We start from the raw sequence: 115,343 nt of genomic DNA on the forward strand, positions 1-115,343 counted from the left end.
CCCCGATGGTAGTGTGGGGTCTCCCCATGTGAGAGTAGGACATCGCCAGGCTTCCAATTTAGATTATCGCAGTGAACGTGCGGTGATTTGAGTGGAGCGGTAGTTCAGTTGGTTAGAATACCGGCCTGTCACGCCGGGGGTCGCGGGTTCGAGTCCCGTCCGCTCCGCCACTTATACTAAGCCCAAGCAGAAATGCTTGGGCTTTTTTACGTCTTTAAGATATGTTCGCCCAGCGGGCGAATGAGCCTCGCTTGTTTGCAAGCCTGGACTAGGCACCCCCGCCGTTCCGTCACTTCTTCGAAATGCGCGTCTCGGCAGAAATGTTGAGTTTTTTTGCATTTGATAACCCTGTCCGCCATTTGGTCGGATAGCTCGAGACTCTGCTAGGTTGCAAGGTTAACCTGAGAGCCTTCATTTTTTTCAACTACAAAGTGTTTTGCGAGCAGTTCAAGCAAGCTTTCTTTATAAGGTTCGTGGTTTTTGTTTCCCAATAGATTTGCTATTTCCTGGCCTACAGGAGAAAGCCGGAAGTATGTCAGGGAGACTCTTTTCTTTATCGGACGTAATAAGTAATGTGCACCTTGGTAGCCAAATGCAAGGGGGGATTCGATATCGATCTCACCTGATTCCAGCTCGCTGCGAAGTAACAACCCCAGCTCCATGAGCACGAGCAAATTAGAATAAGGTAACTGGTAGTTGCCGAGCGCTAGTTTATCGGATGAAGGAGAGCGTAAAATTTGAAGCCCGCTATGCCGAACTTTTATGCTGGTTAGAAGCTTTTTACTTTCATCACTACCAAAATGGCAGGTTAACATGCAGGCCCGATGAAAGGTCTGTGCCTCCTTTTGGGTCATGTTTCTTAGGGTATCGAGTGTTTTTAGGGAAGTTGATCCCGGAGTAATGATCTCTTGCTTTAGCACTCGACTCCATAGCTTCTGCATTGACTTCCCACGGATATGCTTGGCGATGGAGATGAAATGATAAAGCCAGTCAGGATCAGGCTCTCCGGCTGTTTCATCGCTGCAATTGTCGTAAGCAAGCTTGAATATCCGCTCCAGGTTTTCTTGTTCGTGCTGTGACTCCTTTAATAGTCGGTATTCGGTTCTTTCTACGATATCTTTTTCTGAATCGTTTGTGATGAGATGGCTGACAGCGTAAAGGCAGGCTAGCTCTTTAGCTCTTGCCTGACTGCTTCGAATATAGTTATTGGTTTCTTCTTTTTTTACTGTTGGTACTGCGGCTGTTGTAGGCGCAGTTTTGGTGTCCTTGTCTGCATTATCCATAGCGGGCTCAAGGTTGATTAGTCTGGCTATAGTTTTACCAGTTGATCGCATTATTTGGCAATATGCGTGACTTTTGTGTTAATGAGTGGTTAAATTTGTTGCGTAGATGAGTTTTGCGAAATAGAGGATGAGGGAGGTGCTGATGAACAAGTCCGGTAAACGACTTACTGATGTGCTGCTGGTTTTAGGCTATATAACAGTACTGGCTTATCTTGCTATGTACCTTTAGTGATGCAAGCAAGATAAGCCTTGGGTATAAAGGAGAGACAGATGTTACATACTACATATCATCGTACTCTTCCAGGGCCGTACCTTCTAACAGGTAGCCAACCTCTGCCATATCATGACTGATATGCTGGGTTTGCAAAGTACCGACAACATATACCACATCCCATAGCTGCTGGATGGGAGCGCCTTTTTCAAATTTCACATAAATGATTTGGTTCGGCGGTGGTGGTGGCACATGAATACAGGCTCCAAAGTAGGGTACTAGCAAGAATTCAGTTACAGCCTTGTCATCCCCTTCCAATGGAATAACAAAGCCCGGGATCTTTACCTTGCTTCCATTTAGCTCGGGACGGACCTTACCGATCATTGACTGTTTTACAGCCGCACTATTATGGTCGAGTACAGGCATACTATTCCTGTTGAATTGCTGCCTTTCTTGCTCGGGGACCAGATCTATCCAATCCAGAGTCAGCACATCACTGGCATAGCTCGTTAATGGTAGCCAGCAACATAATACAATAAGCCATTTCTTCATTTTCTATCCTATTAAACCTTTATTGTCATACCGTCTGCCAGAGAGTGTTGGTAGGCGCGTAGCGCTGGAAGTACCCCAACAATGATTCCCGCTAGCTGAACAACCCCAAGCAATAGCATCTCGTAGGATGTTAGCCCGCTGATCTTGATAAATAACCCGAATTGCTGCTGGATAAACGGCTGCGTGATAAACATTAAGCTATAAAGCAAAGCGGTGCCAAGTGCAATCCCAATTGCTGTTAGTACCGTAGCTTCACTGACCAAGAGGAAGAAGATATGGTTGGGTCTGGCCCCCATGGCTCTTAGTATTGCCATTTCTCGCCGTCTTTCATTTAAGCTGGTCAGTAGGCTGGTCAACATCCCCAACAAGCCAGCGATAACGACAAAGCCGGACACAACGAGAAGTGCCTGCTCGGCGATTGACATCATACCCCACAGTTCGTGCAGAGCGATCCCGGGCATAATGGCACTCAGTGGCTCTTTCGAATATGTGTTTATATAGCGCTGCAGTGCAAAGGTCTGTATTTTTGAATTGAGCCCTAGCATGAAAGCGGTAATTTGTTTCGGCTCGAACTGATAGTTTGCTAATGTTTGTGCATCCGGTGTATGGCCTAATTTGGCTCCGGACTCCCAGCCAATATGAATGGCTTCAATAGCCCCTAAAGAGACATGGACACTGCGATCGACCGGCGTTCCTGTTGGTTCCAGTATGCCGACTACCTTGAAAGGCAAATTATCATGTCGGTTGAAGGATTTATCACTGATACCATGGGCGATGACGATTTCGTCATCGAGCTGATAGTTGAGCTTCTTAGCGACTTCAGCCCCTAAAACGGTCTCGAACAAGCCTGTAAACTCCCGGCCTTCGGCGAAATTAAGGTGTTGCTTTTGACCATATTGGTAATGCGTGAAGTAAGCATGATTGGTACCGATCACTCGGTAACCCTGGTGGGAGTCACCAAGTGAGATTGGTATTGACCACTTCACCGAGCGGTGTTGGCTAATTTCCTGGTAGCTTTGCCAGTCAATGTTGTTGGTTGCGTTACCAATCCGAAAGACGGAATAAAGCAGCAGATTCACCTGGCCCGAACGGGATCCTACAATTAAATCTGTTCCGGAAATAGTATTGGCGAAGCTGGATTTAGCCTGAGTACGTACTCTTTCAACACCAAGCAGTAGGGTGACGGAAATGGCGACGGTCAGCAAGGTAAGAAATGCTGTCGTTTTGCGGTTAGTCAGGCTTTGCCATGCCAGTCGGAATATTGCGCCCATTAGCAGGCCCCTCTTACAGCTTGGTTTAACTCGTTGAGTGCAATGCTACGATCGAATAAGGATTCAAGTGTTTCATCATGGCTGACAAAGAGTAAGGTTGTTTCTGCTTTATCGCATTCTGCCATGAGTAATTGGATGAAGGCCTCACGGTTGTCATGATCGAGCGCAGACGTTGGCTCGTCTGCGATTAATAGCTCCGGTTGGCCTATCAGTGCCCTTGCTGCCGCGACCCGTTGTTGTTGACCGATACTCAGCTCGGTTATTGGCTTCTCAAGATATTCTTGAGGCAAGTGTAATTGGGTTAACAGCCGCTTAGCCTCTATGTCCATAGCGCTTGAAAGCCGGTCTTTTCGCAGCCGGGAGAAGCGGCACGGTAGCAGGACGTTATCGATCACCGAGAGATAGGGAAGCAGATTGAACATCTGGAAAATATAACCAATGTGATTGGCTCTGAATTGATCTCTGTGTGTCGGTTTTTGTTGGCTGAAAGGCTGTTGCAATAGCTGGATTTCGCCTGATGTTGGTTGTGAAATGCCTGCAAGCAGACTTAACAAGCTGGACTTGCCACTCCCGCTCGGTCCTTTCAGAAAGACTTTCTCGCCTTTCTTTATCGTCAGAGATGGAATGTCGAGGAGATCCTCCGTCTGTTTTGGCCAGCGGAATGTTATGTCGGTGAGTTCTATAACGTTCATAGTTGTCCCTGTAATGGGGGGAAGCCCCCCCCATCGTGAATGGATTCTCGCTATAAGCCAATGCTTAGAATTTAAATACTGTACTGGTAGGCGTTAGCTGTGAAGCGCTTTGGTTGGTATCTGTAATCGCCTGGACAGTGATTTTTTCCGTGGCCGGGAAGTGGCTGAACCAGTTAACCTGCAGAGAAGTTAGTTGTTCGATGTTATTGCATCGGAATACATACTGAGCAGAGAACTCACCGTGTCCATTATGGCTATCATGGTCATGTTCGTCATGATCGTGTCCCGCATGGCTGTCATGGTCATGTTCGTCATGATCGTGTCCCGCATGGCTGTCATGGTCATGCTCGTCGTGATCATGTCCTTCGTGGCTGTCATGGTCATGTTCGTCGTGATCATGTTCTGCATGGCTGTCATGGTCATGTTCGTCGTGATCATGTCCTTCGTGGCTGTCATGGTCATGTTCGTCGTGATCATGTTCTGCATGGCTGTCATGGTCATGTTCGTCGTGATCATGTCCCTCATGACTGTCATGGTCATCATCAGCTGTCAATGTTTCAGTGACATGGGCATCGGTTAGCTGGCAGTTTGACGCAGAGGAGAAAGCAAAGAGCTTTCCGGCGTTGTTAAGTTTTGCAATTGCGTCTTCTAGCTGATGTTGTTGTTGCTTGTTGGTCGGAGCATGTTCAAAGCCAACAACATCCGCACCCGGGGCCGTGATCTCCATCAGTAAATCTTTGCCGTCTTGGGCAATATTGAATTCAACGACGCCGTGTACATGGGCGTCGTGTTGGCGAAAAGCCTCTTCTGCTGATGCAGTGGTAGCCATTGTCAGGGTGCTTAACATTAGTGCACACGATGAAAGACGGTAAGGAAAAGGCATGATAACTCCTGTCTAAAAAATAAAGGTAAATAAAAATAGATACATTCGTTTTAGGCTGTTACCGGAGGAGATCTTGCCAAAGGTTGCGTGGGAAGACGGTGGCCTGTTAGAACACTCGTTTGGCGGCTATGCTGGGTTGGCGACTGTGCCGGCAAGGCATCGAGTTCAATCGTCGTGGTTGTATCATGTACCAGATGGCAGATACTGCATTCCTGTACATGATGGTGGCCGTTATCAATTTCAAATTTATGCAATACCTTTAGCGGCCCAATCAAACAGATCAAGCTAATGCAGAGTATTGTACATAGGTGTAAGCACCGAGAGTTGAAGCTGAACACGATAGAAATAGAAAAGCCATCACCAGAACATAATTGTAATAATATAACATTACTTTTTGCCGTTGGTCATGGCTTTGTTGCCAACTATAAGAATTAATTGAATTGGTTACAGGTTAGTCTTAACTAAGCCAAGTGCTTGTTCGATTTCTGAAGGGCTGAGTTTGCCTTCTTTGACAAATAAAACCTTGCTCTCTTTGTTCAAAACTATGATTGCAGAGTTTTCTTCCTGCAGTTCCCAGGTGGCATGCACGTTGCCTTCAGCGTCTAGCACCATAGAAGACCATGAAAATTCTCGCTTGCTGTCTTCTGCTGACGAGGCAACAAAGCTGCCAGTCCCCCAGATTGCATCATCCTGATTAATGATTGTTGTTGTCTGGTACTTCTCTGCTGGCAAACTGGCTGCTGTGATGGCCTGCATGAGTTCTGCATTCATTTCTTTTGCCGCGCTGCGGCCAGCGATTGCCTGAATGACCCGGACCTTACCTGTCAGCTGTGAACTATTCCAGTTTTGGTAGACGATATCATCGCCTTGTAAGGTGATCTCACCTTTGTCAGAAACGGCCGCCGAAGGGAGCATTTCACCAACCTGAATAGTATGAGCCGCTGCAAGGCCTGGTAATAATGCAGCAAGTAAAGCAATCATTGGCTTCTTATTCATTGTATTTATTCCATTTATTGTTAGACGCCCCATTATCTTAGAACAGTCAGAGATAACTGGTAAAACCAGTTAAAAATAGTCGATCTGAATCACTAATTATTCTATTCCTTCTCGGCTTGAGGATGTTTTTTGGGAATGTTTGTCGCTGATCTTATAAGCAATTATGATTTTTCTGTTCTACATTGAATACTTGGCTTGAGCTGACTTTTAGGGATAGGTTGCCAAGCATGGCAAGTAAATTGCTTTCTTTTTTCGACGGAAGGTTGAAACATTATTGATATGGCGGGGTCTACAGCTGTATCGGTGTTGCGAGGGATATATGCTTAGAGTTTTCAAACACTATCGTCCAAATCAGGTTGCCCGCTACGTAAAGAGCTATTTTCGTGGGCGTGTGTTTATTATGGGAGTCGGCGGTTTCGAATTTGATTGCGGCCGTTTGCTGCCACCCAAAAAACAAGATTTAAAAGCGCTAAATGTGTTATCGGAGGTCAATCGCGAAATCGACCTCCTTGCGGCAGAGGCTGTATAGCTGGTCCCTAGCTCTGATTAGATATGACAGGGCACGGGGTTACTGAGGGGGCAGACACACGCCTGTTCCCCCTAGTCCACAGTATCCACCGGGGTTTTTGGCAAGGTATTGCTGATGGTATTCTTCTGCAAAATAATAGTTGCCAGCCGGTTCTATTTCTGTGGTGATTTCGAGCAGGTGTTGCTGTTGTTTTAAGGCTGCCTGGTAGTGCTCTTTACTCTGCAATGCCTGATCAAGCTGTGAGGGCGAAGTGGTATAGATGACGGAACGGTACTGGGTTCCGATATCATTGCCTTGCTGCATTCCCTGTGTCGGATCATGATTTTCCCAAAACTGTGCAAACAGTTGTTTTAGCGGTATTTGGGCAGGGTCAAAAAGAATCCGTACCACTTCGGTATGTCCGGTTTTACCTGTGCAGACTTCTTCATAGCTCGGATTTGGGGTAAAACCTCCGCTATAGCCCACAGAGGTACTGTAGACTCCGTCAAGTTGCCAAAAGAGTCTCTCTGCTCCCCAGAAACAACCCATACCAACAATAAGCTCTTCTAGCCTCTCGGGCTTATGATCATTGATAGGAGTACCATTGACTGCATGTGGTAGGGAAGGAAGGATTGGCGTCGCCCTGCCAATGAGTGCAGCCTCCGGCGAGATCATGACTTGTTTCTTTGCTGACATTGTTATTTCCTTTTACATTGTCTTTACAGAGAAAGTAGAGGAATCTTGACAGACAATCAATATCGTTTGATTTGTCCTTATATAATGTTGGCAGTTATGGCTGCCCTTTGTCAGAATTATTACTGCGCGCGACAAACAAAAATAAAGCTTTTAGTAGTGAAGCCAAATAAGAATGAAAAAAAACGTTAAGCGGTTTAGCCTTGCCGCAATTGCTCTTGTTGCTTCTGCCCCTGTTTGGGCAGAGACCACATTGGCCATTAAGGGGTTGAAAGGAAGCCTGAAAGATAATGTCGAGGCGTATGTCTCGGCCATTCCTGAAGATGACTACAGTATTTCAATTCGCTTTCGGGAACAGCTGGAAGGCGAGATTAAAGATGCCCTTAAAGCGTTGGGGCGTTATCAACCGACATTTTCCTACCAGGTCGAGAAGGACGGAAACGACAGCGAGCTGATTGTTACGGTGAATGCCGGGCCGAAGACAACTATCGCGAAAAGCGATATCCATTTTACCGGTATGGCAGTGAGCGATCCGGACTTTCTGGCGCTTAGAAGAAAAAGTGGACTTGGGTTTGGCAAAACGCTGAACCATGGCAAGTATGAGTCGTTTAAATCCTCCCTGAGTAGTCTGGCGCTGCGTAAAGGCTATTTTGATGCAGAACTGAAGAAAAGTGTGTTGGAGGTGGCCCCGACACGTAATGAAGCTTTTATTACAATCGAGTTTGCTGCCGGGCAACGCTATAACTTTGGCGAGACGGTTTTCACCGGCAGCCAGATTGAAGAAGACCGGCTGCAATCACTGATCCCCTACAAAGAGGGCGACCCATACCTTGCCTCCACCTTGGGAGAGTTTAATCAGCGATTATCCAATGTCGGCTGGTTTTCCTCGATCTTTGTCGGCGGAGATGTTGCCAACCTAAAAGACAATACTGTGCCTGTCAGAGTTGCTCTGGAGCCTCAGGTCAGAAACCAGATTGAGACAGGTATCGGTTACTCGACCGATGTTGGTACACGTCTTAAATTCAACTGGCGTAAACCCTGGATGAACAGCGCCGGCCACAGCCTCAATGTGAAGACCGAGATCTCGAAGGTGCAGCCGAAAATCGAGGCAACCTATAAAATTCCTCTTGATGATGTTCTCAATGATTATTACCAGATCATTGGTGGTATTCGTTATGTCGATAATCATGACACGGTTAGTACGGAATATAACTTTGGCGTGGAACGGCATTGGCGGTTGGAATCGGGCTGGAAGCGTGTGGCCTCGGTTCGTTGGTTGTATGAGGACTATAAGCAGGGGGCCGAAGAAAGTGGTGCTCTTTCCATGATATTGCCGGGGATCAGTTATGACAAAACTCGAAGTCGTGGAGGCGCAATGCCGACGTGGGGTGATAAACAGCTGATTTCGGTTGAATATTCTGATCCGGCTTTTGGTTCTGATACCCGGCTGGCAAGGTTTCGTGGGCGTAGTGCCTGGCTCCGCAGCTCCGGCAAGGATCACCGCGGCCTGTTGCGGGTGGATGGCGGCGCGGTGATTGCGGATCGGATAGAAGATGTGCCGCCATCACTGCGTTTCTTTGTCGGTGGTGACAATAGCCTGCGAGGTTACAGCTATGAGTCGATTGCGCCGAAAGACAGCAAGGGCGAGCTGCGCGGTGGTACCTATATGCTGACCTCGACCCTTGAGTATCAGTATCGGGTCTACGGCAATTGGTGGGGAGCCTTGTTTTATGATTATGGTTCCTCCTGGAACGATACCCCGGATTGGTATCGGGGAGTGGGAGCCGGTGTCCGTTGGGCATCGCCGGTCGGCCCGATTCGTCTTGATTTTGCATGGGGACTGGAAAAGGAAAGCGATAAGTTCCAGCTGCATTTTGTTCTGGGGCCTGAAATATGATCTGGGTAAAACGTATAGCACTAGGGTTGCTGGCACTGTTATTGGTACTGGTGATTGTCATCGCGTCGCTGCTGTATACCCCTGCGGGTGTCAAAGTGGCCGTTTGGGGGGCGCAAAAGGCTCTGCCAGCCCTTTCGGTGGCCAGCAGTTCGGGGAGCTTGCTGAAAGGCTTTGCGCTGGAGCAGGTACGTTACCAAGACTCTCATCTTGATCTGGCGGCCGACAGCCTGGTGTTGACGCTGGAAGATAGCTGCTTGCTGACACCGGCCGTGTGTGTGACCGAGGTGGGTATCTCGGGCGTGCGTTTTGCCATGCCCGAGTTGCCCCCGTCGCAGCCGGATGCTGAAGAGGCCGAGCCTGATGCCCAGCCTGTGACTGACATTGTGATGCCGTTGCCTATACGTATCGACAGGATTGCACTGGATGACATTAAGCTGGATATTTTAGGCAACAAGATTGCCTGGCAGCACTTTTCAACGGCGGCGAACATTGAGGGAAGCCAGTTAATACTCAAGCCGACCGACTGGCAGGATATCGAGCTTACACTGGCTCCAGCTTCTGAGGAAGACAGTGCGGTTACGCAAGCTGAAGCCGAACCTGCTGATGGGCCTATCATCCTGCCGGAGATCATACTGCCTTTATCTGTCGATATTCAGCGCTTTACTGTTAAGGATTTCAAGCTCAACGGTGAGGCTCCCCAACAGGTGAATGTGCTGGATATTGCTGCAACGGCAACAGGCAGTGATGTGTCACTGAGCAAGTTGATATTGGATATCCCGCAGGCCAAGCTAGATGCCACTGCTGAAGTTTCTCTGGCCGGTGATTATCCGCTTCAGCTAGAAGCTGGGCTTGATATCGCAATGGCTCCTCTTGAGGGGCATAACCTCAAGCTCAAGGCTGGCGGTTCATTGGCCGAGCTAGCGCTTGATGCCAGCCTGAAAGGTACGCTTGATGCGTTGCTGAGTGGCAAGCTGTCTCCGCTGGATCCGACGTTACCTTTCGATCTTAACCTGTCCAGTAGGCATATTCAGTGGCCGATTGATAAAGAGGCTGAATTTGAAGTCACAGATACGGCATTAACTGCTGCCGGAAGTTTGGACGGGTTCAAGTTCAAGCTAAAAACTGATGTTGACGGAGCGCCGATGCCTGCTGTTGCCGCAAACTTATCGGGGCAGGGCGATTTGACTCAGGTTAGCCTGGATAAACTGGCTATCGAAACCCTCGGCGGCGCTATTACCGGCAAGGCCAAAGCCAATTGGAAGGAGTTGGTTAACTGGCAGGGGCAGCTAGATTTTAGCCATATACAACCCGGGCTCGAATGGCCGGATGCCAAAGGGGATCTCAGCGGTAAGCTGCGAACGTCTGGGGGGCTGACCAAACAAGGCGGCTGGTTTGTCAAACTGCCAGAGCTATCTGTAGACGGAGTGATGCTCGAACAGCCGTTTACGCTTGATGGTCAGCTTGATGCCAAAGATAACGCCGGTAAGGGAGATATTGAGCTGGTCACCGAGCGTCTGAGGCTGAAACATGGTCCTAATGGACTGACGGCAAAAGGCTCCTTGAGCAAAGAGTGGGCGATGTCTGCGCAGGTTGATGCCCCGGACTTGGCTCAATCGTTACCGGATTTGCGTGGACGCATTCAGGGAGACCTCGATCTGTCGGGAAAACTTGCCGAACCGGACATTGATCTTCAGTTGGACGGAGAGGCTTTAGGTTGGCAGGAGCAGGCCAGCCTTCAGCGGTTTGCGCTTAAGGGACGGGTAACACCTATGCCAGCGTTAAAGGCAGATGTGAGGCTGACGGCTTCTGAAGGCAAATACGATACGTTCAAGCTTAATGAGTTAGCCTTGGTCTTCAAGGGGACCGAAGCTCAGCATCGCCTGACACTGAACGCCGACGCCCAACCTGTGAGCGCGAATATCAGTCTAGAGGGCAAGCTGGATCGCAAGACTGGCTGGCAAGGAGTATTGCAGCAAGGTGAAATTGATACGGAAATTGGTCCATGGCAGCTAAACCGTCCAACGAAGCTCGGTTATAACCTCAAGACACAGTTGGCGAATATCGCCGCGCACTGTTGGCAACAGGACCAAGCCTCGCTGTGCCTGACCGAAGCTCTCGAGGCGGGGAGTTCGGGTCATGCCAAGGTGGCCGTGAATAATTTCGGTTTTGATCGTATTGCCCCGTTCATTCCTGAAACCATTACGCTAAAGGGGGAGGTAGGTGCCAATGTGGAGGCGACCTGGGCACCAAAGGCGTCTCCGTATGTGAAAGCGCAGGTTCGTCTGCCGTCGGGTTCTGTGGTCCAACAGGCCGATCCTGAAGCACCGGCTCTGACGGTTGGCTGGGACAAGGTGACGGTTAACGCCGAGATGAAGCAGGATATCTTAAATGCCGACTGGCTGGTGGCGGTGAAAGACAATGGCGATATCTCAGGGCGAGCGAAAGTGAGCCAGCTAACAGGCGAACAGCAACTTGAGGCGAGGCTGAAGATTGATCGCTTCATGCTCGGTTTTCTGGCCCCGCTGATCAAGGGCTATGAACAGTTTGACGGCCAGGTCGATGCCAACCTGACCGTTGCTGGTCCAATCATGCATCCGGCAGTCACCGGGTTGTTGGAACTGACTAATGTGGAAGCGATCGGCCGTAAGGTGCCGTTAGATGTGTCGAATGGGGATATCACCGCGACCTTTAATGGCTACAATGCGACCTTGCATGGCGATATCATCACGCCGGATGGCGAACTGCTCTTGAGAGGCAGCGGTGATTGGCAGGATCTGGCCAAATGGAAGTCGGAGCTCCAAGTCAATGCTCGCGACTTGGAAGTCAGTGTCCCCCCAATGCTTGACTTGAAGGTGTCACCGGATCTGATGATCAAAGCTTCGCCGCAATACGCGGAGATCACCGGCAATATTGCTATTCCATGGGGGCGCATCACCATAGATCAATTGCCGGAATCGGCAGTGTCAGTATCTGGTGATGAAGTGCTGCTCACCGATGATCTACAGCCTGTCGAGGCTGAGCCGGCAATCCCGTTTGAAATCAAAACTAATATCTCGGTCAATATCGGTAAAGACGTCAGATTGTCGGCATTTGGCCTAAAATCCAGGCTGACAGGTGATCTGAACGTACGCCAGAAAGATAAGGGGCCGCTTGTGTATGGTGAGGTAAACCTGAGAGATGGTACCTACCGTTCATTTGCTCAGGAGTTGGTGATCCGCAAAGGCCAGATTCTATTCAACGGCCCGGCGGACCAGCCTTATCTGTCGATAGAGGCAATTCGTGATCCGGACAATGTCGAAGATGATGTGATTGCCGGGATCCGGGTCAGTGGTCCCGCCGATGAACCGACAGTGGAGATCTTTTCTGATCCGGCTATGCCTCAGCAAAATGCGCTGTCTTACCTGCTGCGGGGTAAAAACCTCGATACCGAGTCTGGCGAAGGTGGCAGTGGCGATGCGATGACGACCGCACTGATCAGTATGGGGCTGGCCAAGAGTGGTCAGCTTGTCGGTAATGTCGGCGAAGCATTTGGAGTTCAGGATCTGACCTTGGATACCGCTGGCTCGGGGGACGACTCTCAGGTGACGATCAGTGGTTATATTGCTCCCGGCCTGCAGGTAAAATATGGCGTCGGGATATTTACCTCAATCCCTGAATTTACAGTTCGGTATCGGCTAATGACAGATTTGTACGTTGAAGCTGTATCCGGCCTCGATAGTGCCGTCGATTTACTGTATCAGTTTGAGTTCAATTAAGGATCGATCATTGTGGCAAGAGTGTTTGTGTATGGGACATTGAGGGCAGGCCAGTCGAATCATGGCCTGCTAGAACAGGCATCCAGATTGGGGGGCTGTCAGCTGATGTCGGGTTATGTGCTTTTTAATCTCGGTAGTTACCCGGGGGCAAAAAAGAGCAATTCGAATGATGCTCCGCTGTATGGTGAGGTTTATGAAGTAGACAGTCATACCATGGACTTGCTCGACCAACTGGAGGAGTATCCTGAGTTATATACCCGTGAGCTGGTGGAGACGAAATACGGGGCTGCCTGGATTTACCTGTACAACCCTTCTGCCGCCAGCTTGCCTCAGATTAGTCATGGTGACTGGTGCCAAAGGTAAAAGTGTCTATTCGGCTTATTAGCTGCTTATGTTGGAGCGTTTGCTATGGACTTGGCATTGCCTCGTGTAATGCCTCGTAGCTTTCACCGTTGTAGATATACTGGTAACCCAATTGTTTGAGTCTCTCTTCTGCGATTGCGGAACGCCGTCCGGAGCGGCAATAGAGAAAAATGGGCTGGGTTTTATCTTTGGCTATCGTTGCCAGCCTGTCGATTTCATTAAAGGGGATGTTGATAGACTTGGGTAGGTGCCCGGCGATAAATTCTTCATTGGTTCGCACATCAACAATCAGCGGATTTCCTTCCTGGTGTAGTTGCCAGAATTGTTCGGGTGTTACCACTTCGGCCTGAACTGGGGAGGCAAGAAGAAGGGTGAAGAGAATGAGTTGACGTATTTTGCTTAGCATTTACAGGACTAACCTCTGAATAATCATATCGGTGTTGTAAACGCTCCTTGTCAGCCTGTGATAGAAGGAGCGTTAATTTTTAACTGCTAGTCAGTTACTTTTCCTGTGCTCGCTTGAAGGATTCTACAATTTCTTCCTTCGCAGCCGCAGCATCAGCCCAGCCATCTATTTTTACCCATTTACCGGCTTCCAGCTCTTTGTATCGCTCGAAGAAGTGGGTTATTTGCGCCTTCAGAAGATCCGGTAAGTCATTGACGTCCTGAATATGGTCATACTCCTTGCTGAGCTTGCTATGCGGGACGGCAACCACTTTAGCATCTTCGCCTGACTCATCTGTCATTTTTAGCACACCAACCGGACGGCAGCGGATCACTGAACCCGGAACTAGCGGATAAGGGGTTGGTACCAATACATCGACAGGATCGCCATCAAGGGACAAAGTATGGTTTACATAGCCATAGTTACAAGGATAGAACATCGGCGTTGACATGAAACGGTCGACAAACACTGCGCCGGTATCTTTGTCTACCTCGTATTTAATGGGGTCGGCATTGGCTGGGATTTCGATAACAACGTAGATATCTTCAGGGATGTCCTTTCCTGCTGGCACCTGATTAAGGCTCATGATGTATTCCTTTTATTGAGTTAACTAATTGTTGACGATGTAAGAAATTATAATACCAACTTCGTTAACGAGTTGTCTATTTGGTAACCGTTTTGCCCTATTATGGCGAGCAGAAAGAAGTGATGAGCAGTGAGAGAGTTGAGACAGAAAAAGAAACAGGCTGCCGGGGCAGCCTGTTATATCGGGAATCGCTTTTATTCTGGGAACTCTTCCAGGAAGGTTTCTACATTGCGGACCATCTTGGTCGAGCCGACAAAGAATGGCACCCGCTGGTGCAGCTCAGTCGGTTTGAGATCCATGATCCGGTTTTTCCCGTCAGATGCCAGGCCACCGGCCTGCTCAATCAAAAATGCCATCGGGTTGCATTCATACAGCAGGCGCAGTTTGCCGTTCGGGTGAGTCGCAGTACTCGGGTACATATAAATACCGCCCTTTAGCAGGTTGCGGTGGAAGTCAGCAACCAGAGAGCCGATATAACGGGATGTATAAGGACGGTTATCTTCTGGCACGTCTTCCTGGCAGTGCTTGATGTACTTTTTCACGCCCATCGGGAAGCGGATGTAGTTTCCTTCGTTAATGGAATAAATACGGCCGTCTTCCGGGATACGCATACTTTCGTGTGACAGGCAGAACACACCCAGTGATGGATCGTAGGTAAAACCATGAACACCGTTACCTGTGGTATAAACCAACATGGTCGAAGAGCCGTAGATGATGTATCCGGCAGCAACCTGGCGATGTCCTGGCTGGAGGAAATCCTCTTCAGTCGGAGGGGTGCCGACTGGGGAAACACGCTGGTAAATGGAGAAAATAGTCCCGACGGAAACGTTTACGTCAATGTTCGAAGAACCATCCAGTGGATCCATCAACACAACGTATTTCGCGTTTAGGTTTAATTCTTTGTTGAAGGCAACGGCTTCGTCTTCTTCCTCACTGGCGACGCCACATACCTGATCTCGGGCTTCAAGCGCGGCCTTGAATTTTTCATTCGCGTAGAGGTCGAGCTTTTGCTGATCTTCACCTTGAATATTTTCGCCACCGGCCGATCCTGTGATATCAACCAATCCTGCCTTGTTGATTTCACGGTTCACGATTTTAGCCGCTAGCTTTATAGAGCCCAGTAGTGAGGAGAGCTCACCGCTGGCATGGGGGAAGTCGGTCTGTTTCTCGACAATGAACTCACCAAGGGTTCTAATATCGGACATATACAATCCTTGCATCATGTTGTCATTGGGGCAGTTAAGTCAGGTACAATGTCTCTTATGGACAGTTTTGGTACCTCTATATAGGATTTATAGCCTGTTAGTGCTGTAAATACGCATAAAGAATTGTATATAAAGATCTTTTTTATGGTACTGAAGTAACACCTAAGCGTGAAATCAACAGAATTTATCCAGTGAGCCGACAGTTATGCATATCCATATTCTAGGAATTTGCGGCACATTTATGGGCGGGGCCGCGATTCTCGCCCGTCAGTTGGGCCATACAGTTACCGGTTGTGATGCCAATGTTTATCCGCCGATGAGTACCTTGCTTGAGTCTCAAGGTATTGAAATTATTCAGGGTTATGACCCATCACAACTCAAACCGGCTCCTGACCTGGTCGTCGTCGGCAATGCCATGAGTCGGGGCAATCCTTGTGTGGAATATGTACTGAACAATAATCTGCGCTATACCTCGGGGCCGCAGTGGCTGCAGGAAATTTTGCTGCATGACCGTTGGGTGCTGGCAGTGGCCGGTACCCATGGCAAGACGACGACAGCCAGTATGCTGGCGTGGATCCTGGAAGATTGTGGCTATCAGCCGGGTTTTCTGGTTGGTGGCGTGCTCGGAAACTTCGGTGTTTCCGCGCGGTTAGGTGAAAGTATGTTCTTCGTTGTCGAGGCGGACGAATACGATAGTGCTTTTTTCGATAAGCGTTCTAAGTTTGTTCATTATCGACCACGCACGCTCGTTATGAACAATTTAGAGTTCGATCACGCAGATATTTTTGATGACTTGAAAGCCATCCAACGCCAGTTTCATCATTTAGTGAGAACTGTGCCGGGTAATGGCCGGATCCTTGCTCCTAAAAATGTCGACAATATCCAGCAGACGCTGGATATGGGATGCTGGAGCGAGCTGGAATATACCGGCGAAGACGGTCACTGGCAGGCACGCAAGCTCGTTGCCGACGGCAGCCAGTTTGAGGTGTACCTGGAAGGTGAACGTGCTGGTGTCGTGAGTTGGGAGCTGGTGGGCGATCATAATGTCAGCAATGCCCTGATGGCGATTGCGGCGGCCCGCCATGTGGGTGTGACAGCGGATTTGGCCTGTGAGTCATTGGCTAAATTTATCAATACCAAGCGTCGTCTGGAGCTGAAAGGCGAGGTGAACGGCATCAAGGTGTACGATGACTTTGCCCACCACCCGACAGCGGTTGAGCTGACGCTGGGTGGCTTGCGAGCTAAAGTGGGAAACGAGCGTATCCTGGCGGTTCTGGAGCCGCGATCCAATACCATGAAGCTGGGTGTTCACAAACAGGATTTGGCACCGGCACTCCAAGCGGCGGATGAAGTGTATATTTTCCAGCCGGATACTATTCCCTGGTCGGTAGAAGAAATTGCCTCGGCCTGTTCTCAGCCGGCGGCTTCAGATAGCGATTTGGCTGCGCTGGTGGAGAAAATCACTGAGTCGGCAAAGCCTGGCGATAATATTCTGGTGATGAGCAACGGTGGTTTTGGCGGTATTCATGACAAGCTGCTGGCCGCATTGGCAGAGAAGAACGAATGAGTAGCAAGATACAAGATAAGCGAATTACCCTAGCCTGGACCGGTGCCTCTGGCGCCCCCTACGGCCTGCGCTTGCTGGAATGCTTACTGGCTGCGGACTATCAGGTATATCTCCTGATTTCATCGGCGGCCCGTGTTGTATTGGCAACCGAGCATGGACTGAAGCTGCCGTCTGGTCCGGATGCGGCGAAAAAGGTGCTGGTTGAGCATCTTGAATGTGATGCCGGCAAGCTGGAAGTGTGTGGCAAAGAAGACTGGTTCTCGCCGGTGGCATCGGGTTCTGCAGCTCCGAAGCAGATGGTTGTTTGTCCTTGTTCGGCAGGCACGTTAGCGTCTGTTGCACACGGCATGTCTGATAATCTGCTCGAGCGCGCCGCTGATGTGGTGCTGAAAGAGCGCGGGCAATTATTGCTGGTGGTACGGGAAACACCGTTCTCGACACTGCATCTGGAGAACATGCTGAAGCTGTCAAAGATGGGAGTGACCATCATGCCGGCAGCCCCCGGCTTTTACCATCAGCCTGAAAGTATCGATGATCTGGTCGATTTTATGGTGGCAAGGATCCTCGATCACCTTGGTGTCGAGCAGGGGTTGGTTCCGCGCTGGGGTTACGATCAGCGACAGTGAGCGCCGAAATACGTTGATATTAATAAAAAGCCCGCTTGAGCGGGCTTTTTTGAGCGTACTTGATCACACCAATGACTCAGGCAGGGTTAGACGTCTTGCAGGTGCGCCTGGGGTTTGATCACCACGACATTGATTGGTGAGTTCTCGACCACTTTGGAAGCGACAGAACCCAGCATGACCTTATCGAGGCGAGAGCGTTTATGGCTCGGCAAAATGATCAGGTCGGCACCCACTCGCCCCGCATGCTCAAGAATTGTGGTCCAGGTTTTCCCTTCGGAAACATACTGGTGGTGAACAATTTCATCTGGGATGTGTTCGCTGGCAAAATCTTTCAGTTGGTGCTGGGCATCTTGCATCATTTTACGGGCGGCATCTTTCGGGAAATAGCTCGATACCATCGACATGTGAATGCCGGGAAGTACATTGAGCAAATGAATCGTCGCATTGGACTGTTTGGCCAGCCAGACGGCCTGCTCGACGGCTTTGTCGGCAAAACCGTGGTCGTTTAAATCAACGGGCACTAAAATCTGCTTATACATATTATTCTCTTTATTTTCATATAGGGAGAGTGAACTCTCCCTATAGTTTAGACCTGTATTGTCCAGGTCAGTGGCAAGATTATGCGTGTGACTGCTGTTTGGCACGACGGCGTTGGTTCCAGCCAAGGGCTCCCAGCAAAATGAGGGTCGGGACAAATACCCACTCCTTCATCGGTCTCACTGCCGGCAAGCTGACTTGGGTGATCTCCCAGTCAAAATCAATACCAGCGGCTTCGGCCGGGCTACCAAATTCAACCAGATCAACCAGCATTTTTTCGCCTTCCTGACGCAACATCAAGCCTGTTGAGGCAATACGCTCGTCGGCGCTAACCGCATCCTCATCAAACGGCAGCAGCACATGCTTGCTTACCTGCTTGCCTTCGAGGTTTTCGCCGCTGACCTGTAGCTCAATAGGTTGGCCTATTGCCAGCTTATCGGCAGCATCGACGATAAGCACACCTGGCATTTCATGTTTTGCCGGGTAGACCATATCCCACCAGAAGCCCGGTCTGAACAGTGAGAAGGTAATGAGGAGCAGGGCAATGACTTCCCACCATTTGGTTTTGGTAAACCACCATCCCTGGGTGGCAGCCGAGAACGTAAGCATGGCGATTACGGCTGAGCTGACAGTCAGGAACAGATGCCACCAGGTGTCAATATTCATCATCAATAGCTGGGTATTGAAAATAAACATAAACGGGAGGATGGCGGTACGGATATCGTAGGTAAAGCCCTGGATACCGGTACGGATTGGATCGCTTTTGGCAATGGCCGCGGCCGCAAATGCAGCCAGACCGACTGGCGGGGTGTCATCAGCCAGGATGCCGAAATAGAACACAAACAGGTGGACGGCGATCAGCGGAATGATCAGGCCGTTTTGGGCACCGAGTGTAACAATTACGGGGGCCATCAAGGTTGAGACAACAATGTAGTTGGCTGTGGTTGGCAGGCCCATACCGAGAACTAGACTGATCACCGCGGTAAACAGTAGCATCAGCATGATGTTGCCGCCGGAGATAAACTCGACAAAGTCGGTCATAACCAGCCCGATCCCGGTAAGGGTAACCACGCCGACAACAATACCGGCGGCCGCAGTAGCCACACCGATACCGATCATGTTGCGGGCACCGGATACTAAGCTTTCAAGCAGATCACGAACGCCTTCTATCGAGGCTTCACTGATGGTCTTTTCTTTATTGAACATTGCCAGCAGCGGACGCTGCGTGAGCAGAATAAAGATCATAAAGACTGTCGCCCAGAAGGCGGAAAGACCAGGAGAAAAACGCTCGACGGTCAGGCACCAGACCAAGACGACGATAGGCAACAGGAAGTAAAGGCCGGACTTGATGGTCGGACCCGGATCGGGCACTTCGGTGATATCGTCTTCAGGGTTCTCCATCAGGTGATCCTGATAGTTGGCCGACACTTTAACAAGGGCAACGTAAGCAATGAGGATCACGACCCCGATGATTGGCGTTGCCGCAGCACCAAAGACATCCTTGGTCCAGCCAACACCATAATAGACCATTGCGCTCAATACGGTCAGGCCAAGGATCGTGCCGCTAAATGACAGCAGACTCTGGGCCAGGGTTGGTTTGTAGTGGCGCTTAAGCCCGGTCATGCCAGCCTTGCAGGCCTCGAGATGAACGATATACAGCAGGGCGATATAGGAGATAAGCGCTGGCAGCAATGCGGCTTTAATGACTTCTACATAGGAGATACCGACATACTCAACCATCAGGAAGGCGGCTGCTCCCATGATCGGTGGTGTCAGCTGACCATTGGTGGAGGCGGCAACCTCGACGGCACCGGCCTTGGTACCGGGAAAGCCGACTTTTTTCATCAATGGGATGGTGAATGTACCGGTGGTCACTACGTTGGCAATCGACGAGCCGGAGACCAGCCCGGATAGTCCAGACGCTACAACGGCAGCCTTTGCCGGTCCGCCACGCATGTGGCCAAGCAGTGAAAAGGCGACCTTGATGAAGTAGGCGCCGGCTCCTGCGCGCTCAAGCATGGCACCAAACAGGACGAACAGGAAGACGAAAGAGGTTGAGACACCAAGGGCAATACCAAATACCCCTTCGGTTGTCAGCCACAGGTGTGACATGGCCTTGTTCAGACTGGCGCCTTTATGGGCGATAACGTCTGGCATATGTGGGCCACCGAAGGTGTACAGTAAAAATACCGCAGCCACAACCATCAACGGTGGACCGAGCGCCCGGCGAGTGGCCTCTAGCAATAGCACCATGCCGGTAACGGCAATGACAATGTCAAATTGTGTCGGTGCACCAGAGCGGCCGGCAAGTTCGGTATAAAAAATGTAGATATAGGCGGCAGAGAAGCTGCCTGCCAGGGCCAGGACCCAATCAGTGAGTGGAATGCGATCTCGAGGAGAGTGCTTCAATGCCGGGTAGGCTGTGAAAGCCAGGAATATAGCAAACGCCAAATGGATCGAGCGGGCTTCGGTATCGTTTAATACGCCAAAGTTAAAAATAAACGGAAGTGGTGAGGCATACCACAGCTGGAACAGTGACCAACATAGCGGTACGAACCATAAGATGCGTCCAGCCATTCCAACAGGACTCCTTGCCCCTGTGTCTGCCTGAGCCACCATATCCTGCACATCTGTCGACGCTTCGGTTGTCTTAGTCATGCATAATCCTTCTTCGATGGACTAGGTAAAAAGTGTTTTTTTATTATTTTTATAGGTAGGTGAAATAGCATGCGCCGCTTGCGCGGCGCATGAGTGGCAACCAGTGCCTGATAAAGGTAAGTCAATACAGGTTACTTCAGGTAACCCATTTCCTTGTAGTAGCGCTCTGCTCCTGGGTGTAGAGGAATGGACAGACCGTCCTTCACCATGTTCTCAGGTTTCAGGTTAGCAAATGCCGGGTGAAGGCGTTTGAAGGTATTGAAGTTTTCAAATACCGATTTCACCAGCGCGTAGACAACATCGTCAGATACGTCGGTAGAGGAGACTAGGGTCGCCGCAACACCAAAGCTGTTTACGTCGTCATTGGTGCCTTTGTACATACCACCCGGCACTGTGCTTTTGGCGTAGTACGGGTTGTCGGCTACGATCTTGTCGATAGCTGCGCCAGTTGCCGGAACTAGCTTGGCCTCACAAGAGGTTGTGGCTTCTTTGATTGAACCGTTTGGATGACCAACTACATAGACGAAGGCATCAATTTTGTTGTCACAGAGTGCCTGGGAGCGCTCGGAGCCTTTGAGTTCGGAGGCCAGTTTGAAATCGGCATTGGTCCAGCCCATAGCATCCATCACAACACCCATGGTGGCGCGGTCGCCAGAGCCTGGGTTACCAATGTTTACACGCTTGCCTTTCAGATCTGCAACACCGTTGATGCCAGAATCGGTACGGGCAATGATGTTGAAGGGTTCGGTGTGGATCGAGAATACCGCACGTAGTTTCTTGTAGGCACCCTGATCTTTGAATTTGCTGGTACCGTTATAGCCGTGGTATTGCCAGTCAGATTGAACAATACCGAAGTCCAGCTCACCGGCACGCATGGTATTGACGTTGTAGATAGAACCGCCCGTGGATTCTACCGAACAGCGGACATTGTGCTGCTTGCGATCTTTGTTGACAAGTTTACAGATCGCGCCACCAGTCGGGTAGTAAACCCCAGTGACGGAGCCGGTGCCAATTGTGATGAAATCCTGGGCACTGGCCATGCCGCTAGTCATAACTGCTGCGGCTAAAGCACTGATTTTAACAATTTGTTTTAATGCCATGTTTGTCCCTTCCTAATTGTTGTTATCTCCAGTATGGAAATGTTTTCCATCGGTGGAAAAGGCATATTTGCTTAAGCAAATCAGAACGATGATAGCAAAAGAGACAAGGAAAATTAAAATTATGTTAATGATTGTTTGCCGGATTACTGAAAAAAAAGCACAGAAATGATATTGGGAAAGGAATAATTATTTATATCAATCATGCACTTGCATGAAAAGTATGCAATTTATGAAAGTTTTTCTGAATGTGAGCTCTCTCTCATTTGCTGAGAGAGAGGATCGGGAAGATTTTTAGTTGCTGTAGTCAAAAAGCTTGCACACCGAACTGAACAATTCTTCGGTAGAAATGGTGTTTGTCGGGGTAATGAAAATCGTATCGTCGCCTGCGACTACGCCCAGAATACCTTCTGCCTTGCCTAGCGAATCTAATAGGCGGGCAATCACCTGAGCGGCACCAGGCCCGGTGTGAATAACAACCAGCGCACTGTTGTAATCGATCTCCATTACCAGCTCTTTGAGCGGGCTGCTGGTGGTCGGTACACCCAGTTCCACGGGCAGGCAATAGACCATCTCCATCTTAGCGTTGCGGGTGCGGACAGCACCAAACTTCGTCAGCATGCGAGAGACTTTTGACTGGTTTATATTGTCGAACCCCTGAGCTTTCAAGGCGTCTACAATTTCACCTTGAGAACTGAATTTTTCTTCTTTTAGAATGGCTTTGAATGCTTTGACTAAGCGTTCTTGTTTATCTGAATTTCGCATAAGTAAATTTCATATACAGGGACGAGGTGCCGTATTCTTGCATAACCCTCTGGCTGGTAGCAAACCATGTTCATGGAAACTGGAGTGTTAGTCACCATTCTGGTGGAATAGGATGAATAATTATTTAACTCTGATCGGTTTCTTCGCCATTTGTCGACTGCAATCCCGAGAAAGAAATGTTATATATATGTAGCACATTTTATTCTTGCTTATGCGTGACTTCGCAAAGCTGGTTGGGTTTGATTGTATTTCACTATTTGTTGCTATAACGTCATCAAGACCAATCAAATGAAATCATGGTCTTAGCTGAGTTATGTCTTCATTTGATTGGTTTTAGGTCTGAAAAAATATACTTCTATCGTAAAGGAGAACGAACATGAAAGTTGCTGTAATTGGCGCTGCTGGCGGTATCGGCCAGGCTCTGGCTCTGCTTCTGAAAAACCGCCTGCCTGCGGGCTCTGATCTGGCGCTCTACGATATTGCGCCGGTAACACCGGGTGTTGCTGCTGATCTGAGTCATATCCCTACACCGGTTTCAATCAAAGGTTATGGTGGTGAAGATCCGACTCCTGCACTGGAAGGTGCTGACGTTGTTTTGATTTCTGCAGGTGTTGCGCGTAAACCAGGTATGGATCGCGCGGATCTGTTTAATGTCAATGCGGGCATTGTTAAGTCTCTGGCTGAAAGAATTGCCGTTGTATGTCCGAATGCCTGTGTCGGCATCATTACGAACCCGGTTAACACTACGGTGGCGATTGCTGCTGAAGTACTGAAGAAAGCCGGTGTTTATGACAAGCGTAAGCTGTTCGGTGTAACAACCTTGGATGTTATCCGTTCTGAAACCTTTGTGGCAGAGCTAAAAGATATCGATCCGGGCCAGGTACGCGTACCTGTCATCGGCGGTCACTCTGGCGTAACGATCCTTCCTCTGCTTTCACAGGTTGAAGGTGTTGAGTTCAGCGAAGAAGAAATTAAGGCGCTGACACCGCGTATTCAGAATGCCGGTACCGAGGTTGTCGAAGCGAAAGCGGGTGGCGGCTCTGCGACATTGTCAATGGGTCAGGCTGCATGTCGCTTCGGTCTTGCCCTGGTTCGTGCGCTTCAGGGTGAAGAAGGCGTTGTCGAGTGTGCCTACGTTGAAGGCGAAGGCCAGCATGCTCGCTTCTTTGCTCAGCCTGTGCGTCTGGGCAAGGACGGCGTAGAAGAGGTGATGGATTACGGCAAGCTAAGTGCATTCGAGCAGGATGCGCTGGAAAGCATGCTAGATACCCTTCAGGGCGATATCACCAAAGGCGAAGAGTTTGCTGCGCAGTAAACTGAGTCAGCGATAGTAAAAAAAGCGGCCATAGGCCGCTTTTTTTATATCTGGTAACCGGTATCGGTTCGGTAAATGTGAGAGTTAGTAGTAGCTGTCACATCCGGTGTGCAGCTGGGGCTGCTCTCTGATGTCGTCACAGTTTATGTTGATACGTTTGTGATCACTCATACTCTCGATAATGGCAGTATTATGTTCCTGGTCAACGTCAATCACTTCTGCGACGCCCTGCTGGCATTCTACCCACATTCCCGGTTTAAGATCTTTGGCTTGCATAATCAACCTCCGCTAGATCACAAGGATCATTGTTAACTATAGAACAAGAAAAGGATCCTCCTTTGGGGCCGGAAGATCAAAAAAGCCTGCGCACGGCAGGCTTTGGGATCCGGGGGGAGGGCGGCTTACTTGTTACGCTTGACGGCCAGGTGAGCCAGGGCGACAAGTGCTTCTTTGTGCTCTGAATCAGGAATAGCACCAAGGCAGGCAATCGCTTTTTCTGCTTCTTGCTCGGCACGTTGCTGGGTATATTCCAGTGAACCGACTTCACGCATGCAGGCCAGGATCGGCTCAAGCTTGTCAAGGCCGTTACCTTTCTCAATAGCTTCCCGGATCATTGCGGTCTGCTCGGCATTCCCGTGATGCATGGCATGCAATAGCGGAAGGGTTGGTTTGCCTTCGGCCAGGTCATCACCGACATTTTTTCCCATTTCCTCACCGTCGGCATTGTAATCCAATACATCGTCGATAAGCTGGAAGGCCGTACCTAAGAAGCGACCGTAGTCCTGCAAGGCAACTTCGGTATGTTCCGGCGCATCGGCAAGAATGGCTGCTACCTGGGTCGCGGCTTCGAACAAACGAGCGGTTTTTGAGTAGATAACCTGCATATAGTTATCTTCCGTGGTATCCGGATCATTGCAGTTCATCAGCTGCTGTACTTCGCCTTCGGCGATCACATTTACGGCTTCGCTCATAATGTCGAGGATCCGCAGGGATCGCAGGCTGGTCATCATCTGGAAGGAGCGAGTATAGATATAGTCACCCACCAAAACGCTGGCGGCATTGCCGAACATGGCATTGGCTGTTGCCTTGCCGCGGCGCATATCTGACTCATCGACAACATCGTCATGAAGTAGTGTTGCTGTATGCGTAAACTCGATAAAAGCTGCGGCAGTCGTGTGCTTGTTGCCTTCATAGCCAAGGGCGCGGGCAGCCAAGACGGCCAGCATTGGACGCAGGCGTTTTCCGCCGCCACTGACAATGTAAAAACCGAGTTGATTGATTAAGGCCACATCTGAGTTCAGCTGTGCCAGTATCTTCGCGTCAACTTCCGCCATATCTTTGGCGGTAAGCGCTTGGATAGCTTTAAAATCCATTGTATATCCAGCAAAATTGTTTGCCGCACCAGGCGGAAAAGTTAAGTATACCAACTGACAGTAAACAGACGTCAAGCAGTGGTGGCAGGGTGTTTGTAAAGGCTGTCGGCATTATTATACGTGATGCTTATCCGAAAACTGCTACGATGAGCTGTAGCACACTTTACCTCTAAAACTTCCCGCCAAGGCATGAAATCGCTGGCTATTGTTGTCAATTGGCATCAAAAATATTTACCGAATACTACACTAAAACCTCGCTATCTTCATAACCTCGTTTACGTTTAAATCAGGGACTTTTATTACTGGCTAGCTTTTCGCCATTTTTCTTCGCTTAATGGGTTGCCAGAAGTCCCGTTTTCGCGTAACATTCGCGCCCTATTGATGACAAGATTAAGCGCATACCCATAGCCCGAGTTATAAGTGGCTAATGGCCTATGCGGACAAGCGGAGTAAGACATGTACGCTGTTTTCCAAAGTGGTGGTAAACAACACCGTGTAAGCGAAGGCCAGACCCTACGCTTAGAAAAACTAGACGCTGAAACTGGTGCTAGCGTTGAATTTGATTCAGTTCTTCTTGTAGCTAATGGCGAAGAAGTAACTGTAGGTGCACCTTTCCTAGCTGGCGGTAAAGTAACTGCTGAAGTTGTTACTCACGGTCGTGGCGATAAAGTTAAAATCGTTAAGTTCCGTCGTCGTAAGCACTCTCGTAAGCAAGCGGGCCACCGTCAGTGGTTCACTGAAGTCAAAATCACTGGCATCAGCGCTTAATAACAGGAGAATTTAAAGATGGCACACAAAAAAGCTGGCGGTTCTACTCGTAACGGCCGCGATTCAGAAAGCAAACGTCTAGGTGTTAAGCGTTTCGGTGGCGAATCTGTACTAGCAGGTAACATCATCGTTCGTCAACGTGGTACTAAATTCCACGCTGGTAACAACGTAGGCCTAGGTAAAGACCACACTCTATTCGCTCTATCTGACGGTAAAGTGAAGTTCGAAGTTAAAGGTCCTAAGAATCGTAAATTCGTATCTATCGAAGCTGAATAATTCAGTCTCATAACGAATTATAAAGCCCTGCCTACTGGCGGGGCTTTTTGTTATGGAAGGGTTTATGCCAAATCAGAACCCGACGGCAGGTATCCTCCTGGCGCTGACGACAGCGTTTTTCTGGGGAGCATTGCCGATTGCAATGAAACAAGCCGTAGAAGTGATGGAGCCATTTACGATTGTCTGGTATCGCTTTGTAACGGCTTCGCTCGGACTTGGCCTGTGGCTATATTGGCGTAGGCAGCTGCCCCAGGTTCGTGCATTGGGGGTAGCCGGATATGGCACCCTGCTGCTGGCGAGTATTGGTCTGGCGGGGAATTTTGTGCTGTTTAACAGCGCACTGGAATACCTTAACCCGCCTGTTGTGCAGGTTATTATCCAGCTGGCACCGGTCATTTTGTTGTTGTCCAGTGTGTGGCTGTTTAAAGAAAAGCTGGGAGTACACCAAGTTGTCGGTGTAGTTTGCCTGATGTTTGGCCTCCTGCTGTTTTTCAACGAACGACTGGTCGAACTGTTTACCAGTTTTACAGGTTATACTCTGGGCGTTATGCTCGCCGTGCTGGCAGCACTGGTATGGGTCGTTTACGGCCTGGCCCAGAAAGTCATGCTCAGGCAGTTTAGCTCGCCTCAGATCTTATTGATGATCTATTTGATCTGTGCCCTGATGCTGACACCATTGGCATCGCCAGAACAGATCCTGTTGATGGATTCAAGACAGCTGGGCATGCTGATGTTTTGCTGTATAAATACCCTGGTCGGTTATGGTGCTTTTGCAGAAGCAATGGCACGCTGGCAGGCCTCGCAAGTGAGTGCGGTGATCACCCTGGCTCCCTTGTTTACCATTATATTTGTCGACCTTGCCAGCTTGATCTGGCCACAGTATTTTGCTGCCGCCGCCCTGAACGTGATGGGTTATGTCGGCGCTATGGTTGTGGTAAGTGGCGCGATGTTTTGTGCCATTGGCCATAAGTTTATCAGGCAGCATAAATAGTCAAGGTCCATTACAATTAGTTAATAGCTTCCGGGAAATTGCTGACGTGACCTGGTCGAGACGTTTTAACGCCATAGCGCGGAGAAAGAGATGAAGTTTGTAGATGAAGCGGTAATTCGAGCTGATGCTGGTGACGGTGGTAACGGTACCGTTAGTTTCCGTACTGAAAAGTATATACCTAAAGGTGGCCCTGACGGTGGTGATGGTGGTGACGGTGGTGACGTCTATCTTCTTGCCGATGAAAACGTCAATACACTGATCGATTATCGCTTTGAACGATTCCATGCCGCGGTACGTGGCGAAAATGGCCGTGGTGGTAACTGTACAGGTAAACGTGGTGAAGATAAGGTGCTAACTGTGCCTGTCGGTACCCGTGCTATTGATGAAGAAACGGGCGAAGTCATTGCCGATCTGACCCAGCACGGTATGAAGATCATGGTAGCCAAGGGTGGTTTCCACGGTCTGGGTAATACCCGTTTTAAATCATCGGTCAACCGGGCTCCCCGTCAGAAAACAATGGGTAGTAAAGGTGAGATCCGTCACCTTCGCCTTGAGCTGTTGCTGCTTGCTGATGTTGGCATGCTAGGCCTGCCAAATGCAGGTAAATCGACCTTCATTCGCTCTGTGTCAGCCGCTAAGCCAAAGGTCGCCGACTATCCGTTCACAACCTTGATTCCGAGCTTGGGTGTTGTCCGCGTTGACTCTGACCGCAGTTTCGTTGTTGCTGATATCCCTGGGCTGATTGAAGGTGCTGCTGATGGTGCCGGCTTGGGTATCCGTTTCTTGAAGCACCTAGAGCGTTGTCGTGTATTGTTGCATATGATCGACTTGCTACCTGTTGATGGCTCAGATCCGGTTGAGAATGCGTTCACTATCCTAAATGAGCTGGATAAATACAGTGATAAACTCGCGAACAAACCACGCTGGATCATTTTCAACAAGGTTGATCTTCTTTCCGAGGAAGATGCGCAGGCTAAGATCGAAGAGATTCTAGAGGCGCTGGCGTGGGAGGGAGATTACTACTGTATCTCAGCCCTAACTCGAACGGGGACCAAAGAGCTGACCTATGACTTGATGGAATTCATCGAGCAACTTCCTCGAGAGCAAATTGTTGAGGAAGAAGAGAAGACTGAAAAGGTTGAGTTTAAGTGGGATGATTACCACGAAGAGCAGCTGAAGAAAGCCGAAAGCAGTGACGACGACGATGATGACTGGGACGACTGGAACGAAGATGATTATGATGTAGAGATTATCTACAAACCGTAATTAACACCGTTGTTAAAAGCCGCTCTTGGGAGCGGCTTTTTTGTGTCTGGTCAACGCAGTAGACTAAGAATTGTCTGATAATTGAACTTTTTGGAATTAGCAGACACACTCAGAGGGAAGGAAATGGTAAGTGGGGCGGAGCCGTTGACACCAACGTTAACAGAGCCACAGCAACGGGAAATATCGAGGTTGGCCGTATTGGCAGGTCAACGGCTGCTTCAGCATGGGGCTGAAAGCACGCTGGTGACGGATGTTACCTGCCGGTTAGGACGGGCATTGGGCGTTGAAAGCGTCGAGGTGTCACTCTCAGCCAGTTCAATGGTGATTACGACATTGAGCCATGGACGGTGCATTACAACCACTCGCCGCTGTCAGGATCGCGGGATCAATATGCAGGTGGTCACCGAGGTACAGCGGGTCGTGATCATGGCCGAGCGCGGTTTGCTGGATATTCAGGGGGTGCATGATCGTCTGTTAAAGATCCAGGCGCTGCGTTATAACCGTGTGTTGGTTATTTTTATGATTGGCCTGTCCTGTGCTTCGTTCAGCCGCCTGGCCGGCGCTGACTGGCCGGTATTCTTTCTGACATTCTTTGCCTCTTCCGTCGGGATGTTTGTCCGTCAGGAGATCGCTCATTGCCACTTTAACCCTCTGGTTAACTTTGGCGTAACCGCCTTTGTGACCACGCTGATCTCTGGCTTCGGCCAGGTGTACCAGATCGGCGAAGCCCCTTTTCTGGCGATGGCCTCTTCGGTGTTGATGCTGGTACCTGGTTTTCCGCTGATTAATGCCATCTCCGATATGGTGAAGGGCTATGCCAACATGGGGATAGCGCGCTGGACCATGGCGACCTTGCTGACGTTGTCGACGAGCATGGGAATTGTCGCTGCGATGAATGTGCTCGGCGTCTGGGGGTGGCTATCATGATTAATGTCGATTTTTTGCTGGCTCTGCTCAATGACATGTTTTTTGCAATGATCCCGGCGGTCGGCTTTGCACTGGTGTTCAATGTGCCACAAAAGGCGCTGAAGTATTGTGCCATCGGGGGCGCTTTGGGACATGGAAGCCGGTTTGTTCTTATGCATTGGGGGGTCCCTATCGAGTGGGCGACTCTGGGAGCCGCGACGTTGGTCGGGATGATCGGAGTTCATTGGTCACATCGTTTTCTTGCCCATCCGAAGGTGTTCACGGTGGCTGCGATGATTCCTATGGTGCCCGGTGTGTTTGCGTTCAAGGCGATGATTGCACTGGTTGAAATCAATCACAGAGGCTTTAGTCCCGAGCTGTGGGCGCTGATGCTGGAAAACGTTATTAAGGCTGTATTTATTGTTGCTGCGCTGGCAATTGGGCTGGCAATGCCGGGGCTATTGTTTTATCGTCGCCGTCCTGTGGTTTAGTTTTTGCTGGGGGAATGAAATGAAGATCAGTATGATCGCGGCAATGGCCAATGATCGGGTAATTGGCAAGGATAACGCGATGCCTTGGCATTTACCGGCCGACTTTGCCTGGTTTAAGCGCTCGACGCTGGGTAAGCCTATCGTGATGGGACGCAAGACGTTTGAGTCGATCGGCCGACCGCTACCCGGGCGCCAAAATATAGTGATCAGCCGCAATCCGGATTTTAAAGCCGAAGGCGTAACCGTCGTCGGTGATATTGATGCTGCCAAGCTGGCTGCCGGTGAGGCCGATGAGTTAATGATCATCGGTGGGGGCAGTATATACGGTGCATGCCTGCCTGATGCCGAGCGCCTGTACCTGACATTCATTGACTTTGATGTCGAGGGGGATACCTGTTTTCCCGAGTGGGGCGAGGGCTGGCAGGAAGTACACAGTGAGACGTACCATGCCGATGAGAAAAACGCCCACGATATGCGTTTTGTTATCCTCGAACGCCGATAATCATATTAATAACTAAAAAGGCCTGGTGGTAACCAGGCCTTTTCATATGTCGTTTATTCAGCGTGAACCGGACAGGGTTTGACGAACCTGGCTCCATCTTCCCAGCGCAGCAGTGTCATGCTGTTACCCCAGACACAGCCGGTATCCAGCCCTATGACATGCTGGTCCTCATGACCCATAAGCGCCGCCCAGTGGCCGAAGATCACTTTTTTGCCGAGTGGTTGCTGCCTTGGCAGTTCAAACCAAGGTTGTAGCGATCCGGTTTCAGGGTGCTCCGGCGAGAGCTTGCAGTCCATATCGAGTCTGCCGTCCGGATAGCAAAAACGCATCCGGGTAAAGGCATTGATCGTGTAGCGGTACTGTTCGATCCCGCTAAGATCCGGTGTCCAGTAATCAGGACCGTTACCGTACATGTTTCTCAGCAGCCATAGATAGTCATCGCTTCGCAGGCAGGCCTCGACCTCTCTGGCCTGCTGGCGGGCTGTCGTTAGATCCCATAGGGGAGAAATACCGGCATGGGCCATGGCAAGAGGGTGTTGCGGGTGCTCGGCAAGCAAGGGCTGCCGGCGTAACCACTCAAGGAGCTCGTCGCGGTCCGGTGCATCTAGGATCGGTTGGACTTTATCCCGGTTCTTTACCTTGGCAAGACCATTGGCTGCGGCAAGCAGGTGAAGATCATGGTTGCCGAGAACGGTGGTTGCCCTGTCGCCCAGTTCTTTGACAAAGCGTAGTGTTTCCAGTGATTTTGGGCCTCTGGCGACGAGATCGCCTGACAGCCATAATTCATCCTGTTGTGGGTTAAACTCGGCCTGTTCAAGCAGATCACAGAGATCGTCAAAGCAGCCTTGAATATCACCGACAAGGTAGGTCGACATAGGGAGCCTCAGTGAAGAAGGTTGGGAATAGAGAGTCTAAATGGCGATATCTCGGCCTTGAACTCGTCTCCCTGTTCGTTGACCATGACGTAGTGACCTTGCATGACCCCGAGCGGGGTTTCGATTATGGTACCGCTGGTATAGGAATATTCTTCATTGGCCGCAATTTTCGGCTGCTCTCCAACGACACCTTCACCGTCAATAACCAACTTTTTCCCATTGGCGTCAGTGATCAGCCAGTGGCGGTTTAACAGTTGCGCCTCGCCATTGCCCAGATTACGGATAGTAATGGTATATGAGAATACATAGCGCTGGTTTTCTGGTTCTGATTGATCCTCGATGTAGTGGGTCACTACCCTGCACTTGATCGTAGGAATTGCCTTGGTCGTCAATGTCTTGCTTCCTTTCGTCGGCAGTTCACCAGGGCTTGGTATCGCAGCCAAGCCCTGAGAAACTAATCAATTACTTTGATGCGATATGATTGGCATCCAGCCAGTTAGCCATAGCAACAAATTGCTCCAGAGTCAGGTTTTCTGGACGCTGACCAGGATTAATACCTAGTGCTTCCAGCTGCTCAACACTCATTAGTGCTTTGTAGCAGTTGCGAATTGTCTTACGACGCTGGTTGAAGCCTTCACGACAAACACGGTCTAGCCACTTAAGGTTAGTACATGGATGCGGCAAAGTTTCATATGGTGTTAGACGAACTACCGCTGAATCTACTTTTGGTGCAGGCTTGAATGACTCAGGCGGCACTTCCAGTACAGGCATAACACGGCAGTAGTATTGGGTCATCACAGTTAGACGACCGTACGCCTTGCTGCCCGGACCGGCTGCCAGACGGTTAACCACTTCTTTTTGTAGCATGAAATGCATGTCTTCAACGTGCTGGTGGAATGACAGCAGGTGGAAGATCAGTGGTGTCGAGATGTTGTACGGCAGGTTACCGAAAATACGTAGCTTATTGTTTTCCTTGAGCAGCTGCGTGAAATCGAAACGCATCGCATCGCCTTCGTGGATAGTTAGCTTGTCTGCTAGATCCGGGTGATTACGAAGACGTTCTGCCAAGTCGCGGTCAAGCTCGATCACAGAGAACTTATCAACCAGTTTACCTACTGGCTCTGTGATGGCTCCCAGACCTGGACCGATCTCAATCAGGTTCTGGCCGGGCCTTGGGTTGATAGCCGATACAATGCCATCAATGATGTATGGGTCGTTCAAAAAGTTCTGGCCAAAGCGCTTACGCGCGCGGTGCCCTAGATGGACCTGATCGCTGCTCATGTTTGTTTTTCTACCAATTCAAGGGCGTGCGATAGCGCTGTCCAAAGGCTACCGGTGTCCGCCTGTCCGGTACCTGCAAGTTCCAGTGCGGTACCATGATCTACTGAGGTTCTGATAAAGGGCAGGCCTAACGTAATGTTGACTGACTTGCCAAAGCCTTTGAATTTAAGCACTGGCAGCCCCTGATCGTGATACATGGCCAATACTGTATCAGCATCGGCCAGATATTTTTCCTGGAAGATAGTATCTGCCGGCAAGGGGCCGACAAGATCCATACCTTCCTGTTGGCGAAGTTGCTCGAGAGCTGGTGAGATCACGTCTATCTCTTCCGTTCCCAAACAGCCATCTTCGCCTGCATGCGGATTGAGGCCGCAGACATAAATTTTAGGTTGTTCTATACCGAATTTGCTGACCAAGTCGGCGTGCAGAATACGAATGACCTGCTGCAGCCGAGCCTCTGTGACAGCCTTGGACACATAAGCCAGCGGGATGTGAGTCGTCACAAGCGCCACTCGGAGCCCTTCGGTTGCCAGCATCATGACGACCTGAGCCGTGTCCGAGCGCTGGGCAAAAAATTCGGTATGACCGCTGAAGGCAACCCCGGCTCGGTTGATGACCCCTTTATGCACAGGGCCGGTCACGACCGCAGAAAATTCGCCGTTCATACAGCCATCGGCTGCCTGGCCTAGTGTCTCAAGGACATAGTGGCCATTGAGTTCATTCAGCTCACCGGCCATGACCGGTGCCTTTAGCTCATGATTGGCGATAACCAGGGTCCCGGCCTTGTGGGGCTGGGCCGGTTGTGCCGGATCATAGTCAACAATAGTCAGCGGCAATCCCAACTGGGCTGCACGTTCTACCATAAGCTGGGCGTTAGCACAAATAACCAGTTCGTGGGGCCAGTCATGCTGGGCGAGGGCAAGCACCAGATCGGGACCAATTCCCGCAGGCTCACCCGGAGTTATTGCTATACGTTTAACCTTGGTCATTAGCGTCTTCCGGTTGTTCGATATAGGCACCGGCGCGAAGTTCTTGTAACCAGGCCTGAGCTTCTTCGTTGAATTTACGGCTGAAGAGAATGCGGTACGCACGGTTCTTGACAGCAGCATCAGTACGATCGACATCACGGCGTTCAACGACTTCTACAATGTGCCAGCCGTGAACGGTTTTGAACGGTTCGCTGATCATGCCGGCTGGTAGCGTTTCTATCTTATCTTTAAATTCAGGTACATAAATATCAGGTGTTTGCCAGCCAAGCTCACCGCCATTTGCTGCCGAGCCCGGATCGGCGCTGAGTGCCTGTGCCGCATCAGCAAAGCTCTGCTCCCCGGCAAGGATGGCGCGGCGCGCTTTTTCCAGCTGGCGCTGGGCCCCTTCGTCGCTCATGATCACAGAGGTTTTCACCAGAATATGACGTGCATTCACCTCGGTAACGGAAATGGTTTCCAGCCCTTGAACGTCATTGATTTTCAGGATGTGGTAGCCCACACCGCTGCGGAACGGACCGATAATGGCGCCTTTTCCGCTGGATTTGATTTGATCGGCAAAGATGGTTGGCATCTCTTCCTTGCGCATCCAGCCCCATTCACCACCCTGCAGAGCCTTAGGCCCTTTGGAATAGCTATAGGCAAGGTTGGCAAAGTCAGCGCCGTTGTTGAGTTCTTTGACTAGCTGGTTCGCCTGAGACAATGCTTCGTTTTTCTCGGCTGCACTGGCATCTTCGCTTATGCGTAGCTGAATATGGCTGATGTTAAAGCTGACGCCTTGTTGGGTCTGCTTTTCGAGCTGCTCTGCCAGGGTGTCGACTTCTTGCGGCAAGATATTAATCCGTCGGCGGACTTGAATGGTTCTCGCCTCGCTGGCGGTAATATCACGTCGCATCTGCTCGCGGAATACGGCAAAGCTAATCCCATTGTCGGCAAGCATTTGCTGTAGTTGGGCTACGGTCATATTGCGCTCGGCAGCGATCTGGTTGATAGCCTGATCAAGACGAGTATCATCAATTCGGATCCCGAACTGCTCAGCCTGCTGGAGCTGAAGCGTCTCAATGATCAGCTTTTCCATGACTTGCTCAGACAGAATATCGCTCGACGGCAGTGGCTGATTTTGACGGGCTGCATTCATCTGGACGGTTTTGAGCATTGCATCAACGTCACTTTGCAGGATCACACTGTCATTGACGATAGTTACAACTTTGTCAAGTTCTTGCGGGGCAGCAATGCTGCCGGCAGCCAGGCTCCATAAGGTCAGGCCTAGCAGTGAAGACTTCCACTTTTTCATACATCTTTCCATTATGCGCTGAGGCGCGTTAAATCGGGTCACATCGCGGCCGGATGCCGCGACGCCTGGTTAGTTGTTGAGATAGAACGGTCTACCGTATGCAATCGCGTTACCGCCAGTAGCTGTGCCGGAAGCTCCAACTGCAGGTACTCCAGCTAGCCCTAAGAGGCTGAACGAAATGCTGAAATTTTGTTCATATTCGGCTGGCTGAGTATTTACGTTGCTGCGGGACATCAGGTACTCGTTATAGCCGAGGCTGATCATCCAGCAGGCTGAGCGGTAGTTCAGGGTGATCTGGCCTTCCAGCATCTGGTTTTCTGTCAAATCATGGTAGTAGTCACCACGCAGGCTCAGACCGCCGTATACCGGGAAGCCTGCCGAGAAACCAAGCTGTGAAATCCCGTCTTCGGTGTAGTTATCTATCTGGTCATTATCTGGCAGGCTCTGCTTGATATAGTCCTTTGATACATAGCGGTAGTTTAGCTGGCTAAAGAGGTCGTCCTCACGGTACTCCATCGCTGCATTGGCCAGCTGCATCTCTTGCTTGCTGGCATCATACTGAAGTCCGCCATGGAAGAAGAGCCAGTCGTCATAGTTGAAATCAGACTCAAAGGCTGTTGCCGAGTAGTTCGGTGTCGACTCGCTGTCTTCGGTTAAGTTGCGACCGGCATCATTGAGGTAGAAAATCTGACCGAACGACAGGTTGAAGCGCTCGACGAAATCCTCGTCAAAGAAGCGGGTGCTTGCCCCGACGGTAAACTGGTTGGCTGCGGCAATGCGATCGACGCTGGAGTAGCGTTTGTCACGGAACAGGCCGTAGTAGTCTGTCTGTAGCAGGGTTGTATCATAGCTACCGAAGATATCCTGTTGTTCGACATCTTTGACAAACAGGTACTGCACCTGAGGCTCCAGGCTCTGAGTGTAGTTCTCGCCCCATAGCAGAGCATCGCGTTCCAGATAGAGGCCACTGTGGATCCGTATGCTCGGTACCGAACGTGTTGCCGTTTCTTCAAGTGTTTCCAAGCCGTCGATACTGCTGTCAAAATCCTGATTATAGTAGGTATACATCAGCTTGGCCTCGGAGGTGATAGACCACCAAGGGGTTGAGTATGGCAATGTCAGTGTTGGCTCAAGGTGTACACGATCGGCTGACGGTTTATCTGCAGCATCGTTTTCGAACCGGCTGACATGGCTATGCAGGTTGAAGTCCAGTCCATAGGCCATATCCGGGCGATAGTAGTTAAATTCCAATTGAGGCATCAGGCGGTAATTGGAAGATACCCCCAATGTCAGAGGTTGGAAGTCACGTACCCGCAGTGTCGAGTCCCAGTATAGGTCACGGTAGGAGACTTCGCCTTTTTGTAGCAGGTTGTTGTCTTCACGCTCGCCGATGCTGGAGTCGATATCAGAGAAGTAGGTGACATCGCTAACCTTGCTATAGTCGACATCAAACAGCCAGTGGCGATTATAAGTGCCGCTGTGTGACCAGTTAAAAGCCCAGCGAGCATCTTTGTCAGGCGCATTTTTATCATCGCCGAGATATTCGCCACTTAAGCTGCCGCTGCCTGCTTCGGTCAGGTAGCGAAAAATGGAATTAAGTTGCAGCCCTCTGTTACTCATGTACTTAGGAGTAATGGTCATGTCGTAGTTGGGGGCGATGTTCCAGTAAAACGGCGTTTCCAGCTCAAAACCATCGCGAGAGCCGTAGCTTAGTGACGGATAGAGGAAACCGGTCAGACGTTCGTCACCGACGGGTACCCGCAGGTATGGCATATAAAAAACCGGTACATCTGCAACTTCAAAGCGGGCATTATATAGATCGGCAAACGGCGAGTCGCTTTCACGTTCGATGCTGGTCGCCGAGAACTGCCAGCTCTTGTCGCCCGGCGGGCAGGTGGTGTAGGTGCCGTTTTTCAGCCGGTAGTAGGAGATACCGTTTTTGGTGATTCGTTCGGCTTCGCCACGCCCTGCTTCACAGGTCATGTTGTACACCGCGTTATCCATTTCAGAGTCTTCGGTGTCCAGGTTACTTTGAATACGGTCGGAATAGACTTCTACCGTGCCGTCATGGAAGTAGACGTTGCCTTCAGCCGTGACGATATTTTCTGGCTGGTGCAAGGTTGCGGTATCGGCTGCGACCGTACGGTTACCTTGTTGCAGTACCACATCGCCCGAGTAGGTGAGTTTCTGGTTCGGTTTGGCTTCTGCTTTGTCGGCTGAGACCGTGATGGGCTCGTTGTTGACATCCTCTGGCATATCCTGAGGCGCAATACAGACCCCTCTAACCACTTCCAGTTCGCTCTTTGTGCCATTGACAGCCGCAGACTCATCATTGACATCTTCGCTTGGTGCGGGGTTTTCGTAAGCCATTGCAGGACCATAAAGCGCAAGGCTGATCATGGTGGCCAATAAGCTGCGGGAGGTTAATGACATCTAATTAAACTTTCCTGTATTCAAGTTTCAGCGCATATCAGAAACGAATCGGTGGCGCTTTTTACAAGCTTTCCCGATAAATGACAGCTATCATAATGCAAATTCTGTCCGACGGCATCTTTTCGCGTTATTGTGTCGGGGATATATCAGAAAAAATTTTTCTAAATTTAGCAAATTACCAGAGAGTAGAGAATGCAGGTTTGGGGTAAGATTTTAGGCGCATTTTTTGGTTTCCTTCTTGGTGGGCCGTTCGGTTTGTTGTTAGGCCTCTTTTTGGGCCATAAGTTCGATAAAGCCAGATCAAAAATTTACACTCGCGGCGGATTTGGCGGTTTCGGTAACAGTCAGGCAGGCAGTGCCGAGCGCCAGGCGGAATTTTTCCATGCCGGTTTTGCCGTTATGGGCCATATGGCCAAGGCCAAGGGCCGGGTAACCGAAGATGAAATTCGGGTTGCCAGTGCAATTATGGACCGCATGAGCCTGCATGGCGAATCTCGCCGACAGGCCCAAAATGCCTTTCGGGAAGGCAAGGAGGAAGACTTCCCGCTGGAAGAGATCCTGGCAAAAGTGCGGATGAGCTGTGCTGGCAGGGCTGATCTTCTGCAGTTCTTTCTTGAGCTGCAAATCCAGGCGGCATTTGCCGATGGCAGCCTGCATTCGAGCGAGCGTCAACTGCTTTATGTGATTGCCCGTAGTCTGGGCTTCTCTGAGCGTCAGCTTGAACAGCGTTTGCATATGCAAGAAGCGGCTTTCCGCTTTCAGCAAGGGGGCTTCAACCAGCAATATCAGCAACAGGGTGCGTTCCGACAGGCACCCACCAAGGATCAGCTTGCCGATGCCTATGAACTGCTGGGAGTCTCTGAGTCCGCCTCGGCGCAGGAGCTAAAGCGGGCATACCGTAAGCAAATGAACGAACACCATCCTGACAAGCTGGCCGCCAAGGGGCTGCCGCCGGAAATGATGGAGCTGGCCAAGGAGAAAACCCAGCAGCTGCAGGCCGCCTATGATCTGATCCGCAAAGAGAAAGGGTTATAATAAGAATATAGGAACCCCCTCCCAGCCTCCCCCTTGAAAAGAGGGAGGGGTGATTTTGAGTCCATACAAGAAGTTGTGTGTTTCTTAAACCACGTTCTGTGGCTTCCCATTCACGAACCGGTTTAGGTTGTCGACCAGCTGATTGGCAAGGGTTTGAATCGCAGAATCTGCTCCCCAGGCAATATGGGGAGTGAGTAGCAGATTTGGCAAATGGGCGTGGGCAACCAGCGGGTTACTGTCATCGGCTGGCTCTGCGGTAAAGACATCGACACCGGCACCGCCAATTTCTCCTTGCTGAAGCGCATCGACCAGCGCCTGTTCGTCAACGAGGCCACCTCGCCCGGTGTTGATTAACAGGCTAGATGGTTTCATTTGCCTCAGTTCTTGCCGGCCTATCAGGTTGGCTGTCTCTGCCGTCAAAGGACAGTGCAGCGTCAGGATATCAGCCTGTTCCACAACGTCTGAAAACGGGGTGTAGCCCTCTCGGCACTTCGGTTGACCTTTGCGTTCGGCAAACAGTACTTCCATTCCAAGCGCTTGCGCCAGTTTCGCAACGGCGCGTCCCAAGCTGCCGCTGCCGATGATCCCCAGTGTCGAGCCATTGATATCCCCTATTGGGTGGGTGAAAAAGCAAAACTGTTTTTTCTGTTGCCAAACACCTGTCTGGATATCCTGATGGTAGCCCATCAGGTTCCGTCGCAGGGCAAACATCAGGGCAATGACATGTTCCGGTACCGAGTCGCTGGCGTAGCCGCGGATATTGCTGACGGTAATGCCGTGCTGGTGGCAGTAGTCCAGATCGACATTATTGGTGCCGGTGGCCGCAATGGCGACCATCTTCAGGCGAGGAAGCTGGCTCAGTGTGTCGGCATCAAGCACGACTTTATTGCTGATGGCAATGGTGGCCTGCTGCAGGCGGCTGAGGACCTGCTGCGGTGCCGTTGCCGGGTACTGGTGCCATTCGTGGCTAAAATTCGGCTGAGGCAGTTGGATATGGGCGGGAATGGTGTCCCGATCGAGAAAGACTATGTTTTCCATAGGCTGGCAGCAGGCTCCAAAGTTGGTCTGATTTGGGTATCAAACAGTTAACACCAACTTTGGGGCCAATCTCAACCCGGAGGTTAATTTTCTTGAACCGGGAGAGTCTTGCTCGGAGCATCCGGATAAAAGTCACACGGTGCGAACAGGTGCATCGGCTGCTCTGTGGTGGGCTGAACAAAGGTCAGCTCGGCGGCATGGAGCTGCAGTCTCGAGGCGGCATCCCTGGCTTCATCATGGGCGTAGAAGCGATCACCAAGGATAGGGTGGCCCAGCGCCAGCATATGGACTCTGAGCTGGTGAGAGCGGCCGGTAACAGGGCGCATGCGCACCAGGGTTGCGTTGTCTTCGCGGGCGATGACCTGATAGTGGGTGACCGAAGGCTTACCGTCATCGAAACAGACTTTTTGCTTCGGACGATTTGGCCAGTCGCAAATCAACGGCAGGTCAACCGTGCCGCTGTTTTGCTCAACATGGCCCCAGACTCTGGCATAGTAAACTTTGTCTGTCATGCGCTCGCGAAACTGCTTCTGCAGGTGGCGTTCGGCATCTTTGTTGATGGCAAGCACGATCAAACCAGATGTGGCCATATCCAGGCGGTGAACAAGGTGCGCTTCGGAATATTCCTGAAGTACCCGGCTATACACGCTGTCGTGGTGGATAGGATCACGGCCAGGGTTTGAAAGCAAACCGGACGGTTTGTTGATGGCAACAATATCGTTGTCGAGATGCAGAACATCCAGCCACGGCTCAACGGGCGGATTATAGTCCAGCAGAGGCAATGGTTTCATGGTTCGCTCGGGCTGACTGATTTCGAAGCGGGGGATAATAGCACGGTGGCAAGCCTTGAGAGTATGGAAAAAGGCGGAAAAAGAAAACCGCCTGGCAGCGATGGGCTGCCAGGCGGCTAGTTCGTTAGAGTTGCTTAACTATGATTGTTGGTCTTGGCGGGTATTAGCCGTGGCTGACAACAATCAGACGTAGCGAGTCCAGCTGAACCTGGGCTTTGGCAATATAGCCTGTCAGCTCCTGGATCTGGGACTCAATGAGCTCCAGCTCGTCATCACGGATGTTCGGGTTGACGGCTTTCAGCGCCTGGAGGCGATCGAGCTCGGCACGCAGGTTAGCTTCCATATCGGCTTGGGCTGTATCGCGCACTGTGACCAGCTCTTTGGCAACAGCCTGTTCGGCATGTTCGATCAGGACATGAATATCTTTCTGTACCGAGTTAACCAGCTTGCTGGCCAGATGACGGTTCACCGGGCTCAGCTGACGGTTAAAGCCTTCGAACTCCACGTTCGCCGATAGGTTGTTGCCTTTGGCATCAAGCAGAATACGGATTGGCGTCTGCGGCAGGAAGCGGCCTATGCCGGACTGTTTCGGTGCCTGCGCATCCACCACATAGACCAGCTCAAGCAACAGGGTACCGGCAGGAAGTGCCTTGTTCTTCAGCAGGGAAACGGCTGTTGTGCCCACACCTTCTGAAAGCAATAAATCGATGCCGCCCTGAATCATCGGGTGTTCCCAACTGATAAAGTGCAGATCTTCGCGAGATAACGCGGTTTCTCGCTCAAAAGTGATGGTACAGCCGTCATAAGGCAGACCCGGGTAGCTGGCAACCATCATGTGCTCTGACGGCGTGACGACAATGGCATTTTCACCTTTGTCATCCTGGTTCAGGCCGATGGTATCGAACAGGCCGAGGGCGAAGGTGACCAGGTTGGTATCCCCGTCCTTGGCTGCGATTTGGCTAACCAGCTCGTTTGCCTTCTCGCCACCGTTGGAGTGAATTTCCAGCAGGCGGTCACGGCCTTGCTCAAGCTTGCCTTTCAGTTCGCGGTGCATGGCAGCACTTTGCTCAATCAGCTGCTCTAATGCTTCGCCGTCATGGCTATCACTGGCCAGCAGGGCAATAAGCTCGCTACTGAATGCATCGTAGATGGCGCGGCCTGTCGGGCAGGTTTCCTCGAAGGCATTGAGGCCTTCGTTATACCATCGCGCCAGCAGGGCCTGTGAGGTTCCTTGCAGGTGAGGAACATGAATTTCGATATCGCGCTTCTGACCAATGCGGTCCAGACGGCCGATACGCTGTTCTAGCAGATCCGGGTTGTTCGGAAGATCGAACATCACCAGTTGGTTGGCAAACTGGAAGTTACGGCCTTCCGAGCCAATTTCCGAGCAAAGCAGTACCTGGGCGCCGGCCTCGTCCTGGGCAAAGTAAGCGGCCGCCTTATCACGTTCGATGATCGACATGCCTTCATGGAAGACGGTTGCCCGGATCCCTTCACGTTCGCGCAGTGCCTGCTCCAGAGTCAATGCCGTTTGGGCGCGGGAGCAAATGACCAGTACCTTCTCGTTGCGGTTTGCCATCAGCATATCCAGCAGCCAGTTCACGCGCGGATCAAAGTTCCACCAGGTTGCCGAGTCACCCTCGAATTCCTGGTAGATGTCCTCCGGGTACAGCAGCTTGATTGCCTTTTGCTCTTCAGACATCTTGCCACCCATCATGCTGGCAACACGCATCGCTGTTTGGTACTGGCTCGGCAGAGCAAGCGGGTACATGTTCAGGTGACGCTGCGGGAAGCCTTTGACGGCTGCACGGGTATTTCGGAAAAGGACCCGGCCGGTACCGTGGCGATCCATCAGGTTGTCAATCAGCTCCTGACGGGCCGTGCTCTGCTGCTCTTCATCGATATCCTGAGATTCGATGATCCGCAGCATCGGTTCGATATCCTGCTCAGGCAGCAGCTCGGTCAGGCTGTTCAGGGCGGCATCATCGAGTTTCTCGCCCGATAGCAGGCGGGAGACTGCATCCGCCACAGGGGCGTACTGGCGCTCCTCTTCGACGAAGGCTGTGTAATCGTAGAAGCGATCGGGATCGAGCAGGCGCAGGCGGGCAAAGTGACTCTCGTGGCCCAGTTGCTCCGGTGTTGCTGTTAGCAGCAGGACGCCCGGACTTTTTTCTGCCAGTGCTTCAACCACCTGGTATTGGCGGCTAGGTGCATCCTCGCTCCATTCCAGATGGTGGGCTTCATCGACAACCAGTAGATCCCAGTCGGCCTCGAGGGCCTGCTCGAAGCGACGACGGCTCTTGCGCAGGAAATCCAGCGAGCACAGGACATACTGTGCGGTATCAAACGGATTGGCCGAGTCTGCATAGGCCTCGACACAGCGCTCTTCGTCAAAGATTGAAAAGTGCAGGTTGAAGCGGCGCATCATTTCGACCAGCCACTGGTGCTGCAGGGTCTCCGGCACCAGGATCAGAATTCGTTCTGCACGGCCAGACAGCACCTGCTGGTGGATGATCATACCGGCTTCGATGGTCTTACCCAGACCAACCTCATCGGCAAGCAAGACACGCGGCGCATAGCGGCGACCGACCTCGTGGGCAATGTACAGCTGGTGCGGGATCAGGCCGGCACGCATGCCACACAGGCCACGCAACGGACTTTTATGTTGTTCGTACTGGTTTTTCAGTGCGCGGTAGCGAAGGGCAAAGCGATCCATACGGTCGATTTGGCCGGCAAACAGCTTGTCCTGCGGCTTGTTGAAACGGATTTGGTTGCTGAGGAAGATCTCGCGAAGCTGAACATTTTCCTCATCGGTATCTGTGCGGGTACCGATGTAGGTGAAGACGCCGCCGGCTTCTTCGACTTTTTCGACCTTCAGAGACCAGCCTTCATGGCTTTCAACCACATCGCCGACATTAAACATTACGCGGGTAACGGGGGCATCATTTCGTGCATACAGGCGGTTCTCTTCACTGGCTGAGAACATCAAGGTGACAGTACGGGCATCAGCCGCAACGACTGTCCCCAAACCCAGATCACTTTCAGTATCGCTGATCCAACGTTGACCCAAAGCAAATGGCATAGTGGTTAAAACCTTCTAATTATTTGATATTAAGGAGAATGCTAAACCGATGCTCTAACATTTTTGAACTACACTGAGATTAAGTGTAAGCCAGAATCTGCACCGGTAAAAAAGGGGACCAATGTTACTGCATGCTGTGAGTAAGGTCACGGTGAAAGTGACCAGAATTCGCCAAAGTATCTTTAGGCATGATTGTCACAATTCTTTAATTATCTCCGGTCATTAATAGTAACCACATTAATTTGGCATACGCTTACTGAATGACAGCAATTATTAATTGCTGTCTGATTGTTACCAAGGAGGTACCTATGGACGATGCTGAACGGAAAGTATTTGTATTAGATACGAATATTCTGCTTCACGAACCCCTCGCCATTTATTCCTTTAAAGAGCACGATGTCGTGATTCCGATGACAGTGCTAGAAGAGCTGGATCGCATCAAGGACAGCAAGCGGGATGTCTCGCGTGATGCCCGAATCGCGATTCGCGCGCTGGAAGATATCTTTCATGATGCCACTCCCGAACAGATTTCTGCCGGGATCCCTTTTTCTGACCAAGGAGATAATCAAGGAACCATTGCCATCTTTGCCGACTATGAAGTGACCGAGACCGTGCATGCCTTTGCTGACAAGGCCGGGGATAACCGGATCCTCAACGGGGTGCTTTTCTTGCAGGCAGAATACGCGCCGCGGGAAGTGGTGCTGGTCACCAAAGACATTAATATGCGGTTACGGGCCAAAGGGGCCGGCGTTTATTATGTTGATGACTACCGTTCTGATCAGTTAATTGATGATGTCAAACTCCTGACCAAAGGGTTTCATAAGTTCTCGGGTGATTTCTGGGAACGGGTTGGCGAGTGCCAGTCAGAAAGCCAAGGTCGCTCGACATTGCATACCTTGCCGTCCGAGCTGTTTGAAATGCCGTTTATCAACCAATATCTACTGGACGAGGGATCGGATTTTGCCGCCCGGGTCCATGCGATTGACGGTGAGACGGTGACGCTGAAGGATATTGGCCAGGAGCGATTGATGCATCGCCAAGCCTGGGGGATCCACCCTAAGAATGTCTATCAGGGCATGGCGCTGGATGCGATGATGGATCCGGCTATTGATCTGGTGATTCTGACCGGCCCGGCCGGGTGTGGTAAAACCATTCTGGCCATGGCGGCAGCCCTGGAGCAGGTGATTGAAAAAGGTATGTATGACAAGATCCTTGTCACCCGAAATACACCGGAAATTGCCGAGTCGATTGGTTATCTTCCAGGTACCGAAGAAGAAAAAATGATGCCATGGCTAGCGGCAGTTACCGATACCATGGAAGCGCTGCACAAAAATGATGTCTGTACCGATGGCTCAATGAAGTACATCTACGACAAGGCCAATATTCAATTTAAATCCATTAACTTCATGCGCGGCCGTTCCATTCAGAATGCCTTTGTTCTGTTGGATGAGTGCCAGAACCTAACCGCCTCCCAGATCAAAACCATTATTACCCGTTGCGGGGAGGGCACCAAGATAGTCTGTTCCGGTAACTTGGCACAGATTGATTCCAGCTATTTGTCTCCGGTCACCTCGGGCTTGACGTATATCGTTGAGCGTTTTAAGAATTTCGAGGGTAGTGCCAACATTTATCTCAACGGCGTGGTCCGCAGCCGGTTGGCTGAATTTGCGGAAGAAAACCTATAAACAAGATTTGTGTAGCGAGATTTGAGGGGACGCCTCGAACCTCGCTGCTCGTTACTAGCAACCCAGATATTTCTTCAACTCTTTATCTTCCGGCTCTTTCAGCATCTGCTGGGTAGGGCCGAATACCCGAATCTTCCCTTGTGAAATAAAGGCGCACTTTCCGGCGATTTTCAGGGCATCCTCCGGGCTATGGGTGACCATCAGCACTGTCGTCTGCTGCTCCTTGGCCAGACTCCTTACTAACTCAAGCATTTCTTTGCGTAGTGCCGGATCCAGAGCCGAAAAAGGTTCGTCGAGCAGCAGTAGCGGCCTTTTGCGGATCAGACAGCGAGCGAGAGCCACTCGCTGCTTCTGGCCGCCGGAGAGCTGCTCCGGCAGGCGATCAAGGTACTTCTGGATCCCGACTCGTGAGGCAGCTACAACAATGTTCTCCTTGTCTTCCTGGCTAAGTTTGAGCCCCGGGTGAAGCCCCAGACCGATGTTCTCGAACACGCTTAGATGCGGAAACAGGTTGTGATCCTGAAACAGCAACGAGAGCGGTCTTTCGGAAGGAAGCTGACGGTCGATCGTCTGTCCGGCAATGGTGAGCGTGCCGCTGTCGGGGGGGAGAAAGCCCGCCACCATGGCCAGAAGGGTACTTTTTCCGGCACCGCTCGGACCGATCAGGGCGACGATATCACCGGCTTCGACTTCTAGGTCAAAGGTGAGCCGGGTTTGCTCTGCCTGCCGGGCGTTATTCGGTTGGGTATAGCTGTGGGTGAGTTGGTTCAGGGTCAGCATCATGGCGTCCGGATCAGTAATTTTTCAACCAGGGTAAAAATCCCCAGGCTGAGCAGTAGCAGGAACAGAGCAGCAACGGCAGCGGCATCCATCTGGTAGCTGCCAAGCAGCTGGAACAGATACAGCGGCAGGGTCTGAAACCCTTGGCTGCCAAACAGGGCAATGGCACCGAGATCCCCCAGTGATAGCACAAACCCTGTTGCCATTGCCTGGGCGATAGGCTTGCGCAGTGCGCGCCATTCCACCAGGCGGAAACGGGACAGCCCCTGCATGCCAAGGCTCTGGCACAGCGGATTATATTGTTGGGCAACATGCAGCATTGGCTGGCTCAGGGTTTTGATCACATAGGGCAGGGCCATTAGTGCATTGACCCCGACAATGACCCAAAAGGCGGCAGCGAACGCATCGGTGTACTGGCGCAGAAGCAGGAAGATACCGGTACTGAGAACCAGTCCCGGGGTGATCAGGATGATGGTGCCGAGCAGTTCAATGCCGTCTGCCGGTAAACTTTTCTTCTGCAGGCGCCAGTGACGGCTGGCCATGAGAATGGTGATACCGCTAACAAGCGCAGCAAGACATGACAGCGAGGCGATTTTCAGCGAATTCAGGATTGCCTGCCACAGTGCCGGTTCTGTCAGCAAGCTGGGGAGCTGGCGATTAAGCCCGGCTCCGATCACCGCCATCAGCGGCGGGAGTACCAGCAATAATGCCAAACCGATCCATACTCCGTCCCAGGTTTTCGACTTCCAGTTGTCAAACTGGTTAAGAGGACGTTGGGTCGTCGAGCCGCTAAGGGTAGGCAGAGGCTTGGCAAAGCGCTGGGTAAACAGCACCAGGCTGCTGCAGATCAACATTTGCCACAGGGCCAGAATAGCGCCGCCGGCCAAGTCAAAGTCATAGCGAAGCGCCTGATAGATAGCCAGCTCGATAGTCGTCGCTTTCGGGCCGCCGCCCAGCGACATGATCACCGCGAAACTGGTAAAGCACAGCATAAAAATCAGGCCGATGACATGAGGCAGTTGCTGACGGATCCGCGGCCAGGCGATAAAGCGGAACTTGCTCCAGCCTTTTATTCCCAGATGCGTTGCTAGCTGGTGCTGCTCGAATGGGATCCCCTCCAGGCTTTGCAGGATCAGGCGGGTCGCAAGCGGGTAGTTGAGAAAAACATGGGCCAGCAAGATGCCGTTCAGGCCGTAGATTGAAAAGGGCAGTGAATGCCCGTAGGCACTGAGCCACCCGGCCAGCAGGCCGCTTTTACCATAAATGGTCAGCAGGCCGAAAACTGCCACCAGTACCGGCAATACCAGCGTCATAGCAAACAGGCGCAGTAACAGTCCCCGGCCGGGAAACTGGCGCCGTGACAGGGCGTAGGCGGTCGGAATGGCCGGTATGATGCTCAGTAGCGTCGATAGCAGAGCCTGATAGAAGCTGAAGGCGGAGACATGGCGCAGGTAAGGGTCCCGCCAGATCTGCAGTGGATTCAGCTCATTGGCCTGGCCGATCAGGGCCAGAATGGCGCTCATCACCAGCGCGGCAATAAGCCCGGCAGAGATCATGCCGGGCAAAGTTTGGGTAACGCGTGTATTCAAAGGAGAGCGGCCATTATTGGGTCAGGGCGTGTTGCCATTCTCGGATCCATCCGCGACGCTCGGCAGCCACTTCCTCGGCACCGAATTCCAGTGACTTGGTAGGTAGAGTCAGCTGTTCAAATCCTTCAGGTAGCGTCTGCTTGGTGACCGGATACATCCAGTTGCCTGTCGGGATCACTGACTGGAACTCTGGTGTCAGGATAAAGGCCATAAATTGATCGGCCAGCTTCTGGTTTGGGCTGTTTTTCAGCTTGGCGGCGACTTCAACCTGCATGTAGTGGCCTTCGCTGAAGTCAGCGGCTTTGTACTGGTTCTTGCTTTCGGCAATGATGTGGTAGGCCGGTGAGGTCGTATAGGACAAGACGAGATCGGACTCACCTTTGAGGAACATGTTATAGGCTTCCGACCAGCCTTTGGTAACAGTGACAGTTTTCTTCGCCAGTTGCTGCCATGCCTCAGTTGCTTTGTCACCGTAGACAGACTTCATCCAGAGCATCAGGCCCTGGCCTGGTGTCGACGTGCGCGGGTCTTGGTAGATCACACTCAGATCGTCGCGTTCTATGAGCTCTTTCAGGCTTTTCGGCGGCGTTGCCAGCTTTTCGGAATCGTAAACAAAAGCAAAGTAGCCGTAGTCATACGGCACGAATGTATCGTCGTCCCAGCCGTTAGGCAGGGTGACATTGCGGGTATCGACGCTGTGCGTTGCCAGCAGGCCGGTTTTCTTGGCCTCGCTGATCAGGTTATTGTCCAGGCCCAGCAGGATGTCTGCCTTGGCGTTGCTGCCTTCAAGGCGCAGGCGGTTGAGGATAGAAACGCCGTCGTCCAGCGCCACAAACTCAAGATTACAGTTGCACTCGGCCTCGAAGGCTTTTTCAATCGCCGGGCCCGGTCCCCAGTCAGAAGCAAAAGAGCTGTAAGTATAGACGGTTAGGGTGTCTTTGGCTTCTGTAGCGGCCCATGCTGAGCCTGCTGCCATCGACAGAGTTAGAATTGGAAGTAGTTTTTTCACTATGCGCTCCTGATGCCCTTGCATCCTGCAAGAGGGAAATAAATCGAATGAGCGGCACAGGGTTGAGAAAGGCATGCAGCGTCGTGCTGCAACGTTGACAGTAATGGTGGTCAGATTATCTCAATTCCTACGCCAGCATGACCTGGTTCAGGTTCAGTGGGTCCCGCAAAAAGCAATCTCAGTCTGGTATCAGACTCCCCAATGAGAACGATAGCTATTGTAATGCGCTCTGCAGTCCGTTGCCAGCGCAATACTCCGTTGTGTCGTTTGGCCCTGTATTTTGAGTGAGCGGGCTTTGTTGAGTTAGCGAGCTTCGTTGAGTGCCCAGTCGTAGTCATAGCTGACTTTGTTGAGCTGGACCGGTTGACCCTGGCGGTAGCGGTTAAGGTGTTTCTGCAGGCTGCTCGTGCTGCCAAAATCCACGCTATACCAGTCATAAATTGAGGACAAACGGACGTTGTCGCCGCTTACCCGAACCCCTTTGGCACTGTTGATAAAGCGACTGGCACTCTGCTCAAGCAGCTTTTCGCTGTTGCTGGCGGTAAAGGCCGTCGGCTGGAGATCGGGGCAACCCAGGCTGGCACAGTTGACGACATAGTGAATGCGGGGATCATTCCAAATCGGGCGCAGGATCCGGTGTTCGATATCATTGAGCGATAGGTTATTGCCATTAATGGTGACGAGCTTTTCATCCCAGGGTCCGAAGCTGAACAGGCCGCCTAGCTTGGTTATGGATTTCAGTGGGTAGTTGTCGAGGATCAACTGAACGGTCAGAGCATTGTAGAGGTTTACCCAGTAGGCGAACTGTTCGTCTTTGCTATAGCGGCGCGGATCGGTCGCGGTTAGCTTGCGGATATAGCGATCCAAATCATACTTGTCGTTGCTGGACACGGCGCGGTAGCGGAACAGCGTCTGTTTGGGCTCCGCGACCAGATAACTATCCAGTGTTTGTTGCCAGAGGGAGTGGTCGATCGTCGCGGTATTGGTTTCATTGCTTTGTTGCCAGTAAGGCCAGAGATCGGCTCTGGGGGCGGCACAGCCGGTTGCGGAAACCAACAACAAGAAAAGGGTGAATATAGTACGCATGCTAAGTCCTTGCGATCACTGAGTTGGAAGTCACTAGATGATATGACCTGTATCGTCCTGTTTTCTTGCAGCAATTATCCGCAATTCATTTAGCAGGAATAAAAATGCCCCGGCAGCTGAGGGCCGGGGCATCAGTGAGACGCTATGCTAGTTAAGCCAGAAAAGCCGGGATCTTGCTTTCATACTCGGCGATCTTGTCCTCATGCTGGAGGGTCAGGCCGATGTTGTCCAGGCCGTTCAACAGGCAGTGGCGACGAAATTCATCGATTTCAAAGCTGTATTGTTTGCCGTTGGCGGTGACTTGCATCGTTTCCAGATCGACCGTGATTTGTGCCCCTTCGGTATTCTCGACAAACTGGAACAGCTCGTCGACTTGCTGCTCGCTCAGGCGCACAGGCACCATCTGGTTATTGATGGAGTTGCCATAGAAGATATCGGCAAAGCTCGGGGCGATCATCACCCTGATGCCGTAGTCGGCCAGTGCCCACGGTGCGTGCTCGCGCGAAGAGCCGCAGCCGAAGTTTTCGCGGGCCAGCAGGATGCTGGCACCCTGATAGCAAGGTGCGTTCATCACGAAATCCGGGTTTGGCTTCTCGCCGGCATCGTCGAGAAAACGCCAGTCGTGAAACAGATGCTTGCCAAAGCCTGTCCGGGTTACTTTCTGGAGAAACTGCTTGGGAATGATCGCGTCAGTGTCGACGTTCGCCGCATCCAAAGGAACCACCAAACCTGTATGTTGTTTAAAACCTGCCATTTTTTGTTCCTTCTGTTAAGCGGTTGCGGTTTCTGAGTCCAGTTCACGGATATCAACGAAGTGGCCGGCACAGGCGGCGGCTGCAGCCATCGCCGGGCTAACCAGATGGGTACGACCATCGCGTCCCTGGCGGCCCTCGAAGTTACGGTTACTGGTTGATGCACAGCGCTCTTTCGGACCCAGGCGGTCGTTGTTCATCGCCAGGCACATTGAGCAGCCCGGCAGGCGCCATTCAAAGCCGGCTTCAATGAAGATCTTGTCCAGTCCTTCGAGTTCGGCTTGTGCCTTGACCTGCTCTGAGCCCGGAACAACCAGTGCCTGGATATTCGGGGCTACCTGGCGTCCCTTGGCTATGGCCGCTGCGGCGCGCATATCTTCAATACGAGAGTTGGTGCACGATCCGATGAAGACTTTGTCGATACTGAAATCGGCCAGTGTTTTGCCCGCTTCCAGTCCCATATAGGCCAAGGCTTTCTCTGCCGAGGCTTTCTCGACCGGATCGCTGAAATCATCCGGTGAAGGGATTGGTTCGTCAACGGCAATCACCTGGCCCGGGTTGGTGCCCCAGGTGACCTGTGGCCTGATGTCTTTGGCATCTAAGGTAACAACAGCATCAAAGACGGCGTCGTCGTCGCTTTTCAGTGTCTTCCAGTACTCGACTGCAGCCTCGTAGTTTTCGCCGGCAGGGGAGAACTTACGATCCTTGATGTAGTCGAACGTGGTCTGATCCGGAGCGATTAGGCCGGCCTTGGCACCCAGTTCAATCGCCATGTTACAGACGGTCATTCGTCCTTCCATCGACAGATCCGTAATCGCTTCGCCGCAGAACTCGACCACATAGCCGGTACCGCCGGCTGCGGTGGTTTTGCCGATGATCGCCAGAACGATATCTTTGGCGGTAATGCCTTCTGCGACCTTGCCCTTGACTTCAATTTTCATTGTCTTGGCACGGGCCTGCTTCAGTGTCTGGGTGGCTAGAACGTGTTCGACCTCCGAGGTACCGATGCCGAAAGCCAGCGAGCCGAAGGCGCCATGGGTAGCGGTGTGTGAGTCACCACAAACGATAGTCATGCCCGGCAGCGTAATGCCCAGCTCCGGTCCCATTACATGCACGATGCCCTGGTATTTGTGGTTCAGATCATACAGGGTGACGCCGAATTCTTCGCAGTTCTTGGCCAGGGTCTCCATCTGGATCCGGGCCATTTCGCCAGAAGCATTGATGTCCTTGGTCTGGGTTGAGACATTGTGATCCATGGTGGCAAAGGTTTTGCCAATCTGGCGAACCTTGCGGCCTTTTTCACGCAGGCCGTCGAAAGCCTGCGGTGAGGTCACCTCGTGTACCAGATGACGGTCGATGTATAAAATCGGGTTTTCGCCTTCCGCCTCGACGGCAACATGGGCATCGTATACTTTTTCATAAAGCGTCTTAGGCGCTTTTGCTTCGGTGTTTGACATTGCTCGATTGCTCCTCGATCGTCTTATGCTTGGCGGATGTAGGCGGCAATCTTGTCGCCCATTTCACTGGTGCTCAGTGCCGGGGCATCACCGGCCAGATCGGCGGTTAGCTCACCAGCTTCCAGAGCCTGGGATACGGCCTGCTCAATAGCGCGTGCGGCCTGTTCTTCACCTAGGCTGTAGCGCAGCATCAGGGCGGCAGAGAGGATCTGTGCCACCGGATTGGCAATGTTCTTTCCTGCAATATCAGGGGCTGAGCCACCGGCAGGTTCGTACATGCCGAACTTGTCCTGGTTCAGGCTTGCCGATGGCAGCATTCCCATTGAACCTGTGATCATCGCGCATTCGTCGGAGATGATGTCGCCGAAGATGTTCGAGCACAGCATGACGTCGAATTGCGACGGATCTTTGATAAGCTGCATGGTCGCGTTGTCGATGTACATATGGTTCAGGGTGACATCCGGGTAGTCCCTGGCGACTTCCTCGACGACTTCGCGCCACAGGATCGAGCTCTGCAGCACATTGGCCTTGTCAATCGAGTAGACGTTCTTGTCACGCAACTGCGCCGACTCGAAGGCAATACGGGCGATACGTTCGATTTCGTAGCGGTGGTATACCTCGGTATCAAAGGCTTTTTCTTGCGGACCTTCGCCTTCGCGGCCTTTCGGCTGGCCAAAGTAGATCCCGCCGGTCAGCTCGCGCACCACTACGATGTCAAAGCCACGTTCTGAAATATCGGCACGCAGCGGCGAGAAGTTTTCCAGGCCACTGTGGATCTGCGCCGGACGCAGGTTGCAGAACAGCTGGAAGTGCTTGCGCAGCGGCAGTAGGGCACCGCGCTCTGGCTGGTCGTTTGGTGGCAGGTGTTCCCATTTCGGGCCGCCGACAGAACCAAACAGGATCGCATCGGCGTCTTCACAGCCTTTTAGCGTCGAATCGGGTAGCGGGCAACCATGGTTGTCGATGGCGATACCACCGACATCAAACTCGTTGCTCTCCAGGGTAAAGCCAAATTTTTCCTGTGCAGCGTCTAGCACCTTGTGTGCCTGCTGCATGACTTCTGGGCCAATACCGTCACCCGGTAGAACGGCAATCTTATATGTACCTGCCATGGTTATACTGTCTCCATATGGGATTTTTGTTTAAGTTCTGCAATTTGATCGGCGCGGTGAATACTGTTGATGACGTGAAGCAGTGCCTGCCCCGATGCCTCGACAATATCGGTGGCCAGGCCCGTACCGTGATACTTGCGGCCTTTGTAGTTGGCGATAATATCGGCCTGTCCCAGTCCGTCCTCACCTTCACCCTTGGCGGTCAGGTCGAACTTGTCCAGTACGATCTCGTAGCCGGTCAGGCGGTAGATACACTGGTATAGGGCGTCAACCGGGCCGTTACCGACAGCGGCTTCGCACTTCTCTTCTTCACCGCACTGCAATTTGATACTGGTGGTCGCCATGACGCTGCCGGACTGAACACTCAGGTAGTTCAGCTTGAAGAAGTCATCTTCCTCGCGCAGGTTGGCAAAGTGCATCAGAGCTTCCAGGTCGTAGTCGAAGACCTGCCCCTTGCGGTCGGCCAGCTTCAGGAAGTCGGCATACAGCTCGTCCAGGTTATACTCGTTTTCGGTATAGCCCAGGGTGTCCATATGGCTCTTCACCGCGGCACGACCAGAGCGGCTGGTCAGGTTCAGCGCCTGATTCTTAAGACCAATCGACTCGGGCGTCATGATCTCGTAGGTATTTTTGTTCTTCAGCATACCGTCCTGGTGGATCCCCGAGGAGTGGCTGAAGGCATTGGCACCGACAATGGCCTTGTTGGCCTGGATCGGCATATTACAAAGCTGGCTCACCATCTTGCTGGTACGGTGGATTTCGTCGTGCTTGATGTTGGTGTGGACACCCAGGAAGTCGGCGCGGGTTTTGATGATCATCGCGATTTCTTCCAGCGAGCAGTTACCGGCGCGCTCACCAATACCGTTGATGGTACCTTCTACCTGGCGGGCACCAGCCTGGACGGCTGCCATTGAGTTGGCCACGGACATGCCCAGATCGTCATGGCAGTGGACCGAAATCACGGCCTTGTCGATGTTCGGTACGCGTTCGAACAGCTGGGAGACAATACCGCCGAACTCGTTCGGCAGGGTGTAGCCCACGGTATCCGGGATGTTAATCGTACTGGCACCGGCGTTGATGGCGGCTTCGACCATCCGGCACAGGTTGTCAATCGGGGTACGGCCGGCATCTTCGCACGAGAATTCGACATCGTCGGTATAGTTGCGGGCACGTTTGACGGCGGCAACCCCCATCTCGATCACATCGTCATAGCTGCGGCGCAGTTTGTCCTGAACATGGATGGTGGAGGTCGAGATGAAAGTGTGGATTCGGAAGGCTTCGGCAACTTTTAGGGATTCGGCGGCGACATCAATGTCTTTGGCAACGGCACGGGACAAGGCGCAGACCCGGCTGTTTTTGATGTGCTTGGCAATGGTCTGCACCGATTCAAAATCGCCCGGGGAGGAAATCGGAAACCCCGCCTCAATCACATCGACGCCCATTCGCTCCAAGGCATAAGCAATCTGCAGCTTTTCTTTTACCGTCAAGCTGGCGGAAAGTGCCTGCTCACCGTCGCGCAAAGTGGTATCGAAAATAATGACCTGATCTTTCATTGCTTCTTCCTTATGTTGGCCTGCCTGTCTCGGCATTGTCTGCATCCGCTTGCGCCGGCTCTGTTATATAAAAAAACCCGCGCTTTCTGCGCGGGTTTTTTAGAATTCTTGGTGGTGTTTCTCACCCATCAGCTACCCGCGCGAATTATTCACGATAATGAGGAGGCTAAGGAGTAGAGAGAAACGATTTTTCATTTTTTAAATGATATCCACAAAGTTGATTAACAAATGAATACCAAATAGACAGGTTAAACGTCAACCACTAATTGAATATTTATTTTTCAAATATGGCTATTTATATGATTAATAATGGATTTATTCTTTGGTGCCGTTTGGGAGATGGCGGCTGCAGAAATGGTTACGGTGAATGACTGGCTAAAAGTGATAGCCCTGGCTGATTCGGGTCGCTACCCGATTTGTTAACAGTGTGCCAGTGTGAAGAGGATAACGGCAGAAATTTCTCGCTGATATAAAATTAATCAAATGATTAATTTGGTGTGAATAAATTCGTTACAGCCAAGGCAGAAGTATGAAGTAAATTATTAATCAGGTGATTAATTAACATGAGCGATAGAAGGAATTATGTCGGGAAAAGCAGGTCGCCCCAGCGGGGATTCTGATGCGCGGGAGAGGTTGATAACAGAGGCGAGAAAGCTCTTTGTCGCCCTTCCCTACAGCAAGGTATCGACCCGGATGATTGCGTCGCGGGCTGATGTCAATGTGGCGCTGATCCGTTATTACTTCGGGAACAAGGCAGGCCTGTTCGAGACTATGTTACGTGAAACACTGGAGCCGATCCGTGCCCAGCTAAAGCGGGTGATCAGTGTCGGAGATGCGGACAGTGTGGGCGATCTGATGCGGACCTACTATCGGATCATGGCGCCAAGTCCTGATCTGCCCAAATTAATCGTACGTACGATGATGATGGAACCCGGTGACTTGCAGCGGCGTTCCATGGAAAAGATTTTCAGTGAAATAGCGTTTCCGGCAGAAGATTTAATGTTGGAACAGATGAGCCGTGCCGGGATATTACGTGATGATGTGTCGCCGAAAAAGGCAAGGATGACCTTCATCAGCATGATGGTTTTTCCGTTTTTGGCCCCGCCGGCTCTGCTTGGGTTGCAAGGAATTGAATTGAATGAAGAATGGTTGATGGAGCTGGCTGATCATAATGTCGATGTGTTGCTTCACGGTATTTTAGCGCAGGGGGGCCGTACCAATGATGAAGCTTAATAGAAAACTATTGATTTTGCCGGCGATACTGGTTGGTGTGGCCGTGTTGGCGCTGGCGATTAATCTGCGCTCGACCCCGGCAGTCAAGCCGGTGTTGAACAAGGCGCGGCCGGTTGATGTGATTAGCTTGCAGCAGCTGCCTCTGGCCCCCGTGGTGACCGGGTTTGGCCGGGTTAAGCCCAAAGTCGAATGGCAGGCCATTGCCGAAGTATCCGGCAAGGTGGTGTATCGCCATCCCGGGCTGGAGAAAGGTCGGGTACTGGATGCCGGCACGACCTTGCTGAAAATTGATCCCCTGGATTACGAACTCCGTTTGGCCCAGGCCGAAGCCGATGTCAGTTCAAGTCAGGCTCAGCTAGCCAAGCTGGCCCAGGAAGAGCAGAACCTGAAAACGACACTGAAGATTGAGAAAAACCGGTTGGCCATCAGCCAAAAAGAGCTGACCCGCAAGAAAGAGTTACGGGGCAAGGGATTAACCTCGCAGTCTGCTGTCGATTTAGAGTTGCAAAATACCCTCGCCAGCCAGAAGGTGGTCCAGGATATCGAGAATCAGCTGATTGTGCTGCCCAATGAACGCAAAGTCACCGTTGCACAGCTGGAAGTTAACCAGTCTCGGGTTGCCGAGGCCAGGCGCTCGCTGGAGAAAACCGTGATCACTCTGCCGGTGGATGCTCGGATCTCCAGTGTCGATATCGAGCAGGATCAGGTGGTCAATGCCCAGCAAAGTATGGTCATCGCCCACGGGATCGACACCGTGGAAATTGATGCCCAGGTTGCCCTCCATGATATGCAGGTACTGGCATCGAGCCTGACCCAGTATACGGCACATGCCGATGGCCGTCCGCGGGCTGATCAGCTTGATCTGACGGCGAGTATCCAGCTATCTAGCGGTAGCTTCCAGCAACAGTGGCCGGCGAAGGTTACCCGGATCAGCGATACCGTCAGTGCCAATCAGGCCACGGTCGGGGTGATCCTCGAGGTGGATCAGGATTACAGTCAGCTCTCTCCGGAAGATGCGCCGCCATTGGTGAATGGCATGTTTGTCGAGGCCCGCTTGTCAGGACAGGACAATGCCCACTGGGTGATCCCGGAGCGGGCACTGCATGGTGATAATATTTACCTGGTTGCAGAGAACAATACGTTGCAGATCCAGCCGGTTACCGTGCTGTTCCGCCGGGCTGGCAAGGTTGCTATCGCGGGTGAGCTATCATCCCGGCAGCAGCTTGTCGTTAATGATCTGCTGCCGGCGGTGTCCGGTATGGCACTTCAGGTAGTTACTCGAAATGGTCTGGCGGTGACAGAGGCGAGTCAGCAAGACAATGATGGGGCAAGCCAGAAGGATGAGGAGCCTGCGTTATGATCCGTTATTTTTCTCGTCATCCGACAGCAGCCAACTTGTTGATGTTGGCCCTGCTGATCTTCGGCCTGGTCTCCCTGCCGCAGATCAAGCGGGAAACGTTTCCTGAATTCTCGCCGCCTTACATTATTGCTTCAGTCGTGTACCCGGGGGCTTCGCCGCAGGAAGTCGAAGAGAGCATTTGTATGCGGATGGAAGATGCGGTCGATGGGTTGGCGAATATCGAGGAGACCCGCTGTGAGGCAGTAGAGGGTTCGGCTTCGTTGGTCCTCAAGCTAACCAGTAGTGATGTGGTGTCGCGGATGCTGGTGGATGTCCAGACCCAAATTAACGCCATCAATGACTTCCCGACGCAAATCGAATCACCGATCGTCCGCGAGCTGGACTGGAACGAGCCCGTCGTTGATGTGGCTATCAGTGCCGATACCAGCTGGCCGCACCTGAAGGCCTACGCCGAGCAGCTGAAGCGCAAGCTGAAGCTGGATTACGGCGTATCCCTGGTTGAAGTGGCCGGTTTCTCCGATCACCAGCTTCGGGTGGAGCTGAAAGAAGCCCCGCTGCGCCAGTTGGGCCTCAGTGTCGGTGATGTTGCCGATCGCCTTTCGCGTCAGAACTTGAAGTTACCGAGCGGCAATATTGAGCTGGCGGAGAAAAACCTGTTGATCCGGTTCGATGAGCAGAAGATCACCCCGGATACGCTGGCCAGCACCGTGATCGGTGCCGACAGCGACGGTGCCCTGCTGCGGCTGGGAGACATTGCAACCATTACCGACCGGTTCGAGCTGGATGAGCAGAAAGTGCTGTTCGACGGTCAGCCGTCGGCGCTGCTGAAGATCAGCAAGAACAAGGCAGATGATGCCTTGCGGATCAAAGAGCGGGTGGTGCAGTTTGTCGAGGATGAGAACCAAATCGCGCCGACTGGCGTCACGCTTAATCTGACCAACGATATCTCCTCGGTCTTGTGGGATCGCCTGACCATGATGGTGAAAAATGGCTGGCAGGGGGTGGTGCTGGTTTTTGCCACCATGTGGCTGTTTTTCACGTTCCGCTATTCGTTCTGGGTGGCGGCTGGGTTGCCGGTTGCCTTTCTGGGCAGCTTGTTCCTGATGGCTGGCCTTGGTTTGTCGATTAACATCATGTCACTGGTCGCTCTGCTTATGGCGATTGGTATCATGATGGATGATGCCATCGTGATCGCCGAGTCGATAGCTGCCCACCTTGAGCGAGGGATGGCGATACCCGATGCCGTCTCTGAAGGGGTGAAGAAAGTCTTCCCCGGAGTGCTTTCCTCTTATCTCACGACAGTGTGTATCTTTGGCAGCTTGTTGTTTTTGGAAGGGGAAATGGGGGCCGTTCTCAAGGTGGTCCCTATGGTGCTGATCCTGGTGCTGACCATCAGCCTGGTTGAGGCCTTTCTGATTTTACCCAATCATCTGAGCCATTCGCTGCAAAAACAACGGGCGAGAGGCAAACATGAGCGACCGCCGTTGGCATTCAAAGCCCGTTTTCTCAAGCGCTTTGAGACATTTCGTAACAACCAGTTGGTGACTGCGGTAGATGCCGTGGTGCGCTGGCGCTACCTGTTTCTGGGCAGCGTGATTGCGATGTTGTTGATTTCTTTCTCCCTGCTTGCCGGCGGCGCGCTGAAGTTTGTCGGCTTCCCCGAGCTTGACGGTGATATTGCCGAAGCCCGGGTGATCCTGCCGCCGGGAGCGTCATTGGCCCAGACCGAGCTGGTGGTCGATGAAATCATCACGGCCGCTGAAAAGCTTAACCGTGAGTGGAGTGACGAGCGGGAAGGCGGGCAGATGCTGGTCGAGCATATTACCGCGCAATATAACTTCAATGCCGATGCCGATGAAAACGGCCCGCATGTCGCCACAGTGCGACTGGATATGCTGGGTGCTGAATCGCGCAATAGCCTGATCGATGAGTTTATTGCTGCCTGGCGTGAGGAAGTCGGGGTGATTGCCGCGCCGGTGTCCATGGTCTTCAAGCAGCCGATGGTCGGGCCGGGTGGCCGGGCGGTCGAAATTCGGATGCAGCATGACGATCTTGAGATGCTCAAAGGCGCCTCGATTGAACTGCAGCAGTTCCTGAATGAGTTTGACGGTGTATCCGGTGTGTTGGATGACATGCGGATGGGTAAGCAGGAGGTATTGGTCAAACTGCGTCCGGGGGCCGAAAGCTTCGGCATTGACGGCCAGATGATAGCTTCTCAGCTGCGGGCGGCCTACTTTGGCCAGACTGCCGATGAAATTCAGATTGGTCCGGAGAATATCGAGGTCGAGGTGCGCTTTGACAAGCAGGAAGCGGCCAACCTCCAGACGCTGGCAAGCTTCCCGGTGATCCTGGGCGATGGTAGCCAGATCCCGCTAGCCTCGATTGCCGTGCTGGAATACCAGCGTAACTTTGTCCGTATTCAGCGGATCAACGGGGTCCGGACTCTGAGTGTGTTTGCCGATCTTGATAGCAGTAAGATCAGCTCGACAGAAATTACCCGGCAGTTCCGTAATCGCCTGATGCCCGAGTTGCAGCAAGCATACCTGGGGCTGCGGTTTGATTTTGAAGGCGAGGCCAAAGATACGGCGCAAACCGGTCAGTCGATGGGAATTGGTTTTATGCTGGGTATCTTCGGGGTGTTCGTGATCCTCAGCTATCAGTTCCGAAGCTATCTGGAGCCGTTTGTGGTGTTGCTGGCGATCCCGCTGGCCCTGATTGGCGTTTTCTGGGGGCACTGGTTACTGGGCTTTGCCTTGAGCATGCCGAGTATCATGGGTTTCGTTTCCCTTGCCGGGGTGGTCGTCAATGATTCTATTTTGCTGGTGCAGTATATCCGCCACCATGTCGATGATGGTGACAGTGTGCATGATGCCGTGGTGAAAGCGAGCCGGGAGCGTTTTCGTGCCGTGTTCCTGACCTCCCTGACAACGGCGGCCGGGTTGCTGCCGCTGCTGCTGGAAACCAGCTTGCAGGCACAGGTGATCCAGCCGCTGGTGATATCAATCGTATTTGGGATCTTTACCTCGACCCTGCTGGTACTGTTTATGATCCCGGCGGCCTACGCCATTCTTGCCGACTTCAACCTAGTGCGAAAGCACGAGGAACTTGTGCCGGCCTAGACCGCTATTGCCATCACACTCTCAAACGGGACCAGTTGGTCCCGTTTTTTTTGTCTGATGCCTGGCCAGGCTTTCACACTGGCGTGTTTTATCATTGAGCCTCCTTGAAAACGTCACGGCACTGTCATCTCGCTTTTTTAGTCTGACGATAATTTAATCAGTGAAGGACTCAATGATGGCCGTTCTCGCACCGATACAGCGTTTTGATAATGCCTTTTCTACTCTTTGCCTGTGCCACCGGTTTAATTATCAGGTGGCTGCTATGAGCCGGGCGGTTTCTCGTTCGGGAGACGGCCCGCTGTATGCTGTTTTCGGCATGACGGTATGGCTGACCGATGAACAACAAGGCAGTCAGGTGCTCGTTCTCGGCTTGCTGGCATTTTTAATCGAGCTGCCGGTGTATTGGCTGCTTAAAAACGCATTCAAGCGCAGTCGGCCCAGCCACCTGCCGAGCTTTATTAAACCCTCCGATAAATACAGTTTGCCTTCCGGGCATACGGCTGCCGCGTTCATCATGGCCTCGCTTATCTCGGCGTTTTATCCGACAGCGGCTTGGCTCGTGTGGCCATGGGCAGCGCTTATCGGCTTGTCCCGGGTACTGCTCGGGGTGCATTTCATCAGTGATATTGTGGCGGGCGCATTGCTCGGACTGATCAGCTTCGATTTCGTTCAGGGGACATTATGAAGATACTTTACGGCGTACAGGGTACCGGCAATGGTCATATTTCACGGGCCCGGGAAATGGCGCGGGCCTTTAGTCAGCTAGATGTCGAGGTGGACTATCTGTTCTCCGGCAGGCCGGCGGAGCACTACTTTGATATGGCCTGTTTCGGGAACTTTCAGACTCGTCGCGGGCTGACGTTTGTTACTGAAAACGGTCAGCTCAACCAATGGAAAACCGTGACACAAAATCATCCGGCCAAATTCCTGCAGGATGTGAAGGCCTTGGATTTAAGCCGGTATGATGTCGTACTGAATGATTTTGAGCCGGTAACGGCATGGGCGGCCAAGGTTCAGAAGATACATAGTATCGGGATCAGCCACCAGAATGCTTTCCTGCACCTGGTGCCCAAGAAGGGGGAAGGGTGGAGTGATCGCCTGATCACCCGGCACTTTGCGCCTACCTCGCAGCAGCTAGGGCTGCATTGGCACCATTTCGGGCATATGATTTTGCCGCCGATAGTACCACCAACCCATAGTAGCCAGATCCGCAATGACGGCAGTGTATTGGTCTACCTGCCCTTTGAAGACCTGGGCAAGGTACTGGCATTGTTGTCGCGTTTTTCCCAGCAGCATTTTTATTGCTATCACCCAGCCGTCACCGACGATCAGGAGCTGGAAAATATCAGTATCAGGGCATTGAACCGGGAAAGCTTCCATTACCGTTTGCAACGCTGCGCCGGGGTAATTGCCAATGGCGGTTTCGAGCTGCCGTCAGAAGCGATCGGATTGGGGAAAAAGCTGTTGCTAAAACCGTTGCAGGGGCAGTACGAACAGCAGAGTAACGTGGCAACGCTGGAGCAAATGGGGCTGGCGATGTCGATGGTCCATCTTGACCCTTCTGCTGTTCGTCTGTGGCTGGACACAGATGCGGCAGGGGTGGTTAAAATTCCCGATGTTGCCCAGGCGATCGCACGCTGGGTTATCGCCGGTGATTGGTATAACTGTGATGAATTATGGCAGCGGCTTTGGCTGCAGGTTGAGTTTCCCGATTTGGTGCATGATTTAATGGTCGAGTTTGACTCACCTCAGGAAGCCGAGAAGCGTATATTTTCAATCACTGGGACTTATTGATAAGTCGTAAAATTGCTTTTTCAGTCGAATGGATGTGGTTATTAATTGCTCAATAGTGCGTCATTTTTTGCTTATAATTGCGCCTTTATTTAATTTATAGAGATTTTATAACTTTTTATAATGAGTTTAACTTGTTGATTTGGTTTGATTTGTATTCTGAATTTTAGTATTTGCTTATAAGTCTTTACATTTGCTGACTTTCGCCTATTGGTTTCATCAATCTATTTGAATAATACTGGCCGCATCCCGAACAGGGGGACAGTGGTAGGAGCAGAGGAGAAGCTCTTTTATTCAGCGGTGGCATAACGGATTTTGCCCCAAATTTAATTCAAGTAGAGGCAAAATATGACGCGAAAAACTTCATCTATTCATCCGACTGATAGCTATAGAATGGAGTCAAATCTAAGAAGTGTTGACCTTAACCTTCTGACTGTATTTGATGCGGTGATGCAAGAGCAAAACATTACCCGTGCCGCCCATAATTTGGGTATGTCGCAGCCTGCGGTAAGTAACGCTGTAGCGCGCCTGAAAGTGATGTTCAATGATGAGCTGTTTATCCGTCATGGTCGTGGGATCCAGCCAACCCAACGTGCGAAGCAGTTGTTTGGTCCGGTGCGCCAGGCGCTCCAGTTGGTAAAAAATGAACTGCCGTCTTCTATCTTTTCACCAGAGACGTCAAACCGTACTTTCAAGCTGGCTATTTGCAGCCCGTCGGACATGCGTTTTGCTCCACGTATTTTAAGTAACGTGGCCGAGCAGGCACCTAACCTGCGTATGCAGCTAGAAGCCGAGCTGGATGCTGAACTTGCCCAGAAGATGCGCTATCAGGAAGTTGACTTTGTGATTGACTATGTACGCTTTGACGAACCGGGTTTTTGCAGCACCGAGCTGTTCAGTGACGAACTGGTTGTGATTGCGGCCGGTAACCACCCGCGTATTGGCGATACGATCACCGAGACTGAGTTTGCGGCAGAGAAACACGCGGTGTTGAAGTCGATTCCGGGCGTCAAGCTGTTCGCGGATCATATTTATAACCAGCACAATTCGTACCATGAAGCCTACCAGGGCGCGAGCCTGAGCAACATTATGTATGTGGCTGGCCAGTCTGACTTGATTGCGGTTATGCCGCGTTGGCTGGCTGAGTCGGCTGCCCAGTCTCAGCAGCTGAAAATTCTACCGCTACCGTTTGAATCAGCAAAAATCTGCGGTTACCTGAGCTGGCATGAATCGTCTCAGAAGGATAAAGGCCATATCTGGATGCGAGATCAACTGCTGAACGTCTGTGGTGATAGCTCTTACTAACCACGACTAGCCACTGTTTGAGAAGCCAGCGCCTGCTGGCTTCTTGTGATCGCCGGGCCCTGCCTCCTGCCCGGCGACCATAATTTCTTACACTTTGTATTATTTCTTTTAATAACTCGTATCAGGCCTGTACCGACAGGGATAGGGACTGGGATCGCCACGACATAAAAAATAAAATATGGTGCTTTACAGTTGCCTTTTTTGGCCCCGACTGTAGACTTCGCTATCTCTAATAGGCTTACAGGTGTAAGCCAGAATGGCAGAGTAGTTATGGCTGAACGTGATTTTCATATCGTAAATCGAATTCGTGCCCAGATTGCCCGTTTGGGTGATCGGGTGGCATTGCGTCATCAGGTCGAAGACCAGTGGCAGGATATAAGTTGGACGGAGTTTGGTGGGCAGATCCACCAACTTGCCCTGGCAATGCTTAGCCAGGGGCTGAATGTCCAGGACAAGGTCGGTATTTTCTCCAACAACATGCCGCGATGGACCATTGCAGATTTTGCTGCCCTCTATAACCGTTGCGTGACAGTGCCTATCTACCCGACCAGCACGCCGCAGCAGGCTGCCTATATCATCAATAATGCCGATGTCCGTATTCTGTTTGTCGGCGAGCAGGCCCAGCATGATGCAGCGGTAGAAATAATCGAAGAATGCCCGCAGTTAGAGCGTATCGTCGTGATGTCTGACGCTGTCGAGCTGGCCGATCATCCTTTAGTTTGCCGCTACCATGACTTTGCCGGCCAGGCTGCTAGCGAAGCCTCTGCTGAGATCGAAACTGAATTGGCACAGCGCCTCGAACAGACGGCAATGGACGACCTGCTGACCCTGATCTATACCTCGGGTACCACAGGGACGCCGAAAGGGGTCATGCTGGACTATGCGAACATTGGCTCGCAGCTGGCAGGCCATGATACCAATCTTGCTCTGGATGAGGGGGATACGTCGCTTTGCTTCTTGCCGCTGTCTCATGTGTTCGAGCGTGCCTGGACCTTCTACGTACTGCACCGTGGCGGCGTGAACTGCTATCTGTCAGATACCAATAAGCTGAAAGAAACCTTGGTAGACGTGAAGCCGAACGTCATGTCTGCGGTACCGCGGGTGTATGAAAAAATCTATTCTGCGGTTCACGACAAAGTTGCGCGGGCCCCTTTCCATCGCAAGGTGATTTTCACCTGGGCGGTGAATATGGGCGCGCGGATGGCCCTGTGTCGTCAGCAGCAGCGTAAACCTTCGCTGATGCTCAAAAAGAGCTACAAGCTGGCGGATAAGCTGGTGCTGTCGAAGCTGCGTGAAATTCTCGGCGGTCAGATCAAGTTTATGCCGTGTGGTGGTGCCAAGCTTGATGCCAGTATCGGCCGTTTCTTCCATGCCATTGGCATTAACGTCAAGCTGGGCTACGGCATGACCGAAACCACGGCGACCGTTTCCTGCTGGGACGACACCTGTTTTAACCCGGACTCTATCGGGATACCGATGCCGGGCGCCGAGGTCAAGATTGGTGACAATAGAGAAATCCTGGTCCGTGGCCCGATGGTCATGCGCGGTTATTACAAGATGCCGGAAGAGACCGCCAAGAACTTCACGGAAGACGGCTTCCTGAAAACAGGTGATGCCGGTGAGTTCGACGAGGCAGGCAACCTGTTTATCACCGATCGCATCAAGGAGCTGATGAAAACCTCGGGCGGTAAGTATATTGCGCCGCAGGTGATAGAAGGCGCTATCGGTAAAGATCACTTTATCGAGCAGATTGCCGTAATTGCCGATACCCGCAAGTTCGTCTCGGCCTTGATTGTCCCGTGTTTCGAGACGCTGGAAGAGCATGCTCGTGAGCTCAACATCAAATACCAGGATCGCCTTGAGCTGGTTAAGCACAGCCAGATCGTGGAGCTGATCGAGAAGCGAGTAATTGAACTGCAGAAGGACTTGGCCCGCTTTGAACAGGTGAAAAAGTTCACCTTGCTGCCGATAGCATTCTCGATGGACAAGGGAGAGCTGACTCCGACGCAGAAACTGCGCCGTAAGGTGATCCAGGACCGATATCATCAGGAAATTGAGCGGATGTATGAAGAAAGTCATAAGAAGTCGGTGAGACACCACTGATACCGCTTTGCAACCCTCTGTATAAAGGAGCCTTCGGGCTCCTTTTGTATTTTATTCGTCCCTGTTATTCCTCTATAGCGGTGGGAACCAAGAGTCGCTGAGCTAAGAGCCCCTGGTTTCTCCTTTATCGTTTCCTTTCCCTTCAGATGAATCTTCTCATTGTTGCATTATATTCAGCCCATGATCTCTATTGCATAGCTCTCCGGCCGAAGGAAGCTGACGTATTTCACTATGTTGCAGAGGAATAGTGTGAACTGCTTTTAGCCAATAGACTTGATTGATAAAAAAGCGTTACAGTTGTTGCGGGTTACCGTTGTTTGTTATGGCAGGCGGCGGCTCACATAGCATGAAGAAGTAAACATGATTTCAATTTAGGCTAAAAATAAGCCCTAACTATGTTATATCAGCCCGTATAGCTAATTGACGTGGTGTAAACACCTCAAAGTCCGGCCACGATAAGGCGATTGTGCTACCCATACTGTTTCTTTCTGTAAACGCGTCACTGACTCCTGCGGTTTATGGCATTGAACAGGTTACAGTCGCTTGGTTGGGTCCGGAGAATTAGCTATATGGGATGATATACGCGACCTGGAGGCAAGAAATATGGAAATGTTGTCCGGCGCTGACATGATCGTTCGATCGATGATCGATCAAGGCGTAAAACATATCTTCGGATACCCTGGCGGCTCGGTGCTTGATATCTACGATGCCCTGCACGAGAAAAGCGATATTGAACACGTTCTCGTCCGTCACGAACAGGCTGCAGTACACATGGCCGATGGTTATGCCCGTGCAACGGGTGAAGTCGGGGTGGTGCTGGTTACATCCGGTCCCGGCGCAACCAATGCGGTTACCGGTATTGCGACAGCCTACATGGACTCAATTCCAATGGTGGTTTTTTCCGGCCAGGTAATGAGTAACCTGATCGGCAATGATGCCTTCCAAGAGTGTGACATGGTGGGGATCTCCCGCCCGGTCGTCAAGCACAGCTTCCTCGTTAAAAATCCTGAAGATATCCCGGATATCGTCAAAAAAGCATTTTACATCGCATCCAGCGGCCGACCGGGCCCTGTTGTCATCGATATCCCTAAAGATATGCTGAACCCGGCTGAAACGTATCCCTATAAGTATCCGGAGTCGATTGCGATGCGCTCGTATAATCCGACGACTCAGGGTCACAAGGGACAGATCAAGCGCGGTGTCAAAGCCTTGCTGGCAGCCAAGAAACCGGTATTGTACGTCGGTGGCGGGGCCATTATGTCCGACTGCGGCGAGCAGATCCTGAAGCTGGCCGAATCGCTGAACATTCCCGTTGTTAATACCCTAATGGGGCTGGGCGCCTTCCCGGGCTCGCACAAGAACTGCCTGGGTATGCTGGGGATGCACGGCACCTATGAAGCTAATATGGCGATGCACAATTCGGATCTGATCTTCGGCATCGGGGTACGTTTTGATGACCGGACAACCAACAACGTCGAGAAGTACTGCCCTGACGCCACTATCATGCATATTGATATTGATCCGTCTTCAATTTCCAAAACCATTGCGGTGGATATCCCGATTGTCGGCTCGGCCGATACGGTACTCAATAGTATGCTTAAGCTGCTTGATGACCAGAGTGGTACCAGCGACGAGCAGGCGATTGATAGCTGGTGGAGCGAAATTGAGTCCTGGCGTACTCGCAAGTGTCTGAGCTATAACAAGAACAGTGAGCGGATCAAGCCGCAGGAAGTAATTGAAGTTCTGTATAAGCTGACTGATGGTGATGCCTACGTGGCATCTGATGTTGGCCAGCATCAGATGTTTGCCGCGCTGTACTACCCGTTTGACAAGCCACGTCGCTGGATTAACTCCGGTGGTCTGGGCACCATGGGCTTTGGCCTGCCTGCTGCTATGGGCGTGAAGTTTGCGTTGCCGGATGCCGAAGTGGTCTGTGTAACCGGTGACGGCAGTATCCAGATGAACATCCAGGAGCTGTCCACGGCGCTGCAGTATGATATCCCGGTTAAGATCATCAACCTCAACAACCGCTTCCTGGGCATGGTGAAGCAGTGGCAGGATATGATTTACCAAGGACGCCACTCCCATTCCTATATGGACTCCGTACCGGACTTTGCCGCTATCGCCGAGGCCTACGGCCACGTCGGCGTCCGGATTTCCGATCCTAACCAACTGGAAAGCGAGCTGGAAAAAGCGCTGGCGATGAAAGACAAGCTGGTCTTTATCGATATCAGTGTGGACGAGACCGAACACGTGTACCCGATGCTGATTCGTGGGGGTTCAATGAGTGAAATGTGGCTAAGCAAAACGGAGAGAACATAATGCGCAGGATTGTATCAGTACTACTTGAAAATGAATCGGGCGCATTATCACGGGTTGTCGGCCTGTTTTCCCAGCGAGGCTACAACATTGAATCGCTGACGGTAGCGCCGACCGATGATCCGACCTTATCCAGGCTGAATATCACCACCAATGTGGAAGATGATGCTGCGCTAGAGCAAATCGAAAAGCAGCTGCACAAACTGATTGATATTCTCAAAGTCAGCAATGTGACCGAAACGGACCATGTCGAGCGTGAGCTGATGCTGGTCAAGGTGAAAGCAAGCGGCTTTGCCCGCGCGGAGGTCAAGCGGACTGCCGATATATTCCGGGGACAGATTGTTGATGTGACGACCCAGATCTACACCATTCAGCTGGCCGGAACCAGCGACAAGCTGGATGCGTTTATTTCAGCCGTCGCCGAAGCCACTGAAATTGTTGAAGTGGCACGAAGCGGTGTGGTCGGTATTGCTCGCGGAGAGCGGGCACTAAAAGCCTAACGTTCTGAACGACAGTTAGTTGTTTTGTATCAAGCCCGGCTCGGGAATCCTGAGCCGGGCTTGTGCTATTTGGGGCCGATAAAAACCTGGTTGTCGCTCAGCATCTGTCTGTGGCAACTTGCCCGGAAAGGCTCTGCGTCTTAGACTAAAGTCTAATAGGTGGTAGCATGAAATATTGGGTGTCAAGGGCCTATCTTGCTGATAGTTACCGCCTGATAGCTATCGCATAACTGTCATATCAGCTGTCGCCTTCGACTTAAGTCGCAGTAGTGATAGCGGACAGTTTGGCGAGAAACATGCGTGGCAGAGGAGTTGGGGCGATGGTGAATAAATTTTTGGTTAGGCTAACCACTCTTGGATTATTCTTGCTGGGATTTAATGTCAGTGCGCTGTACTTCTTGTTGGCAGTGCTGTTGCTAAACACTCACCATAAAGAGATCTTCTGGTGATCTGATGTCATGATGGAGTGTTAGCAAGCAAGAATAAGTACGAAGAGTAAGTACTTACAGATAGGTTTTGATCATATCAATGGCACGTTGTGAGTGAGTACTTAGAAGCGCCTGCGCTTCATGGTGATTGCGGCTGAGTACAGCCTTCATCATCGCTTCATGTTCGCCGTTGTCATGGTAACGCTCCTCATAATGACGTGTCTGGCTAACCCAGATATGCCGATAGCGTTCTATTTGCTCGTAGACATCACGATAAAGCCCAAGCATGACGGTTGACTGACTTCCCTCCAGCAGGGCAAGATGGAAATCGCTATGGCGCTTTTCCCATTCGTTGAAATCGACATCTGCGTCTGCAGGGTTGATTCGACTGAGTTTGTGATAGCTGGTCAGGATATTGAGCTCCCAAGCTTCATCGCCGTTTTTCATCGCTCGCTCAAGTAGGGCTTGAGACAGAAGCTGACTGGTTTCAAATAGCTCTTCAAGCTCGGCAATGGAGACGGGTGCGACCCAACAGCCCTTCTGAGGGGCAAAAATAACATATTTCTTCCACGACAGTTGTACCAGTGCTTCCCGGATAGGGGAGGCACCGACGTCATAACGGGCTTTTAAGTCAGCAACAACAAGCTTTTGTCCCGGAGCCAGTTCACCGAGCAAGATATCTTGTCGGATCATTTCCATGACTTTGTTGGTCAAAGTAGGACTAGACACTGCGTTCCTCATTTTTTTATTGTTTTTTATACTAGGCATTACCGCCTAGGGGGTATTAGTAGTAGCTGATTGAATTTAATTGGTAAAAAAGCATCAGCCAATCCAATCGTAGCCAGAATAGAGTTTGGTCGTTCGGAATTATACCTTGCGGGAATCTGCTACAAAGTGAGTATACGACGGAAAAACCAGTGGGGCGACAGCGAACCCTTGGTTCTGTGAGTCGTTTCAGCTTATCACTACAGATTTATACTATGGAGGTAAGTTATTGATCATTATTGACAGCTAAAAGCATCGATAAGTGAATCAAAGTGCAGGTCTTGGGTGGTAATACCTTCCTTCGGTTCGGGCTGGCGGTATGAGAAAGAGAGAGGAAGCTGGCTGGATGGGATAAAAAAAGGGAGCCACAGGGGCTCCCTTTTTTGATTCAGTCTTCGTCTTATAGTACGTGTACTGAAGCTGTGTTCGTTGTACCAGAAGGTACTAGCGCGCCAGATACCATTACTACGATATCGCCTTTAGCGCCCAGGCCTGTTTCCAGAGCTAGATCTTTACCGCGACCGTAGAAAGCATCAGTGTTGTCGATTGATTCAACAACAACAGGTGTAACACCTTTAGTCAGTGCTAGCTGAGCCGCTGTTTTAGTGTTAGTTGTAATCGCAAGGATGTTTGCCGTTGGGAAGTACTTACGTACAGAACGTGCAGACTTACCAGCTTCGGTAGCAACAACGATTAGCGGTGCGTTTAGCTTCTCAGATGTGTCTACAGCGCCTTTACATACAGCTTCTGTGATGCGTAGACGAGAGCTGTCCAGGCGAGAGCCTAGCTCGGCTTTAAGAGCTGCATCAGTACGCTCACAGATCTGAGCCATGATAGTAACAGCTTCGATTGGGTATTTACCCTTAGCAGATTCACCAGAAAGCATTACTGCATCAGTGCCGTCCATGATTGCGTTTGCAACGTCACCCGCTTCTGCGCGAGTTGGACGTGGGTTCTTGATCATAGAGTCAAGCATCTGAGTTGCAGTGATAACCACTTTACGTGCACGGTTACACTTCTCGATCATCATCTTCTGCGCGAAGATAACTTCTTCAACAGGGATCTCAACACCTAGGTCACCACGAGCAACCATGATACCGTCAGAAGCTTCTAGGATAGCGTCGAAGTTATCAACACCTTCCTGGTTCTCGATCTTAGAGATGATCTGGATCTTCTCGCCGCCGTTTGCATTCAGCAGTTCGCGGATTTCTTTTACGTCTTCTGCTTTACGGATGAAAGAAGCAGCAACGAAGTCAACGCCTTGCTCACAGCCGAACTTAAGGTCAGCTTTGTCTTTTTCAGCAAGAGCAGGAAGTTTTACAGAAACGCCTGGTAGGTTAACACCTTTGTTTTCACCCAGGTCACCGTTGTTAAGTACTTTACACTTAACTTCAGTTTCAGTTGTTTCTAGTACTTCCATCTCGATCAGACCGTCGTCAACCAGGATAGTGTTGCCTTTAGTCAGGTCTTTAGCGAAACCAGGGTAAGTTACCGCCACGCGGTCTTGGTTACCGATAACAGAAGTGTCTGTAGTGAAAGTGAACTCCTGGCCTGCAACCAGAGAAAAGTCTTGACCGTTTTCTAGCTTGATTGTACGGATCTCAGGACCTTTTGTGTCAAGCAGAACAGCAAGTTGCTTGCCAGTCGCTGCCATTACTTCACGCAGGTTGTTGATACGCTGACCGTGCTCTGCGAAGTCACCGTGCGAGAAGTTAAGACGCATAACGTTCATGCCAGCGTTAGCCAGCTTAGTTAGCATCTCTACTGATTCAGTTTTAGGTCCAATCGTACATACGATCTTAGTCTTTTTCATTGAGGATTGTCTCCGGACGAACTTTTACCCAAGGGAAATTTGAATCACAGAGTTATACCTGAAAACGGACGTGCATTTATGTTGAAATACGCCTACAAACTGCGGGCTAGATCAAAAAAACGCAACTTCTCATGTTCAGTTCTAAGTGATAATACAAATTTTTTACAAAAATATTGCCTTATGAAAGCATCGGGTTGCTTTCATAAGGCAGCTCTTGTGTCCATGTTTTGCTTATGTCGTCCGTCCTTGAAAGATGTTCTCACGCCAGCATGACGAAAGTGTGTCGAGCAGCCATAAAATTGGCTAACAAACAAGCTCAGTATTATAGCACAGCTCGATTCTTTTATCACCTTGTGATGATGCGCAAACTTTTCATCAATGATTTTATTGAGGGTGAGATTATCTACTTATTTCACAGATTTTTTTTGTTGTGTATCAATAGTTGATTTATTTCTAAGCGTGAAATAAATTACAGGCTCTTGATTGTCTTTTTATGTAAACATTATGTTTCCGAGTGAGCTGGTGCCAAAAGGTATTGGTAATTCTTTCGGGGTATGTTCTGCTTGCCTGAGATGCCTATTCTTACAACTAAGCAGCTGTATTGTAGTTAATGTCCTGACTCACAACCTTTATTCTCTCACCAATAGTTTCTTTTCCCCCTTTCTTCTTGGCTACTTTGATAATGAGTTTGCGGTTGCCTGTCCATGCGTTGATTGAAGGAAGATTGGCGGCGTTGTTGGTGCGGCTAAATGCAAGCTGAGCGATAAACAACGAGGAGATAATTATAATGAAGTCAGATTTTATCCGTAGGGGGATAAGACAAACGCTAGGTGGAACATTGCTGTACTGCATGGCAATAGGCACGTCACTAGCTGCTTTTACCCCTCCGCCAAATACAGTGCAGTTCACGTTAGAGGGCTGTCGTAATGATGGCAATCCGACGCTGATTGCCGGTAGTAATACCTTGCCGAATGTACCAGATGGTAATTTTACCTGTCAGGACCCGGGGTCTCTGGGAGGCAATGATACTCCCTATACAACCGGTAACCTGGGTAAAGGTTGGCATGAGCTTGATCTGGTACCGCACCGACTGACTACGAAAAATGGTAACAGTACTGGTTCTGTTACATACGATGTGCTCATTGCTGCTGATAATGCACTGGCTAGCGGCATTGAAGGCTATGATCAAATTTTTGATGTTCAGGTTATCAAGAGCCCCGACACCTTGAATCTTTTTTCGCACTCGAGCTGTAGTGTGGTGGTGGGGGCTCAGGCTATTGATACATCGGGAACGATCACCGGTGGGATCCAGGATGTTATCTACCGTCAGCTGACCATTACCCAAGATCCCGATACGACCTGTGTGATTGACTGGGCTAACCGCCTCGCGATTGGGGCAAGCCAGTTCAGCGGCTCGTCACTTCAGGCCTATATGTTTGAATCTGAGAACTTCCAAGTTGGCAAGCGGACCGTGCCAATCCCGGTCAAAGACATTGAAGCTGCCGGGGTGCGTAAGGATATGACCGCCACTCAGGGAGGTGGTGTGGTCTGGAATGTTACCAAGCAGGCGCTGCCTGCGACAGTTGACTTGGGTAATACCTGTGATGAGACTGTGGCCAATACCGGAGATGTTAAAATTCGGGTCGAGTGGAAAGTGATCCCGAGTGAGGCCGGTACAGTTTTGGTGGTGACCAATATTTTTGCCTCGAATCCGGCGTCACGAGATATGACGGTGGATGTCACGGATACTATTTTTGGCGATCCTGACGGCAGTGGTGGCGGAGATCCTATCGGACCGCTTCATGTCGACTCGGTAACAAACATCAGCGTACCGGCCGGCACCGAGGTGTTGGTGCAGACGCATAGCTTTAACGCCCCGGCAGATGTCAGTGACTTAAGCGATACCGCGGTGGCAACCTTCAAAGATGCAGCGACCGGGATTGCTTTTTCGCAAAAGCCGGAAGTGACCTTTGTACTCGACAGTGGCATACAACCGGGCTCGACGGAGAACACGACGGCAGTCGTTACAGATACAGAAACTATTGTGGGCAACGGTCTGAGTTATGCCGTTACCAGTACATCGGCAGGCAGTGCTACGGGAACATTCAGCGGTAGCTATAGCCTGGGAGATCCCTTGACACCGGCTGATTCTAACTTGGTATGGACTTCTGATGAGCAGTCGTTTACAGAGTGTACCGAGCAGTCAGGCTGTGATGTCGGCTTTGTCGAGTTCAATAAAACCATCTCGGCGGCCGTGGCGACAGCGACAACCGGGGCTTTATCAGATTGGGCGCTGCTTACCGCATCCGATGACTCGACATCTTCTAGCGGAACTTCGGCCGTGCCGGTGTCCATAGCGGTGACCAGCTCTGCGTTGGTTGATTTGAGCGTTAAGCTGACAGTACCAACTCTGGTCAACCCCGATACTGTAGACTGTAGTGTTGAAGTTAAAAACAGTAGCAACGTGGTAGTGGGTACCCTGAACTACGCCTTTAGCAGTGCCTCCAATCCTATAACCGAAATAGCTGAGGATCTCGTACCGGATAATTATACGGTGACAGTCACCAGTTGTGGAAATCTGGTGGGTGACACCATCAAGAACATTGATCTGACCCTGCCTGCCGAGCCTGTCATTGCCGACTGCTCCGACTCGTTGGAGTTTGTTTTTGTTGACCCGGATCCGGAAGGCCCAGTACTTGCAGCCGTAAACAAGGTGACTTTGCCTGCTGGTGAAGAGGACGACTGGGTTATGACTTTGGTTGGTCCGAATACCGGTGAAAATGGTATCGTGCTGACTACCAGTGATTCGGATCCGAATACATTCGAAATCTTCCAAAATGAATCCTCCGATTTTGAGCTGGAAGAAGGTGAGTATACCGTTACCGAAACTCAGCAAGAGGGCTGGATGCAAACCGCAAGCAGTGGCTGCACATTTACCGTGACTCTGCCTGGTGATGCCGGGACGGTTAAGCAATGTTCATTTACCAACCAGAAGCTTGGCACCATCATTATCAAGAAGCTGACGGAGCCTAAGTACGGGGAGGGCTTTGGCTTTACTCATAATATTGGTTCGAACGGCACTTCCTTTACATTGGATCACGGTCAGAGCCAGGTATTTGAAGATGTTGTTCCCGGTAGCTATACCGTCACGGAGGATAATCCGGCACCTGAGTTTGCATTAACGGATTTGACCTGTACTGAGTCAGTCAATAATTCAACGGCTAATAGCAATACCCGAAAAGCCACTATTGTGCTGGATCCTGGTGAAACCGTCGAGTGTACCTATACCAATCGCCAAAACGGCATGGTCGAGATATATAAGCTGACCAACGGTTATGTAACTGATGATGTCTGGCGCTTCTTGCTGACCGGTCCCGGGGTGAATGTTGCTGATGAAACTCCACCGGCCCTGCTTGATTTTGACGGTGTCAAGCTGACTCCCGGCGAAGAGTATACGCTTTGTGAAGTTGATATTCCCTACGGTTGGCAGCCGTTCTGGATGATTGATAGTAATGGTGACGGTTATAAAGATAAGACGCTAAAACAGGAAGAGAAGGCGACAAACTCACCGGTCAATGACAAAACTGGAGTCAGCAAGGTATTCAGCCCGAATGGAATCGAGCAGGAAAAAGGCTACTTTGACTCGAAAATCTATTGTGTCAATTTCGTGGTGAAACCGGGCGAGACACTTTCGTTCAAGGTAGATAACTTACAATATGATGAGAAACCGGAGCCAAAACCTCATGATCCCAAGCCTGAACCCAAGGTCTGCTATGACAAGCCAATTAATGGCAAGTATGTGACTCATGAGATGATGGAGTACTCAAGCTATACGATTGGGCATTACCAGGTTGACAGTTGTGACAAGCTCTCGCGTCTCTTGGAACACTACTCGACGAAGGGAAGCGCGGATCATCTGGCAGCTCAGCTTCTGTATGCCAAGCTGAACCATGAACTGGGCTATAAGCTTTGTGAGAGTGCAAAAAAAGCAATGAAACGTGCTCAATCGATGCTGAAAAAAGGTGGATATTCTGATGTTGGTACACATCCTGAGAGCTGGAATTCGACAAAAGCCGGTAAATGGGCGAAAAAACTGGAGCGCTATCACCAGCATAAATTATGTCGATAGTAATCCTTGAAGTTAATATCTAGCTAAAGGGCTCAGCTGTCGCTGGGCCTTTTTTATCCCCCGGTATAATGCAGTACTACTTTGGTATTAAAGGAATTTGTTGGTTTATCGTTTGCGTGTGATTTAATGGAAATTCATCGTGGTATGTTGCGTTAGCTTCTTATTTGAATGTGATCTGTCTCTGTTTTATTTCTCTTTGTATCAGAAATACTTACCGCTCGCTTAAATGTTATAACATAACAGTTTCTCTGTTATGTCAGCTGTATTCTGATCATTAACCCATTTATTCATATGGATTGAAGTTAAGGGAATTCCATGAAAATAAGAACAATAGCATCTCTGTGTACTCTTCTTTTTGCTGCCAACACCTTTGCTGACGTTGTTGTAAAAGAGACAGATAAGTTTCAAGACGTTGCGGACAAAGTGAGTGCGTTGACTGCCAAGGCCGAAAATCCTTTGGTGGTGATTGATATCGATAATACCCTGCTGACAACGACCTCTGATCTTGGCGGTGACATTTGGTACCAGTGGCAGCGTGGAAAGTTGGATGTGAAACCGGCAGATGGCGCTAAGGTTGATTGCTTATTTCAGGACTCTATCGGCCTGCTGTATGAGTTGGTTCCGATGAAAATGATTGAAGATAATGTTCCGGCAACAGTTCGAGGCTGGCAGGACAGCGGGGTAACGGTAATGGCACTGACGTCGCGTTCGCCGAACTATCGCTATGCAACTGAGCGAGAGATGTATCGAAATCAGTTTGACATGACAATATCTCCGCTCAAAGAAAAGGGCTCTGATGATATCCCGGTGTATATCGATAACCCTAAGCGAGCGTTAAGCTACATTAACGGTATCATGATGACGACCGGTATGAACAAGGGCACCATGCTGAAGTATGTGCTTGATAAGACCGACCAGAAATTCAGTCAGGTCGTATTTGTCGACGATAGCAAGAAGAATGTAGTGAATATGGAAAAAGCCTACAAGGATGATGCATCCGTTGATATGACTATTTTCCACTACACTAAGGTCGAAGATGATCGCGTGGAGAAATACGGCTCGGTGCTCACTCAGGCTCAGGCGAGCAAAATGGCTAGCGACTGGAAAGAGCTGAATCAGATTCTGGATAAGGTTGCACCAGCACGTATCGGAGATACGTGTCTAGGACGTTAATGACGGGACGAATAACGCAATAGAATGCCCAGAAACAGAAAAGGCTGATAGGTTTCCCTATCAGCCTTTCTTCAATTTGGTGGCCCCTCGCAGACTTGAACTGCGGACCAAGCGATTATGAGTCGCCTGCTCTAACCACTGAGCTAAGGGGCCAGTGTGCGGGAAATTATATGGGATGGTCTGTCGCTTGTCTAGCGAATAAATAGGGTGTTTTGTTTGCTTTTTAAGCAGTTAAAGGAAAAACACTCGCGTTGGGTGGCCAGTATAAGGTGTTGATCTTCAACCCAAATCGCAGAGACAAAAAAGCGAGCCGTTCGGCTCGCTTTTGGGTTGTTATCGGCTTGGGCCTGGCAATTACTCGTCAAGGAAGCTGCGCAGAACGTCTGAGCGGCTTGGGTGACGGAGTTTACGCAGTGCCTTGGCTTCGATCTGACGGATACGCTCACGGGTAACGTCGAACTGTTTACCAACCTCTTCCAGGGTATGGTCAGTGTTCATATCGATACCAAAGCGCATACGCAATACCTTCGCCTCACGCGGTGTCAGGCCGGCAAGGACGTCATTGGTTGCGCCACGCAGGTTGGTTGCTGTCGCGGCATCCATTGGTAGCTGAAGCGTGGTATCTTCAATGAAATCACCTAGATGCGAATCTTCATCGTCACCGATAGGGGTTTCCATTGAGATTGGCTCTTTGGCAATCTTCAGGACTTTGCGGATCTTGTCTTCCGGCATTTGCATGCGCTCAGCCAGTTCTTCCGGCAATGGCTCCCGGCCCATCTCCTGAAGCATCTGGCGAGAGATACGGTTCAGTTTGTTGATGGTCTCGATCATGTGAACAGGGATACGAATGGTACGTGCCTGGTCAGCGATAGAACGGGTGATTGCCTGACGGATCCACCATGTTGCGTAAGTCGAGAACTTGTAACCACGGCGGTATTCAAACTTATCAACGGCTTTCATCAGGCCGATGTTACCTTCCTGGATCAGATCCAGGAACTGCAGTCCACGGTTGGTGTATTTCTTGGCGATAGAAATAACCAGACGCAGGTTTGCTTCAACCATCTCTTTCTTGGCACGGCGAGCTTTGGCTTCACCGATAGACATACGACGGCTGATATCTTTGATACGTTCGATAGAAAGACCGGTTTCTTCTTCAAGAATACGCAGCTTCAGCGCAGAGCGACGAAGATCTTCTTCGTAGTTCTTCAGGCGCTCGGCATACGGCTTGCCGGAATTCAGTGCTTCGTCGATCCACTCGCTAGAAGACTCGTTGCCTGCAAACAAGCTAACGAAGGTTTTCTTCGGCATCTTGCTGTTATCGACACACATGCGCATGATAATGCGTTCGTTAGTACGCACTTTATCCATTGATTCACGCAGTGAGCTGACCAGGCGGTCAAATTGTTTCGGGATCAGACGGAACTGTTTGAAGATGTCAGAAAGCTCTTCGACAGCCACTTCGGTTTTCGCATCATGACGACCGTGTGTATTGATTGCGATAGCCATCTTCTCGTAAGAATCACGAAGTTCCATGAACTTCTCACGGGCTAGTTCCGGATCAATACCAACGTCTTCTTCGTCTTCATCGTCGCTGTCGTCGCCGTCTTCAAGATCTTTGTCTTCATCTTCAAGATCAGACTCGCTCAGCTCGGAGCCGATATGGGTTGCTGTCGGTGCTGTTGTTTCCTCTTCGTTCGGATCAACAAAACCGGAAATAATGTCGGTAAGACGAAGCTCATCGGCTTCAACTTTGTCGAACTGCTCAAGCAGGTGCGCAATAGCTGTCGGGTATTCGGCAACTGAGCACTGAACCTGGTTAATACCATCTTCAATGCGCTTGGCGATGTCAATTTCGCCTTCACGGGTCAGTAGCTCTACGGTACCCATTTCACGCATGTACATGCGTACCGGATCGGTAGTACGGCCGATCTCGCTTTCCACGCTAGATAGGGCTTGAGCGGCGGCTTCAATCGCGTCTTCGTCCGCATTATCTTCAGTCATCATCAACTCATCGGCATCAGGGGCTGTTTCAACCACCTTGATACCCATGTCATTGATCATCTGAATAATGTCTTCAACCTGATCGGAATCGACAATGTCTTCCGGTAGGTGATCATTTACTTCGGCGTAGGTCAGATAGCCTTGTTCTTTGCCTTTAGCGACAAGTAACTTAAGCTGAGACTGCGGATTTTGCTCCATAGACGATATCCAACTTCGGGTCTGAGTGAAAATGTAGTATGCAAAAATGCAAACCAATAATTATAACAAACTTCTTAATTGTTGACCACTTACTAGCCGGGACGGTTGAGTAATAATAACTGCAACTCCCGCTTCTCTTCGACTGATAAGCCGACGGTATTCGATTTAGCCTGCAACTTTTCAATTTGTTGTTTGACGCACTGGCCTAAAACTTTGTCCATTGCGTCCATAAATACATCTAGAGTGTTGTCCTCGTCTTTAGCGAGGGGCAGCTCCCAGGCGGCAAGACGCGCCATCATGTTCTCGTTTTTGCTGCCACGCCAGTACTCTAGTAGCTGGCCTGTAGTGATATTGGGGTTCGATCGGCATTTATCAACTACTGATATCAATAAATTTAGCCCAGGGACCGAAATATCTTCAAACGCCGCCATATCAAATTCGAGGCTGCTGACAAAACGCGGGTTTTGGACCAACAGGGCAATAACGTCACGCATCGGCGTTCGCTTGATGTTTTGCTGGGGCTGTCGTGGCCGTTGCGTGTCATCCCGCTTTAGCTCTAGCCTGATCTGATCGGGTGGTAACCCTAAATTATAGCCTAGTGCATTTAGCAGGTATTCTCGCAGGGTTTCACCGGCTACTTTTTCCAACAGCGGCTTGGCCAGCGTTTTCAGTTTTGCCTTGCCTTCCTTGCTGCTCATGTCAACCTGGGCAACCAGTGAATTGAACATGAACTCCGACAGTGACATGGCCTCGTCGACCTGGCGTTCAAAGCCTTCTTTGCCGAACTGGCGGATATAGGTATCCGGATCCTCGCCGTCGGGCAGGAACATGAATTTCAGCTGGCGGCCATCGGTGAGGTAGGGCAACGCCTGCTCCATGGCACGCCAGGCTGCATCTCGTCCGGCCCGGTCGCCATCGTAGCAACAGACGACGGTACCGGTCTGGCGGAACATCATCTGAATATGATCGCCTGTGGTAGAGGTGCCTAGCGAGGCGACGGCATAGTCAACGTCAAACTGGGCCAGGGCGACCACATCCATATAGCCTTCGACAACCAAAAGCCTTTCAGGTTCACGGTGGGCCTGCAGGACTTCATACAGGCCATAGAGCTCGCGTCCTTTGTGGAAGATCGGGGTCTCTGGCGAGTTGAGGTATTTGGGCGTGCCGTCACCCAGTACCCGGCCGCCAAAGCCGATCACCCGGCCGCGGCGATCATGAATCGGAAACATCACTCGGCCACGGAAACGGTCATAGCGACGACCATTATCGTTTTCGATCAGCATGCCTGCTGTAACAAGTGATTTTTGCGATTCAGCATCCCGGCCAAAACGGGTACGGACCATATCCCACTGATCAGGAACAAAACCGATACCGAATTTTTTGACCACTTCCCCTGACAGGCCGCGGTCTTTGAGGTAGTCAATGGCAACTTGGCCTTCCTGGGTACGCAGTTGTGACTGATAGAACTGGGAGATCTGCCCCATCATTTCGTACAGGCCGAGCTTTTCCTTGCTACGCGGGGCCGAGGCACCGCCGCCGCTGCCTTGTTCGCGGGGAACTTCCAACCCAAGCTGAGAGGCGAGCTCGTCAATGGCCTCGACAAATTCAAGGCGGTCAAACTCCATGACAAAGTCAAGCACGTTACCATGGGCACCGCAGCCAAAGCAGTGGTAGAACTGTTTTTCCTGGCTGACGGAAAAAGACGGGGTCTTCTCATTATGGAAAGGACAGCAAGCACCGAAGTTCTTGCCTTGCTTCTTCAGTTTTACCCGGGCATCAACAATATCCACGATGTCATGTCGTGCAATGAGATCATCGATAAAAGTACGAGGGATTTTTCCTGCCATAAAGAGAGCATTACCTGAAGAGTTCGGGAGTAAAATTGTAATTTATTGACGCTAAAATACAAACAAGCCGCGCATTCCTGGATGGATAGCACGGCTTGTTGCAGAATTGGGTTAGTTTTAGCTAAGCTTCGCTTTCACTAACTGGCTAACTTTACCCATATCGGCACGACCCTGAACTTTAGGCTTTAGCACACCCATCAGTTTGCCCATGTCTTGCATGCTGGCAGCACCGGTCGCAGCAATTGCCTCATCCAGCAGAGCGGCAACTTCGTCGTCGCTCAGTGGTTGTGGCATAAACTCTTCCAGCACCTTAATTTCAGCAAGCTCTACATCGGCAAGATCCTGTCGACTTGCAGCTTCGTATTGAGCTACAGAGTCGCGGCGTTGCTTGACCATCTTGGTCAGTACTGCCAGCACGTCGTCATCGGAAAGAGTGATCTTTTCGTCAACTTCACGCTGTTTAATAGCAGCAAGAGCAAGACGGATGGTTCCAAGACGAGGTTTGTCCTTCGCCTTCATCGCCGCCTTTTGTTCGTCTTTAAGACGTTCAGTCAGAGTCATAACACGTTCCTTCTGTTAATCGGTCGATTAGTACAGACGAACGCGACGCGCGTTTTCGCGAGCCAATTTCTTCAGGTGACGCTTAACTGCCGCTGCTTTCGCACGCTTACGTACAGTAGTAGGCTTTTCGAAGTGTTCACGACGACGTACTTCAGAAAGGATACCTGCTTTTTCGCAAGAGCGCTTGAAACGACGTAGTGCTACGTCAAACGGTTCGTTTTCACGTACTTTGATTACTGGCATGTAATACTCACCTCAGAGTGATTCGGTTAACGCTGACGTTCAAAAGTGTCAGCTGATTAAAAATGGTGCGAAATTCTAATCTGATCTGGGGGCATTTGTAAAGCATTCTGCAACCCTGAACTGGTTAATTTCTGTCAAGGACGGTAGTATTGCCCCCAATTACCATAAGTATAGAGGTTGTTATGCGTATACTGGGCATCGAAACCTCCTGTGACGAAACAGGCGTTGCAATTTTCGATGATGAAAAAGGCCTTTTGGCACATGAACTTTACAGCCAGGTAAAACTACACGCGGACTACGGTGGTGTGGTACCTGAGCTGGCTTCACGTGACCATGTAAAGAAGACCATTCCCCTGATCAAGGCAGCATTGGCTGATGCCGGATTGACTCCGGACGATCTTGACGGGGTTGCCTATACTGCAGGCCCGGGCCTGGTCGGTGCCCTGCTGGTCGGTGCGACAATCGGCCGCAGCTTGGCGTACGCATGGGATTTGCCCGCGGTAGCGGTTCACCATATGGAAGGCCACCTGCTGGCGCCGATGCTGGAAGATAATCCGCCTGAATTCCCGTTTGTGGCCCTGCTGGTATCCGGCGGTCATACCATGATGGTTGAAGTAAAAGGTATCGGTGAGTACCAGATCCTGGGTGAGTCGATTGACGATGCCGCCGGTGAGGCGTTCGATAAAACGGCCAAGCTGATGGGGCTGGACTATCCGGGTGGCCCGCTGCTGTCGCGTTTGGCTGAAAAAGGTACCCCGGGGCGTTTCAAGTTCCCGCGTCCGATGACTGACCGCCCGGGACTGGATTTCAGCTTCTCGGGGCTGAAGACGTTCGCGGCGAATACGATCCGGGCCAATGAAGACGACGAGCAGACACGTGCCGATATTGCATTCGCGTTTCAGGAAGCGGTAGTAGATACGCTGGCGATAAAATGCAAGCGTGCCCTCAAGCAAACGGGGTTCAAGCGCCTGGTGATTGCCGGTGGTGTGAGTGCCAATAAATACCTGCGCCTGGAGCTGGAAAAGCTGATGACCGGGATGAAAGGGGAAGTTTTCTATCCGCGCACTGAGTTCTGTACCGATAACGGGGCGATGATTGCGTACGCAGGAATGCAGCGCCTGAAAAACCATGAAACCATGGATTTGAGCGTTAAGGCGCATCCTCGTTGGCCTATCGATCAGCTACAACCGATCAGCGAGTAAGCGTGTAAGTTTATCGGCCGCAATATCAAGTATCGGAGAGCAGCGCTACGAGTTGTTACCCGAATGCTTGGAGTTGCGGCTGAATTTATTCCAGATTTTCCCTTCTTTTCCTTCCAGCAGGCGACGTACATTGTCGTGATGGCGAAGGACTATCAGGCAAGAGAGCATGGATACCGGCATGGTGTATTCAGGTTTGACCAACCAGGTAAGCATGGGTGCGGCCAGTGCCGTGATCAGCGAGCCGAGTGACGAGTAGCCCGAAATCAACACGGTCAGCAACCAGGTCCCAATCAGCATCCCGCTCAGATCCCAGCCTATCGGTGCCAGAGCTCCCAGGGCTGTAGCGACGCCTTTGCCGCCACGGAAGTGGAAGAAGATCGGATAGATATGGCCGAGGCAGGCGGCGATGCCAATGATACCGAGCAGGAACGGGTTGATACCAATCCAGTAGCTTAGCCAGACCGGCAACATGCCCTTGAGGATGTCGCAGACCAGTACCATGGCGGCTGCGCCGCGTCCGCCAAGGCGCAGGACATTGGTGGCTCCCGGATTGCCGGAGCCACTGTCCCGGGGATCCGGCAGGCCGTACAACCGGCAGATCAGTACGGCGCTTGATATGGAACCAAGCAGATAGGCGGCAATAATGATCAGAAGCGCGAGTGGTGTCATGCAAAATTCCAGTTGCTGGTGACAAAGTATTGCTGGTAAATAAGTATCGTCTTTACGCCAGATCTGACCCTGACTTTCATTCCGCTTTGGCACAATGACTGTGGTATAGTGCTTGCGACCTGCTTACGGCGTTATGCCGAGCAAGGGATGAATGTCATCATTGTTGACGATTACGACCTGATAATACGCGTTTTTGCTCAAATTAGGTATCCGACCTCTAACAAAATTAGCGATTGAACATGGATTCAGTATTTATCGAACATCTTGAGGTTATCGCCACTATTGGGGTGTATGACTGGGAACAGACTATTAAGCAGAAGCTTGTGCTTGACCTGGAAATGGCGCACGACAACCGTCCTGCGGCCGAGAGTGATGATGTAGTCTATGCCCTGGACTACGCCGCGGTTAGCGAGGCGGTGACCGAACATATTCAGGGCGGCCGCTTTTTGCTGGTCGAGCGTGTGGCCGAGGAAGTTGCCGGCCTGATCATGACGAAATTTTCCGTGCCTTGGATCCGGGTTAGGGTCACCAAGCCGGGGGCAGTGGCCAACGCCAGTGGAGTCGGGGTGCTGATTGAACGAGGCAGCAAGTGATCACCGCTTATATCAGTCTTGGGTCTAACATCGACCGCGAATACCATATTCGTGTCGCTATTACCGAACTGAAAAAATTGGGCACCGGCTTTAGGGTCTCACAAATTTTTGAAGCCGAGCCTGTCGGTTTCTGCGGGCCGAACTTTTACAACTGCGTTGCTGCTATCAATACGTCATTGCCGCTTGATAGGTTGCAGCAGATCCTGAAGCAGCTAGAGCTGCAGTACGGACGGGCACCCGATGCCCGGAAAAACCAGAGCCGGACCCTGGATCTGGATATCTTGCTGTTTGGTGACGTGGTACAGGCCGAGGCCCCGATGTTGCCTCGGTCTGACTTGTATAAGTTTGCCTTTGTTTTACGGCCTATGATGGAGCTGTGTCCGGATCTGGTTATTCCCGGTGACGGTCGGACCATTGCCCAGCTATGGCACTCTTTTGAACCCTCTCAGGCCCTCTGGCCTGTAGAGCGGATTGCATGTTGAAGGATAAATGATGAGTCATTTTGAAGCCTTTGTGTTGGCACTTATCCAGGGGCTGACCGAGTTTTTGCCGATTTCAAGCTCGGCCCACCTTATTTTGCCTTCCGAGGTCTTTGGTTGGGACGATCAAGGCCTGGCTTTTGATGTCGCGGTACATGTCGGCACGCTGGCGGCTGTCATTCTGTATTTTCGCAAGGAAGTTGTTGCATTGCTCGGGGCCTGGATCGGCTCTATTTTTCAGGGCAGGCGCTGCGCCGAAGCCAAGTTGGCCTGGATGATCGTACTGGCGACGATCCCTGCCTGTCTTTTCGGCCTGTTCATGAAAGACATTATCGAGCTTTATTTGCGCTCGGCCTGGGTCATTGCGGCGACGACTATCTTTTTTGGTCTGCTGTTATGGTGGGTCGATGTCCGGGCAACCCAGCAGGACAATGAATATCAGGCTGACTGGAAGCGCTCGCTGTTTATCGGTCTGGCACAGGCGGCAGCGATGATCCCGGGTACCTCTCGCTCGGGAGCTACCATGACGGCGGCACTTCACCTCGGGTTTACCCGCGAGGCCGCCGCGCGCTTTTCGTTCCTGATGTCGATTCCGATTATTTTGCTGGCGGGCGGCTATCTTGGTACCAAGCTGGTGACCAGTGGCCAGGCGATTGAATTTGGTGCGCTGGGCATTGGCCTGGCAGTCTCGTTTGTCAGTGCCTATGCGTGTATCCACGTATTCCTTAAGCTGGTTACTCGCCTCGGAATGCTGCCGTTTGTGATCTACCGTCTGCTGCTGGGCGCAGGACTGATTGCCTTTCTGCTGAGCCAGTAAGCGTAAGCCTTGAATTAGCAGCCGCAGCACTTGATACCAATGAGAAAGCCTGACGTGATGTCGGGCTTTTTGATCGTATTAGCCTGGCCTGTTGTGGTGCCTGCGTAGTTTCTTAGCCGAAGGTGGCAAGACAGGCCTTCACCGCATCGGCGCGGTGCAGCGCCAGCTGATCCTTGATGGCCTTGCCGGTAAAGCCCGCCTCGACGATAGGTTTGACGGCAACGTTTTGGGCGGCGGCAAAAACAGCCTGCAGCATGTCGGCCTGAAGGTAGGGATCATCTTCATGGCCTGTTCGTCCGCGAACATCGGCGCGGCAGCACAGGGCCAGTTGCTTGATCCGTTCTGGCTTACGCCAGGCGTCGATCTGGTCGAAGATCTTGATAAAAGTGCCAGGTCGCAGTTCATTGGCATGGTGCACCTTAGTGTGCTGGGCGCAGACCATCAGTGCCGTGTCACGGTACTCATTAGGGATCCGGAGCCGCTGGCAGAGCGTTTTGATAGCCCCCAGACCAGTCTGACAGTGCATTTTGTGACTTGGCCATTCTTCGGCAGGGGTCAGGGCCTTACCGAGATCATGTACCTGGGCGGCAAAGCGAACCGCGGTATCCGTACTGAGTTTGGCGGCTTGCTCGGCAACTAATAGGGTATGCAGGCCGGTGTCGATTTCCGGGTGCCATTGCTCGGGCTGCGGTATGCCAAACAGGGCGTCGAGCTCAGGCATGATGACACCAAGCGCTCCGCACTGGCGCAGCACCTTGAGAAATACCTCCGGGTTTTCAGACGACAGGGACTTTTCCCACTCTTTCCAGACCCGCTCGGGAGTCAGGGCGGAAAGCTCGCCGGCCACGACCATATCCTGCATCAAGGCTAGTGTCTCCGGGGCAACCGTAAAGCCCAGGTGGGCAAAGCGGGCGGCAAAGCGGGCGACCCGAAGTACCCGCAGCGGATCTTCGACAAATGCGGGTGAGACATGGCGCAGCTGCTTGTCGAGCAGATCCTGCTGGCCGCTATAAGGGTCGACAAGCGTGCCGTCATCAGCCTGGGCGATAGCATTGATGGTGAGATCCCGTCGCATCAAATCCTGTTCAAGCGTAACATCCGGTGCGGAGTGGCAAATGAAGCCGGTATACCCCTTGCCCGATTTTCGTTCAGTGCGGGCGAGGGCAAATTCTTGTTTGGTCTTCGGGTGGAGGAAGACCGGAAAGTCACTGCCGACCTGGTTATAGCCCTGATCGAGCATCTGCTGAGGCGTCGCCCCAACCACGACCCAATCTTTGTCTTTTACTGGCAATCCCAGCAGCGCATCACGAACGGCGCCACCCACAAGGTAGGTCTGCAAGTTTCACTCCTTTTGTATAACAACAGCAAATTTGGGATATCGCACTGATATCCTTTGCATCATAGATCGCTTCATCACGGTATCAGGGTATACAATCTTGAGTAGCAAAGGTAATTTAATCATCAGAACTAGTATTATTCTAATCTGGAACAAGAGTATCAGGCATGTACAAGGATTTCTTCGGGATCGGTGAGTCCCCCTTTTCAATTGTACCCAGCGCTCGCTTCCTTTATCTCAGCGAGCGCCACAGGGAAGCGTTAACCCATATGTTGGCCAGCTTATCCGGAGGCGGGGGATTTGGGCTGCTGACGGGGGAAGTGGGAACCGGAAAAACCACCGTATTGCGGGCACTGGTGGCTCGCCTGCCCCAGGAGACCCAGGTTGCGATAATCCTGAACCCGGCATTATCAGCCCATGATTTGCTGGCAACTATTTGTGATGAGCTGGGTGTCGGCTATCCGGATGATGCCAGTTATAAGGTTCTGACGGATCGGATATACCAGCATCTGCTGGCCAACCATAGCGAGGGCAAGCAAACCCTGCTGCTGGTCGATGAGGCGCAGCACCTGATGCCGGATGTCCTCGAGCAGCTCCGCTTGTTGACCAACCTGGAAACAGATAGCCGCAAACTGTTGAAAGTGGTGCTGGTCGGCCAGCCAGAGCTACAACAGTTGCTGCAACAGGAGCGACTGCGCCAGCTGGCGCAGCGGATCACCTCTCGTTACCACCTGTTGCCGCTGACGGCGGAAGAAGTGGATGAATACATTAATTATCGCCTGAGAGCCGTTGATTGCCTGTATGCCGTGTTTGATCCGGCAATGACGCGCCAGATTGCCAAGGCGACAAACGGTATTCCGCGCCTGATCAACCTGGTGTGCGACAAAGCCATGCTACTTGCCTGCCAGCAGGCAACGCATCAGGTTAACAAGGCGATAGTCAGCCAGGCCTGTGAGGATGTGCTGAGCTGGCAGCTGCCAACGGCTGACAGGATGAGAGTGAATACCGGCGGCGGCAATGGCAGCCGTGCCGCTACCTGGGGAGGTGCCCTGATACTTGGCGGGGTGCTCTCTGCCGGTCTGTGGTATTGGCAAGGGCAATCTCAGGTATCACCAGTGGCTGTTGCCCCTGCAGTATCAGAAACCCAACCATCAGTTGCTCAGCCAGAGCCTGCGGCAGTGGCTGTTGCCCCTCAAGTTCAAGTGGCTAAGCCGGAGCCGGTGGTGGTCGACCTGGCCACCAAATGGCAGCAGTTGATGGAGCAGAGCCGCTCAGAGCGCAAGGCGATGCAAACTTTATATCGTCTGTGGGGCTACGAAACGCATCTTAACCAGGCGAACTGCGAAACCAGCCAGCGAGTCGAGCTGAGCTGTCATCAGGGTAAGATCAGCCTGGAGCAACTCAGTATTATCAATCGGCCTGTTATCATCCCGCTGCAGGAAGCCGGAAAACCGATTTTCCATGCCGTTGTGTATGCCCTGGATCAGGACAGTGTCGAGTTGCTATTGGGAGAAGAGCGCATTGCGGTCAGTTATGACTGGCTAGAGCAGCGTTGGCAGCAAGAATACACTTTGTTGTGGCGGCCTCCTCTCGGGGATAAGACCACGATTCGCTATGGCCAGCAGGGGCCGCGGGTTGTGTGGCTGAATCAGCAGCTGAGTTTGCTGCTGGGCGAGAAAATCACCCGGGACGATCGTTTTGATCAGGTGCTGCTGGATAAGCTTCGCCGTTTTCAGCGAGCTCAGGATCTGAGCGCGGACGGCATTGCCGGGCCCCGAACCCTTATGGTCATTGATTCGGCGTTGAACTTGCCGGGACCGACGCTGCAACCGGAGAGAAGTTAATGTCCAATTTGCTCAATGCTATTGCCCAGTCTGATCAGCAAAATCAGCTGCAGCCTTCGTTGGCGAGCAGGCCTGTGCGCCAGGCGGCGGGGGCCCGCCGTGTACCGTCATGGCTGTTGCCTGCCGTACTGGTGCTAACACCCGTTGTGGCAACGCTGGCATACATGCACTATACCCACTCTTCCTCTTCGGCCGCTGTTATGCCTCTTTGGGAAACCAAGGGCGCGGAGACTGTGGCTACAGCGTCCAGACCGGTTGTCGTGACCGAGCCGCAGGTTGCAAGAGCGGAAGCTGTCTTGCTGACAGCAACTAGGATGACAACAACCGTGCCGGCGGCAACTGAGCCTAGCCGTCTGCCACAGATACTGGGTGAGGGAGAATCGCAAATCCGTTTCTTGCCATACCCTGAGCTGCGAACCGAGCCGTTACCGTCGCTAAATCGCCAGCTGGCCAGCCAGGCGCTTGCTGTACCGCCGAGTTCAGGACATGCAGGTGACAACGTCGAGGAGCCCAAGATTATCTCCTCCGAGCCGAGAGAAACGGAGTGGGGGCTGGACGGGCTCGATTATTCGGAGCTATCACCGCAGCTTGCACAGCAGTTGAAGTCCGCGATTGCCGCGACGGATAACTTGCCGGTTGATATACCGCCCGAGCCGGAGGAAATCGCTGCGCCCGTTATAGAGGCCGTGGCACTTGGCGAGTTGCCGGCTTCGGTACAAAACCGCATTCCGCCGCTGAATTTTGAAACCCATATCTACTCGTCGGTTGCCAACAGCCGCTGGGTCAAGGTGAATGGTCGTGAGGCCTTCGAGGGGGACGAGATTGCACCTGGGGTGGTGCTGCGTCGGATAGAGCCGAGACAGGTCGTGTTTGACTTCGAATCTTACCTGATCGAAATGCCTGCTCTGTCGGAGTGGTAAAAGGGAATACCGGAGACAAAAATGGCAGCCACTGGCTGCCATTTTTTTATGTGTTTTTTCAGACCTTATGCCCAGCCGTTGTTACGTTTGCGACGGCGCGGGATCAGGTGTGGCAGGATCAGGCCAAATAGCAGGCCAGCTCCGGCAACCATACCGCCGTAGGTGAACCACTTCATCAGCAGGTCATCTTTCTGGGTATCAATCTTGGCGCGCAGCTCACGAATTTCAGTCTGTGAGGTCATCAGCTGCTCGTTTAGCTGGCTGTTTTGCGATTCCAGCTCGGTAATTTGCTCGGTGCGCATTTGCAGCGAGTTTTGCAGGCTCTTGGTCTTTTCATCACCGGACATCTGAGCATCCGCCAACGCCGCTTTTACTTCTGTCAGCTCTTTTTCAAGCGCAGGTACACGCTCTTTCAGGCCAACCTGACGAGAGATAAAGTCGGAATTAACCCAACCGGTACGCCCGCGGATGTCAGTGATTTTGCTGAAGCCATTTTCCTTGTTGACTTCCAACAAGGTGACCTTGGTGCCTGCATTGACACTGCCCATAATACGGAATTGCGTACTAGGGCCGCGATGCATATAGGTAAACAGGTCGTCAGAAATGTAACGAATCTGTTCAGCTTTCGCCGGCAGGGTTGCCGCGGCGCAAGCGAGTAATAAGATGCTGATTAGATGCTTCACAATATGATCCTTGAGGAGCCTGTATTCTTTAAGAGCACAAATACTAAAAACTTTGTCCTTCGGGTGCAAGAAAAGAGGGAGGCAAAGCCTCCCTCTTTTGAACCTGTACCACTTTTAGCCAAAGAATGCTTGCATCGCGTAGAAGAAGATGACAGCAAGCAATGCCCCGGCAGGAAGGGTTACAACCCATGAAGCCACAATGTTACGAACCACACCTAGGTTTAGGGCGGCAATACCACGTGCAAAGGCAACGCCGATCACACCACCAACCAAGGTTTGAGTTGTTGAGATAGGCAGGCCTGTACCCGATGCCAATACAACCGTTGATGCGGTTGCCAGCTGAGCGGCAAAGCCACGGCTAGGTGTCAGTTCCGTAATACCGGTACCGACTGTCGCCATTACTTTGTGGCCCATCGTTGCCAGACCAATGACGATACCGACACCACCCAGCGGTAGGATCCACCATGCGATCGTACTTTTCGCAGTAAGTTCACCCATATGCTCAACCGTAGAAACAACAGCAGATAGTGGGCCAATTGCATTGGCAACGTCATTAGAGCCGTGGGCAAATGCCATTGCACAGGCGGTAACCACCATTAGCAGGCTAAATACGCGTTCAACACCGGCATAGCCATTGCTATCAACAGAGCTACCATCATCAGTGTATTTCTTGCTGATGTAGATATAGCCGAAAATCATAACAACAGTAGAAACAGCTACTGCGGCCATCCATGCTTCACCACCCGTAAGGTGCAAGCCGACGTGTTTCAGACCTTTCTTGATTGTTACCAACGCAATGACCATCGCTGTGATAAACATATAAACAGGTACGAAACGCTTGGCATTCACCAGCGGGTTATCAGTATCAAAGATTAAACGTTGGGCACTGATAAAGATCACATAGGCAAAGAAGCCAGAGATCAGAGGGGTGATAAGCCAGCTACCGACGATACCTTGCACCGAAGACCAGGATACAGACTCAGTCCCTGCAGACACACAGGCAAAACCGATAATAGCACCGATAATTGAGTGTGTTGTAGATACAGGCCAGCCCATATAAGACGCGAGCAGAAGCCATGTACCTGCAGCAAGAAGTGCAGACATCATGCCGTAAACCAGTATTTCTGGTTGATCGGCAAAAAATGACATATCGACAACACCTTTACGGATGGTGTCTGTTACTTCACCACCTGCAAGGTATGCACCGGCAAACTCAAAAATCATCGCGATGATAATTGCTTGTTTTACCGTTAGCGCTTTTGACCCTACTGAAGTACCCATAGCATTGGCAACATCATTTGCACCAATACCAATCGCCATCAAAAGACCAAAGACAGCCGCCACCATGATAATCATGGTGCCGTAGTTAGCCAGGATTTCCATTGTAAAACCTTGTTTTTGTTACATTCTCTCGCTTATGAACGCGATAGCATGATTTCTAGTCGCGAGCCGACACGTTGTGCCTGGTCAGCGATACCGCCAACCCACTCGAGAATTTTGTACAGGAACATCACATCCACCGGACTGTGTTGGTCTTCGATGGACATTAGTTGTTGACGTAATTGGATCTGCAAGGTGTCGGTATCATCTTCGATGACATCAAGCTGATTAATCATTTCAGCAACCAGCGTTACCTCTCTGCCCTTGAAGCCTGTTTCCAGCAATTCATCCAGCTCGTTAATAACACGGTTGGCTTGATTTGCTGCATCGAGGCAACGTTGAACATAGGCAACGAAATCCGGGTACATTTCGGCAGGAATTTGCAGCTGACGCCCCAAGACTCGACCAGCGATATCTTTGGACAGGTTAGCAAGCTTATCCTGTTGGGTAAGGAGGCCTAGCATGTCGGTACGATCGACAGGCATGAAAAGACCACGAGGAAGTTTCAGGCGGATCTCACGCTTCAACACATCCGCATCTTTCTCAAGCTGCGAGATCTGTTCACGTAAGTTCGATGCTTTTTCCCAATCTCCGGCATGACATGCCTCGAAAAAAGGAACAAGCAATTCGCAACACTCATTTACACGAGTAACATGACGTTGCAGCGGTTTGATTGGGGATTTAGCAAAGAGCCCCATAATTGTATTTACTGGCATAGCCGATCAACCTAAAGAGCGCCTAAAGAGGCTAATTCTTGAGCGATGGTCACAGAGGCGCGCATGTTAACTTATAAGTTAGTATAGGGGAACCACTTTTGATCAAGGTTTTGTCGATATTTCATGCTTGCCCCGGAAGGCAATTGCAAATATCCTTGGTTTGCCACTGTTTATAGGTATAACTATGGAAACCGAGATAGAACTGAAGTTTTTCGTCTCACCAGAATTTTCGAGTCAGTTATTACGCAAAATCTCTGAAGCGAAAATTTTGCAGCAAAGTAGTCGGATGTTAGGCAATGTCTACTTCGACACCCCAGACCAAATTCTTCGCCAGCACGATATTGGCCTGCGGGTCCGTCGTTTTGATGACGTGTTTGTTCAAACCTTGAAAACAGCAGGACGGGTGGTCGCAGGATTGCACCAGCGTCCGGAGTACAATGCTGAAATCAATGGAACCGATCCTGACCTCTCCCTGCATCCTACCGATGCCTGGCCGGAGAGTGTCAATGTTGCTGACGTCCAGCAGCAGCTTGCCCCGTTATTCTCGACTGATTTCGAGCGCCAGCAATGGCTGGTTGCCATGCCTGACGGCAGCCAGGTCGAACTGGCCTTTGATCAGGGTGAAGTCAGTGCCAAAGGACAGACCAGTCCGATTTGCGAAGTGGAACTGGAGCTGAAATCAGGCCAGACGGATGCGCTGTTTATCCTGGCCCGTGAATTGTGTGCCGAAGGTGGAATGCGTCTGGGGAACCTGAGCAAGGCGGCCCGTGGCTATCGCCTGGCGGCAGATTATCAGGGTGACCAAGTCAAATCGTTACCGTTTGCGCCTGTTAAGCCCGGCCAAAGTGTTGAGTCTGTCTTTGTTAACATTCTGGAGCATGCGCTCGGACACTGGCACTACCACGAACAAATTTTTGCTGAACGCCAGGAATTGCCTGCTCTGTATCAGATCCATCAGGCATTGACCCTGATCCGTCAGGCACTGGTGATCTTCGGTGGCATGATTCCGCGCCGCGCCAGTGCTCTGGTCCGTCAGGAATTACAGTGGCTGGAAGGTGAGCTGGATTGGTTGGGCGAGTTTGCCAGTATTGACCAATTGCTGGCCGACAAAGGCAATGTCCTGAGGAAGCTTAATGCGCGCAAGGCGCTGATGAAACAGCTCCAGCTGCGACAGCAGGCGTTGCCTGAAGTTGACGAAATGATGCAGTTGCTGGAGTCATCCCGTTACTGTGGTCTGCTGCTTGATCTCAGTCGCTGGATTTTGAGCCGTGGTTGGCAGCCGTTTCTTGATGACAAGTCTCGTGAGCGCCTGGCCGGTGATATCAAGCCGTTTGCCGATAATGTGCTGAACCGCTCGTGGGAAGAGCTGGCTGATGTGTTTCCGGCTGAGCGCCAGCTGAACCGTATTGACTATCTTGATCAACAGCCGCGCCTGAACCGTAATCTGTTGAGCGGCTTGTGTTTCGCCGAGTTGTACGACGAAGAGAAGCGTGCCGGTTTCAGAATGCCGTGGCTGGACTTGTTGCGTGGTATGGAAGATCTGCAGCAGCTGGAGCCAATCAGATTGTTGCTGGATCAGCAGGATGACGACGATCGCAGTCAAATCGAAAAATGGCTTTCCCGTAAGGAAGAGTCACTGCTTCATGCCATGGATCAGACCCGTCAGATAGGGATCGAGCTGGCACCATACTGGCCGTAAAACTGATTGGCTGCAGACGTTCAAACGCCTCGCAATTGCGGGGCGTTGTTATATTTATATTAACTGTCGATGGCATGGCTCTCGTGCTGATTGCTTTTGGCGCTGAGCCGCTGTTCCAGATCATCGATACGCTTTAGCAGCAGTTGCTGGCTGGCCAGCATTTGCTGCCATTCCTCTTCATGCCGGGCGGCATCTTTTTGCTGTTGTTTTTCAGGATCGGAAATCAGCGAGCTGACTAACCCTGCCACCATACCGAACAAGCCAACTCCGCAGAGAATGATAACGGCTGCCAGAATTTTCCCGAGTGTGGTTACCGGGAAATGATCGCCGTAGCCTACTGTCGAGATAGTAACAAATACCCACCAGAGTGCATCGCCGGCAGAATGGATGTTGGATTCGGGATCATTGCCTTCCAGCATTAGTATCATTGCCGAGCCGACCGTGACCAGGATGGTCAGGAGCAGGAAAATGGTGGCAACCGTGGCCTCGCGACGATTACTGCGAATATGGTTGAAAATATGATGGCTGGATCTTAGCAGCCGGATGACACGGAAGATCTGGACGATACGGGCAAAGCGGAGTGCCTCGATAACCGGGATGCTGGCAATAAAGTCGGGCCAGTGGTGTTTGAGGTAGTGCACTTTGTGATTGCTGCGCACGAGATCCGTCAATAACTGACACCAGAACAATAGGCAGATGAACGAGTCAACGCCCACAAATAGTGTGTAAACCCTGTCGGTTTGCGGAATAAATATTAAGCTGGTCACAATGGCAAGCGATATGAATGAGAGGACCAGTGCCATCAGGCTCATCGGATTGAGTTCATGTTTGACCGCGTCGATCTTTTTCATCATTTAATTTCCGCAATTGCCTGCCGACCTATAGAATATCAGTTATTGTTTTGAGCATAAAAATAAATCATAGCCAGCTGCGGGGTGGGCAGTTTGGCCGGGACTTATTGCTCGAAGTGATGGCAGGCATTGGAGCAATAGCCTCCTCACGGAAAGTCGTCATTATTTCCGGGGCTAGCATAAAAATTAAATGGAGATTCCAAATGGCAAAGATGGTTTTTAAACCCTGGGAAAAGGGACTGACCAATATTCGGCTCGTGCCGAAGCTGGTGCTGTTAATGGTATTCAGTACCGTTTTGCTGATCGGAAAGCAGTTATGGGATGCAAACACTTTTTATCAGTCGGTAGTCAGCATTCAGCAGGACCGATCTCAGGAGCTGGCGGAAGCGAATGCGGCTATGCTGACAACGTTTTTGGCTCAGGGCGAGGCAGGAAAAGCCCTGGCAGAGCAGGCGATAGCCGCTCAGTCGAGTAGCTGGGACCACGGAGCGTACCTCTACCTTGTCGAGCGCGACAACGGCAAGCTTCTCGGGCATCCCGAGGCTAAAACAATCAACGGGCTGACGGCCTCAATGGAAAACGGCAATAGCCTGTCTGGCTTTTTGAGTCAGTTTTCAGGGGCGGGTAGCCTGGTACTGAGTAACCAGGAGCGCTTTGAGTATGCCGTCGAGCTGCCAGAGTGGAACTGGCTGGTTGTCGCATCACAGTCGGCGTCCGAGGCCGAAGCGTATTACAACGATTATCTGGTACAGGTTGCCTGGCAGACTGCACTGATGATTGTGTCCTTTGTGGTGATTCTGCTCGGTGGCTCAAGCACTATGCTGCGCCAGACTCGCTACCTTGCGGATAACATTCAGCTGCTCGCTGCGCGTAATCTCTCTCAGCCGATTGAGATGGATTGCCGCGATGAGTACGGCGACTTGGCCCGCGAGCTGGAAAAGACCCGGATACAGCTAAAGGATGTGATCCACAACCAGCGTGACGCGGCTGCCGAGCTGTCGGGTCTTGCCGAAGTGATGTCGATCAGCATGATGGAGACCAAGGAGTCGGCGCAGGAAGAGTTCAGCGAAGTTGACCAGCTGGCCTCGGCGATGAGCGAGATGACCTCGACGGTCCAGACCGTGGCCGATCATGCCCGCGAAGCGTCGAATGCCACCGAAGGAACCTCAGAGCAGGCGACTCAGGGACAGCAGTTCGTTTCGCAGACTATCGGCACTATCAACCAGCTATCGCAGGATATCAGTCAGTCGGCGAATGCGGTGAACCAGGTTGAGGAGCGTGTCGAGCAAATTGGCAGCGTGATTGTCACTATCCAGAGTATCTCAGAGCAGACTAACTTGCTGGCACTGAATGCAGCTATCGAGGCGGCGCGTGCCGGTGATGCCGGCCGTGGTTTTGCCGTTGTTGCCGACGAAGTGCGTAATCTGGCCCAGCGTACCCAGCAGGCAACGGTCGAGATCCAGGAAATGATCTCGCTGCTGCAAAATAGTGCCCAACAGGCTGTTGGCCTGATGGAGCAGAGTGTGGTGGAAGCCGCAGAAGGGGTGGATCTTGTAACCAACGCCGGGGGCGAGCTGGACAAGATCGTTGACCAGGTCCAGCGTATCAATGATATGAACTTCCAGATCGCATCCGCTGCCGAGCAGCAGAGTGCGGTTGCCGATGAAATGAGCCAGAACCTGACCAATGTTCGCGAGCTGGTGGAAGCCTCTGTGGTGGTAGTCACCGAGCTGACGGAAACATCGGAGACGATGCAGAACCATGCGACAGAGCTGGAAGGCAAAATCCAGGCCTTTCATGTCTGACGACCACTTGTAAACGGCTGCCACGTTTCCGGAACGTGAGCCAGGTAACTGACAACGCCCGCTAACTAGCGGGCGTTGTGTTATGTTATTGCTAATAAGCATTTAATCCGCTTTGCCAGGGAATTGAATTAAGGAATCGAGATGAACCAGCCTGCTCCGTTAATCACCGCCGCCGACAAAGCCATCGAAAAAATTCAGAGTGCTCATTCTGAGTCGCTGGCCCTGTGGCCCGTGGAGCGCTTGCCAGAGCTGCGGCAGGTGCTTGGTTGCAGTGACTTTATTACCGCATCGCTCGTACGGGATGGCCAGTTGCTGCCCTGGCTGGCAGATCATGTTGATGATACAGAGCATGCCAGCCAGTATCGCCAGCTTCTGGCTGACAAGCTGGCTTCAGCGACCGATGAGAACAGCCTGATGCGTTTGCTGCGTGCCTTTCGCCGCCAGGAGATGGTATGGATTGCCTGGCGAGATTTTACCGGCAAGGCATCTCTGACCCAAAGCCTTGATCATCTGTCGCAGCTGGCTGAAGCCCTGATTATGGAAGCCTATAACTGGTTGTATGCTCAATGCTGCAAGGAGTGGGGCACCCCGATGAATGCTCAGGGAGAGGCGCAGCCAATGCTGATCCTCGGCATGGGCAAGCTCGGTGGTGGCGAGCTGAATTTTTCCTCGGATATTGATCTGATCTTTACCTATCCGGAAAACGGCGAAACCGAAGGCGGGCGACGTAGCCTGGCCAATGCCCAGTTTTTTACCCGTTTGGGACAGCGATTGATCAAGGCGCTGGATCAGCAGACATTTGACGGTTTTTGCTACCGGGTCGATATGCGGTTGCGTCCGTTTGGTGACAGTGGCCCGCTAGTGATGAGCTATGCGGCCCTCGAAGATTATTACCAGGAGCAAGGGCGGGACTGGGAGCGTTATGCGATGATCAAAGCGCGGGTGATGGGACGAGAAAGCTTCAGCCAGTATCAGGAACTGCGCCAGATGTTACGGCCTTTCGTGTTCCGTCGCTATATCGACTTCAGTGCTATCCAATCATTACGGCGTATGAAATCGATGATCAGCAGCGAGGTCCGCCGCCGTGGCCTGAGCAACAATATTAAGCTGGGGGCGGGCGGGATCCGTGAAGTTGAGTTTATTGCCCAGTCGTTTCAGTTGATCCGCGGCGGACGCGAGCCCAGCCTGCGCCATCGCGGGCTGCTTGAAACTCTTGCGGCAATGAAGCAGCTGGCCTTGTTGCCGCAAGAGCAGGTTGCCGACCTTGAACAGGGATACTGCTTCTTGCGCCGGCTGGAAAACTTGCTGCAGGCGATCGACGACAAGCAAACTCAGACCTTGCCGGACAAAGTGCTGGACCGGCACCGTCTGGCCTTTGCGATGGGGTATGATGACTGGGACGCGCTGCAGGCGGCAGTCGACAGTCATATGGGCGCGATTCACCAGGTCTTCGAGAACATTATCGGGTCCGAGGAAGAAGAGGTCCACTCTGCTGCCGATGCCCAATACCATGAAATGTGGGCCATGGTGAAAAATGAGGAGGTCGTGCTCAGCATTCTTGACGAGCTGGCGGCCTCTGACGGCGCCAGTCAGGCCAGTACGCTATTGGGAATGAAAGCTGAATTGTCCAAGCGTACCCTGGGCCCTCGCGGCCGGGAGGTACTGGCAAAACTGATGCCGGAGGTCTTGGCGCGCATTGTGCCTCGCCCGGATGCTGCGCAGGTTCTGTCCCGGGTGACCAAACTGATTGTCCGGGTGGCAACCCGGACGACGTATCTTGAGTTATTGAGCGAGCACCCGGCCGCACTGGATCAGCTGGTCCGCCTGTGTGCGGCCAGCCCTATGGTCGCCGAGCAGCTGACGCAATATCCTATTTTGCTCGACGAGCTGCTGGATCCCCAGCACCTCTATAATCCGACACCGCTGGATCAGTATCAGTATGAGCTATACGAGTACCTGGCCCGGATCCCGGAAGAGGATATGGAACAGCAGATGGAGGCTATTCGCCAGTTTAAGCAGGCGCAGTTGTTGCGGATTGCCGCCGCCGATATAGCCGGCGCACTGCCGCTGATGAAAGTCAGCGATCACCTCACTTACCTGGCCGAGGCGATTATCGGGGCGGTGGTCAACCAGGCCTGGCTTCAGATGGTCGAGAAGTATGGTGAGCCTTCCCACCTGCAGGAGCGTGACGGCAAGGGCTTTGGCGTGTTGGGATACGGCAAGGTCGGCGGCTGGGAGCTGGGATATGGCTCTGATCTGGATCTGGTGTTTCTCCATGACTGTCCGGCCAATGTCTATACCACCGGCAAGAAGGAAATTGACGGCCGCCAGTTCTACCTCAGGCTGGCACAGCGGATCGTCCACCTGTTCTCAACCCGAACCTCGTCCGGTGTGCTGTACGAGGTCGATGTACGTCTGCGCCCGTCCGGTGCATCCGGGCTGCTGGTCAGCACCATGGAGGCTTTTGCCGAATATCAGCAGCAGGAAGCCTGGACCTGGGAGCATCAGGCACTGGTGAGGGCGCGTATGGTGTATGGTGACAGCCCGCTGCAGCAGGCTTTTGCCAAGGTACGGCAGGCTATTTTGATGCAACCTCGCGAAACGGCGGCCTTACAGCAGCAAGTGGTGGAGATGCGCCATAAAATGCGTGAGCATCTTGGCAGCAAGAAAGCCGGGATGTTTGGCCTCAAGCAAGATGAAGGCGGGATCACGGATATTGAATTTATTGCCCAGTATCTGGTCTTACAGCATGCCAGCGGCGAGCGGGCCCTGACCCGCTGGTCTGATAACGTTCGTATTTTCGACACGATGGCCGAGTGCGAGATCCTCAGTATTCAGGATGTACAGGCGCTTAAGCTGGCCTATTGCCATATGCGTGATGAAATTCACCGTCTCAATTTGTTGGGCCTGTCGGCGTATGTGCCTGAAGATCAATTTGTTGCCGAGCGAGAGGTGGTACAGCAGGTTTGGCAACAGTGCCTTCAACAGTAAAGACGATGAAAGGTAAACAGCCCCGAGGCTTTGTGATAGTATTTCTCGGTTTTTTCTTCTCAGTTTTTCTACCCCGGAGATAATAATGAAACTGACTCTTCCTGATTATGATCAAGCAGGTGTTTTGGTTGTTGGTGATGTCATGCTAGACCGTTATTGGTATGGACCAACCGGGCGTATCTCGCCTGAAGCGCCTGTGCCTGTTGTTAAGGTCGATCAGATCGAAGAGCGCCCGGGCGGCGCGGCTAACGTGGCAATGAATATTGCAGCGCTGGGAGGTCATGCTCGCCTGGTTGGCCTGACGGGGATAGATGAGCCGGCGAAAGCGCTGAACGAAAAACTGTCGTCGTTGGATGTTCGCTGTGATTTTGTCTCACTGCCGGATTACCCGACTATTACCAAGCTCCGGGTAATGAGCCGTGGTCAGCAGCTGATCCGCCTCGACTTTGAAGAAGGGTTCCATGATGTTGCGGCTGATATGATCCTGCCGCGCCTGGAGCAGTCGCTGCCGAATGTCAAAGCGATGATCCTGTCTGACTATGCCAAAGGCGCACTGGAGCATGTCCAGGCAATGGTTCAAATGGCCCGCAAGGCTGGTGTGCCTGTGATGGTCGATCCGAAAGGGACTGATTTTGAGCGCTACCGTGGTGCTACCTTGCTGACACCGAATCTTTCAGAATTTGAAGCTGTCGTAGGCAAGGTCAATACTGACGATGAGCTGGTTGAAAGAGGCTTTGGCCTGATTGAGCGATTTGAGCTTGAGGCGTTGCTGGTCACGCGCAGCGAGCACGGTATGACGTTGCTGCAAAAAGGTCAGGAACCGCTGCATATGCCGACGTTGGCGCAGGAAGTCTATGACGTTACCGGTGCCGGTGATACGGTGATCTCGGTATTGGCCGCATCGCTGGCAGCGGGCAAATCACTGTCGGATGCCTGTAAGCTGGCCAATGCTGCAGCTGGTGTTGTGGTTGCCAAGCTAGGTACCTCGACGCTGTCGACCATTGAACTGACCGAGGCTATTCATGGTAGCCAGGACAGTGGTTTTGGTGTGATTGCTGAAGCCCAGCTTAAGCAGGCTGTTAAAGCGGCAAGAGCACGTGGCGAGAAGGTCGTCATGACCAATGGTTGTTTTGATATTCTGCATGCCGGCCATGTTGCCTATCTGAATGAAGCAGCAAAACTGGGCGATCGCCTGATTGTTGCGGTTAACTCGGATAGCTCGGTACAGACTCTGAAAGGGCCGGGACGACCGGTTAATCCTGAAGACCGCCGTATGGCTGTATTGGCCGGGCTTGGTGCTGTTGACTGGGTGGTACCGTTTAGCGAAGAAACGCCGCAGCGTCTGATCAGTGAAATCCTGCCAAGCCTTTTGGTTAAAGGTGGTGACTACAAGCCGGAAGAGATTGCTGGTGGTAAGGAAGTGGTTGCCGCTGGTGGCGAGGTAAGGGTACTGAATTTTGAAGATGGCTGTTCAACGACAGAAATCATCGAAGCTATCCGTGGTGGTCGCGGGTAATAGAACTGTCGCCGTTACATTGCTCGAACTTAGCAAAGTACAGCATCTTTTAGATAACAAAAAGCGCCATCCGAGGATGGCGCTTTTTTAATGGGGTTGATACCTATGATGTAGCCGGTTATTTGGCTGCCATCAGGCCGGTATTAACGTCCACAACGTCTTGCTCGTTGAGGGAGCCGACAGCCTGTTTCAGCCTTAGCTGATTGATGATGTAGTCATAGCGAGCGTTGGCTAGCTGACGGTTGGCATCGTACAGACGGCGGGTTGCATCCAGCACGTCAACAATAGTACGGGTACCGACATCAAAACCGGCTTCGGTCGCTTCAAGTGCAGACTTGGCAGAAATTACTGACTGCTGGTAAGCACGAAGGGCACCGATAGAAGCGTTGATGTTGTTGTAGAAGGCGCGGACATCCTTGACGACGCTACGGTAGTCTTCCTCTAGCTTTTCGCTGGAAGAGACATAGGAGAATTGCGCCTGCTTGACTTCAGAGGTCACGCGGCCACCGGTGTAGAGTGGCAGGTTTAGGTTGATACCTGCATTTAGCGTACCGTCATCGGTTGCTGGGTTCTTGTCGTCGTAGCTGTAGTCGGTAGTGAATGACAGAGTTGGCAAATGGCCGGACTCAGCAAGTGCAATCTGATCGCGGGCGATGTCTTGTGCAATACGTGAGGTCAGTAAGCTGAGGTTTTCGGTTTCGGCATCTTTAATTAGTTCCAGAACCTTGCCTTGCGGACGGCTGGCTGAGAAGCGGCCGGTATCAAGGATACTCAGGTCGGTATGCTCCTGGCCAGTGATCTCGCGCAACCCTTCATAGCTGTTGGTCAGCTCATTTTCATTCAGGATCTCATCGGCCAGTACGCTATCGTACTGAGCCTGGGCATCATGCACATCGGTGATTGCCGACAAACCAACTTCGAAGCGCTGTTTGGTTTGCTCAAGCTGACGACCGACCGCGGCTTTTTCGGCACGGACAAACTCAAGGTCATCCATGGCACGCAATACAGCAAAGTAAGCTTCGGAAACACGTAGGATCAGCCCTTGCTGAGAGCTCGCGTAGGCGGCATCTCTCTGACGAGCCTCTTTCTCAGTGATGTCGAGGCTTACCCAACTGGAGCGATTATACAGTGATTGGCTTAGACTCAGCTTGCCACTAAGGCCGTCGGCATCACCGTCCATGCGTGATATGCCATAACCCGCATCTAGATCAATTTGCGGCAACAGTGCACTGCGTGATGAATTAATCTTTTCAAATGCTGCGTCTTTATCGGCTGCAGCACGAAGCAGCTGAGGATCATTTTGTTTGGCTTGTTGGTAGATATCGGCTAAATCATCAGCCAGTGCTGCCTGGCTGAAACCGCCAAGCGCAACGCTAATAATAAGCGGAAGCAATTTTTTCATGGATGCCTTTCCTGGTCCTGACAAAAAAAAAGAGATCAAAGCAATCAGTCTATCCGAAGAAACCTTGCCTGAAACTGATCGTTGTTCATTTTTACTTAGTTTTACGCTGTTTACTTAATCATATGTGATTGTAATCTATCCAACTACAAAATTGGACTTAAATAAAATCATAATATTTGTCATAAATGTTGAATTAAATCATTGCTGCCAGCCATTTTGAATGAAAAGATATAGAGCAAAGGGAGATAACATAATGAGTAACGAGTTGCCTTCAGGCTCTGCGCCGGATGTTTATAGCAAAGATGATGTTGAAGTTTTGTCGACGGAGACGCTGTATCAGGGATATTTCAGCATGGTGAAATATCGTTTTCGCCATAAACTTTTTGCCGGAGGCTGGAGCGAGCCGCTTGAACGGGAGTTGTTCGAGCGTGGTCATGCCGCTGCTTTGTTACCTTATGATCCAGTTGAAGATAATGTGGTGTTGGTCGAACAGTTTCGAGTCGGCGCTATGGCGGCAGATTGCTCGCCCTGGCAGCTGGAAATTGTGGCCGGCATTATCGAGCCGAGCGAGACCGCCGAGAATGTGGTGAGTCGCGAGGCCGTAGAGGAAGCTGGCGTGACAGTGACCCAGCTGGAAAAAATTACCCGCTATCTGTCGAGCTCCGGTGGTTGTTCCGAAATGCTTGATGTCTTTGTCGGCCGTGTCGATAGCACCAAGGCCCAGGGGATTCATGGCCTGGCCCATGAAGGCGAAGACATTCGGGTGCATGTGGTATCTCGACAGGAAGCATACCAGTGGATTGAATCTGGTAAAATTGAGAATGCAGCCTCAATCATTGCGCTACAATGGTTGCAGCTAAACTATTTAAGATTACAGGCTCAGGCTCAATAACCAGTCCATTGGTTTAAGGACACCGATTGAATAAAAGATATACCGTTGATTTTGCAGGCATCATGCGTTTGTATGAAACTAACTATGCGAAGTTGCTCCCATTACTGCCAAAAACAGACACGGTGGGAGACGAGTGCGTATATAAGGTTTTCGAGCACGAGTACCAGTTGCGAATCACGGAGTCGACCCGCTACACCACAGTGATCGAGCTGTGGCAGCGTGCTGACGGGGAGCTTCCGGATTATTTGATCCCCCGACTGACTGTGCGGTTATACCACGATGCCAGAGTGGCAGAAGTGTGTACCGCTCAGCAGATTTCTCGGCTTAAGCCGAGGTATGATTACCCAAATTTGCGGATGCACCAGAAAGATGAAAAGCATCAAGTGAACCGCTTTTTGGGTGACTGGCTGGCCTATTGCCTGAAAAATGGGATCAGCAAACAATCGGTTTGTTAACAGTATTAGATAAACAAGGTTTTTGACGTTTTGCAGATGTATTCTCTGCCTCAGACGAACCCAGACAGTGTGGTTCTCCTCCAAATTACCGATACCCATCTATTTGCCAATGAGGCAGGTAGCCTGCTGGGTGTCGCGACCAAAGACAGCTTTCATGCCGTAATGGATGCTGTTGATGCGGCTGCGCGTCCGTTTGATGCTGTGGTTGCAACCGGTGATATCTCTCAGGACCATAGCGAACGGTCTTATCAGCGTTTCAGCGACGGTATCTCGCGCTGGTCGCAGCCCTGTTTCTGGCTGCCGGGCAATCATGACTATCAGCCGAGCATGTCCTCGGTGTTGCCGTCTCCGCAAATCAAGCCTTGCCAGCAGGTACTGGCTGGCGAGCACTGGCAGGTGATCCTGCTAGACAGCCAGGTTCAGGGTGTCCCGCACGGGGAGCTGAGCGATGCGCAGCTAGCGATGCTGGATGAGGCGCTGGCATCCCAGCCTCAGCGTCATGCACTGGTATTGTTGCATCATCATCCGCTGGAGGCTGGCAGTGCCTGGCTGGATCAGCATAAATTGCATAATGCCGATGCATTCTGGCTGGTTGTGGACAAATACCCACAGCAGGTAAAGGCTGTATTGTGCGGTCATATTCATCAGGAGCTGGATCGCCTCTACCACGGGGTACGGGTACTGGCGACACCGTCGACCTGTATTCAGTTTCAGCCTGATTCTAACGACTTTGCGCTGGACAAGCTTAATCCGGGCTGGCGTTACCTTGAGCTCATGGCCGATGGCCGGGTGGTAACCTCGGTTTCCCGGTTGCAGGGAGAGTGTTTTGCACCCCAGTTCGATGCAGGCGGCTACTAGATGAAACCGCTATTGCTTTATATCCATGGCTTTAATAGCTCTCCGAAATCACTGAAAGCGACGGAGATGGCGGAGTATTGTCGTCAGCACCGTCCGGATATTCGCGTAGAGATCCCGCAAATGCCGTGCTATCCGGCCGAGGCAGCAACTTTTATTGATGATCTTGTTTGCTCGCTGCGGCAGGATCACCAGATTGGGTTAGTCGGCAGCTCGCTGGGGGGCTACATTTCAACCTGGCTCAATCATCGCTACCAACTCCCGGCCGTAGTCGTTAATCCTGCCGTCAAGCCGTATGAGTTATTGGTAGATTACCTGGGGGAACAGGAAAATCCCTATACTGGCGAGCGTTACCTGCTTGAGGCCAGGCATATGGAAGAGCTAAAGCAGATGGATGTGCCGGAAATAGCGACACCAGAGCTGTTTTGGCTGATGCAGCAAGAAGGTGATGAAGTTCTCGATTACCGTCAGGCCGTGGCTAAATATGCCGCCTGTAAGCAAACCGTGGAGCCCGAAGGCGATCACAGTTTTATCGGTTTTGACCGTTTCCCCGCTGAAATCATTAAGTTTTTAGGGCTCTAAACCGTTGCCAGGCGGGCAACCGTCGAGTGACGGGTGATGGAGCCGGACTCACAATTGTGGGCATTATCCTCGACCTCAGCTTGACAACCGGGCTGGGGTTACTGACTATTGTGGCAAAAATTTTCTCGTAAACTTCCGTAATATGACAGATCAAAGCTATAACGCTGGAGCCATTGAGGTTCTCAATGGCCTTGAGCCAGTACGCCGCCGTCCCGGCATGTACACCGATACGGTCAGGCCTAACCACCTCGGCCAAGAGGTTATCGATAACAGTGTCGATGAAGCATTGGCCGGCCATGCCCGCAAAGTTGAAGTCATCCTCCATGCGGATCAGTCCCTAGAGGTCATTGATGACGGCCGTGGTATGCCGGTGGACATTCACCCGGAAGAAGGGGTATCAGGCGTTGAGCTGATCCTCTGTAAGCTGCATGCCGGTGGTAAGTTCTCCGGCAAGAACTACCAGTTCTCCGGTGGTTTGCACGGGGTTGGTATTTCGGTGGTGAATGCCCTGTCGACACGTGTCGAAGTAACCGTGAAGCGTGATGGTCAGATGTACCAAATTGCGTTCGAAAACGGCGACAAGGTATCCGAGCTAGAGGTGATAGGTACTTGCGGCCGTCGTGCCAAGGGAACACGGGTACATTTCTGGCCGAACGCGACATATTTTGATAGCCCGAAATTCTCGGTATCCCGCTTAAAAAGCAATTTAAAAGCCAAAGCGGTCTTATGCCCGGGGCTTGAGATCGTCTTTACGGATAAGAACACCGATGAAACCCTGCGCTGGTGCTATGAAGATGGCTTGAAGGACTATCTTGCCGAAGGCGTTAAGGGCTACACCTTACTTCCGGAAGAGCCGTTTACCGGAGTGTTTAGCGGCCAGACTGAAGCGGCTGACTGGGCATTGCTGTGGCTGCCGGAAGGCGGCGAGCTGATCACCGAAAGTTACGTTAACCTGATCCCGACAGCGCAGGGTGGTACCCATGTCAACGGCCTGCGCCAAGGCCTGCTGGATGCGATGCGAGAATTCTGTGAGTTCCGTAATATGCTGCCACGCGGTGTCAAGCTGACGGCAGATGATATCTGGGAGCGTTGTGCCTACGTACTGTCAGTGAAAATGCAGGATCCGCAGTTTGCCGGCCAGACCAAAGAGCGTCTGTCCTCGCGTCAGTGCGCGGCGTTTGTTTCCGGGGTGGTGAAAGATGCCTTCAGCCTGTGGCTGAACGAGCGTCCTCAGCTGGCCGAACAGCTGGCTGAGGTGTGTATTGCTAACGCCCATCGCCGTATGCGTGCCAGCAAGAAAGTGGTTCGTAAGAAAATTGCTTCCGGACCTGCCTTACCGGGCAAGTTGGCAGACTGTTCGCAGCAGGATCTAAACCGTACTGAACTGTTTTTGGTGGAAGGGGATTCGGCGGGTGGATCGGCCAAGCAGGCTCGTGACCGGATGTTCCAGGCTATCATGCCGTTGCGTGGTAAGATCCTGAATACCTGGGAAGTCTCGGCCGATCAGGTACTGGCCTCACAAGAGGTCCATGATATTTCTGTCGCGCTGGGTATTGACCCTGACAGTGATGATCTGAGCGGACTGCGCTACGGTAAAATCTGCGTCCTCGCGGATGCGGACTCCGATGGTTTGCACATTGCAACTCTGCTGTGTGCGCTGTTTATGAAGCACTTCGAGGCACTGGTGCGTGCAGGCCATGTCTATATTGCCATGCCGCCGCTATACCGGATTGACCTGGCCAAGGAAGTTTACTACGCACTGGATGAGGCCGAAAAAGATGGCATTATCGAGCGCCTGAGCAGCAAACGAGGCAAGATCAATGTCCAGCGATTTAAAGGTCTGGGTGAGATGAACCCGCTTCAGCTGCGTGAAACCACCATGGATCCGAATACCCGCCGTCTGGTTCAGCTAACCATTGATGATGATCAGCAGACCAATGAAATGATGGACATGCTGCTGGGCAAGAAGCGGGCGGAAGACCGTCGTTACTGGCTGCAGGATAAAGGTGATATGGCTGAGGTGTAAGCCTCGTTATCTAGGCCATAAAGCCTCGACCTTCTCAAAATATGATGGCTATTGCCTGCTGATGGCGGGCGGTAGCAAAGAATGATTGAACGGAATACCCAACGATGACTGATGTCTCAATGGACGGCGTTGAACAGCTCCCGCTGAGGAAGTTTACCGAAGACGCTTATCTCAATTACTCCATGTACGTAATCATGGATCGTGCCCTGCCGTTTATTGGTGATGGCCTGAAACCTGTACAGCGCCGTATTATCTACGCAATGTCAGAACTTGGCCTGTCAGCGACGGCTAAATACAAGAAGTCGGCCCGTACTGTCGGTGACGTACTGGGTAAGTATCATCCTCATGGTGATTCCGCCTGTTACGAAGCCATGGTACTGATGGCGCAGCCGTTCTCCTACCGTTACCCGCTGGTGGACGGGCAGGGGAACTGGGGTGCACCGGATGATCCGAAATCGTTCGCGGCAATGCGTTATACCGAATCGCGCCTGTCACGTTTCTCCGAGGTTTTACTCGGTGAACTGGGACAGGGCACGGCCGACTGGGTACCTAACTTCGACGGTACAATGAAAGAGCCGAAGATGTTGCCGGCCCGCTTGCCGCATATCCTGTTGAACGGGGTAACCGGTATCGCCGTTGGTATGGCGACGGATATCCCGCCGCACAATGCCCGTGAGGTGGCCAATGCGGCTGTGCATCTGATCGAGAACCCAAAAGCCGATCTGGATGAGCTGATGACGATTGTCCAGGGGCCGGACTATCCGACAGAAGCAGAGATCATTACGCCTAAGAGTGATCTGAAGAAAGTTTATCGTACCGGTCGCGGCAGCATTAAGATGCGTGCCGTCTGGCACAAGGAAAACGGTGATATCGTGATCACGGCGTTGCCGCATCAGGTTTCCGGCTCGAAGCTGCTTGAGCAGATTGCCGCACAAATGCGGGCCAAGAAGCTGCCGATGGTCGATGATCTGCGTGATGAGTCCGATCACGAGAACCCGACCCGTATCGTGATTGTTCCGCGTTCAAACCGTATTGACTGCGAACAGCTGATGAATCACCTGTTTGCTTCTACGGATCTGGAGAAGAGCTTCAGGGTTAACCTCAATATGCTGGGCCTTGATGGGCGCCCGCAGGTGAAGGGGCTGGTTCAGATTGTTACCGAGTGGCTAGCGTTCCGTCGTGACACGGTTCGCCGTCGCCTCCAGTTCCGTTTGGATAAAGTGATTGCCCGCCTGCATATCCTCGAAGGTTTGCTGGCTGCGTACCTGAACATTGACGAGGTGATTGAGATCATCCGTACCGAGGATGATCCGAAAGCCGAGCTGATGTCGCGCTTTGACTTAAGTGTAACCCAGGCTGATGCGATTCTGGAAATCAAGCTGCGCCAGTTGGCGAAGCTGGAAGAAATCAAGATCCGCGGCGAGCAGGACGAGCTATCGAAAGAGCGTGAGAAGCTTGAAAAGCTGCTGGGATCAGAGCGTCGTCTCAATACCCTGATTAAGAAAGAGCTGCTGGCCGATGCCGAGAAATACGGCGATGATCGTCGCTCGCCGCTGGTTGAACGTGCCGAGGCCAAGGCGCTGACCGAGCGCGATCTTGTGCCAAGCGAAGCCATCACGGTGGTACTGTCGGAGAAAGGCTGGATCCGTCATGCCAAGGGCCATGAGGTGGATCCGACCTCGCTGAGCTATAAATCCGGTGACGGCTATCTGGCCCATGCCCGTGGCAAGAGTAACCTGCCGGCGATTTTCCTCGGCACGGATGGTCGCAGCTATGCGCTGGAGTCCCATAGCCTGCCATCGGCGCGAAGCCAGGGCGAGCCGATTACTGGTCGTCTTAACCTGACGCCGGGCTCGAGTATGCGCCAGGTGATGATGGCGGACGATGATCAGCTATGGCTGATGGGATCGGACGCCGGTTACGGCTTTATCTGCAAGACAACCGATATGGTATCGAAGAACAAGAGTGGCAAGGCGCTGCTGACGGTTCCCGAGAATGCCGAGGTGATGGCCCCTCAGCCGATTAATGATATTGACAGTGACGAAATCCTGGCCATTACCAATGAAGGACGGATGCTGCTGTTCCCGATCAAAGATTTGCCGCAGTTAGGTAAAGGCAAAGGGAACAAGATCATCAATATTCCGGCGGCTCGCTCCAAGGCCCGGGAAGAGTTTCTTTCCCAGCTTATTGTTCTGCCAGCGAGCGGACATGTCACGATTTATGCGGGTAAGCGTAAGCTTGGGCTGAAGCCGTCGGATCTCGAAAACTTCCGCGGTGAGCGTGGTCGACGGGGCTCGTTGCTTCCACGGGGACTACAACGTGTGACCCGGATGGAAGTCGAACACCCTGACGTGCCGGCTGACGAATAACAGCCACCGTTGTCATCGATACCAAAAGCCCTCAAAATTGAGGGCTTTTTTCATAATATTGAAGCCATAGACAATAATTTGTGTACTTAGAGGGTGTAATTTCCCGTTGCCTGAGTATACTAGCGAACGCTTGTACGCTGAGGAGAGTTCCATGATATTTTTATTGCGCATGGTCGCTGTCGCAATTTTTGCAGTTGTCATGTTTGTATTTGGCTGTGGCTACTGTTTGCTGAGCCCGCGCAACCCGAAAAATGTTCATAATGTGGGTCGCCATTTTTGTAAAATGGCCCGGATCTTTGGGATTAAACTGGAACTCCGCTATGCCGAAGGGGCCGACGATGTCGGTGCCAGCATTTATATTGCCAACCACCAGAACAACTATGACTTGTTCACGGTATCTGGTGCCATTATGCCCCGTACCGTTACCGTCGGTAAGAAAAGTCTTGTCTGGATGCCGTTATTTGGCCAGCTGTACTGGCTGACGGGCAATATCCTGATTGACCGTGCGAACCGCAGTCGGGCTGCCGGGACAATCAGCCAGATTGTCGAGAAAATTAAGCAGCTTCAGGTATCGGTATGGATGTTCCCGGAAGGAACCCGTTCACGTGGCCGTGGCCTGCTGCCGTTCAAGACCGGTGCGTTTCATGCCGCAATTGGTGCCGGCGTACCTGTTGTGCCTATTGTCTGCAGCTCAACTGAACATGTAAACATGAATCGCTGGGATAACGGCGTGGTGATTGTTGAGGTAATGCCGCCAGTCGTGACTGAAGGGTATACCAAAGAAGATGTTCGCCAGTTATCTAACCAGTGTCGTACAATCATGGAAAATAAACTGGCTGAGCTCAATGCCGAAGCCGTTCAGCGTTCTGCAAAATAGAAATGGCATAATATAGCCTCTATAGTACAGAACTGGATAATACTAAGGACATGCCTGGCGTGTCCTTTTTGCTTTTATAGATACAGATATAGATATAGATATCATGATCGAAGAACAGGTTGTTTTAGTTGATCCTCAAGGCCGGGAGCTGGGACTACAGGAAAAAATGCAGGCCCACCGGGACGGGGCACTTCACCTGGCCTTTTCCGTGTTGCTGTACCGGGAAACCAATAATGGCAGGGAGTTTCTGATGCAGCAGCGGGCGCTGGGCAAGTACCACAGTGGCGGTTTGTGGACCAATACCTGTTGTTCCCACCCGCGTCAGGGGGAATCGATGGAGCAGGCCGGTATACGCCGCCTTGGCGAAGAGATGGGAATTTCCGGCGTAAGCCAGCTTGAAGATATTGCGACGTTTCTCTATCGTGCCGAGCTGGATAACCAGCTGGTTGAGCACGAGCTGGACCATATTCTGGTGGCTTGTGTCTCCGAGTTGGGGATTGAGCCAAATAGCAGCGAGGTGATGGGTTACCGTTGGTGGCCGCAGGCCGAGCTGGAACAGGCGGTTGATTCTGAACCTGAGCAGTTTACGGCCTGGTTCCCGCAGGTTTTGGCGCGGACACTGGTTCGCTGAGGGTTTCCTCAGCAAGCGCATTTCTTCTGCCGGTGTAACGGGTATAAAAAAAGCTGTCGTCAGACAGCTTTTTTGCATCAATGTCTTTTAGTCGCCAACGCTGTTACTTACGTACCGCGATGGCTTCGATTTCAATTTTCACATCTTTTGGCAGACGTGCTACTTCAACACATGAACGCGCAGGATAAGGGGCGTTGTGTTCGTCAAAGAACTTGCCATACACTTCATTGACGGTGGCGAAATCATTCAAATCTTTTACAAAAACCGTCATCTTGACAATATCCGCAACTTTCAGGCCGGAAGATTCAACAACAGCTTTGACATTGTCTAGTGACTGACGTGCCTGCTCGGCAATATCCTCAGACACTTCGCCTGTAACCGGGTTTACAGGGATCTGACCAGAAGTCAGAATCATGTTGCCTAGGTCAACACCTTGTACATAAGGGCCGATAGCTGCTGGAGCCTGATCTGTGTGTAGTACTTGAGTCATTGATTGTCCTTACTAAGTCATTCAGAACCTATGTTTAGGGCACTAGTTTGCAGCCCAAAACAATTTAGGTCAAAGTATTTCCTGTTACTTGTAGCACGTAAGTAAGGTTAAGCCGGGATCCCTAATCGTGCTTTTACCACACGCTCGCATTGTTCAATGCGGTTAATGTCCTTCGGCGCAACCATTACCGTATCATTTCCACCCACGGTTCCCAGGATCTCGGCATGAGGCTGGATATCAATCAGGCGGGCAACAAGCTGCGCGCCGCCGGGATGGGTCTTGACCACGACCACGAGTTGGTTGTGGGTAATGAATTCGATCTGCGAGGAAATGGATGAACCAACCTGGACCGGCTCATTTTCAACCGTTAGGCAATAGACCTTTTTGCCGTAGGCATTGGGTACCTTGGCAACGCCGAGTCGTGAGAGCAGACGGGAAACCGTCGACTGACTGACATCATCATATCCCATATCAATCAAACGCTGGCGGATATCGTCCTGGGTCGAAAAGCTTTGCTGCTGGAGCAGACGTTTGCAGGCTGTAGTGATGTTCTCATCAGATGAAAGTGCATCAATCGCGCCGTGTACATCGGATACATTCACGGGCAACTCCTTTGTTATTCTATAGGGTATTAAGATCGTATCTCTCTGTATTGCCCGCCTTGTTCCGACAAGGAAGTGCGTACTTCGGCAGCCATCTGCACGATGGTCTTCGGGGCAGGCATAACGCAAGTTATAATATAGCCATTGCATAATCTTGCATAAGCATCATAACAATAATGTGATTATGTTTTATTGACCCTAATCACCAAAATAAAAAGCCGATTTTTTCTGCTATATGACGAATTTTATTCCGCCACATTCGGCGCCAGTTACGGATTTTGAGGAACTTTTTTCTGTGGCTGTGAGGTTAGCTGGGGGCCGGCTTCCGGATCGCCCCTGAGCCCGGAAAGTGCCTCGGCACTGTTATCCGGGGCCGTCCTTTGGGCCGGCGGCTGGAAGGTCGAGGAAATGGGTGTCCGGTAGGTTTCGAACGGCGACGAGCTCGCTGCAGCCGTATTGATTTCGCTATCGACAGGCGTTAACTGCTTGATATCTGTTTCCTGGAGTCCGTCAGGTGTGTCAGTCACGCTGGCAATATCGATAACAGGACGGTTGGGACGATTGAGGTCGGTGACATATTGGGATACCTGAATAGAGGCAAGCGCCGGACTGGCCGAGGCGGTAGCAATCCCCAGCGCATCAAGCCAGTCGAAAATAAGGGTGGCAGGGACAAACTGGCTGTAGCGGACGGCAGGACGCAGGTTCCGCAGATCTTCTGGGTTATGGACGATGGCAACCGTGATCCCGGCAATCTCGCCGTCGGGGTTAAAGACCGGGCCTCCGCTCATTCCCGACATCACAGGAGCATCACTGAGCGAGTAGAGGCAATCGGTATTGGTGTCGATGACATCCTGGAGGTATTTGCCGTCCCCTTTGATACTGTTGCCGACTAGCGAATGTCCGTGGTGGGACACTGGCTGGTCCGGATAGATCAGTCCCCAGGTCGGAATACGGTCTGATGAACGGCGGATCAGGGCGAGATCGCAATAGGGGTGATGAATGACACCGAAGTCCCAGGATAACCGGGCAACATGCTTGGCGGTGATCATATACTCGTCGTTGACCGGAACGGCAGAGCCAAAACCGCCGAGCAGGAGCGGGATCCCAATCATGACCATCTGGTTGGCCTGGCTGCCCGGCGCCTGGCTGATCGGGCCATTGCTCATGATACAGCCTGACATCAAAGCAAGCGCCAGTGCACCTCCACTAAGTCTGGAGAATAGAGAATTGGAATACAGACCAAAATCTACAACACACTTCATGCCGCTACCCTTTGAAAGTCGATGAATCCGGCAGTGGCATCGATAGAGATCGATAAAAGGAGTAGCCCTGTCGGTTTTTAGTTGTGATTTTTCAAAGGTAGAGGCATTAGTGGGGGCCGAACGCTCTAGAAGTGAGAATAAAAAAACCGGCTCAGGGGTGAGCCGGTATTCTTAGTCTTGATGCAGGAAAAGTCGTTTCTGAGGCAGTTAGTTATGCTCGGTAACGATTTCGCGTGAGAAGACTTTCTCACAATATTTACACTTCAGCTGTACATCGTCTTTCTTGGTTAGAACGCTGAAGCTGCTGTCGACTGGCTCGCCATGGGTAATGCAGTTGGTGTTCGGGCATTTGAAAATAGCGTTGATCTGCTCGGGCAGTGACAGAGTCAGTTTCTTAACAACTTCGTAGTTTTCGATTTGGTTGACTGTCGCCTTAGGAGCGTACAGTGCTAACTGGTTGGCCTGATCTTCGCTGATGAACGTGTTTTCAATCTTAATCAGATCCTTGGCGCCCAGTGCCGATGATGGCAGGTTCAGGCCGACGGTAACACGTTGGTTGGTTTTGTGCATCTTGAACAGTTTCAGAACCTTGATCCCTACATTCGCCGGAATGTGGTCGATAACAGAACCGTTCTTAATTGCTTCAACCTGTAGTTGAGTTTCCTTAGTCATAGCTGTCATCTCCTGCTTAAAGTTCTTCGTTTAGTACAAGGGCTAGTAGGGCTTCACGTGCATATACACCATTTTCTGCCTGCTGGAAGTAATAGGCATACTTGGTCTTGTCGACATCGACAGTGATTTCATCGACGCGTGGTAGTGGGTGCAGTACTTTCAGGTTGTCGCGGGCTTCGGCCAGCATGTCTGCCGTCAGGATATAGGCAGCTTTCATGTGGGCATACTCAGACTCGTCAAAGCGCTCTTTCTGAACACGCGTCATGTACAGGACATCCAGCTGAGGGATCACCTCTTCCATGCTGGTATGCAGGCTGTAGTTAATACCGGCGTCGTCCAGCTCCTCGCAGATGTAATCAGGCATCGCCAGGATTTCAGGTGCGATGAAGAAGAAGTTGATGTTGTTGAATTTAGATAGCGCCTGCGTCAGAGAGTGAACGGTTCGGCCGTATTTCAAGTCGCCGACAAACGCTACATTCAGGTTATCCAAATGGCCCTGTGTTTCGAAGATACTGAATAGATCCAGCAGTGTTTGGGTTGGGTGCTGGTTGGCACCGTCACCGCCGTTGACTACCGGTACACCGTTAGAGAATTCAGACGCCAGACGAGCCGCACCTTCCTGAGGGTGGCGCATAACAAATGCGTCGACATATGATGAGATAACCTGTACCGAGTCCGCCAGGGTTTCGCCTTTTTTCGCCAATGACGTGTTGCCGCCATTGTCAAAGCCGATCACTGTGCCTCCCAGGCGTTGAACAGCCGTTTCAAACGACAGGCGAGTACGTGTTGAAGGCTCAAAGAAGCAGCTTGCCACTACCTTGTTCTTAAGTAGTGTCGGATTTGGCTCTGCTTTTAGTTTTCCAGCAGTTTCAACAATAAGTTCAAGTTCACTTCGGTTTAGTTCCGGAATGGAGATGATGTGCTTTTGAAACAACGAGTTCGCCATGGCTTCTCTTCCCTATGATAGATAACTGATGAATATATCTAAACTTTCTCTGGTGCCCTTTCATCCAATGTATTCTTCGAATGAAGCTGCTGCCAGAGATCTGTTTAAATTTGCCTGCTCTCACGCAAAAAACAGACAAAAAAAAGCCCCCTAAATAAAGGAGGCTTTTTTTAAAAAATTGAAAAAACAGAAAAACGAGACCAGTGCCGATTTTCGGCGATAGTGCGTCAAGTTGTGCTTAACTGGCTGGTTCATTTTTCGACTCTGTTCTGACAAATTGCGAAGGATTATACGCCCATTTTTTGTGAGCGCAAGCGTTTGCGTAAAGTATTCATTTTATGGGATTTTATGCAGATATTGCGCTACAGAACCGGTGCGTTAAATTCGGAATAACCCGCTGAAAAGGAAGGGCTTTATGAGGAGGTCTATCAGTAAGGAAATGAAGAAAAATGCAAATGCCGCCCCGAGGGACGGCATTAATTATAAGAGCTTTAAGGTTTTCTACGTCAAATCTTTAAAACTCAAGAGAGTCGATTACTGACCCAGTGTTGCCACCATGATTGCTTTGATAGTGTGC

The 115,343-nt window shown here is 51.6% G+C and carries 99 protein-coding genes, 2 tRNA genes and 1 riboswitch (1 of these 102 running past the window's edge); of the genes, 47 read left to right on the plus strand and 54 right to left on the minus strand.

Features of this window, described 5'->3' with window-relative positions; all coding sequences use genetic code 11:
* The first annotated feature begins 93 nt into the window (after window positions 1-93).
* Window positions 94-170: transfer RNA gene (locus L4D19_RS20035), tRNA-Asp, on the plus strand.
* A 213-nt stretch (window positions 171-383) separates the two neighbouring features.
* On the opposite strand, the gene L4D19_RS20040 is transcribed toward L4D19_RS20035, so the two are convergent.
* From L4D19_RS20040 to L4D19_RS20070, 7 genes are all read right to left on the minus strand, one after another.
* Window positions 384-1,283 (minus strand): TIGR03899 family protein, encoded by a 900-nt coding sequence (locus L4D19_RS20040; protein ID WP_428453977.1) that lies wholly within the window; start codon window positions 1,281-1,283, stop codon window positions 384-386.
* Window positions 1,284-1,563: 280 nt separating this feature from the next.
* A complete protein-coding gene (locus tag L4D19_RS20045) occupies window positions 1,564-2,046 on the minus strand; it encodes a DUF3299 domain-containing protein (protein ID WP_428453978.1) in 483 nt (160 codons plus the stop codon).
* An 11-nt stretch (window positions 2,047-2,057) separates the two neighbouring features.
* Entirely contained in the window at window positions 2,058-3,317 is a 1,260-nt protein-coding gene (locus L4D19_RS20050) for an ABC transporter permease (RefSeq protein ID WP_428453979.1), read from the minus strand.
* Window positions 3,317-4,009, minus strand: a complete 693-nt coding sequence (locus L4D19_RS20055) for an ATP-binding cassette domain-containing protein (protein WP_075763602.1) — start codon at window positions 4,007-4,009, stop codon at window positions 3,317-3,319. The genes L4D19_RS20050 and L4D19_RS20055 overlap by 1 nt, the downstream gene beginning before the upstream one ends.
* Window positions 4,010-4,073: 64 nt before the next feature.
* Window positions 4,074-4,892 carry a zinc uptake protein ZrgA gene (gene zrgA, locus L4D19_RS20060; protein ID WP_428453980.1) on the minus strand — a complete coding sequence of 273 codons (819 nt, stop codon included), beginning with the start codon at window positions 4,890-4,892 and terminating at the stop codon, window positions 4,074-4,076.
* 50 nt (window positions 4,893-4,942) lie between these two features.
* Window positions 4,943-5,146 (minus strand): hypothetical protein, encoded by a 204-nt coding sequence (locus tag L4D19_RS20065; RefSeq protein WP_428453981.1) that lies wholly within the window; start codon window positions 5,144-5,146, stop codon window positions 4,943-4,945.
* Between the two features lie 190 nt (window positions 5,147-5,336).
* Window positions 5,337-5,888 (minus strand): YtfJ family protein, encoded by a 552-nt coding sequence (locus L4D19_RS20070; protein WP_428453982.1) that lies wholly within the window; start codon window positions 5,886-5,888, stop codon window positions 5,337-5,339.
* A gap of 319 nt (window positions 5,889-6,207) precedes the next feature.
* Here L4D19_RS20070 and L4D19_RS20075 point away from each other — a divergent pair, with 319 nt between their 5' ends.
* Window positions 6,208-6,417 (plus strand): DUF1107 domain-containing protein, encoded by a 210-nt coding sequence (locus L4D19_RS20075; RefSeq protein ID WP_075763599.1) that lies wholly within the window; start codon window positions 6,208-6,210, stop codon window positions 6,415-6,417.
* A 39-nt stretch (window positions 6,418-6,456) separates the two neighbouring features.
* Here the strand turns inward: L4D19_RS20075 and msrA are convergent, their stop codons facing one another.
* The gene (gene msrA, locus L4D19_RS20080; RefSeq protein WP_428453983.1) at window positions 6,457-7,092 is read right to left on the minus strand and encodes a peptide-methionine (S)-S-oxide reductase MsrA; all 636 of its coding nucleotides are present in this window, start codon (window positions 7,090-7,092) and stop codon (window positions 6,457-6,459) included.
* 172 nt (window positions 7,093-7,264) lie between these two features.
* Between msrA and tamA the strand changes: the two genes are divergently transcribed.
* Genes tamA through L4D19_RS20095 form a run of 3 tightly spaced genes read left to right on the plus strand, consistent with a single transcriptional unit; the run spans window position 7,265 to window position 13,104 of the window.
* Window positions 7,265-8,986: an autotransporter assembly complex protein TamA gene (gene tamA / locus L4D19_RS20085; RefSeq protein WP_428453984.1), complete on the plus strand. Its 1,722-nt coding sequence runs from the start codon at window positions 7,265-7,267 to the stop codon at window positions 8,984-8,986.
* Complete coding sequence (tamB, locus tag L4D19_RS20090; protein WP_428453985.1) at window positions 8,983-12,741, plus strand: autotransporter assembly complex protein TamB; 3,759 nt, start codon at window positions 8,983-8,985, stop codon at window positions 12,739-12,741. The genes tamA and tamB overlap by 4 nt, the downstream gene beginning before the upstream one ends.
* 12 nt (window positions 12,742-12,753) lie before the next feature.
* A complete protein-coding gene (locus tag L4D19_RS20095) occupies window positions 12,754-13,104 on the plus strand; it encodes a gamma-glutamylcyclotransferase family protein (protein ID WP_428453986.1) in 351 nt (116 codons plus the stop codon).
* A gap of 43 nt (window positions 13,105-13,147) precedes the next feature.
* Here L4D19_RS20095 and L4D19_RS20100 read toward each other — a convergent pair whose 3' ends face one another.
* From L4D19_RS20100 to fbp, 3 genes are all read right to left on the minus strand, one after another.
* Window positions 13,148-13,510: a rhodanese-like domain-containing protein gene (locus L4D19_RS20100; RefSeq protein WP_428453987.1), complete on the minus strand. Its 363-nt coding sequence runs from the start codon at window positions 13,508-13,510 to the stop codon at window positions 13,148-13,150.
* A gap of 94 nt (window positions 13,511-13,604) precedes the next feature.
* The gene (gene ppa, locus L4D19_RS20105) at window positions 13,605-14,135 is read right to left on the minus strand and encodes an inorganic diphosphatase (RefSeq protein WP_428453988.1); all 531 of its coding nucleotides are present in this window, start codon (window positions 14,133-14,135) and stop codon (window positions 13,605-13,607) included.
* Window positions 14,136-14,329: 194 nt separating this feature from the next.
* On the minus strand, window positions 14,330-15,340 hold the full coding sequence (gene fbp, locus L4D19_RS20110; RefSeq protein WP_075763592.1) for a class 1 fructose-bisphosphatase: 1,011 nt from the start codon (window positions 15,338-15,340) through the stop codon (window positions 14,330-14,332).
* A gap of 205 nt (window positions 15,341-15,545) precedes the next feature.
* Here fbp and mpl point away from each other — a divergent pair, with 205 nt between their 5' ends.
* Together mpl and L4D19_RS20120 are read left to right on the plus strand one after the other, a co-directional pair.
* Complete coding sequence (mpl, locus tag L4D19_RS20115) at window positions 15,546-16,907, plus strand: UDP-N-acetylmuramate:L-alanyl-gamma-D-glutamyl-meso-diaminopimelate ligase (RefSeq protein ID WP_428453989.1); 1,362 nt, start codon at window positions 15,546-15,548, stop codon at window positions 16,905-16,907.
* Window positions 16,904-17,533 carry a flavin prenyltransferase UbiX gene (locus L4D19_RS20120; RefSeq protein ID WP_428453990.1) on the plus strand — a complete coding sequence of 210 codons (630 nt, stop codon included), beginning with the start codon at window positions 16,904-16,906 and terminating at the stop codon, window positions 17,531-17,533. Before mpl ends, L4D19_RS20120 begins: the two co-directional genes overlap by 4 nt.
* An 86-nt stretch (window positions 17,534-17,619) precedes the next feature.
* Here L4D19_RS20120 and L4D19_RS20125 read toward each other — a convergent pair whose 3' ends face one another.
* The 4 genes from L4D19_RS20125 to argR form a co-directional block, all read right to left on the minus strand.
* The gene (locus L4D19_RS20125; RefSeq protein WP_428453991.1) at window positions 17,620-18,072 is read right to left on the minus strand and encodes a universal stress protein; all 453 of its coding nucleotides are present in this window, start codon (window positions 18,070-18,072) and stop codon (window positions 17,620-17,622) included.
* Between the two features lie 79 nt (window positions 18,073-18,151).
* Window positions 18,152-20,728, minus strand: a complete 2,577-nt coding sequence (locus L4D19_RS20130; RefSeq protein ID WP_428453992.1) for a TRAP transporter permease — start codon at window positions 20,726-20,728, stop codon at window positions 18,152-18,154.
* Between the two features lie 131 nt (window positions 20,729-20,859).
* Window positions 20,860-21,828 (minus strand): TAXI family TRAP transporter solute-binding subunit, encoded by a 969-nt coding sequence (locus tag L4D19_RS20135; protein WP_428453993.1) that lies wholly within the window; start codon window positions 21,826-21,828, stop codon window positions 20,860-20,862.
* A 291-nt stretch (window positions 21,829-22,119) separates the two neighbouring features.
* Entirely contained in the window at window positions 22,120-22,590 is a 471-nt protein-coding gene (argR, locus tag L4D19_RS20140; RefSeq protein ID WP_160651812.1) for a transcriptional regulator ArgR, read from the minus strand.
* Window positions 22,591-22,966: 376 nt separating this feature from the next.
* Between argR and mdh the strand changes: the two genes are divergently transcribed.
* Complete coding sequence (gene mdh / locus L4D19_RS20145) at window positions 22,967-23,905, plus strand: malate dehydrogenase (protein WP_160651815.1); 939 nt, start codon at window positions 22,967-22,969, stop codon at window positions 23,903-23,905.
* 84 nt (window positions 23,906-23,989) lie between these two features.
* Here mdh and L4D19_RS20150 read toward each other — a convergent pair whose 3' ends face one another.
* Together L4D19_RS20150 and ispB are read right to left on the minus strand one after the other, a co-directional pair.
* Entirely contained in the window at window positions 23,990-24,181 is a 192-nt protein-coding gene (locus tag L4D19_RS20150) for a hypothetical protein (RefSeq protein ID WP_075763584.1), read from the minus strand.
* A 125-nt stretch (window positions 24,182-24,306) separates the two neighbouring features.
* Window positions 24,307-25,278 carry an octaprenyl diphosphate synthase gene (gene ispB, locus L4D19_RS20155; protein WP_428453994.1) on the minus strand — a complete coding sequence of 324 codons (972 nt, stop codon included), beginning with the start codon at window positions 25,276-25,278 and terminating at the stop codon, window positions 24,307-24,309.
* Window positions 25,279-25,734: 456 nt separating this feature from the next.
* On the opposite strand from ispB, the gene rplU reads away from it, so the two are divergent.
* The 7 genes from rplU (at window position 25,735) to folA (ending at window position 30,478) form a co-directional block, all read left to right on the plus strand.
* Window positions 25,735-26,046 (plus strand): 50S ribosomal protein L21, encoded by a 312-nt coding sequence (gene rplU, locus L4D19_RS20160; RefSeq protein ID WP_428453995.1) that lies wholly within the window; start codon window positions 25,735-25,737, stop codon window positions 26,044-26,046.
* Between the two features lie 18 nt (window positions 26,047-26,064).
* Window positions 26,065-26,322, plus strand: coding sequence for a 50S ribosomal protein L27 (rpmA, locus tag L4D19_RS20165; protein WP_007467532.1), 258 nt, complete (start codon window positions 26,065-26,067; stop codon window positions 26,320-26,322).
* 64 nt (window positions 26,323-26,386) lie between these two features.
* Window positions 26,387-27,313, plus strand: a complete 927-nt coding sequence (locus L4D19_RS20170) for a DMT family transporter (protein ID WP_428453996.1) — start codon at window positions 26,387-26,389, stop codon at window positions 27,311-27,313.
* A 90-nt stretch (window positions 27,314-27,403) separates the two neighbouring features.
* The gene (gene cgtA, locus L4D19_RS20175) at window positions 27,404-28,579 is read left to right on the plus strand and encodes an Obg family GTPase CgtA (RefSeq protein ID WP_428453997.1); all 1,176 of its coding nucleotides are present in this window, start codon (window positions 27,404-27,406) and stop codon (window positions 28,577-28,579) included.
* Window positions 28,580-28,702: 123 nt separating this feature from the next.
* Window positions 28,703-29,506 carry a threonine/serine exporter family protein gene (locus L4D19_RS20180; RefSeq protein ID WP_075763580.1) on the plus strand — a complete coding sequence of 268 codons (804 nt, stop codon included), beginning with the start codon at window positions 28,703-28,705 and terminating at the stop codon, window positions 29,504-29,506.
* The gene (locus tag L4D19_RS20185) at window positions 29,503-29,976 is read left to right on the plus strand and encodes a threonine/serine exporter family protein (protein ID WP_075763579.1); all 474 of its coding nucleotides are present in this window, start codon (window positions 29,503-29,505) and stop codon (window positions 29,974-29,976) included. The genes L4D19_RS20180 and L4D19_RS20185 overlap by 4 nt, the downstream gene beginning before the upstream one ends.
* Before the next feature lie 19 nt (window positions 29,977-29,995).
* Window positions 29,996-30,478 (plus strand): type 3 dihydrofolate reductase, encoded by a 483-nt coding sequence (gene folA, locus L4D19_RS20190; RefSeq protein ID WP_428453998.1) that lies wholly within the window; start codon window positions 29,996-29,998, stop codon window positions 30,476-30,478.
* A 53-nt stretch (window positions 30,479-30,531) separates the two neighbouring features.
* Here the strand turns inward: folA and L4D19_RS20195 are convergent, their stop codons facing one another.
* The 6 genes from L4D19_RS20195 to lptD all read right to left on the minus strand — a co-directional run bounded on the left by L4D19_RS20195 (window position 30,532) and on the right by lptD (window position 37,347).
* Window positions 30,532-31,353, minus strand: coding sequence for a symmetrical bis(5'-nucleosyl)-tetraphosphatase (locus L4D19_RS20195; RefSeq protein ID WP_428453999.1), 822 nt, complete (start codon window positions 31,351-31,353; stop codon window positions 30,532-30,534).
* Window positions 31,354-31,361: 8 nt separating this feature from the next.
* Window positions 31,362-31,745, minus strand: a complete 384-nt coding sequence (gene apaG / locus L4D19_RS20200; RefSeq protein WP_428454000.1) for a Co2+/Mg2+ efflux protein ApaG — start codon at window positions 31,743-31,745, stop codon at window positions 31,362-31,364.
* A 70-nt stretch (window positions 31,746-31,815) separates the two neighbouring features.
* A complete protein-coding gene (rsmA, locus tag L4D19_RS20205; RefSeq protein WP_428454001.1) occupies window positions 31,816-32,634 on the minus strand; it encodes a 16S rRNA (adenine(1518)-N(6)/adenine(1519)-N(6))-dimethyltransferase RsmA in 819 nt (272 codons plus the stop codon).
* Window positions 32,631-33,623: a 4-hydroxythreonine-4-phosphate dehydrogenase PdxA gene (pdxA, locus tag L4D19_RS20210; RefSeq protein WP_428454002.1), complete on the minus strand. Its 993-nt coding sequence runs from the start codon at window positions 33,621-33,623 to the stop codon at window positions 32,631-32,633. Before pdxA ends, rsmA begins: the two co-directional genes overlap by 4 nt.
* Window positions 33,610-34,914, minus strand: a complete 1,305-nt coding sequence (surA, locus tag L4D19_RS20215; RefSeq protein WP_428454003.1) for a peptidylprolyl isomerase SurA — start codon at window positions 34,912-34,914, stop codon at window positions 33,610-33,612. Before surA ends, pdxA begins: the two co-directional genes overlap by 14 nt.
* A gap of 69 nt (window positions 34,915-34,983) precedes the next feature.
* On the minus strand, window positions 34,984-37,347 hold the full coding sequence (gene lptD, locus L4D19_RS20220) for an LPS assembly protein LptD (protein WP_428454004.1): 2,364 nt from the start codon (window positions 37,345-37,347) through the stop codon (window positions 34,984-34,986).
* A 192-nt stretch (window positions 37,348-37,539) separates the two neighbouring features.
* Here lptD and djlA point away from each other — a divergent pair, with 192 nt between their 5' ends.
* Complete coding sequence (gene djlA / locus L4D19_RS20225) at window positions 37,540-38,382, plus strand: co-chaperone DjlA (RefSeq protein ID WP_428454005.1); 843 nt, start codon at window positions 37,540-37,542, stop codon at window positions 38,380-38,382.
* Window positions 38,383-38,466: 84 nt separating this feature from the next.
* Here djlA and L4D19_RS20230 read toward each other — a convergent pair whose 3' ends face one another.
* From L4D19_RS20230 to rapA, 3 genes are all read right to left on the minus strand, one after another.
* The gene (locus L4D19_RS20230; protein WP_428454006.1) at window positions 38,467-39,420 is read right to left on the minus strand and encodes a D-2-hydroxyacid dehydrogenase; all 954 of its coding nucleotides are present in this window, start codon (window positions 39,418-39,420) and stop codon (window positions 38,467-38,469) included.
* Between the two features lie 83 nt (window positions 39,421-39,503).
* Entirely contained in the window at window positions 39,504-40,211 is a 708-nt protein-coding gene (gene rluA / locus L4D19_RS20235) for a bifunctional tRNA pseudouridine(32) synthase/23S rRNA pseudouridine(746) synthase RluA (protein ID WP_428454007.1), read from the minus strand.
* 163 nt (window positions 40,212-40,374) lie between these two features.
* Window positions 40,375-43,293, minus strand: coding sequence for an RNA polymerase-associated protein RapA (gene rapA, locus L4D19_RS20240; protein WP_428454008.1), 2,919 nt, complete (start codon window positions 43,291-43,293; stop codon window positions 40,375-40,377).
* A 308-nt stretch (window positions 43,294-43,601) separates the two neighbouring features.
* Between rapA and L4D19_RS20245 the strand changes: the two genes are divergently transcribed.
* Window positions 43,602-44,978, plus strand: a complete 1,377-nt coding sequence (locus L4D19_RS20245; RefSeq protein ID WP_428454009.1) for a PhoH family protein — start codon at window positions 43,602-43,604, stop codon at window positions 44,976-44,978.
* A gap of 54 nt (window positions 44,979-45,032) precedes the next feature.
* Here L4D19_RS20245 and thiQ read toward each other — a convergent pair whose 3' ends face one another.
* The 8 genes from thiQ to leuA all read right to left on the minus strand — a co-directional run bounded on the left by thiQ (window position 45,033) and on the right by leuA (window position 54,316).
* Complete coding sequence (gene thiQ / locus L4D19_RS20250) at window positions 45,033-45,758, minus strand: thiamine ABC transporter ATP-binding protein (RefSeq protein ID WP_428454067.1); 726 nt, start codon at window positions 45,756-45,758, stop codon at window positions 45,033-45,035.
* Window positions 45,758-47,314: a thiamine/thiamine pyrophosphate ABC transporter permease ThiP gene (gene thiP / locus L4D19_RS20255; RefSeq protein ID WP_428454068.1), complete on the minus strand. Its 1,557-nt coding sequence runs from the start codon at window positions 47,312-47,314 to the stop codon at window positions 45,758-45,760. Before thiP ends, thiQ begins: the two co-directional genes overlap by 1 nt.
* Window positions 47,315-47,360: 46 nt before the next feature.
* Complete coding sequence (gene thiB / locus L4D19_RS20260) at window positions 47,361-48,323, minus strand: thiamine ABC transporter substrate binding subunit (RefSeq protein WP_428454069.1); 963 nt, start codon at window positions 48,321-48,323, stop codon at window positions 47,361-47,363.
* Between the two features lie 140 nt (window positions 48,324-48,463).
* Window positions 48,464-48,567: riboswitch (TPP riboswitch) on the minus strand.
* Between the two features lie 92 nt (window positions 48,568-48,659).
* A complete protein-coding gene (locus L4D19_RS20265; protein ID WP_428454010.1) occupies window positions 48,660-49,442 on the minus strand; it encodes a DUF547 domain-containing protein in 783 nt (260 codons plus the stop codon).
* A 151-nt stretch (window positions 49,443-49,593) separates the two neighbouring features.
* Window positions 49,594-50,196 carry a 3-isopropylmalate dehydratase small subunit gene (gene leuD / locus L4D19_RS20270; RefSeq protein ID WP_428454011.1) on the minus strand — a complete coding sequence of 201 codons (603 nt, stop codon included), beginning with the start codon at window positions 50,194-50,196 and terminating at the stop codon, window positions 49,594-49,596.
* Window positions 50,197-50,211: 15 nt separating this feature from the next.
* A complete protein-coding gene (leuC, locus tag L4D19_RS20275; protein ID WP_428454012.1) occupies window positions 50,212-51,651 on the minus strand; it encodes a 3-isopropylmalate dehydratase large subunit in 1,440 nt (479 codons plus the stop codon).
* Between the two features lie 23 nt (window positions 51,652-51,674).
* Complete coding sequence (gene leuB / locus L4D19_RS20280; protein WP_428454013.1) at window positions 51,675-52,763, minus strand: 3-isopropylmalate dehydrogenase; 1,089 nt, start codon at window positions 52,761-52,763, stop codon at window positions 51,675-51,677.
* 2 nt (window positions 52,764-52,765) lie between these two features.
* Window positions 52,766-54,316: a 2-isopropylmalate synthase gene (gene leuA / locus L4D19_RS20285; protein WP_160651880.1), complete on the minus strand. Its 1,551-nt coding sequence runs from the start codon at window positions 54,314-54,316 to the stop codon at window positions 52,766-52,768.
* A 582-nt stretch (window positions 54,317-54,898) separates the two neighbouring features.
* On the opposite strand from leuA, the gene L4D19_RS20290 reads away from it, so the two are divergent.
* The 10 genes from L4D19_RS20290 to L4D19_RS20335 all read left to right on the plus strand — a co-directional run bounded on the left by L4D19_RS20290 (window position 54,899) and on the right by L4D19_RS20335 (window position 68,495).
* Window positions 54,899-55,549, plus strand: coding sequence for a TetR/AcrR family transcriptional regulator (locus L4D19_RS20290; protein WP_428454014.1), 651 nt, complete (start codon window positions 54,899-54,901; stop codon window positions 55,547-55,549).
* Complete coding sequence (locus L4D19_RS20295) at window positions 55,539-56,909, plus strand: efflux RND transporter periplasmic adaptor subunit (protein WP_428454070.1); 1,371 nt, start codon at window positions 55,539-55,541, stop codon at window positions 56,907-56,909. Before L4D19_RS20290 ends, L4D19_RS20295 begins: the two co-directional genes overlap by 11 nt.
* Window positions 56,906-60,028 (plus strand): efflux RND transporter permease subunit, encoded by a 3,123-nt coding sequence (locus tag L4D19_RS20300; protein ID WP_428454015.1) that lies wholly within the window; start codon window positions 56,906-56,908, stop codon window positions 60,026-60,028. The genes L4D19_RS20295 and L4D19_RS20300 overlap by 4 nt, the downstream gene beginning before the upstream one ends.
* Window positions 60,029-60,203: 175 nt before the next feature.
* Window positions 60,204-60,713, plus strand: coding sequence for a phosphatase PAP2 family protein (locus tag L4D19_RS20305; RefSeq protein ID WP_428454071.1), 510 nt, complete (start codon window positions 60,204-60,206; stop codon window positions 60,711-60,713).
* On the plus strand, window positions 60,710-61,822 hold the full coding sequence (locus L4D19_RS20310; protein ID WP_428454016.1) for an MJ1255/VC2487 family glycosyltransferase: 1,113 nt from the start codon (window positions 60,710-60,712) through the stop codon (window positions 61,820-61,822). The genes L4D19_RS20305 and L4D19_RS20310 overlap by 4 nt, the downstream gene beginning before the upstream one ends.
* A 345-nt stretch (window positions 61,823-62,167) precedes the next feature.
* Window positions 62,168-63,124, plus strand: coding sequence for a transcriptional regulator LeuO (leuO, locus tag L4D19_RS20315; RefSeq protein WP_428454017.1), 957 nt, complete (start codon window positions 62,168-62,170; stop codon window positions 63,122-63,124).
* 270 nt (window positions 63,125-63,394) lie between these two features.
* Window positions 63,395-65,227, plus strand: coding sequence for an AMP-dependent synthetase/ligase (locus L4D19_RS20320; RefSeq protein WP_428454018.1), 1,833 nt, complete (start codon window positions 63,395-63,397; stop codon window positions 65,225-65,227).
* 603 nt (window positions 65,228-65,830) lie between these two features.
* The gene (locus L4D19_RS20325; protein ID WP_428454019.1) at window positions 65,831-67,549 is read left to right on the plus strand and encodes an acetolactate synthase 3 large subunit; all 1,719 of its coding nucleotides are present in this window, start codon (window positions 65,831-65,833) and stop codon (window positions 67,547-67,549) included.
* Window positions 67,549-68,046: an acetolactate synthase small subunit gene (gene ilvN / locus L4D19_RS20330; RefSeq protein ID WP_075763546.1), complete on the plus strand. Its 498-nt coding sequence runs from the start codon at window positions 67,549-67,551 to the stop codon at window positions 68,044-68,046. The genes L4D19_RS20325 and ilvN overlap by 1 nt, the downstream gene beginning before the upstream one ends.
* 320 nt (window positions 68,047-68,366) lie before the next feature.
* Window positions 68,367-68,495 (plus strand): hypothetical protein, encoded by a 129-nt coding sequence (locus L4D19_RS20335; protein WP_255724956.1) that lies wholly within the window; start codon window positions 68,367-68,369, stop codon window positions 68,493-68,495.
* A gap of 54 nt (window positions 68,496-68,549) precedes the next feature.
* Here L4D19_RS20335 and L4D19_RS20340 read toward each other — a convergent pair whose 3' ends face one another.
* Complete coding sequence (locus L4D19_RS20340) at window positions 68,550-69,215, minus strand: GntR family transcriptional regulator (protein WP_192928564.1); 666 nt, start codon at window positions 69,213-69,215, stop codon at window positions 68,550-68,552.
* Window positions 69,216-69,639: 424 nt separating this feature from the next.
* The gene (gene pykF, locus L4D19_RS20345; protein WP_428454020.1) at window positions 69,640-71,052 is read right to left on the minus strand and encodes a pyruvate kinase PykF; all 1,413 of its coding nucleotides are present in this window, start codon (window positions 71,050-71,052) and stop codon (window positions 69,640-69,642) included.
* 787 nt (window positions 71,053-71,839) lie between these two features.
* Between pykF and L4D19_RS20350 the strand changes: the two genes are divergently transcribed.
* Both L4D19_RS20350 and L4D19_RS20355 read left to right on the plus strand, forming a co-directional pair.
* Complete coding sequence (locus tag L4D19_RS20350) at window positions 71,840-75,181, plus strand: prealbumin-like fold domain-containing protein (protein ID WP_428454021.1); 3,342 nt, start codon at window positions 71,840-71,842, stop codon at window positions 75,179-75,181.
* Window positions 75,182-75,496: 315 nt separating this feature from the next.
* Window positions 75,497-76,354: a DUF2608 domain-containing protein gene (locus tag L4D19_RS20355; RefSeq protein WP_428454022.1), complete on the plus strand. Its 858-nt coding sequence runs from the start codon at window positions 75,497-75,499 to the stop codon at window positions 76,352-76,354.
* 77 nt (window positions 76,355-76,431) lie between these two features.
* On the opposite strand, the gene L4D19_RS20360 is transcribed toward L4D19_RS20355, so the two are convergent.
* From L4D19_RS20360 to rpsU, 5 genes are all read right to left on the minus strand, one after another.
* Window positions 76,432-76,507: transfer RNA gene (locus L4D19_RS20360), tRNA-Ile, on the minus strand.
* A 201-nt stretch (window positions 76,508-76,708) separates the two neighbouring features.
* Entirely contained in the window at window positions 76,709-78,553 is a 1,845-nt protein-coding gene (rpoD, locus tag L4D19_RS20365) for an RNA polymerase sigma factor RpoD (RefSeq protein WP_428454023.1), read from the minus strand.
* Between the two features lie 92 nt (window positions 78,554-78,645).
* Entirely contained in the window at window positions 78,646-80,400 is a 1,755-nt protein-coding gene (dnaG, locus tag L4D19_RS20370) for a DNA primase (protein ID WP_428454024.1), read from the minus strand.
* Window positions 80,401-80,517: 117 nt separating this feature from the next.
* Window positions 80,518-80,961 carry a GatB/YqeY domain-containing protein gene (locus L4D19_RS20375; RefSeq protein ID WP_160651942.1) on the minus strand — a complete coding sequence of 148 codons (444 nt, stop codon included), beginning with the start codon at window positions 80,959-80,961 and terminating at the stop codon, window positions 80,518-80,520.
* 27 nt (window positions 80,962-80,988) lie between these two features.
* Window positions 80,989-81,204 (minus strand): 30S ribosomal protein S21, encoded by a 216-nt coding sequence (gene rpsU, locus L4D19_RS20380; protein WP_005301411.1) that lies wholly within the window; start codon window positions 81,202-81,204, stop codon window positions 80,989-80,991.
* Window positions 81,205-81,386: 182 nt separating this feature from the next.
* On the opposite strand from rpsU, the gene tsaD reads away from it, so the two are divergent.
* Complete coding sequence (tsaD, locus tag L4D19_RS20385) at window positions 81,387-82,406, plus strand: tRNA (adenosine(37)-N6)-threonylcarbamoyltransferase complex transferase subunit TsaD (RefSeq protein WP_239410465.1); 1,020 nt, start codon at window positions 81,387-81,389, stop codon at window positions 82,404-82,406.
* Between the two features lie 45 nt (window positions 82,407-82,451).
* On the opposite strand, the gene plsY is transcribed toward tsaD, so the two are convergent.
* A complete protein-coding gene (gene plsY, locus L4D19_RS20390; protein ID WP_075763568.1) occupies window positions 82,452-83,075 on the minus strand; it encodes a glycerol-3-phosphate 1-O-acyltransferase PlsY in 624 nt (207 codons plus the stop codon).
* A gap of 239 nt (window positions 83,076-83,314) precedes the next feature.
* On the opposite strand from plsY, the gene folB reads away from it, so the two are divergent.
* Genes folB through L4D19_RS20405 form a run of 3 tightly spaced genes read left to right on the plus strand, consistent with a single transcriptional unit; the run spans window position 83,315 to window position 84,964 of the window.
* A complete protein-coding gene (gene folB / locus L4D19_RS20395; RefSeq protein ID WP_160651947.1) occupies window positions 83,315-83,668 on the plus strand; it encodes a dihydroneopterin aldolase in 354 nt (117 codons plus the stop codon).
* On the plus strand, window positions 83,665-84,150 hold the full coding sequence (folK, locus tag L4D19_RS20400) for a 2-amino-4-hydroxy-6-hydroxymethyldihydropteridine diphosphokinase (protein ID WP_428454025.1): 486 nt from the start codon (window positions 83,665-83,667) through the stop codon (window positions 84,148-84,150). The genes folB and folK overlap by 4 nt, the downstream gene beginning before the upstream one ends.
* Before the next feature lie 10 nt (window positions 84,151-84,160).
* The gene (locus L4D19_RS20405) at window positions 84,161-84,964 is read left to right on the plus strand and encodes an undecaprenyl-diphosphate phosphatase (protein WP_160651952.1); all 804 of its coding nucleotides are present in this window, start codon (window positions 84,161-84,163) and stop codon (window positions 84,962-84,964) included.
* Between the two features lie 112 nt (window positions 84,965-85,076).
* Here L4D19_RS20405 and L4D19_RS20410 read toward each other — a convergent pair whose 3' ends face one another.
* Window positions 85,077-86,303: a multifunctional CCA addition/repair protein gene (locus L4D19_RS20410; RefSeq protein WP_428454026.1), complete on the minus strand. Its 1,227-nt coding sequence runs from the start codon at window positions 86,301-86,303 to the stop codon at window positions 85,077-85,079.
* A 164-nt stretch (window positions 86,304-86,467) separates the two neighbouring features.
* Here L4D19_RS20410 and L4D19_RS20415 point away from each other — a divergent pair, with 164 nt between their 5' ends.
* Together L4D19_RS20415 and L4D19_RS20420 are read left to right on the plus strand one after the other, a co-directional pair.
* Complete coding sequence (locus L4D19_RS20415) at window positions 86,468-88,144, plus strand: ExeA family protein (RefSeq protein WP_428454027.1); 1,677 nt, start codon at window positions 86,468-86,470, stop codon at window positions 88,142-88,144.
* Window positions 88,144-89,064 (plus strand): general secretion pathway protein GspB, encoded by a 921-nt coding sequence (locus L4D19_RS20420; protein WP_428454028.1) that lies wholly within the window; start codon window positions 88,144-88,146, stop codon window positions 89,062-89,064. Before L4D19_RS20415 ends, L4D19_RS20420 begins: the two co-directional genes overlap by 1 nt.
* Window positions 89,065-89,129: 65 nt before the next feature.
* On the opposite strand, the gene L4D19_RS20425 is transcribed toward L4D19_RS20420, so the two are convergent.
* The 3 genes from L4D19_RS20425 to L4D19_RS20435 all read right to left on the minus strand — a co-directional run bounded on the left by L4D19_RS20425 (window position 89,130) and on the right by L4D19_RS20435 (window position 91,843).
* A complete protein-coding gene (locus tag L4D19_RS20425; protein WP_428454029.1) occupies window positions 89,130-89,747 on the minus strand; it encodes a TIGR04211 family SH3 domain-containing protein in 618 nt (205 codons plus the stop codon).
* Window positions 89,748-89,861: 114 nt separating this feature from the next.
* Window positions 89,862-91,130, minus strand: a complete 1,269-nt coding sequence (locus tag L4D19_RS20430) for an inorganic phosphate transporter (RefSeq protein ID WP_428454030.1) — start codon at window positions 91,128-91,130, stop codon at window positions 89,862-89,864.
* Between the two features lie 32 nt (window positions 91,131-91,162).
* The gene (locus tag L4D19_RS20435; protein ID WP_075763561.1) at window positions 91,163-91,843 is read right to left on the minus strand and encodes a TIGR00153 family protein; all 681 of its coding nucleotides are present in this window, start codon (window positions 91,841-91,843) and stop codon (window positions 91,163-91,165) included.
* 184 nt (window positions 91,844-92,027) lie between these two features.
* On the opposite strand from L4D19_RS20435, the gene L4D19_RS20440 reads away from it, so the two are divergent.
* The gene (locus L4D19_RS20440; RefSeq protein WP_428454031.1) at window positions 92,028-93,542 is read left to right on the plus strand and encodes a CYTH and CHAD domain-containing protein; all 1,515 of its coding nucleotides are present in this window, start codon (window positions 92,028-92,030) and stop codon (window positions 93,540-93,542) included.
* 59 nt (window positions 93,543-93,601) lie between these two features.
* Here the strand turns inward: L4D19_RS20440 and L4D19_RS20445 are convergent, their stop codons facing one another.
* Entirely contained in the window at window positions 93,602-94,393 is a 792-nt protein-coding gene (locus L4D19_RS20445) for a potassium channel family protein (RefSeq protein ID WP_428454072.1), read from the minus strand.
* A 203-nt stretch (window positions 94,394-94,596) separates the two neighbouring features.
* Between L4D19_RS20445 and L4D19_RS20450 the strand changes: the two genes are divergently transcribed.
* The 3 genes from L4D19_RS20450 (at window position 94,597) to hldE (ending at window position 100,705) form a co-directional block, all read left to right on the plus strand.
* Window positions 94,597-96,198: a methyl-accepting chemotaxis protein gene (locus tag L4D19_RS20450; protein WP_160651971.1), complete on the plus strand. Its 1,602-nt coding sequence runs from the start codon at window positions 94,597-94,599 to the stop codon at window positions 96,196-96,198.
* A gap of 141 nt (window positions 96,199-96,339) precedes the next feature.
* Window positions 96,340-99,189 carry a bifunctional [glutamate--ammonia ligase]-adenylyl-L-tyrosine phosphorylase/[glutamate--ammonia-ligase] adenylyltransferase gene (gene glnE, locus L4D19_RS20455; protein ID WP_428454032.1) on the plus strand — a complete coding sequence of 950 codons (2,850 nt, stop codon included), beginning with the start codon at window positions 96,340-96,342 and terminating at the stop codon, window positions 99,187-99,189.
* A gap of 85 nt (window positions 99,190-99,274) precedes the next feature.
* Complete coding sequence (gene hldE, locus L4D19_RS20460) at window positions 99,275-100,705, plus strand: bifunctional D-glycero-beta-D-manno-heptose-7-phosphate kinase/D-glycero-beta-D-manno-heptose 1-phosphate adenylyltransferase HldE (RefSeq protein ID WP_075763565.1); 1,431 nt, start codon at window positions 99,275-99,277, stop codon at window positions 100,703-100,705.
* A gap of 118 nt (window positions 100,706-100,823) precedes the next feature.
* Here the strand turns inward: hldE and tolC are convergent, their stop codons facing one another.
* On the minus strand, window positions 100,824-102,107 hold the full coding sequence (gene tolC, locus L4D19_RS20465) for an outer membrane channel protein TolC (RefSeq protein WP_428454033.1): 1,284 nt from the start codon (window positions 102,105-102,107) through the stop codon (window positions 100,824-100,826).
* Between the two features lie 253 nt (window positions 102,108-102,360).
* On the opposite strand from tolC, the gene nudF reads away from it, so the two are divergent.
* From nudF to idi, 8 genes are all read left to right on the plus strand, one after another.
* Window positions 102,361-102,999 (plus strand): ADP-ribose diphosphatase, encoded by a 639-nt coding sequence (gene nudF / locus L4D19_RS20470; RefSeq protein ID WP_428454034.1) that lies wholly within the window; start codon window positions 102,361-102,363, stop codon window positions 102,997-102,999.
* A gap of 26 nt (window positions 103,000-103,025) precedes the next feature.
* On the plus strand, window positions 103,026-103,454 hold the full coding sequence (locus tag L4D19_RS20475; protein ID WP_428454035.1) for a DUF1249 family protein: 429 nt from the start codon (window positions 103,026-103,028) through the stop codon (window positions 103,452-103,454).
* Between the two features lie 30 nt (window positions 103,455-103,484).
* Window positions 103,485-104,312, plus strand: coding sequence for a 3',5'-cyclic-AMP phosphodiesterase (gene cpdA / locus L4D19_RS20480; protein ID WP_160651982.1), 828 nt, complete (start codon window positions 103,485-103,487; stop codon window positions 104,310-104,312).
* Entirely contained in the window at window positions 104,313-104,891 is a 579-nt protein-coding gene (gene yqiA, locus L4D19_RS20485; RefSeq protein WP_428454036.1) for an esterase YqiA, read from the plus strand. It abuts the gene before it with no gap.
* Between the two features lie 142 nt (window positions 104,892-105,033).
* The gene (gene parE, locus L4D19_RS20490) at window positions 105,034-106,917 is read left to right on the plus strand and encodes a DNA topoisomerase IV subunit B (protein ID WP_160651986.1); all 1,884 of its coding nucleotides are present in this window, start codon (window positions 105,034-105,036) and stop codon (window positions 106,915-106,917) included.
* A gap of 104 nt (window positions 106,918-107,021) precedes the next feature.
* On the plus strand, window positions 107,022-109,286 hold the full coding sequence (gene parC, locus L4D19_RS20495; RefSeq protein WP_428454037.1) for a DNA topoisomerase IV subunit A: 2,265 nt from the start codon (window positions 107,022-107,024) through the stop codon (window positions 109,284-109,286).
* Window positions 109,287-109,437: 151 nt separating this feature from the next.
* Window positions 109,438-110,163, plus strand: a complete 726-nt coding sequence (locus L4D19_RS20500) for a 1-acylglycerol-3-phosphate O-acyltransferase (protein WP_075767069.1) — start codon at window positions 109,438-109,440, stop codon at window positions 110,161-110,163.
* Window positions 110,164-110,266: 103 nt separating this feature from the next.
* Window positions 110,267-110,794, plus strand: a complete 528-nt coding sequence (idi, locus tag L4D19_RS20505) for an isopentenyl-diphosphate Delta-isomerase (RefSeq protein ID WP_428454038.1) — start codon at window positions 110,267-110,269, stop codon at window positions 110,792-110,794.
* A gap of 103 nt (window positions 110,795-110,897) precedes the next feature.
* On the opposite strand, the gene L4D19_RS20510 is transcribed toward idi, so the two are convergent.
* From L4D19_RS20510 to L4D19_RS20535, 6 genes are all read right to left on the minus strand, one after another.
* Complete coding sequence (locus L4D19_RS20510; RefSeq protein ID WP_075767067.1) at window positions 110,898-111,284, minus strand: RidA family protein; 387 nt, start codon at window positions 111,282-111,284, stop codon at window positions 110,898-110,900.
* Window positions 111,285-111,391: 107 nt separating this feature from the next.
* Entirely contained in the window at window positions 111,392-111,886 is a 495-nt protein-coding gene (locus L4D19_RS20515) for an arginine repressor (protein WP_160651994.1), read from the minus strand.
* 269 nt (window positions 111,887-112,155) lie between these two features.
* Window positions 112,156-113,148, minus strand: a complete 993-nt coding sequence (locus L4D19_RS20520; RefSeq protein ID WP_428454039.1) for a S1 family peptidase — start codon at window positions 113,146-113,148, stop codon at window positions 112,156-112,158.
* Between the two features lie 207 nt (window positions 113,149-113,355).
* A complete protein-coding gene (gene pyrI / locus L4D19_RS20525; RefSeq protein WP_160652000.1) occupies window positions 113,356-113,820 on the minus strand; it encodes an aspartate carbamoyltransferase regulatory subunit in 465 nt (154 codons plus the stop codon).
* A 16-nt stretch (window positions 113,821-113,836) separates the two neighbouring features.
* Entirely contained in the window at window positions 113,837-114,766 is a 930-nt protein-coding gene (gene pyrB / locus L4D19_RS20530; RefSeq protein ID WP_428454040.1) for an aspartate carbamoyltransferase, read from the minus strand.
* A 534-nt stretch (window positions 114,767-115,300) separates the two neighbouring features.
* Window positions 115,301-115,343: the end of an ornithine carbamoyltransferase gene (locus tag L4D19_RS20535; RefSeq protein WP_428454041.1), read on the minus strand. 968 nt of this gene lie beyond the right edge of the window; only the last 43 of its 1,011 coding nucleotides appear in the window; its start codon lies off the right edge, out of view — the gene reads right to left on this strand; its stop codon occupies window positions 115,301-115,303.

The organism is Photobacterium kasasachensis, assembly GCF_050336885.1.
Classification (GTDB): Bacteria; Pseudomonadota; Gammaproteobacteria; order Enterobacterales; family Vibrionaceae; genus Photobacterium; species Photobacterium kasasachensis.

What these genes read in the sequence shown, in the direction of transcription:
- L4D19_RS20040 (WP_428453977.1), bottom strand. Translation starts at nt 1,283, where the DNA reads ATGGATAATGCAGACAAGGACACCAAAACTGCGCCTACAACAGCCGCA.
- L4D19_RS20045 (WP_428453978.1), bottom strand. Translation starts at nt 2,046, where the DNA reads ATGAAGAAATGGCTTATTGTATTATGTTGCTGGCTACCATTAACGAGC.
- L4D19_RS20050 (WP_428453979.1), bottom strand. Translation starts at nt 3,317, where the DNA reads ATGGGCGCAATATTCCGACTGGCATGGCAAAGCCTGACTAACCGCAAA.
- L4D19_RS20055 (WP_075763602.1), bottom strand. Translation starts at nt 4,009, where the DNA reads ATGAACGTTATAGAACTCACCGACATAACATTCCGCTGGCCAAAACAG.
- zrgA (WP_428453980.1), bottom strand. Translation starts at nt 4,892, where the DNA reads ATGCCTTTTCCTTACCGTCTTTCATCGTGTGCACTAATGTTAAGCACC.
- L4D19_RS20070 (WP_428453982.1), bottom strand. Translation starts at nt 5,888, where the DNA reads ATGAATAAGAAGCCAATGATTGCTTTACTTGCTGCATTATTACCAGGC.
- L4D19_RS20075 (WP_075763599.1), top strand. Translation starts at nt 6,208, where the DNA reads ATGCTTAGAGTTTTCAAACACTATCGTCCAAATCAGGTTGCCCGCTAC.
- msrA (WP_428453983.1), bottom strand. Translation starts at nt 7,092, where the DNA reads ATGTCAGCAAAGAAACAAGTCATGATCTCGCCGGAGGCTGCACTCATT.
- tamA (WP_428453984.1), top strand. Translation starts at nt 7,265, where the DNA reads ATGAAAAAAAACGTTAAGCGGTTTAGCCTTGCCGCAATTGCTCTTGTT.
- tamB (WP_428453985.1), top strand. Translation starts at nt 8,983, where the DNA reads ATGATCTGGGTAAAACGTATAGCACTAGGGTTGCTGGCACTGTTATTG.
- L4D19_RS20100 (WP_428453987.1), bottom strand. Translation starts at nt 13,510, where the DNA reads ATGCTAAGCAAAATACGTCAACTCATTCTCTTCACCCTTCTTCTTGCC.
- ppa (WP_428453988.1), bottom strand. Translation starts at nt 14,135, where the DNA reads ATGAGCCTTAATCAGGTGCCAGCAGGAAAGGACATCCCTGAAGATATC.
- fbp (WP_075763592.1), bottom strand. Translation starts at nt 15,340, where the DNA reads ATGTCCGATATTAGAACCCTTGGTGAGTTCATTGTCGAGAAACAGACC.
- mpl (WP_428453989.1), top strand. Translation starts at nt 15,546, where the DNA reads ATGCATATCCATATTCTAGGAATTTGCGGCACATTTATGGGCGGGGCC.
- L4D19_RS20120 (WP_428453990.1), top strand. Translation starts at nt 16,904, where the DNA reads ATGAGTAGCAAGATACAAGATAAGCGAATTACCCTAGCCTGGACCGGT.
- L4D19_RS20125 (WP_428453991.1), bottom strand. Translation starts at nt 18,072, where the DNA reads ATGTATAAGCAGATTTTAGTGCCCGTTGATTTAAACGACCACGGTTTT.
- L4D19_RS20130 (WP_428453992.1), bottom strand. Translation starts at nt 20,728, where the DNA reads ATGACTAAGACAACCGAAGCGTCGACAGATGTGCAGGATATGGTGGCT.
- L4D19_RS20135 (WP_428453993.1), bottom strand. Translation starts at nt 21,828, where the DNA reads ATGGCATTAAAACAAATTGTTAAAATCAGTGCTTTAGCCGCAGCAGTT.
- argR (WP_160651812.1), bottom strand. Translation starts at nt 22,590, where the DNA reads ATGCGAAATTCAGATAAACAAGAACGCTTAGTCAAAGCATTCAAAGCC.
- mdh (WP_160651815.1), top strand. Translation starts at nt 22,967, where the DNA reads ATGAAAGTTGCTGTAATTGGCGCTGCTGGCGGTATCGGCCAGGCTCTG.
- L4D19_RS20150 (WP_075763584.1), bottom strand. Translation starts at nt 24,181, where the DNA reads ATGCAAGCCAAAGATCTTAAACCGGGAATGTGGGTAGAATGCCAGCAG.
- ispB (WP_428453994.1), bottom strand. Translation starts at nt 25,278, where the DNA reads ATGGATTTTAAAGCTATCCAAGCGCTTACCGCCAAAGATATGGCGGAA.
- rplU (WP_428453995.1), top strand. Translation starts at nt 25,735, where the DNA reads ATGTACGCTGTTTTCCAAAGTGGTGGTAAACAACACCGTGTAAGCGAA.
- rpmA (WP_007467532.1), top strand. Translation starts at nt 26,065, where the DNA reads ATGGCACACAAAAAAGCTGGCGGTTCTACTCGTAACGGCCGCGATTCA.
- L4D19_RS20170 (WP_428453996.1), top strand. Translation starts at nt 26,387, where the DNA reads ATGCCAAATCAGAACCCGACGGCAGGTATCCTCCTGGCGCTGACGACA.
- cgtA (WP_428453997.1), top strand. Translation starts at nt 27,404, where the DNA reads ATGAAGTTTGTAGATGAAGCGGTAATTCGAGCTGATGCTGGTGACGGT.
- L4D19_RS20180 (WP_075763580.1), top strand. Translation starts at nt 28,703, where the DNA reads ATGGTAAGTGGGGCGGAGCCGTTGACACCAACGTTAACAGAGCCACAG.
- L4D19_RS20185 (WP_075763579.1), top strand. Translation starts at nt 29,503, where the DNA reads ATGATTAATGTCGATTTTTTGCTGGCTCTGCTCAATGACATGTTTTTT.
- folA (WP_428453998.1), top strand. Translation starts at nt 29,996, where the DNA reads ATGAAGATCAGTATGATCGCGGCAATGGCCAATGATCGGGTAATTGGC.
- L4D19_RS20195 (WP_428453999.1), bottom strand. Translation starts at nt 31,353, where the DNA reads ATGTCGACCTACCTTGTCGGTGATATTCAAGGCTGCTTTGACGATCTC.
- rsmA (WP_428454001.1), bottom strand. Translation starts at nt 32,634, where the DNA reads ATGAGCAGCGATCAGGTCCATCTAGGGCACCGCGCGCGTAAGCGCTTT.
- pdxA (WP_428454002.1), bottom strand. Translation starts at nt 33,623, where the DNA reads ATGACCAAGGTTAAACGTATAGCAATAACTCCGGGTGAGCCTGCGGGA.
- surA (WP_428454003.1), bottom strand. Translation starts at nt 34,914, where the DNA reads ATGAAAAAGTGGAAGTCTTCACTGCTAGGCCTGACCTTATGGAGCCTG.
- lptD (WP_428454004.1), bottom strand. Translation starts at nt 37,347, where the DNA reads ATGTCATTAACCTCCCGCAGCTTATTGGCCACCATGATCAGCCTTGCG.
- djlA (WP_428454005.1), top strand. Translation starts at nt 37,540, where the DNA reads ATGCAGGTTTGGGGTAAGATTTTAGGCGCATTTTTTGGTTTCCTTCTT.
- L4D19_RS20230 (WP_428454006.1), bottom strand. Translation starts at nt 39,420, where the DNA reads ATGGAAAACATAGTCTTTCTCGATCGGGACACCATTCCCGCCCATATC.
- rluA (WP_428454007.1), bottom strand. Translation starts at nt 40,211, where the DNA reads ATGAAACCATTGCCTCTGCTGGACTATAATCCGCCCGTTGAGCCGTGG.
- rapA (WP_428454008.1), bottom strand. Translation starts at nt 43,293, where the DNA reads ATGCCATTTGCTTTGGGTCAACGTTGGATCAGCGATACTGAAAGTGAT.
- L4D19_RS20245 (WP_428454009.1), top strand. Translation starts at nt 43,602, where the DNA reads ATGGACGATGCTGAACGGAAAGTATTTGTATTAGATACGAATATTCTG.
- thiQ (WP_428454067.1), bottom strand. Translation starts at nt 45,758, where the DNA reads ATGCTGACCCTGAACCAACTCACCCACAGCTATACCCAACCGAATAAC.
- thiP (WP_428454068.1), bottom strand. Translation starts at nt 47,314, where the DNA reads ATGATCTCTGCCGGGCTTATTGCCGCGCTGGTGATGAGCGCCATTCTG.
- thiB (WP_428454069.1), bottom strand. Translation starts at nt 48,323, where the DNA reads ATGGCAGCAGGCTCAGCATGGGCCGCTACAGAAGCCAAAGACACCCTA.
- L4D19_RS20265 (WP_428454010.1), bottom strand. Translation starts at nt 49,442, where the DNA reads ATGCGTACTATATTCACCCTTTTCTTGTTGTTGGTTTCCGCAACCGGC.
- leuD (WP_428454011.1), bottom strand. Translation starts at nt 50,196, where the DNA reads ATGGCAGGTTTTAAACAACATACAGGTTTGGTGGTTCCTTTGGATGCG.
- leuC (WP_428454012.1), bottom strand. Translation starts at nt 51,651, where the DNA reads ATGTCAAACACCGAAGCAAAAGCGCCTAAGACGCTTTATGAAAAAGTA.
- leuB (WP_428454013.1), bottom strand. Translation starts at nt 52,763, where the DNA reads ATGGCAGGTACATATAAGATTGCCGTTCTACCGGGTGACGGTATTGGC.
- leuA (WP_160651880.1), bottom strand. Translation starts at nt 54,316, where the DNA reads ATGAAAGATCAGGTCATTATTTTCGATACCACTTTGCGCGACGGTGAG.
- L4D19_RS20290 (WP_428454014.1), top strand. Translation starts at nt 54,899, where the DNA reads ATGTCGGGAAAAGCAGGTCGCCCCAGCGGGGATTCTGATGCGCGGGAG.
- L4D19_RS20295 (WP_428454070.1), top strand. Translation starts at nt 55,539, where the DNA reads ATGAAGCTTAATAGAAAACTATTGATTTTGCCGGCGATACTGGTTGGT.
- L4D19_RS20300 (WP_428454015.1), top strand. Translation starts at nt 56,906, where the DNA reads ATGATCCGTTATTTTTCTCGTCATCCGACAGCAGCCAACTTGTTGATG.
- L4D19_RS20305 (WP_428454071.1), top strand. Translation starts at nt 60,204, where the DNA reads ATGGCCGTTCTCGCACCGATACAGCGTTTTGATAATGCCTTTTCTACT.
- L4D19_RS20310 (WP_428454016.1), top strand. Translation starts at nt 60,710, where the DNA reads ATGAAGATACTTTACGGCGTACAGGGTACCGGCAATGGTCATATTTCA.
- leuO (WP_428454017.1), top strand. Translation starts at nt 62,168, where the DNA reads ATGACGCGAAAAACTTCATCTATTCATCCGACTGATAGCTATAGAATG.
- L4D19_RS20320 (WP_428454018.1), top strand. Translation starts at nt 63,395, where the DNA reads ATGGCTGAACGTGATTTTCATATCGTAAATCGAATTCGTGCCCAGATT.
- L4D19_RS20325 (WP_428454019.1), top strand. Translation starts at nt 65,831, where the DNA reads ATGGAAATGTTGTCCGGCGCTGACATGATCGTTCGATCGATGATCGAT.
- ilvN (WP_075763546.1), top strand. Translation starts at nt 67,549, where the DNA reads ATGCGCAGGATTGTATCAGTACTACTTGAAAATGAATCGGGCGCATTA.
- L4D19_RS20335 (WP_255724956.1), top strand. Translation starts at nt 68,367, where the DNA reads ATGGTGAATAAATTTTTGGTTAGGCTAACCACTCTTGGATTATTCTTG.
- L4D19_RS20340 (WP_192928564.1), bottom strand. Translation starts at nt 69,215, where the DNA reads ATGAGGAACGCAGTGTCTAGTCCTACTTTGACCAACAAAGTCATGGAA.
- pykF (WP_428454020.1), bottom strand. Translation starts at nt 71,052, where the DNA reads ATGAAAAAGACTAAGATCGTATGTACGATTGGACCTAAAACTGAATCA.
- L4D19_RS20350 (WP_428454021.1), top strand. Translation starts at nt 71,840, where the DNA reads ATGAAGTCAGATTTTATCCGTAGGGGGATAAGACAAACGCTAGGTGGA.
- L4D19_RS20355 (WP_428454022.1), top strand. Translation starts at nt 75,497, where the DNA reads ATGAAAATAAGAACAATAGCATCTCTGTGTACTCTTCTTTTTGCTGCC.
- rpoD (WP_428454023.1), bottom strand. Translation starts at nt 78,553, where the DNA reads ATGGAGCAAAATCCGCAGTCTCAGCTTAAGTTACTTGTCGCTAAAGGC.
- dnaG (WP_428454024.1), bottom strand. Translation starts at nt 80,400, where the DNA reads ATGGCAGGAAAAATCCCTCGTACTTTTATCGATGATCTCATTGCACGA.
- L4D19_RS20375 (WP_160651942.1), bottom strand. Translation starts at nt 80,961, where the DNA reads ATGACTCTGACTGAACGTCTTAAAGACGAACAAAAGGCGGCGATGAAG.
- rpsU (WP_005301411.1), bottom strand. Translation starts at nt 81,204, where the DNA reads ATGCCAGTAATCAAAGTACGTGAAAACGAACCGTTTGACGTAGCACTA.
- tsaD (WP_239410465.1), top strand. Translation starts at nt 81,387, where the DNA reads ATGCGTATACTGGGCATCGAAACCTCCTGTGACGAAACAGGCGTTGCA.
- plsY (WP_075763568.1), bottom strand. Translation starts at nt 83,075, where the DNA reads ATGACACCACTCGCGCTTCTGATCATTATTGCCGCCTATCTGCTTGGT.
- folB (WP_160651947.1), top strand. Translation starts at nt 83,315, where the DNA reads ATGGATTCAGTATTTATCGAACATCTTGAGGTTATCGCCACTATTGGG.
- L4D19_RS20405 (WP_160651952.1), top strand. Translation starts at nt 84,161, where the DNA reads ATGAGTCATTTTGAAGCCTTTGTGTTGGCACTTATCCAGGGGCTGACC.
- L4D19_RS20415 (WP_428454027.1), top strand. Translation starts at nt 86,468, where the DNA reads ATGTACAAGGATTTCTTCGGGATCGGTGAGTCCCCCTTTTCAATTGTA.
- L4D19_RS20420 (WP_428454028.1), top strand. Translation starts at nt 88,144, where the DNA reads ATGTCCAATTTGCTCAATGCTATTGCCCAGTCTGATCAGCAAAATCAG.
- L4D19_RS20430 (WP_428454030.1), bottom strand. Translation starts at nt 91,130, where the DNA reads ATGGAAATCCTGGCTAACTACGGCACCATGATTATCATGGTGGCGGCT.
- L4D19_RS20435 (WP_075763561.1), bottom strand. Translation starts at nt 91,843, where the DNA reads ATGCCAGTAAATACAATTATGGGGCTCTTTGCTAAATCCCCAATCAAA.
- L4D19_RS20440 (WP_428454031.1), top strand. Translation starts at nt 92,028, where the DNA reads ATGGAAACCGAGATAGAACTGAAGTTTTTCGTCTCACCAGAATTTTCG.
- L4D19_RS20445 (WP_428454072.1), bottom strand. Translation starts at nt 94,393, where the DNA reads ATGAAAAAGATCGACGCGGTCAAACATGAACTCAATCCGATGAGCCTG.
- L4D19_RS20450 (WP_160651971.1), top strand. Translation starts at nt 94,597, where the DNA reads ATGGCAAAGATGGTTTTTAAACCCTGGGAAAAGGGACTGACCAATATT.
- glnE (WP_428454032.1), top strand. Translation starts at nt 96,340, where the DNA reads ATGAACCAGCCTGCTCCGTTAATCACCGCCGCCGACAAAGCCATCGAA.
- hldE (WP_075763565.1), top strand. Translation starts at nt 99,275, where the DNA reads ATGAAACTGACTCTTCCTGATTATGATCAAGCAGGTGTTTTGGTTGTT.
- tolC (WP_428454033.1), bottom strand. Translation starts at nt 102,107, where the DNA reads ATGAAAAAATTGCTTCCGCTTATTATTAGCGTTGCGCTTGGCGGTTTC.
- nudF (WP_428454034.1), top strand. Translation starts at nt 102,361, where the DNA reads ATGAGTAACGAGTTGCCTTCAGGCTCTGCGCCGGATGTTTATAGCAAA.
- yqiA (WP_428454036.1), top strand. Translation starts at nt 104,313, where the DNA reads ATGAAACCGCTATTGCTTTATATCCATGGCTTTAATAGCTCTCCGAAA.
- parE (WP_160651986.1), top strand. Translation starts at nt 105,034, where the DNA reads ATGACAGATCAAAGCTATAACGCTGGAGCCATTGAGGTTCTCAATGGC.
- parC (WP_428454037.1), top strand. Translation starts at nt 107,022, where the DNA reads ATGACTGATGTCTCAATGGACGGCGTTGAACAGCTCCCGCTGAGGAAG.
- L4D19_RS20500 (WP_075767069.1), top strand. Translation starts at nt 109,438, where the DNA reads ATGATATTTTTATTGCGCATGGTCGCTGTCGCAATTTTTGCAGTTGTC.
- idi (WP_428454038.1), top strand. Translation starts at nt 110,267, where the DNA reads ATGATCGAAGAACAGGTTGTTTTAGTTGATCCTCAAGGCCGGGAGCTG.
- L4D19_RS20510 (WP_075767067.1), bottom strand. Translation starts at nt 111,284, where the DNA reads ATGACTCAAGTACTACACACAGATCAGGCTCCAGCAGCTATCGGCCCT.
- L4D19_RS20520 (WP_428454039.1), bottom strand. Translation starts at nt 113,148, where the DNA reads ATGAAGTGTGTTGTAGATTTTGGTCTGTATTCCAATTCTCTATTCTCC.
- pyrI (WP_160652000.1), bottom strand. Translation starts at nt 113,820, where the DNA reads ATGACTAAGGAAACTCAACTACAGGTTGAAGCAATTAAGAACGGTTCT.
- pyrB (WP_428454040.1), bottom strand. Translation starts at nt 114,766, where the DNA reads ATGGCGAACTCGTTGTTTCAAAAGCACATCATCTCCATTCCGGAACTA.